The organism is Blastopirellula marina DSM 3645, assembly GCF_000153105.1.
Taxonomy (GTDB): domain Bacteria; phylum Planctomycetota; class Planctomycetia; order Pirellulales; family Pirellulaceae; genus Blastopirellula; species Blastopirellula marina.
Window position 1 is genome coordinate 7,743 of sequence record NZ_CH672377.1, and the last position, 82,803, is coordinate 90,545.

At 57.7% G+C, this 82,803-nt stretch carries 62 protein-coding genes, 1 tRNA gene and 1 pseudogene; 30 read left to right on the forward strand and 34 right to left on the reverse strand.

Annotation, left to right across the window (positions count from 1 at the left end):
- Positions 1-133: 133 nt before the first annotated feature.
- The 8 genes from DSM3645_RS19145 to DSM3645_RS19180 all read right to left on the reverse strand — a co-directional run bounded on the left by DSM3645_RS19145 (position 134) and on the right by DSM3645_RS19180 (position 10,637).
- Complete coding sequence (locus DSM3645_RS19145) at positions 134-379, reverse strand: MoaD/ThiS family protein (RefSeq protein ID WP_040352811.1); 246 nt, start codon at positions 377-379, stop codon at positions 134-136.
- A complete protein-coding gene (locus DSM3645_RS19150; RefSeq protein WP_002653949.1) occupies positions 376-3,336 on the reverse strand; it encodes an FAD-binding and (Fe-S)-binding domain-containing protein in 2,961 nt (986 codons plus the stop codon). Before DSM3645_RS19150 ends, DSM3645_RS19145 begins: the two co-directional genes overlap by 4 nt.
- 18 nt (positions 3,337-3,354) lie before the next feature.
- Complete coding sequence (locus DSM3645_RS19155; RefSeq protein WP_002653950.1) at positions 3,355-3,825, reverse strand: hypothetical protein; 471 nt, start codon at positions 3,823-3,825, stop codon at positions 3,355-3,357.
- Between the two features lie 50 nt (positions 3,826-3,875).
- A complete protein-coding gene (locus tag DSM3645_RS19160; protein WP_131282729.1) occupies positions 3,876-4,622 on the reverse strand; it encodes a hypothetical protein in 747 nt (248 codons plus the stop codon).
- A 57-nt stretch (positions 4,623-4,679) separates the two neighbouring features.
- A complete protein-coding gene (locus DSM3645_RS28645) occupies positions 4,680-5,339 on the reverse strand; it encodes an LON peptidase substrate-binding domain-containing protein (protein ID WP_002653952.1) in 660 nt (219 codons plus the stop codon).
- A gap of 48 nt (positions 5,340-5,387) precedes the next feature.
- The gene (locus DSM3645_RS19170; RefSeq protein ID WP_002653953.1) at positions 5,388-5,804 is read right to left on the reverse strand and encodes a DUF309 domain-containing protein; all 417 of its coding nucleotides are present in this window, start codon (positions 5,802-5,804) and stop codon (positions 5,388-5,390) included.
- Positions 5,805-5,823: 19 nt separating this feature from the next.
- Positions 5,824-9,342, reverse strand: coding sequence for a PVC-type heme-binding CxxCH protein (locus DSM3645_RS28650; protein ID WP_050769455.1), 3,519 nt, complete (start codon positions 9,340-9,342; stop codon positions 5,824-5,826).
- A gap of 71 nt (positions 9,343-9,413) precedes the next feature.
- Complete coding sequence (locus DSM3645_RS19180; protein ID WP_002653955.1) at positions 9,414-10,637, reverse strand: SHD1 domain-containing protein; 1,224 nt, start codon at positions 10,635-10,637, stop codon at positions 9,414-9,416.
- A 266-nt stretch (positions 10,638-10,903) separates the two neighbouring features.
- Here DSM3645_RS19180 and DSM3645_RS19185 point away from each other — a divergent pair, with 266 nt between their 5' ends.
- From DSM3645_RS19185 to dcd, 5 genes are all read left to right on the forward strand, one after another.
- Entirely contained in the window at positions 10,904-11,863 is a 960-nt protein-coding gene (locus tag DSM3645_RS19185) for an AAA family ATPase (RefSeq protein ID WP_002653956.1), read from the forward strand.
- Positions 11,863-13,179 (forward strand): DUF58 domain-containing protein, encoded by a 1,317-nt coding sequence (locus DSM3645_RS19190; RefSeq protein WP_002653957.1) that lies wholly within the window; start codon positions 11,863-11,865, stop codon positions 13,177-13,179. Before DSM3645_RS19185 ends, DSM3645_RS19190 begins: the two co-directional genes overlap by 1 nt.
- 16 nt (positions 13,180-13,195) lie before the next feature.
- Positions 13,196-15,115: a DUF4129 domain-containing protein gene (locus tag DSM3645_RS19195; protein ID WP_002653958.1), complete on the forward strand. Its 1,920-nt coding sequence runs from the start codon at positions 13,196-13,198 to the stop codon at positions 15,113-15,115.
- An 83-nt stretch (positions 15,116-15,198) separates the two neighbouring features.
- Entirely contained in the window at positions 15,199-15,858 is a 660-nt protein-coding gene (gene nth, locus DSM3645_RS19200; RefSeq protein ID WP_002653959.1) for an endonuclease III, read from the forward strand.
- 119 nt (positions 15,859-15,977) lie between these two features.
- Positions 15,978-16,553 (forward strand): dCTP deaminase, encoded by a 576-nt coding sequence (dcd, locus tag DSM3645_RS19205; protein ID WP_002653960.1) that lies wholly within the window; start codon positions 15,978-15,980, stop codon positions 16,551-16,553.
- Positions 16,554-16,558: 5 nt separating this feature from the next.
- Here dcd and DSM3645_RS19210 read toward each other — a convergent pair whose 3' ends face one another.
- Positions 16,559-18,079 carry a hypothetical protein gene (locus DSM3645_RS19210; RefSeq protein ID WP_002653961.1) on the reverse strand — a complete coding sequence of 507 codons (1,521 nt, stop codon included), beginning with the start codon at positions 18,077-18,079 and terminating at the stop codon, positions 16,559-16,561.
- Between the two features lie 170 nt (positions 18,080-18,249).
- Positions 18,250-20,094 (reverse strand): sulfatase-like hydrolase/transferase, encoded by a 1,845-nt coding sequence (locus tag DSM3645_RS19215; protein WP_002653962.1) that lies wholly within the window; start codon positions 20,092-20,094, stop codon positions 18,250-18,252.
- 265 nt (positions 20,095-20,359) lie between these two features.
- Here DSM3645_RS19215 and DSM3645_RS19220 point away from each other — a divergent pair, with 265 nt between their 5' ends.
- The 4 genes from DSM3645_RS19220 to DSM3645_RS19235 all read left to right on the forward strand — a co-directional run bounded on the left by DSM3645_RS19220 (position 20,360) and on the right by DSM3645_RS19235 (position 27,350).
- Complete coding sequence (locus DSM3645_RS19220; RefSeq protein ID WP_002653963.1) at positions 20,360-22,804, forward strand: cytochrome c3 family protein; 2,445 nt, start codon at positions 20,360-20,362, stop codon at positions 22,802-22,804.
- 42 nt (positions 22,805-22,846) lie between these two features.
- Positions 22,847-23,527 carry a deoxyribose-phosphate aldolase gene (gene deoC, locus DSM3645_RS19225; protein WP_040353068.1) on the forward strand — a complete coding sequence of 227 codons (681 nt, stop codon included), beginning with the start codon at positions 22,847-22,849 and terminating at the stop codon, positions 23,525-23,527.
- A gap of 265 nt (positions 23,528-23,792) precedes the next feature.
- Positions 23,793-24,695 (forward strand): SGNH/GDSL hydrolase family protein, encoded by a 903-nt coding sequence (locus DSM3645_RS19230; RefSeq protein WP_002653965.1) that lies wholly within the window; start codon positions 23,793-23,795, stop codon positions 24,693-24,695.
- A 102-nt stretch (positions 24,696-24,797) separates the two neighbouring features.
- Positions 24,798-27,350, forward strand: coding sequence for a c-type cytochrome (locus tag DSM3645_RS19235; protein ID WP_002653966.1), 2,553 nt, complete (start codon positions 24,798-24,800; stop codon positions 27,348-27,350).
- 155 nt (positions 27,351-27,505) lie between these two features.
- Here DSM3645_RS19235 and DSM3645_RS19240 read toward each other — a convergent pair whose 3' ends face one another.
- Entirely contained in the window at positions 27,506-28,519 is a 1,014-nt protein-coding gene (locus DSM3645_RS19240; protein ID WP_002653967.1) for an NADP-dependent oxidoreductase, read from the reverse strand.
- Positions 28,520-29,054: 535 nt separating this feature from the next.
- Between DSM3645_RS19240 and DSM3645_RS19245 the strand changes: the two genes are divergently transcribed.
- The 4 genes from DSM3645_RS19245 (at position 29,055) to DSM3645_RS19260 (ending at position 36,277) form a co-directional block, all read left to right on the forward strand.
- Positions 29,055-29,951: a carbohydrate kinase family protein gene (locus tag DSM3645_RS19245; RefSeq protein ID WP_040352812.1), complete on the forward strand. Its 897-nt coding sequence runs from the start codon at positions 29,055-29,057 to the stop codon at positions 29,949-29,951.
- Positions 29,952-30,061: 110 nt separating this feature from the next.
- Positions 30,062-31,165 carry a glucose 1-dehydrogenase gene (locus DSM3645_RS19250; RefSeq protein WP_040352813.1) on the forward strand — a complete coding sequence of 368 codons (1,104 nt, stop codon included), beginning with the start codon at positions 30,062-30,064 and terminating at the stop codon, positions 31,163-31,165.
- A 156-nt stretch (positions 31,166-31,321) separates the two neighbouring features.
- The gene (locus DSM3645_RS19255) at positions 31,322-33,532 is read left to right on the forward strand and encodes an FdhF/YdeP family oxidoreductase (protein WP_002653970.1); all 2,211 of its coding nucleotides are present in this window, start codon (positions 31,322-31,324) and stop codon (positions 33,530-33,532) included.
- A gap of 105 nt (positions 33,533-33,637) precedes the next feature.
- Positions 33,638-36,277 carry a M1 family aminopeptidase gene (locus DSM3645_RS19260; RefSeq protein ID WP_002653971.1) on the forward strand — a complete coding sequence of 880 codons (2,640 nt, stop codon included), beginning with the start codon at positions 33,638-33,640 and terminating at the stop codon, positions 36,275-36,277.
- 114 nt (positions 36,278-36,391) lie between these two features.
- On the opposite strand, the gene DSM3645_RS19265 is transcribed toward DSM3645_RS19260, so the two are convergent.
- From DSM3645_RS19265 to DSM3645_RS19275, 3 genes are all read right to left on the reverse strand, one after another.
- The gene (locus DSM3645_RS19265) at positions 36,392-36,778 is read right to left on the reverse strand and encodes a hypothetical protein (protein WP_131282731.1); all 387 of its coding nucleotides are present in this window, start codon (positions 36,776-36,778) and stop codon (positions 36,392-36,394) included.
- Between the two features lie 114 nt (positions 36,779-36,892).
- Positions 36,893-37,921, reverse strand: coding sequence for a DUF1559 domain-containing protein (locus tag DSM3645_RS28655; RefSeq protein ID WP_081444932.1), 1,029 nt, complete (start codon positions 37,919-37,921; stop codon positions 36,893-36,895).
- Between the two features lie 650 nt (positions 37,922-38,571).
- Positions 38,572-38,841, reverse strand: a complete 270-nt coding sequence (locus DSM3645_RS19275) for a hypothetical protein (protein WP_002653975.1) — start codon at positions 38,839-38,841, stop codon at positions 38,572-38,574.
- 684 nt (positions 38,842-39,525) lie between these two features.
- On the opposite strand from DSM3645_RS19275, the gene DSM3645_RS30985 reads away from it, so the two are divergent.
- Positions 39,526-40,854: a hypothetical protein gene (locus DSM3645_RS30985; protein ID WP_002653976.1), complete on the forward strand. Its 1,329-nt coding sequence runs from the start codon at positions 39,526-39,528 to the stop codon at positions 40,852-40,854.
- A gap of 587 nt (positions 40,855-41,441) precedes the next feature.
- On the opposite strand, the gene DSM3645_RS19290 is transcribed toward DSM3645_RS30985, so the two are convergent.
- Both DSM3645_RS19290 and DSM3645_RS19295 read right to left on the reverse strand, forming a co-directional pair.
- Positions 41,442-41,514 (reverse strand) — tRNA-Ala (locus DSM3645_RS19290).
- 128 nt (positions 41,515-41,642) lie between these two features.
- Positions 41,643-43,055 (reverse strand): extracellular solute-binding protein, encoded by a 1,413-nt coding sequence (locus DSM3645_RS19295; RefSeq protein WP_002653978.1) that lies wholly within the window; start codon positions 43,053-43,055, stop codon positions 41,643-41,645.
- Between the two features lie 234 nt (positions 43,056-43,289).
- Here DSM3645_RS19295 and xylB point away from each other — a divergent pair, with 234 nt between their 5' ends.
- Positions 43,290-44,816 (forward strand): xylulokinase, encoded by a 1,527-nt coding sequence (xylB, locus tag DSM3645_RS19300; protein ID WP_002653979.1) that lies wholly within the window; start codon positions 43,290-43,292, stop codon positions 44,814-44,816.
- 30 nt (positions 44,817-44,846) lie between these two features.
- Complete coding sequence (locus tag DSM3645_RS19305) at positions 44,847-45,806, forward strand: ornithine cyclodeaminase family protein (protein WP_002653980.1); 960 nt, start codon at positions 44,847-44,849, stop codon at positions 45,804-45,806.
- On the opposite strand, the gene DSM3645_RS19310 is transcribed toward DSM3645_RS19305, so the two are convergent.
- The gene (locus tag DSM3645_RS19310) at positions 45,795-47,276 is read right to left on the reverse strand and encodes a LysM peptidoglycan-binding domain-containing protein (protein WP_040352815.1); all 1,482 of its coding nucleotides are present in this window, start codon (positions 47,274-47,276) and stop codon (positions 45,795-45,797) included. The genes DSM3645_RS19305 and DSM3645_RS19310 overlap by 12 nt on opposite strands.
- Positions 47,277-47,488: 212 nt before the next feature.
- Here DSM3645_RS19310 and DSM3645_RS19315 point away from each other — a divergent pair, with 212 nt between their 5' ends.
- Positions 47,489-49,411, forward strand: a complete 1,923-nt coding sequence (locus DSM3645_RS19315; RefSeq protein WP_002653982.1) for a vWA domain-containing protein — start codon at positions 47,489-47,491, stop codon at positions 49,409-49,411.
- A gap of 38 nt (positions 49,412-49,449) precedes the next feature.
- Here DSM3645_RS19315 and DSM3645_RS19320 read toward each other — a convergent pair whose 3' ends face one another.
- The gene (locus DSM3645_RS19320; RefSeq protein WP_002653983.1) at positions 49,450-50,814 is read right to left on the reverse strand and encodes a sulfatase family protein; all 1,365 of its coding nucleotides are present in this window, start codon (positions 50,812-50,814) and stop codon (positions 49,450-49,452) included.
- A 122-nt stretch (positions 50,815-50,936) separates the two neighbouring features.
- On the opposite strand from DSM3645_RS19320, the gene DSM3645_RS19325 reads away from it, so the two are divergent.
- Positions 50,937-52,832, forward strand: coding sequence for an ATP-binding cassette domain-containing protein (locus tag DSM3645_RS19325; protein ID WP_002653984.1), 1,896 nt, complete (start codon positions 50,937-50,939; stop codon positions 52,830-52,832).
- Between the two features lie 148 nt (positions 52,833-52,980).
- Here the strand turns inward: DSM3645_RS19325 and DSM3645_RS19330 are convergent, their stop codons facing one another.
- The 14 genes from DSM3645_RS19330 to DSM3645_RS19395 all read right to left on the reverse strand — a co-directional run bounded on the left by DSM3645_RS19330 (position 52,981) and on the right by DSM3645_RS19395 (position 69,262).
- Entirely contained in the window at positions 52,981-53,571 is a 591-nt protein-coding gene (locus DSM3645_RS19330) for a cytochrome c oxidase subunit 3 (protein ID WP_002653985.1), read from the reverse strand.
- A gap of 155 nt (positions 53,572-53,726) precedes the next feature.
- Positions 53,727-54,098, reverse strand: coding sequence for a cytochrome C oxidase subunit IV family protein (locus DSM3645_RS19335; protein WP_002653986.1), 372 nt, complete (start codon positions 54,096-54,098; stop codon positions 53,727-53,729).
- Positions 54,099-54,114: 16 nt separating this feature from the next.
- On the reverse strand, positions 54,115-55,008 hold the full coding sequence (locus tag DSM3645_RS31850) for a cytochrome c oxidase subunit 3 family protein (protein ID WP_116344534.1): 894 nt from the start codon (positions 55,006-55,008) through the stop codon (positions 54,115-54,117).
- Between the two features lie 14 nt (positions 55,009-55,022).
- Positions 55,023-56,723, reverse strand: a complete 1,701-nt coding sequence (locus DSM3645_RS19345) for a cytochrome c oxidase subunit I (protein ID WP_002653988.1) — start codon at positions 56,721-56,723, stop codon at positions 55,023-55,025.
- Positions 56,724-56,735: 12 nt separating this feature from the next.
- A complete protein-coding gene (gene coxB, locus DSM3645_RS19350; protein WP_116344535.1) occupies positions 56,736-57,737 on the reverse strand; it encodes a cytochrome c oxidase subunit II in 1,002 nt (333 codons plus the stop codon).
- A 6-nt stretch (positions 57,738-57,743) separates the two neighbouring features.
- Complete coding sequence (locus DSM3645_RS19355; RefSeq protein WP_002653990.1) at positions 57,744-58,634, reverse strand: SCO family protein; 891 nt, start codon at positions 58,632-58,634, stop codon at positions 57,744-57,746.
- A 6-nt stretch (positions 58,635-58,640) separates the two neighbouring features.
- Positions 58,641-59,009 carry a hypothetical protein gene (locus DSM3645_RS19360; RefSeq protein WP_002653991.1) on the reverse strand — a complete coding sequence of 123 codons (369 nt, stop codon included), beginning with the start codon at positions 59,007-59,009 and terminating at the stop codon, positions 58,641-58,643.
- An 18-nt stretch (positions 59,010-59,027) separates the two neighbouring features.
- Positions 59,028-60,260: a hypothetical protein gene (locus DSM3645_RS19365; RefSeq protein ID WP_002653992.1), complete on the reverse strand. Its 1,233-nt coding sequence runs from the start codon at positions 60,258-60,260 to the stop codon at positions 59,028-59,030.
- Between the two features lie 2 nt (positions 60,261-60,262).
- Positions 60,263-61,708 (reverse strand): quinol:electron acceptor oxidoreductase subunit ActD, encoded by a 1,446-nt coding sequence (locus tag DSM3645_RS28660; protein WP_002653993.1) that lies wholly within the window; start codon positions 61,706-61,708, stop codon positions 60,263-60,265.
- A complete protein-coding gene (gene nrfD, locus DSM3645_RS19375; protein ID WP_002653994.1) occupies positions 61,701-63,113 on the reverse strand; it encodes an NrfD/PsrC family molybdoenzyme membrane anchor subunit in 1,413 nt (470 codons plus the stop codon). The genes DSM3645_RS28660 and nrfD overlap by 8 nt, the downstream gene beginning before the upstream one ends.
- A gap of 46 nt (positions 63,114-63,159) precedes the next feature.
- On the reverse strand, positions 63,160-66,318 hold the full coding sequence (locus DSM3645_RS19380; protein WP_002653995.1) for a TAT-variant-translocated molybdopterin oxidoreductase: 3,159 nt from the start codon (positions 66,316-66,318) through the stop codon (positions 63,160-63,162).
- Positions 66,315-67,016 (reverse strand): cytochrome c3 family protein, encoded by a 702-nt coding sequence (locus DSM3645_RS19385; RefSeq protein WP_040352816.1) that lies wholly within the window; start codon positions 67,014-67,016, stop codon positions 66,315-66,317. The genes DSM3645_RS19380 and DSM3645_RS19385 overlap by 4 nt, the downstream gene beginning before the upstream one ends.
- 264 nt (positions 67,017-67,280) lie before the next feature.
- Positions 67,281-67,814 (reverse strand): response regulator transcription factor, encoded by a 534-nt coding sequence (locus tag DSM3645_RS19390; protein WP_002653997.1) that lies wholly within the window; start codon positions 67,812-67,814, stop codon positions 67,281-67,283.
- 89 nt (positions 67,815-67,903) lie between these two features.
- Positions 67,904-69,262, reverse strand: coding sequence for an ATP-binding protein (locus DSM3645_RS19395; protein ID WP_002653998.1), 1,359 nt, complete (start codon positions 69,260-69,262; stop codon positions 67,904-67,906).
- Positions 69,263-69,289: 27 nt separating this feature from the next.
- Here DSM3645_RS19395 and DSM3645_RS19400 point away from each other — a divergent pair, with 27 nt between their 5' ends.
- From DSM3645_RS19400 to DSM3645_RS19445, 9 genes and pseudogenes are all read left to right on the forward strand, one after another.
- Positions 69,290-69,739, forward strand: coding sequence for a hypothetical protein (locus tag DSM3645_RS19400; RefSeq protein ID WP_131282733.1), 450 nt, complete (start codon positions 69,290-69,292; stop codon positions 69,737-69,739).
- A gap of 174 nt (positions 69,740-69,913) precedes the next feature.
- A complete protein-coding gene (locus tag DSM3645_RS19405) occupies positions 69,914-70,978 on the forward strand; it encodes a 3-deoxy-7-phosphoheptulonate synthase (RefSeq protein WP_002654000.1) in 1,065 nt (354 codons plus the stop codon).
- Between the two features lie 8 nt (positions 70,979-70,986).
- Positions 70,987-71,301: a Rieske (2Fe-2S) protein gene (locus DSM3645_RS19410; protein ID WP_002654001.1), complete on the forward strand. Its 315-nt coding sequence runs from the start codon at positions 70,987-70,989 to the stop codon at positions 71,299-71,301.
- A gap of 427 nt (positions 71,302-71,728) precedes the next feature.
- The gene (locus DSM3645_RS19420; protein WP_040352817.1) at positions 71,729-72,589 is read left to right on the forward strand and encodes an AraC family transcriptional regulator; all 861 of its coding nucleotides are present in this window, start codon (positions 71,729-71,731) and stop codon (positions 72,587-72,589) included.
- A gap of 184 nt (positions 72,590-72,773) precedes the next feature.
- Positions 72,774-74,147 (forward strand): alkyl/aryl-sulfatase, encoded by a 1,374-nt coding sequence (locus tag DSM3645_RS19425; RefSeq protein WP_002654004.1) that lies wholly within the window; start codon positions 72,774-72,776, stop codon positions 74,145-74,147.
- Positions 74,148-74,614: 467 nt separating this feature from the next.
- Positions 74,615-74,767 (forward strand): annotated as a pseudogene (locus tag DSM3645_RS19435) (transposase); the annotation flags it as partial.
- A gap of 2 nt (positions 74,768-74,769) precedes the next feature.
- Entirely contained in the window at positions 74,770-74,961 is a 192-nt protein-coding gene (locus DSM3645_RS30520) for a hypothetical protein (RefSeq protein WP_040351640.1), read from the forward strand.
- 315 nt (positions 74,962-75,276) lie between these two features.
- Complete coding sequence (locus DSM3645_RS19440) at positions 75,277-76,695, forward strand: AAA family ATPase (protein ID WP_002654008.1); 1,419 nt, start codon at positions 75,277-75,279, stop codon at positions 76,693-76,695.
- A 177-nt stretch (positions 76,696-76,872) separates the two neighbouring features.
- Positions 76,873-77,340, forward strand: a complete 468-nt coding sequence (locus DSM3645_RS19445; RefSeq protein WP_002654009.1) for a cupin domain-containing protein — start codon at positions 76,873-76,875, stop codon at positions 77,338-77,340.
- A gap of 89 nt (positions 77,341-77,429) precedes the next feature.
- On the opposite strand, the gene DSM3645_RS19450 is transcribed toward DSM3645_RS19445, so the two are convergent.
- Positions 77,430-78,377, reverse strand: coding sequence for a 3'(2'),5'-bisphosphate nucleotidase (locus DSM3645_RS19450; RefSeq protein ID WP_002654010.1), 948 nt, complete (start codon positions 78,375-78,377; stop codon positions 77,430-77,432).
- A 272-nt stretch (positions 78,378-78,649) separates the two neighbouring features.
- Here DSM3645_RS19450 and DSM3645_RS19455 point away from each other — a divergent pair, with 272 nt between their 5' ends.
- The gene (locus DSM3645_RS19455; RefSeq protein ID WP_002654011.1) at positions 78,650-79,528 is read left to right on the forward strand and encodes an SMP-30/gluconolactonase/LRE family protein; all 879 of its coding nucleotides are present in this window, start codon (positions 78,650-78,652) and stop codon (positions 79,526-79,528) included.
- A gap of 243 nt (positions 79,529-79,771) precedes the next feature.
- On the opposite strand, the gene DSM3645_RS28665 is transcribed toward DSM3645_RS19455, so the two are convergent.
- Positions 79,772-80,644 carry a S1 family peptidase gene (locus tag DSM3645_RS28665; RefSeq protein ID WP_002654012.1) on the reverse strand — a complete coding sequence of 291 codons (873 nt, stop codon included), beginning with the start codon at positions 80,642-80,644 and terminating at the stop codon, positions 79,772-79,774.
- Positions 80,645-80,824: 180 nt separating this feature from the next.
- On the opposite strand from DSM3645_RS28665, the gene DSM3645_RS19465 reads away from it, so the two are divergent.
- Together DSM3645_RS19465 and DSM3645_RS19470 are read left to right on the forward strand one after the other, a co-directional pair.
- On the forward strand, positions 80,825-81,889 hold the full coding sequence (locus DSM3645_RS19465) for a PA0069 family radical SAM protein (RefSeq protein WP_002654013.1): 1,065 nt from the start codon (positions 80,825-80,827) through the stop codon (positions 81,887-81,889).
- 94 nt (positions 81,890-81,983) lie between these two features.
- Positions 81,984-82,646, forward strand: coding sequence for a 3-keto-disaccharide hydrolase (locus tag DSM3645_RS19470; protein ID WP_002654014.1), 663 nt, complete (start codon positions 81,984-81,986; stop codon positions 82,644-82,646).
- Positions 82,647-82,803 lie beyond the last annotated feature (157 nt).

Below are 82,803 nucleotides of genomic sequence, written 5' to 3' on the forward strand. Positions count from 1 at the left end.
CCTCTGGCTAATGTGACGATTTCCGGCTGGTTCTGGCCGTGCTTTCCCGTTCTTCAACTGTTGCCCTGGCCGGAATTCGATTCATCCTCTTCCCCCCACCAAGCGCAGCTTCAATAGACGGAAGCTTCTTCTATTAGCCGCCGCTTACCGGCGGAATGCAAGCGATCTCGTCGTCGGCCGCGACGCGCGTCGCGGCCGTCGCGTACGTCTGATTCACCGCAAAATTCAAAAACTGGGCGTACGGCTCCAGTTGCGGCCACTTGCCGATCAACGCGGCGCGAACTGCGGAGATATCGGCGTCGCTGGAAACTTCCAATTCGACTTTTTCGTCCCCGGCAATGTCACGCACTGCGGCGAATAATTTGACGCAAACTCTCACGAAATCGTCAATTCATGCGGCGCCCGGGCCACCAACTGGTCGAGCCCTGGCCCTAGTCCATACGAGGCGGCCAAAAGTTTGAGGGGATGAACCGTCGACTTGGCGGTCCCCTGCTCCATTTGCATCTTACACGCGCTGCATTCGGACGATCCGATTTGGATCTGCGGATCACGCAGTGAAGAAATCATATCCCAACCGGCTCGCAAGCTGCTGCGAAAGTTCTTTTTCGACAGACCAAACGCTCCCGCCATGCCGGAACACCCTTTTTCAATTAAGCGTAACTGCAAGCCAGGCACCAGCTTTAGCAAGCGTGCACCGGCAGATTCTTCGTACAATGCGCGAATATGGCAAGGAGTATGATAGCCAACCGACACATGGAGCGGACGGAAATCGAGATTCAGCTCACCGCTTTGATGCAGCCCCCAAATATAGTGGCAAGCCTCGGTCGTCCCGGACGCGACCAGATCGGCCTCTTCGCTTCCTAACAGCTGGCGATACTCATGCTTGAGACACATCACCGCCGAAGGTTCGGTCGCGACGATTTCATATCCTTGCCGGACCGCCTCGGCGAGCAAACGCAGATTTTGTTGGGCTAATTTCTTGGCCGGCGGCGTCGCTCCCAGCGCGATCGCCGGCATGCCGGAGACGGTTTGTCCCAAGTGAACGTAGACGGCGACGCCGTTATGCTCAAGGATCGAGACCAACGCTTCGGCCAACTGCGGATCGAACAGGTTGGCGTACATGTCGACAAAGAACAAAACCTTGCGTCCGCTGCGGCGCGTAGGACGGCTTAATCGCCGCCGCTGCGCCAGACGCAAAAAGGATCGCCGTGCGAACAGCGGCAACTTGCGACCTTGAGCGATGCCAAAGATCTTTTCCATCAGCCAGCGTGCGCCCCGATTGCGAATCGCCCAATTGGCGAGCGGTCGGAAAAAGTGCCCCCACGCCGCCCAACGATCAATCCGCGCCAAGACCGAGTCGCTGAACGACAGACCGTTCGTTTCGTAGTATTGCGCTTTGACTTCGGTGACGATCTTCGGAATATCGACCGTCGCCGGGCATTCGATCCGGCATTGATGACAGTTGACGCACAAGTCGACGATCCGCCGAAACGGCTCGGTCGCCATCTCTTCGGGCGCGATATGGCCCGTCATCACGCCGCGCAGCAGATTCGCTTTGGCGCGCGGCGACGCTTCTTCCTTCGGCTCAAACCGAAAGATCGGGCACATCCGCGCATCGGCGCCGCTGGTCCGGCAGCGTGCGCAGCCGTTGCACGCACGTACGGCGGCGCCCATTTCTTCGGTCGTCCAAGCCAAGGTCAGCTCTTCATCTCGAATCCCGCGCCGCACCGGTTGCGCATCGCCGGCTTCGCTTTGAGCGACTGCCGAGAGTGGGCGAATCAAGCTTTCCAACGGCCGTGTCGTCGTGACAATCTTCTTGCCGGGATTCAAGATTCCGACCGGGTCAAACAGCCGCTTGATCTCTTGAAACACCGCGTAAAGCGGACCGAACTGGCGTTCGAGATAAGGAGTGCGGCTCAAACCATCGCCGTTTTGTCCACTGATTGTGCCGCGGATCGCCAGCGCTTCTTCGTACAAGTCCGACGCGACGCGCTCTAACCGGGCGACATCTTCCGGATCGGCCAGATTCAGCAGCGGGCGAATGTGCAGTTGCCCTTGGCCGGCATGCGCGAACAAAGACGCGGTCACATGATGTTTCTTCAACACGTTTTGCGTCGTCGTCAAAAACTCCGGCAGCCGATTCGGCGGAATCGCCAGATCTTCCAAATAGGGTAGCGGCCGCGTCGTTCCCTTCAGGCGATAAAGAATCGGCGCGATGCGACGCGCCAATTCCCAGTAAACGCCCACTTCTTCGGGCGAAGTGGTCACAATCGCATGAAACGCCCAGCGGCGGCGGCGGCGAATCCGATCGACCGCCTGGTTCAAGCGATCCTGCACTTCGGTCGTGGTCTCGCCCGGCATCTCGACCAACAGCATCGCTTCCGCTTCGGTCGGGATCAAATTGAAGTAGCGCCGATCGGTCTCGCGAGCAATCGCCAACACGCGTCGATCCAACAAATCGCAAGCCGATGCGCCGAGCGCCGGAATCTCGATCGCCGCTTTCGCCGCTAAATCGAGCTTCTCAAAAAAGAGCAGCACCAGACCGCGGTGCTTGATTTTGGGAGAGATGCGGAGCTTCGCCTCGGTGATCAGACCGAGCGTTCCTTCCGATCCGACCAGCAACTTAGAGACATCAAGGTTCCCATTTTCCAGCACTCCGCCCAGTTGGTAGCCGGCTCGATTGACGGCGGTCGCCGGAGCATGCTTTTCGATCAGCGCCTTATTGCGCTGCAAGATATCGACCAGGCCGGCGCATATGCGGGAACGTTCGGAATCGCCTTTTAGAGCGTTCTCGAGCGGTTCTTCGCCAAACTCCACCAAATCTCCGTTGGCGAGAATGACCTGTAGGCTTTCAACATGATCACGAGCCGAACCATGCAATAACCAATGGCTGCCGCTCGCGTCGACCGAGATCACGCCGCCCATTGTCGCAATCGCGCGATTCGCGGGATCCGGGCCAAAGATCTTTCCCGATTCGGCAAGCTGGCGATTGAGCTGCGCCAGGATCACGCCTGGCTGTACGCGCACGGTTTGGTCGCCATATTCGACCACGCGCCGCAGCGCATGAGCGAAATCAATGACGATGCCGCTACCGAGCGATTCGCCGGCCAGACCGCTGCCGGCGCCGCGAGCATGGACCGGAATTTGATTTTCGTTGGCGTACCGAACGCATGCGACAACTTCTTGCGCGCGGCGCGGTCGGACCACCGCCAGCGGCTTGATCTCGAAAATGCTGGCGTCGGTCGCGTACATCTGCAACGACAGGTGGTCGCAGAGGACTTCGCAGTCAATCACGCCGCGCAGATCAGCTCGGATTCGTTCCCGTTCCGGATCCATGAATCTCCAAAATACCGCTTAGGCGCTGGGAGGTTGTTTTCCCAGGCGAGCCGCTTGTTGACGGTGACGTTCGTGCGTTTCTAAATCGAACGGATGATGAGAGTCGATGCCCGGAACGTTCCGATATTCTGCGCCGCAGCGATAACATTTCAACTGATTGCCGACGACCAATAACAACAGCATGTCCAACAAGGCCGACCCAAACAAAATGACAAAGGTCAGGATCACTTGGTGGTAATACCAGGTCACGCAGCTCAGGCCGATTCCGACAGCGACGATCAAAACGCCGAGCCATTGCGGAAAGTCTTTCCGCACGTACAACTCGCGGCTCGGACAGACCATGCAGCGCGATAAGCGCTCGTCCTGGATCGCATCTTTCGGTACGCGCGTTTCCGCCTGGCAATGCGGACAGGTCAACTGTTCGCAGTTTTCGTCAACGGCGACGCGCCCAGGGGCTTCGCACTTTGGACAGATGTAATCAATCTTCATCGCAGCCGGATCACCTTCAGCTGGGGCGATTTCGACGTAACCTCTCTATATCATAAGGGATAGGGCAAGCCCCGTGATAGTAGTTGCGACGAGAGTTCCCCCAAGAAGACGCAGATCACGGCTACGTAAAGGATGCCGGTTGCGCTTTGCGTATTCGGGATTTTCAGCGTTTGCCACGTCATGGCCGCCAAAACCCAAACGGCGACAAACCCCCACAGCCAGCGCAAAGCGAGAAAAGTTCCCCCCAAAGCGTCCAGTTGCGGCCACTGACGCACGTCTCCCCATGCGCACAGTAAACACCGCAACAGCGCGGCGACCACCGCCAACAAGACCAGTCGATTGAGCGGCGCCAGTTTCATGCCGGGATTGTTCAGGTACCAATGCCCCAGCAGCATCGCCAACGTCACGCTTCCCAGCAACAATCCGCCGGTGACAAAATCAACCGCGCCGGCCACTTGGTCTGCGCCAGACACCGCCATGCTGCCGGCGACCACGCAAAGGATGGTGAAAATCGCGATCCCCATCTTGCCGGCCAACGCATATTCATACAGCCACAGCACCGCTGCGACATAGCTGGCCGCAGCCGCTGAGATCGCAGCAGCGTAGAAGTAGAAGTGAGAGGTCGCTGCAGTCGGACCGATCGTGGTTCCTGCCGCCGCAGCGCCGGCGGTCAATCCAAGTCCAATCCAAAGGTGGACTCGATAGAACCCGGCGTCGACTTGTCGACTGGAGGTCACCAACATGGCGACTCCCAAACCAAATGCGAGCCGCAAGAGAAATTGAATAAGTACGTCCACGTCCCAGCCCCTAGCGTCAATCGAGCGTTCGCATCGTAAGCGTCCGCTCCGGCAGCGTCAATTGGCGCTTGCCCGCAAGGGAAACGGCGGACGTCCTATCGACTGCGGATCGACGTCCGTTTGCGAAAGCCAACGGATCAGCTGTTCGCCGCGACGAATCGGGTTGGTTTCGGCCAACAATTGTTGTTTCAGTTGCAGCGGCCACGGCAAAGCATAGGCGACGGCGTCGGTCATGACGTCGAGAGACGGGGAGGTTCCGAGCGAGGGTTGCTCGAACATTTGCGAGAATTCGGTCTTGGCAAGCGCCTTCTTCAGCCGAGCGGCGACTTCGCTCGACTCATTGGTTCCACCGGCGCCGGCGCCGAGCAGATCTTGAATCTGCGCCATGCGAAAAGTCGCCGCGGACGGGATCTCATACAAGATCCGCGCACGCTTAACGCCGCGCATCAAAATGTTCGACGTTCCGTCATCATGCGTTTCACAAGCGACAATTTCGCCGACGCAAACGACCTCGTGCAACGCGGGACTCTGATCGTATTGCGGTTGCCAGCCTCGTCGCAACAAGGCCATCGCGATCTGACCGTCATCTTCTTTCGCTTGTTCCAGCAATTCGCGATATCGCGGCTCAAAGATAAATAAAGGCTGCAGCACGCCTGGAAAAAGGACCAGGTTAGGCAAAGGAAAGAGTCGAATTGGATACGAGGTCAACGAAGCCATAAATCCCAGCGTCCCCAAAAACCGAATGAATCGCGAACGAATCCTAGTTTAGTCGGGATTTTCGGAGTTTGGCTCGTCGATTGTGGTGGAATGACGCAAATCAGGAATCTTCTCGACATCGATCACCCCCACAGGGTAGGTTTCGGTGCTTGCGACGATCTCGCGGCAACAGTTCTCCAACTCAGCAAATAGCAGTTCCAAATCGAGCCCCAGGTATTCGGGACGGTATGGGGCCAGATAGTTGCGGCTGGAATGGAATAGCTTGACCGCGCCGCGCGTATTCTCGTTGACAAAATGGTGCAGGCAAACGGCAGTCTGAATCAGTCCTTGGTAGAACGCGCGAACTTCGCCGGTTGAATCGGCCCATAATTCTTCCCAGACGTCATGCGCTTCAAAGTATTCGCAATCGTTGAACAGACGAATCCCCTCGAGATAGCGTGGATCGTACTCGACCGAATCGTTCACGGGATTGGCTTTCTAGAGATTAGGGGGTCGACAGCGTCCCGTGCTCAAGCGAAGAGTCGGTTCGTTGCGAGCTCAAATAGGTCGCCAGGTCGTAAAACTCGCTCTCTTGCAGCGCATCGGCGACGTTGTCCGGCATCAACGACAACCGACTGGAGCGTCGCTCCTCGATCTCGTCAACGGCGATGATTCGCTCTTGGCCGCGCGAATCGACGAGCGTCAGCTTCTCGGTATTCTCATTGCGGACCAGCCCGGTCAGGACTTCGCCGCTGACGAGTCGCAAGATCGACGTGCGAAACGCCTGATCGACGTTGCGATTGGGCAACAGGACATCTTCTAGCACGCGTTCTACTCCGCGATTGCCGATTCCGTCAAGTTGCGGCCCCACCAGCGCCCCTTCTCCAGAAATTTGATGACAAGCGGCGCAATGCTTTTTAAACATCGCCGCTCCCTTCGCAAGATCGCCGGTCGACTGTTGCATGCCGGCGATTCGCTGAGCCAGCAGCGCTTGCCGCGCGGTATCGGCGGTCAGAGAACCAATATCCACTTTTTCGACCAGCGCCTGCAACGTATCGTCGGCATGCAGCCGCAATTTTTCTTGCAGTGACACGTCGGCCAACAGGGCCGCCGGCAGTTTTCCTTCGTCGACCAGTTGCAGCAGTAATTTGGCGCCGACCACGGTCGAGCCCAACTCGTCGGCAAGCTGCTGGCTGCTCGCGAAATCAAAATAAGTCGCCGCTTGACGATAGACCGCCAGCGCATCGGCTGTTTCTGGATTGCAGACGACGCCAACCAGCCGAACGTCGATCGACGCGGGCCAAATTCCAGCGCCAATCCGCTCGGCCAAAGGGCGATAGATCAACGTCGCGCCGCGGGTAGTCAATTGAATCGCCAAGGGCCGTTGCAACTGCGGTTCTTCAATCTTCTGGATCAAGCGCCGGATCACGTTCCCTCCCGCTTTATCGCCCAGCGCAGCGGCGAGTTCCGTAAATGCGGCCAGCGCAACAAAACGCGCCGCAGGCGAAGTCTCCGGCAGTTGCGTGTCCGGCGAATCAAGATCGCCCAGCGCGATCCAGGCATACGATCCGCCGCGATCTTGATCGACCACTTCCAAACGTCCCCGTTGACCGGCGTAGGGCTGCAAATCCCACGTGACGCGGGTCGCTACGTCGGATCGCGGCGCGTCTACTTTCGCGACGACTTCGCCGCTCGCGAGGCGAAGTTGGACATAATTATCTCCCTGGGCAGGTTCGCGGGGAAAACGATTATGACCGGCGACGCGAAACGACAACGTCTCTGGCAATTCAAACGGCGGTCCGCTCAGTCGCCCTGTTTGTTGCTCGCCGCCGGGTAGACTCGAAAGCATCCGCTGCGGCTCGCCTGCTTCGTCCATCCGCGTCTCGAAATCCCAAGGAGGCGCCGTCGCCGCTTGATCTGGCGGGGACGCAAAACTCCAAGCCGATGAGTTTTCGTCGATCTCTGCTTCCAGTCGCTCAAGCAATTGATTGGCGGTTTGGGTCAATCCAACAGGTATCTCGCCGCGAACGGCGGCGCCTTGCGTGATCGGCAACAAGACTTGCAATTGGGTCGATAGATCTTGCGGCAAATCAGCCGTCACGACTTTGATCAAAGTTGCCATCGTCGCCGGCGAAGCATATTGACTCGCGTTTACCAGCGCCTGTCTGGCAAATTCTTGCTCCAGTCGAATGGTCGGCCAGTGAGCCAATAAAAAGTCGGCGCCTTGCGGCGAGCGTGACGCGATCGCGATTTCAGCGAGGAGCAAGATTTCGATGTTTTCCAGTTCGACGCTGGTCAGCGCTGCCGCGACTGCCGGGTCGCGAAAATGTTCTCGCAGCGCGATCCGCGCCGTCATCGCCAGATGACTATCGGCATTTCGGATCCTCTTCCACAGACTTAGCAGGGGGCTGACGCTTTCGAGATGAGGATGTCTCCCCAGCGCATCGGCCGCCGCGCGAGCAACGAACGCATCTGGATCCCTCAAGCCGTCGATCGCCAATTGCCGCTGCGCGTCGGTCCAATCGATCAGCGCGACCTCGCTCAGGATGCGCAGCGCATGGACGCGCACGAGTTGATTGGGATCCTCGGCGAGTCTCTGTAGTTCGGCAAAGTTCAACAGCCCCAGTCTCGCCAAGCACCACGCGGCATGGGCGCGGGTGGTGGAAACGTCCGACTGGACCGCGTCGCGTAGTGCGTCTTGGGCCGCGGCGCCAATTCGATCCACCAATTGATGCGTCGCTAACAGGCGGGTCGTTAGATTGGGATCGGCCATGCTATCGATCAGCGCCGAGACATCGGCAGCGGCTAAATCGGGCGTCGGCTGGTGAGCGCGGTCGGCGCCCTCCCCGGTGTACGTGATTCGCCAAATGCGACCCCGATGTCGATCGCGACCAGGATGTTCGAGCGGGACTTCGTAGTGCCCAATGATTTTGTTGTAAAAGTCGGCGACATACAGTGCGCCATCCGGCCCTAACTGCAAATCGACGGGCCGAAACCAAGGATCGGTCGATTGCACCAAGTCATCGCAGGCGATCGCCTGAATGGTCGAGCCATGATATTCCAGCCGATTCCGATTGATCCGGCTGGTCATCACATTGCCAGAGAAAAAGTTGCCGCGATACTCGGCCGGAAATCGATTGTCGTCATAGCGAATGACGCCGGCGATCGCGGTCGAGCCGTGCAAGTGATCCATCATCGGCGGCACAAACCCCAGGCCATCGTCGGGTCGACCAAAACTGGGATAAAATCCGCCGCGCAGCAGTTGATAGATCGGCTTGCTGTGACAATCGGCCGTGAACAGATTCCCCAAGGGATCGAGCGCCATGCCAAACGGATTGACCTGACCATGGGTAAAATGCTCGACCCGCTGACCATCGAGCCGCATGCGATAGGTATTGCCGGAGGTCATTTCGACCCGATGTCCGTCGGCGCCGGCGACGCTTGTCACGTTGCTAAAACCGTGACAAGCATAGAGCCAACCATCAAATCCGCGGCGGAACGAGTTGTTCATGCCGTGGGTATCGCGATCGTAGCCCATGGGGCCAAACAGCACCGTGCGCTCATCAGCGACGTCATCTCCGTCGACGTCGCGCAAGAGGTAAATGTTGGGGATGCTGTAGACAACGCAGCCGCCGGCAAACGGATAAAGCCCGATCGGAATGTTCAGCCCATCCGCAAAAACGGTCGTCTTGTCGGCGCGGCCATCTCCGTCGGTATCTTCCAAAATCTTGATCGAGTCGCGCCCCGGCTGTCCGATCGGCGCGGGATAGGGGTACTCCAACGTTTCGGTCACCCAAAGTCGGCCGCTGGCGTCAAACGCCATATTCAGCGGCTTGGCGATTTGCGGCTCGGCGGCGAACAGATCGATGCGAAACCCGCTGGGAAGCGTAAACGAGGCTTGCTCGGCGGCAGCAGTCAGCGGGTCGGTCGGTCGCACGTTGCTTTGAAAAGGATCTTCCGCCAACGCATAGGCGGAAAGCACGAGCAACCACACTCCCAGGGCAAGAGCCGGAGGTTTGAGCATTTTGTGGGGGCCAAGAATGCCCGCGCGTCAGCATTGCTGGCGTGACGCGCGGTGGGCGGTGGGAACTTGATCTAGCTCATCGCTCCCCGGATCGCGGCTCCAACAACCGAAATCAAAACAAAGGCGCCGATGCGCAGCGACCAGCAAAAGTAACAAGCGCTTGGCTTTTTGACGGTATCAAACTGCGTGTGGCAAGTTTGGCACTCCCACACCATATCACCACCCAGCGGACTACCGCTCATCGGCGGTTTTCTGCCCGACGGACTGGTGGGCCAACGACTCGGCGGTGACGGCGGGCGCACTGTCGGCGGCGGGGGAGTCACTTTCGGCGGCGCTGGCGAGCTCCTGGTCGATCCGCGCGACGGCGATTGATTCGCCCACGGATCATAAGCCGGCGTATGGGAAGCGATCTTTTCTGGTTCGCGCGATACCGGCTGAGCGGCGGGAACGCTCGACTTCGCAAACTTCTCCTCAAATTCGCGAGCCAAACGGTCTCGTTCGGCCTCGAAATTGTTTTTCGGCGGAGTAGGCGCCGAGTTCATCCCGCTAGGTCCCATCCTACCAGGTCCCATCCCACTGGGCCCCGTACCGCCTGATTCAGATCCAGCGGGCCAATTGTTGCGGGGAAATGGGGAAGCAGCGATCGCGCTGCTGTCGTCGGGTCGGGAATGGATAATGATTGGGGGAAGCTGATCTTCATCGCCGAGGATTTCCATCTGAGCGTGGAGAAACTTCTGATCCATGGCGCTCAGTTTATAGAAGTCGACGCTTTGCGCTTTGTTTCCTTGCAGCAGAATCACATTCCCTTCAAAGATCCGCACAAACTTCGCTTTGATCTGATTGCCTTGATCATCGGTCCACTTGCGCGTGCCCATCAGTTCGCGACGCGCTTCGGCTTCGGAAGCCCCCTTTTCGCCTGGTAGCAGCTCTTGCTTGTTGTCTTGCATCCCGTCGGATTCTGGCGCCGAAGAATCCGCGCTAAAAGGGTTGGCTTCAAAAGAGTCAGGCTTGATCGGGTCTGCGGCGAAGGGGTTCCCCTCCGTTTTCCCAGACTCGTCGCGCAACTTCTCGATCCGGCGTTGGTCCGCTTCGCTAAATTTAGAGAAAGCGACCGTAATCGTTTTGCCGTTGTCCGTGCGGCGCAACGTGACGTCCCCGTCGGCGTCATACTTGACGAACTCGGCGTCAACCGAGCGTCCTTCAGAATCGATCCAGATACGTGCGTGAGCCTGGCTATATACACTCGATAAAATCAATGTCGCGAGACAAATTGCGAACTTGATACGGCCTGACATTGTAGGCTTGCCCCTGCAATTTTTAGATGAAAAGGAATGGATTGCCCCTCCTCCCTCTCCAGCGGTAGGAAAATTCTAATCCTTTCATCGACTGGGCGTCAAGAATAATCGATTTCGAGTTGTCAATTCTCGCCAAGAATTATTCAGACGCGTTTCAAAATTAAGGCCGAGATTTAACGCGTTATACAGGCGTCGATTTCTTTTTCCGGGCATAATAGAAACTTCTCCTCCGTCTTTAATTTGCCTGCGAACCTTCTTCTTTGAATATGCCGATGGACGTCGCGACGATCGCTAAGAAAATTATCGCCAATTCGGAACGGGTCATCATGGGAAAGCGACAGCAGATCGTCTTCTCGCTGGTCGCTTGGTTCGCCGAAGGGCATGTCCTGATGGAAGACGTGCCTGGCGTCGCCAAAACGATGCTCGCGCGGACTTTGGCCAAAAGCGTTGGTTGCAGTTTGAAGCGGGTTCAATGCACGCCAGACTTGCTGCCGACCGATGTGACCGGCGCTTCGATCTTCAACCAGAAGACGAACGAGTTTCAGTTTCGCCCTGGTCCGATCTTCGCCAACATCGTGTTGGCGGACGAAATCAATCGGACCACTCCGCGCACCCAGGCCGCGTTGCTAGAAGCGATGGCCGAGTCGCGCGTGACGGTCGATGGAACGACGCATACGCTCGCGCCTCCCTTTCTGGTGATCGCGACGCAAAACCCGATTGACCATGAAGGAACGTTTCCGCTGCCCGAGGCGCAGCTCGATCGTTTTCTGATGAAGTTCAGTCTTGGTTATCCCAACATGGAAGACGAACTGAAAATGTTAGCAGCGCTGGAGAGCGGCAATCCGTTAGACGCGATCGGCCCCGTCGTCTCGGCCGAAGAGTTGGTCGCTTGTCAAAAAGCGGTCCGCACGATTCATATCGACGAGAAAGTGCGCCGCTATATTTTAGAAATCGTCCATCAATCGCGCCAGCATGAGCACCTGGCGCTGGGCGGCAGTCCGCGTGCTTCGATCGCACTGTTCCGCGCCTCGCAAGCGCTAGCGGCGATCTTGGGGCGCAAATTTGTTTCGCCGGACGACGTGAAACGAATTCTAGCGCCGGTGATGACGCACCGGATGATCTTGCGTCCCGAAAGCCGCTTGCGAAAAGTCTCGGCCGCCGACGTGCTGGAGGAAATTGTCAGCGCCGTGCCGGCGCCGGTCCTGGATGTGGAGGCCCGAGTTTAGTGCGCTGGTTTGTCGGCGCCATCACGATTCTCGTCATCTCCTCCCTGTTTGGGTTGAGTTTGCTCGTCTACTCCATGTACGCGCTGCTGGCGATCATGGTCGCTAGCCGCATGCTGACGCGCTACTGGGCCCACCATTTGTCGGTCAGCCGCACAATTAACCGGCTGGAAGTCGACGAAGGCGAGTCGATCGCGGTCAACGTGACGGTCACCAATTCAGGCGCGTTGCCGGTTCCGTGGCTATTGATCGAAGACGTCTTGCCGCATCGCGCGACGATGCATCGCCCCCCTGCCCTGGAAACCAGCGGCGATCGGATCACGCTCGCGTCGCTTGCACCCCGCAAATCAAAGTCGTTTTACTATCAACTGCGCTGCCATCGCCGCGGTTATTTTCCGATTGGCCCGGCGATGCTGGAGACCGGCGACTTGTTCGGGCTCTATCGTCTGTTTCGCGTTTTGGCGCCGCCCGATTATCTGCTGGTCCTTCCCAAGGTCATTCCGCTGGACGGGTTTGATATCGCGTCGCGGCGACCGATGGGCGAAATCAAAATGTCCCATCGACTGTTTGAAGATCCGACGCGCATCGCCGGCGTTCGCGCCTATCAAGCCGGCGATCCGATCAATCGCGTCAACTGGGCCGCAACCGCACGAACCGGCGTCTTGCACAGCAAGGTCTACGAACCTTCAAGCATCGCCGGTGCGACGATCTTGCTTGATTTTCATCAGGAGAGCTTCGTCGCCAAGAATGAGCCGATTCGCTCGGAGATGGCGATCACGTTGGCCGTCGCGATCGCCGGCGCCGTCCAAGAGACGGGCCAGCAAATCGGCCTGGTCACCAACGCGCGAGACGCCGCCGAGCGGATGAAACGCGAAACCAACCAAGCGCAAGAAGTCAAAAGTCGAGCCGACGCGCGCAGCGCCGCCGTCGCCGAGCAAGACAATGACCACCTAAAACCGCAGGTCGTCTCTACGCGGCGCGGCGGCGAGCAGCTGTCGCTGATCCGCAAGTTGCTGGCCCGCGCCGAACGAACCGATGGTCTGACGCTGCCAGAACTGATTGCCGAGTCGGTCAGCCGCATACCGCGCGACGCCACCGTGATCGCTATTTTGACCGAGACGACCGACGAGACGGCGCTGGCGCTGGGCAACCTGCGCCGCGCTGGCTTTACCGTCACCGCGATTGTGAACATTTTTGACGAATACGAATTCGCCCAAGCCGCCGGCAAGCTGCTCTCTGAGGGAATTCGTTGTCGCCAGTTGTACAATCTGGAAAACATCAGCTCCATTTGCCAAGAACAGGCGTTCTCGTGGTTCTAACACGACGGCAGTTATCATGAGCAAACGGCAATCCGAAATCGACTATGCGGTGATCGCGATCAATCCGGCGTTGATCATGCTCTTGGTCGGCAGTTTGGTCTTTTTTCTGCTCGAGCTCTGCTATCGCGGCGACTATCTCGGCCGCATGCAGTTTGTGATGAGTTGTTTTGTTTTCTCTTCGGTTCTGCTCGCGCGAGTCTCGATTGAGGAAGGAATGGAACGAGCCGTGATGCTGGGGGGCGCGCTTGCGGTGGTCATGTTGCTGGCCATCATGCAGTTTGTGCCGGGCTCCATCGCACTCGGCGTGGCGATGTTGATCTTGATTTGGTGGTGCTCGAACCGGCTGACTTACGACTGTACGCTAGTCGATGAATCACGCGACACTTCGCAAAAAGGATTGATGCAGTGGATCGGCGCTGACTTTGATTCGGCGGATGCGCCTGCTGCGACCTCAACCGCCAAGCCGCCTAACGAAACGACGGCCGAGGATTCAGCGACGAAGAGCAACTGGTTGTGGGATCTAATCAATCCGACCTCCACGCAATTTGCGCCCGGCGTTTGGGTGATCTACTTTTCGATGGCGGCGCTGCCGTTGTTTGGCGTGGGGCAAGCCTTCGAACCGAGCGGCGACGCTGGCCTGCGTTGGCGTTTGTTTCTGTATCTATTCACCTACGTCGCAGCCGGATTGGGGCTGTTGATGACGACCAGCTTTTTAAGTTTGCGGCGTTACTTGCGTCAGCGCGAACTTCCCATGCCGCTCTCCATGGCCGGCGTTTGGCTCGGCGCCGGGGCCGTTTTGATCGCGGTGGTGCTGATCTTCACCGCCCTGCTTCCGCGACCACATGCCGAATATGAGGTCGCCCGCATCCCCGGAGTCGGCGACCTGCTGAACCGAGCGAGTTCCAGCTTCGCCGTCGGCAAAGAAGGAACGCAGGACGACGATCAAAAAGGACAAACCGAATCGAACGATCGCCAGCAAGCCGGCGCGAAACAGTCTCAATCAGGCGACGGAGAAAAGGGCGCCAAGAGCCAAGACCAGAAAAAGTCGGGCGACGGCGAGAAGTCTTCTTCGTCCGGCAAGAAGTCGGATCAAGGCAAAGGAAAAAGCAGCGACGACCAGCAACAGCAAAATCAGTCTGGCGAGCAGCAGAGCGACTCGTCTGACAAATCACCGGCCAACGATTCGCAGCAAAAGTCGGATCAAAACAAATCGCCCCCAGACTCGCAGTCCAAAAGCGACAAGTCCAACGGCGAAATGGGGAAGGATGTTTCCTCAGAAGCAAAGAGTAACGACGAGCAAAAATCGCCAGACGACGACTCTCCCTCCCCCAAGGAAAAATCGGATTCGCCTCAGCAACCATCTTCGCCGCCGCCGCAATCCTCCCCTCCCCCGTCACCGCCGATCAGTTTGAGCGGCCTGCTCAGTTCACTGGGGCAGATGTTCAAACTCTTTATCTATGGTTTGGTCGCGATCGCAGCAGTTTATTTCGCGTGGAAATATCGTGACTGGATCGCCGAGAGTTGGGCGAAATTTGTGAACGACTTGAAAGAGCTCTGGAAGCGGTTGTTCGGTCGACCAGAGCCGGTTCTTGCGGTGGTCGAAGCGGCGGTTGAGCCGCGACGTGCGCAGTTCACCTCGCTGGCCTATCCCTTTGCGAGCGGCGCTCCGAAACGAACGCCTGAACAGTTGGTCCGCTACACCTTTCAAGCGCTCGAAGCGTGGGGCGCCGATAAGAGCGTGCCGCGAAATTCCGATCAAACCGCCGAGGAATACGCCAGAACGTTGGCCAACGAATTCTCCGAGACCGAAATCGGGCCCTTGGCGCGCGAACTGGCCGGATATTACACCGAGATCGCCTACGGTTCGGGCCGCGCCGCTGCTGAGTCGACCGATTGTGCGCGACGACTGTGGCGAAACTTGCGTGTCAGCTACTAACCCGGCGGCGCCCCGATTGACGCTTTCGCGATGACGCTTGAAAATGCGTCAAAACGCCACGTATTCCAGCAGACGAACGAACGTTGCCCAAGAAACTCTCGCTTGAAGACCGTAAAAAGCAGGCGCGACGCGTCGTCAAACAGTTGGCGAGCGACTACCCGATCGCCGAATGCGCCCTGAACTACGAAACGCCGTATCAGCTGTTGATCGCGACCATCTTGTCTGCGCAGTGCACCGATATCCGCGTCAATATCGTGACCAAGGAGCTGTTCGCCAAATATCCGACTGCGGAAGAGATCGCCGCATTGCCGATTGCAAAAATTGAGAAGTTGGTGCAATCGACCGGATTTTTTCGGAACAAAGCGAAAAATATCAAAGCCGCTTCGCAAGAGTTAGTGGATGCATATGACGGCCAGGTTCCCGCCGATCTCGACGCGCTGGTCGCGCTGCCGGGCGTCGGACGAAAGACGGCGAATGTGGTTCTCGGCACGGCCTTCGGCATTCCGACCGGAGTGGTCGTCGACACGCATGTAGGGCGTTTGAGCCGCAGAATGGGGCTTACGGCGCAGGTCGACGCGGTGAAAGTCGAATCCGAATTGATCCAGTTGTTGCCGCAAAAAGAATGGATCCAATTCTCCCATCGCATGATCCATCATGGCCGCGCGATCTGTGACGCGAGAAAGCCGAAATGCGACCAGTGTCACTTTATGAAGTTCTGTCCTCAGGTGGGGGTCGCCGTTTAGCCGCGGTTCGATCATTTCAATTTTTCCCGACCTCTTTATAATCACCCTTGGTACGGCGGTCGCTTCAGCCGGCGCCCCGCTTTCGCTCTCTTCGTCCAAAACCGCCGGAACAGCTACCCATGATCCTTTCAGGGAATGAGATTCGAGCACGTCTAGGCACAGACATCTCGATTGATCCGTATGACGACAGCCGGGTCAATCCCAACAGCTACAACCTGACGCTGCATGACGAGCTGATGGTGTACGAAGAGATCGTGCTCGACATGAAAAAGCCGCATCGCGTCCGACGGCTGCGCATTCCAGAAGAAGGGGTCGTCCTCTCCCCCAATCAGCTTTACCTGGGGCGAACCAACGAACGGACCGAAACGCACAATCTGGTCCCAATGATCGAAGGCCGCTCGTCCGTCGGGCGTCTGGGCCTGTTCGTCCATGTCACCGCCGGTTTTGGCGACGTCGGCTTTAACGGCTTTTGGACGCTCGAGATGTTTGCGGTCCAGCCGATCCGCATTTATGCCGGCGTGCCGATCTGCCAGATCTTCTATCATGAGATCCGCGGCGACATCGTCGAATATGTCAGCAACAAGTACCAGAACAACACCGGCATTCAGCCCAGCTTGCTGTTCAAAGAACTCAACCCCGGCGCCGAGCGCGATGATCCGCAACTGCCGCTGAACTTTGGATTTCAGCAGCCGTAAAGCCGCTACATCACCGCAAAATAGTTCTCGACCGCCGCGTCAAAGCGACTGGTCGAAAGCTCGAGCGGCTCTTTCTCGAACAAGCAGAGATTGCGCACCTGTTGCAGCAAGTCGCGCGGCTGGCAACAGCGGAAAGGGCGATCCACCTTTTGATAGTGCTCTTGCACGACGTAGTCGATCACTTCCGCATGATACTCGAACCCCATCAGCGGACACATGATTTTGAAGAGCTGGCGGAATTCGGATTCGCTGGGATCGCCGACTTCAATCTTGTACGGAATACGACGCAAAAACGCGTCGTCGCAGAGATCCTTCGGCTCAAGGTTGGTCGAAAAGATCACCAACTGATCGAACGGCACCTGAATCTTTTTTCCGTTAGCCATGTTCAAATAGTCATACCGCTTTTCGAGCGGCACGATCCAGCGATTCAACAGCTCATCAGTGCGCATTCGCTGGCGGCCAAAGTCGTCGATCACCAGCGTGCCGCAGTTGCTTTTCAGTTGCACCGGAGCTTCGCTGATGCCGGTCGCGGTGTTGAACGTGATTTCTAGGTTGTCCATCGTCAACTCGCCGCCGACGACGATCGTAGGGCGTTTGATCCGCACCCAGCGACGATCTAACTTGGTGCTATGCATGATGCCGCTCTCTTGCGGCAGCGGCGCTTCTTCATGGTTACTGGGGTCAAACAACCGCAAGATTTCACCGTCCAGACCGATCGCGCGGGGAATCCAGATGTGTTGTCCAAACGCACGGGTCACCCGTTCGGCGATGCTCGTTTTGCCGTTACCCGGCGAACCGTACAAAAATAGACCGCGTCCGCTGTTGACGGCCGGGCCCAGTCGCCGAAACATTTCGGGATTGATCAGCAGATCCTCGAACGCGCGACGCAGATCGTCCAGGCTCGGGTGCTGCTTCTCGAGCGACTGCGCTTTCACACTTTCGATATAGTCTTTCAGCGTTACCGGCGCGGCGCCAAAGTAGGTGCAATGCTCCGAATATCGCTTGCCGCGTTCCCGCCCCAGATCGGTCGGATAATAAACGTAGTCGTTGGCGACGGTCGTATCTTTGTAGACGACCAGCTGGTCGTATTTCATCTTGCGCAGCTGTTCTTCGACGATCAAAAACGGCAGCTGCAGTTGATCCGAAATCTGTCGCCCGCTCGCTTCACCGCGAGAAACCAGATACTTGAGCGCCAGTGCTTCGATCTCGGTATCGGTCAATCCTGCTTCGCGAGCGCTCGCCGGTTCACGCGGGATGAATGCGTCGAGAGGTTGGTCATCCAAGTTTGGTTGCGAAGACATGCTGGCCGACGCCGTCGGCGCGCCGCCTCGTTCGCCGGCGGCCATCTTGTTTAAGCGGTCGAGCAGCGAATCGAGCTTCTCGTCGCCGCGTCCGCCCGAGTTTTCTTGCACCGGTTCATGCGCCGGCGTCGTCGCGGCGAGCGACGCCCAGGGATCGCCCCCTTCGTTCGAAGCATGCTTGCCTGCCAACCGCGCCAATAGATCGTCCGCTGGGGTGTTCGCCATGTCCACTGCGCCGAGATGAGATCGAGGGGTCGTAACCGAAGGAATCACCCGAAGTTTAGGTCCTCTCGCGGCTGGGTCAAAAAAGGACCGCTCAGTTCATACGGAACCGGCATAACCGTTACAAACCGAACCCGGGCGCAAACAGGGCGACATCCCGTTACTGCCGAGCGCTAATCTTCCAAGATGTACTCCACCAAGCGACCGACGTACGAACTTTCGCGCCCTGGGACGTTTTTCCCCTTGGTCGGCAGGGCGCGAATTTGGGGATAGAGCGGCTTCGCCATCTCTCCCAATTCGTCGATGACATTGAGCGCGAGCATCGCCGAATAGTGGCCGTTCTCGGCGATGTTGGCGCTATCGATCAATACTTCCAGCGACTTCTCTCGATCGGCCGGCGAACCATACAGGGCCAATGCCTGGGCCGCGACGATGCGCGGCGCGTAGGCGTTGTCTTGTAAAGTTTCGCGCAACAGATCGGTCGACTTACCAACCCCCTGCTTGCCGAGCATCATAATGCCGAGGGCGCCCCAGTAGCGGACGGCGCTGTCGTCATCCTTCAGCCGTTTTTGCAGCGCCGGCAAATCGTTGAGCTTGCTCAGCGACGCCATGTCGGCGGTCGCGGCGATCTTCTGCAGCGGATACTTCTGCGGATCGTGTCCCATTTCGTAAGGAGACGAGCCTTCGCTGCGAGTATGGATTTCTCCTTCCGGCAAAAAACCAAGATCACGGATTTCCATCTGCCAAGCGTGGACCGCGCCGCGCATCTTCTGCAACGTTTCGGCATGCTCTTCGCTGGTTGCGAGATTCACCACTTCGTCCTTGTCACTCTGCAGATCGTACAACTCTTCCGCCGGCCGCGACTGCCAAAACGCCGATTGGACCGGGTTCAACTCGCCGCGTAAAAACATTTCGCGCCAGAGGCGCGTGGTCGGCGTTTGCATCTGGTAGGCGAGGACCTGACCATGCGGTTTGTAAGTGACGAAATTGCGAACGTAGACGTACCGGCCATCGCTGCACGAGCGGACCAGGTCGTAGCGTTCGTCCATCCGTCCGCGGAAACCATACATGTAGGCGGGCGACCGCTTTTCATGCGGTCCCATAACGGCGACTCCTTGCATCCACGCGGGGATGTCGGCGCCGGCCAAGCTGAGCATCGTGGGGGCGAAGTCAATAAAACCGACCAGACGCTCCGAGTCGCCGCCAACCTGGTATTCTTGCGGCGCTAGCGACTTCCACTTCTCCGGCACATGCACGATCAACGGCACCTGCAAGCCCGAATTGACCGGGGTCCGTTTGCTGCGCGGCATGCCGCTGCCGTGATCGCCCCAGTAGAAAATGATCGTGTCTTCTTCGAGCCCGTCTTCTTTCAACTGCTGCAGAACGCGTCCTGCTTGCTGGTCCATCGTCGTCAAGTTGTCGTAATACTGCGCCCAGTCTTGACGCACTTCGGGAAGGTCGGGATGGTACGCCGGAACCGGCGCTTTGGCCGGATCATGCACCGCCGTGTGCGGACGCTTGCGAATCTGACTTTCGTGACTGATCGTAAAATTGAAGACCGAGAAAAACGGCTTCCCCTCAGGCCGACTGCGCCAGTGGGCTTTCCGACTAGATTGATCCCAGACCTTGCCGGTTTTGACCAGGTTGTAGTCTTCTTTACTGTTGTTGGTGCAGTAGTAACCCTGGTCCTGCAGCAAAACCGGGAACATCTGAAACTGCGGCGGCAAATGGGTTTCGCTCCGCATATTCTCGGCGCCGCTCGACGGCGGGTAAATTCCCGAGATGATCGTCGTACGCGCCGGCGCACAAACCGGAGCATTCGACCAACAGTGGAGATACTTCATCCCTTTGGCCGCCAACGCGTCTAGATTCGGCGTGTCGGCATATTCGTCACCATAGCATCCCAAGTGCGGACCGTTATCTTCGCTCGAGATCCACAAGATATTGGGATGCTTCTGTTCCGCCAATCCGAGCGCCGGCGAGACGAGAAGAACGAGAAGTGCAATGAGTTTGCGCATGGGGGGCCTAACGATGCGAGACAAAGTGAGAATGGATTCGGCAGGGGCGGCAGACGATCGAAAGCCAAGCCGCTAACTTGATAAGAGCGGCGGTTGGCGAAATAGTGGGTAGGTAAGAGCCAATTGGCGCGAATCGCGGCCGATTCGCCTCCCTTTGGCTCGATTTCTTCGGTATTTTCGTCATGATCTCGGTCTGAGCCGAGAGCTATGCTAATGATGATAGTGGAAACTCGATCAACTTTCCCATCTTTTTTTGCCAAATCGAATGCCCTCTCGCTTGTCGAAACTCCGTCAAATCCCGCTCGTTGCGATTCCCTTTTTGGTCGCGGCGCTGCTCGGCGGCTTGGTGCTGGCCGACTGGTACTGGGCGATCCCCACGACCCGTCAGGCCGCCTATGTGGGACGCAACTCCTGCATGGAGTGTCATCAAGATCAGCATGACGCGTTTGTCGACTCGTACCATGACAAAGCGATGGACTTGGCGACCGAACAAACGGTCCTCGGCGATTTTGAAGACGCCGAGTTTACGCATTTTGACATCCACTCGCGGATGTTCCGTAAAGAGGGCAAATACTTCGTCCACACCGAAGGCCCTGACGGCGAGATGCAGGACTTCGAGGTAAAGTACGTCTTCGGCGTCGATCCGTTGCAACAGTACATGGTCGAAATCGAACCTCCCACGCCGGGCTCTCCGGTCGGTTCGATTGGCCGCGTGCAAGTTTTGCGGATCTCGTGGGATACCCGCAAAAAAGAATGGTTCTATCTGCCGCCGCCTGACGTCGACGAAAAGCTCGCTCCGAACGATCCGCTGCACTGGACTGGATCGGCGCAAAACTGGAACCATATGTGCGCCGATTGTCACTCGACCAATCTGCACAAGAACTTTGATCTGGCCAGCAATTCGTATCACACCACCTTCTCCGAGATCGACGTCAGTTGCGAAGCTTGTCACGGCCCCGGCAGTTTGCATGTCGAGATCGCCGGCGGCACGTCGCTCTTTTGGGACCGCAATCATGGATACGGTCTGAAAGAGTTGAAGACCGAGAGCAACGTCGCGCAAGTTCAAACATGCGCCGATTGCCATTCGCGGCGCCGCGTCGTCTGTCCAACTTACGAGCGCGGCGATACGTACTACGATCAATTCTCGAATGAGCTGATCATGCCGCAGACCTATTACTGCGACGGCCAGGTTCGCGAAGAAGATTACGTCTTCGGCTCGTTCCTGCAAAGCAAGATGTACCACAAAAACATCCGCTGCACCGATTGCCATAACCCGCATTCGACCAAGATCAAGTTCGAAGGAAACAAGCTCTGCACGTCTTGCCATCAGCATCCCGCCGGCAAGTACGACACCGAAGCGCATCATCGCCACCAAGCCGGCAGTACCGGCGCTTCGTGCGTCGAATGTCACATGCCCGAGACGACCTACATGGAGGTCGATCCCCGCCGCGACCACAGCATTCGCATCCCGCGCCCGGACCTCTCTGTCGCGCTGCAGACGCCCAACGCCTGCACGCAGTGCCATCTCGACCGCGCCAAGCTTTCGCCCGAGAAGAAAGCGAGCCTGAAAAACTACGGCGCCTGGATGACCGCGGCTCGCAACGGCGATCAAGAAGTGAAACAAGCCCTGGCCGAGATCGACGCATGGGCCCAAAAGACCGTCGTCGAGTGGTACGGCAAAGACTACTCCCAGGACCAATCGCACTTCGCCTACGCCCTGTCCGAGGCCTGGCACGAAAATCCCCAGAGCTTCCCTGCCCTGGTCGATTTGGTGAAAGACCCCAAACAGCCCGGTATCGTGCGCGCTAGTGCGCTGACGCAACTGGGCGCCTTCAACGGCGAGCCAGAACTAGGCCGCATCGTGAAGCTGTCGCTCGCCGATTCCGATCCGCAGCTGCGCAGCGCCGCGATCATGGTCACCGAGTTCCTATCGGCCGCCGTTCTGCCGCGTCCCGAAGTGCTGAAGCTGCTGATGAACGGCTTGGACGATCCAACTCGCGTCGTCCGGACCGACGCCGCCAGCGCGTTGGCCGGAACTTCGCTTGAGTACCTTAAGCTCAGCGGCAAAGAGGAAGCGTTCAACAGCGCCCTGACCGAACTGAAAGAATCGCTGCTGCGAAACGCCGACCAAGCCGGCGCACTGCTGGCCCTAGGCGCGCTGGCCGAAACGATGGGCGATCCCGCAGAGGCCGAAAAATGGTATCGCGCCGCGATCCGCGTTCAGCCCAACGTAACCGGTCCCCGCTCGAATCTCGCCGAACTGCTCACGCGCCGCTTGTCGCCGGCGCGACAACGCTTTCAACAATTGGCCGCCCAAGGACAACGGGCCGAAGCCCGCAAGCTTGCCGAACAAGTCGCGATCGGCGACTTTGAAATCGCTCATCTCCGCGAAGAAGAGTTGTACAACCTAGGCCGCGACGCGTCGCAATTGCCCAACGTCGCCGAAGTCCAATATCGCTACGGTCTAGCCCTGTATCAGGCCAACCAACTGGAAGCGTCCGAAAAAGCGATCGCCCGCGCCGCCGAGCTGCAAGCAAACTCGGTGACTTTCCTCACCGCGTTAGTTCGCTTGCAACAGAAACGCGAAAAATGGGAAGCTGCGACGGCCACCATTCAAACGCTCCGCCTGCTTCGCCCGAATGATCCCGGCCTAGCCGAGGTCGAACAAGAAATTCGCCAGCAACGACAGCCGGATACCAGTCAACGCTAGAACAGTCCCTTTGCTCCGCCGAATTTTGGAATGGATTCTCCCGTGATAGACACGCGTGCTCAACTGCTGGCTCGGATCGACCACACGCTGCTCGCCCCCAATGCGACGCAGCATCAGCTGGAAGATGCGTGCATGCTGGGGCGCCATCTGAAGACGGCGTCGGTTTGCGTCCCCTCGTTCTTCGCAGGACGGTGCGCCCGGATGTTGGCCGGCAGTCACGTCAAAACCTGCACGGTGATCGGATTTCCGCACGGCGATCAACCGCTGAGAGTCAAACTGCACGAAGCCGAGCAATGCCTGGTCGAGGGCGCCGAGGAACTCGACATGGTCGTCAACATCAGCGACGTCAAAAGCGGTCACTGGCGATTCGTCCGCAAAGAGATCGCGCAGCTCGTCACCATGACGCACGACGCGGGACAAAAGATGAAAGTCATCTTCGAAAACTGCTATCTCTCGCAGCTCGAAAAAATCCGACTTTGCCAGATTTGCAACGAAGCCGGCGCCGATTGGGTGAAAACGTCCACCGGCTACGGAACCAGCGGCGCGACGCTCGACGATGTTCGCCTGATGAAGCAACATGCCCGCAGCCCAGTCAAAGCCGCCGGCGGCATCCGCGATCTGACTACCTTTCTTCAATATTGCGAGCTCGGCGCCGATCGCATCGGACTCAGCCGAACCGCGTCGATCCTGGCCGAATTTGACGCACGCTATCCCAGCGAGTAGCTTCGCTTGCTGTTCCGCAGTTGCGTAAGGTAGGTGGAGCAAGTTCCGTAGGGTGGGTGGAGCAAGCAAAACAGCTTCACCAATTTCGAACCGCACGCTCGGCTTGCGCAACCCACCGGCCTTGCTTGTCGATCGGAGCTGCTTGGTGGGTTACACAAGTCGGCAATGTCGTTTGAGATTGGTTAAAATGCTTTGACTTGTTTCACCCACCCTACGATTACTTTGCCTCTTCCATCTCTAGATCCAACCCAATCCAAGGCCCCGCATGAAATCCATCCTCTCCATCGCCTGCGTCTTGGCGCTTTTCCTCCTTGCTCCTGCGACGGCCGCCGAACCGAACCCGCTTGCCGGCAAACGGGTCGTCTTCTTAGGCGACAGCATCACCCAGGCCGGCGGGTACGTCACCTTTGTCGACTACTATCTTGAGAAGCTCTATCCGCAGCAGGACTTCGACATCATCGGACTCGGGCTGGCCAGCGAAACCTTATCAGGGCTCAGCGAAGAGAATCATGCCGGAGGAAAATTTCCGCGGCCCTGCTTGTTTGAACGGCTTCAGCGTTTGCTCGACAAAGCGAAGCCCGACGTGGTCTTCGCTTGTTACGGCATCAACGATGGCATCTATCAGCCGCTCGATTCGCAGCGGTTCGCCGCTTTTCAGAACGGCGTGAAGCAATTGATCGCGCAATGCCAAGCCGCAGGCGTCCAACAAATTTACCTGGTCACGCCGCCGATTTACGACGCGACCACCCAGCCCGGCGAGTTCAACTATGACGCCGTAATGACCGAGTACGCCGCGTGGGAAATGGCGCTAAAAGCGCCCCGCGTGCAGACAATCGATCTGCATTCCGCGATGCGCAAAGCCCGCGACGCCCAGACCGAAGTCTTTGCCAAAGACAAAGTTCACCCCGGGCCCGCGGGTCACTTGCTGATGGCGAAAACCATCTTGTCGGCGTTGAATGCGCCAATCCCCGAGGAATCGCTCGCCGAGATTCAAGCCGATCCGCTCTACAAGCTTGTCGACCAACTTCGCAAGCATCGCTCTTCGAACTGGATGAAATATGTGGGATATACGCGGGAAAAGACCGTGCCCCCCCAACCTTTGGGTGAGACGGAACAAGAGTCGGCCCAGATCCAAGCGAAGATCAATGACGTGCGGCGAGCCGAATAGTCGCGAGGTAGCACGCCGCCGTCCCGCTGTTTAATATAGAAGTCACTCCAAGCGGAGACGCGATTCCCGCCTGACATGAAAACCATTCGGAAACAGACTCTTATGCGCCGCTCTTTCTTCGCTTTGCTGCTGTTCCCTTTGTTGGCTTCGATCACCTTGGCCGCCGAAACCAAGAGCGGCAACACCGCCACGCCGATTGACCGCATCACGGCGCTGCCGGGGTTCAAAGTCGAGCTGCTTTATTCGGTCCCTGCCGATATCCAGGGCTCATGGGTCAATCTGTGCACCGACGATCAAGGGCGACTCCTCGTCAGCGATCAGTTCGGCGGGCTCTATCGGATCACGCCGCCGCCGGTCGGAAAAGCGCTGACCGCCGACGATGTGCAAAAAGTGCCGGCCGAGATTCGCGCCGTGAACGGCATGGTCTGGGCGTTCGACGCACTGTATGTCGGCGTCAACGATTACGAACGTAAGATCCCCTCCGGCTTGTACCGAATCACCGACAGCAACGGCGACGATCAGCTCGACAAGGTCGAGTTGCTCCACGAAGTCAAATCACAAAGCGATCACGGCGTACATGCGGTTCTGCCCACGCCCGACGGCAAAGCGCTCTACCTGGTCACCGGCAACAACACGACACCGCCGCCGTTGGCAGATTCCTCTCCAGTTCGTCAGGTTTGGGGCGAGGATCATCTGTTGCCCAGCATGCCGGACGGCCGCGGTCACAACGCCGGCGTCTTGGCGCCTGGCGGCATCATCTATCGCGTCTCGCCTGACGGCAAAAAGTTTGAAGCGTACGCCAACGGCTTTCGGAACGTCTTTGACGCGGCCGTCAATCGCGACGGCGAACTGTTCACCTACGACGCCGACATGGAGTATGACTTCAATACGCCCTGGTATCGTCCGACTCGCATTTGTCACGTCACCAGCGGCGCCGAGTTTGGTTGGCGCAACGGCGCCGGCAAACGGATGCCGTTCTACGCCGACAATTTGCCCGGCATACTCGACATCGGCCCCGGCTCGCCAACCGGCGTAACGTTTGGCTACGGCGCCAAGTTTCCGGCCAAGTATCAAGACGCACTGTACGCGCTCGATTGGAGTTGGGGCAAATTGTACGCGGTTCATCTTGAGCCCAGCGGTTCGTCCTACACGGCGACCAAAGAAGAGTTTGTCACCGGCGCGCCGCTGCCGATCACCGACGCGATCATTAACCAGCACGACGGCGCGATGTATTTCACCATCGGCGGTCGCCGCGTCCAGTCAGGTCTGTACCGGGTGACCTATGTCGGGGACGAATCGACCAAGCCCGTCGCCGGTAACGCGACCGAAAACGAAGCTCGCGACATACGTCATATGCTGGAAGCGTTTCACGGCAAACAAGATCCCGCTGCGATTGACGCGGCGTGGCCTTACCTGGCCGACGAAGATCGGTTCATTCGGTTCGCCGCGCGTACGGCCATTGAACATCAGCCGCTCGAATCGTGGGAAGCCAAAGCCCTCGGCGAGTCGGATCCCGCGAAACAAGTCACCGCACTCTTGGCGCTGGCCCGCGTCAGCGGCGACTGCCCGCAACATCGCACCAAAGCGGCCCCCGAGCTCGACGCCGCGATGCGTGATAAGCTGCTGGCGGCCGTCACGTCGATCGACGCGCAGCAGCTCGATTTGACGCAGCAATTGATTTTGGTCCGCACGACGCAGATCATCCTGAATCGTTTCGGCCGCCCTGATCAAGCGACCATCGACAAGCTGATCGCCCAACTGGATCCGCTCTTTCCGGCCGACTCGGCCGAGTTGAATTGGTTGCTATGCGAAACGCTCGCCTGGCTGCAATCGCCAACCGTCGCCGAGAAAGCGATGGCGCTGATTCAATCGGCGCCCACCCAAGAAGAGCAGATGCAGTACGCTCGGTCGATTCGGATGCTGACCGCTGGCTGGACGCCGGATCTGCGTACCCAGTACATCGAATGGTTCCTGAAAGCGGCCAACTACAAAGGGGGCGCCAGTTTCGACAAGTTCATTGAGTTCATTCGCAACGACGCCGTCGCGTCGCTCAGCGACGCCGAAAAGCAATCGATGAAAGAGCTGCTGGCGAAAAAGCCGGTGAAGAAATCGGCGCTCGAGAACCTGGGCGAAATCTTCGCCGGACGAGAAACGACCGAGTGGACGCTTGACGAGCTCTCCGCCGCCGCTCGCACCGGACTGACGAAGCGCAACTTCGCCAACGGCCGCAAGATGTTCGCCGCCGCCGGCTGTTACGCATGTCACCGTTTCGGCGACCAAGGAGGCATGACCGGCCCCGATCTGACCTCGGCCGGACGTCGCTATTCGCCGCATGACTTGCTCGATCAAGTCGTTAATCCCAGCAAAGTGATCAACGATCAATTCTCGGCGATCAACGTGTTGACCATCGACGGCAAGGTCCATAGCGGCGTCGTCGTCAATCTCAACGGCGACTCGATGACGCTCAACACCGACCTGACCGACCCCAACAAACGGGTCAACATCAATCGCAATGATATCGAAGAGATGGCCGTCTCCAAAGTCTCGGCAATGCCGGTCGGCTTGTTCAAATCGATGACCCAAGACGAGATCCTCGACCTGATCGCTTACCTCATCAGCGGCGGCGATTCGCAGCACGAGTACTTCCAGAAGTAAACCGAGTCAGGGTGCGCCAAGATGCGCCTAGAACCTGCCCAGTCGATAGCCAACGGAACAGCGTGGTGACGCAAGCAATTGCGTTACCACGCTTGGTTGTTTTTGGACGAAATCCGCAGGGCTCGGTGCGTCGCGACGTACGCTATAATTTCATCTCACACGATTCGAACCAGCTGCTTACCGAGATTATCCCCGTTAAACAGGCCGATAAATGCTTGGGGCGCCTTTTCTAGGCCTTCGGTGACGCTTTCTTCCCAGACGACTTCACCGCTTTTGATCAGCGGCGCCATTGCTTGGATGAACTCTTTTTGATCTTGCATGTGGTCGACCACAATAAAGCCCTGCATGCGGATTCGTTTTGCAACGACCTTAAATAGATTTCGCGGCGCCATGGTCGGCTCGGTCGCATTGTAAATCGAGATCATGCCGCATTCCACGCAGCAACCAAAGTCATTCATCACTTCGATGGCAGCTTCTAAATGATCGCCGCCTACATTGTCGAAGTAGACGTCGATCCCATCCGGAGCAAGCTGGGCAAGTTCGCCGGCGAGATCCTCGGTCTGTTTGTAATTGATCACGGCGTCGACTCCCCCCTTTTCTTTGAGCCACGCGATCTTCTCCGCTTTCCCTGCGCTGCCGATCACGCGGCAGTTTTTGGCTTTGGCAAGTTGGCAAACGACCGAACCAACGGCGCCTGACGCCGCCGAGACAAACAGGGTGCTCCCCGCTTGGAGCTCTGCGATTTTGTGCAAACCCACCCACGCAGTCATCCCCGTCATCCCCAGGACGCCGAGATAAGCCTGCACCGGAGCAAGTTGGGGATCGACCACGGTGACTCCCTCTCCTGTCGATTTCCAGTACTCGCGCCAACCGAGGTTGCCCAGCACGATATCGCCTGCTGGGAACTTGTCATGACGCGACTCGACGACCTCGCCGATACATCCCCCTTCGAGCGGCTCACCCATCTGGAACGGCGGTACGTAACTCTTGCCGGCCTTCATCCGCCCGCGCATATACGGGTCGACCGACATCCAGAGATTTTTAACCAAGAACTCCCCTTCCTTGATGGGGGACAGTTCAGCGGTCGTCAGTTTAAAGTTCGACAATGTGGGAAGACCGCTGGGGCGCGAAGCGAGTTCGATTTGCTTGGACGTGGTGGTTGCGGTCATGAGATTGCCTTCGAGAGCGTTGGTGAAAATTTAAGTCCGAGTTTCCCACAGGCCGGGCGAAGTTGCGTCACCGCAGGATCCCAACTCCCATCGAGTCGAAAGAAAATTGTATCCGACCTGCGAATCGGGAAGACGCAGCGCCGCTGACGACATTGTCTCTCGACAAAACGCACGGACCTGGGGTCGAGTCACGCATGCAGAAGAACGCGCCGACGCTTGTCCGTCGCCAAGGCTGCGTCAAAAAACCATGGCCCGATCGCCAAACTACGCAGATTAACACTCAGGCAAAATGGGAAGTTCGATATCCAATGGATTCAGCGGTCCGGTCCGCTGGTCCAACCCAGCCAAATTCGAAGTCGTGCCGTCCACGAGGCCGACTAAAAAAAATGCTGCGGTCCGGTCCGATCTTCTAGCCGTTGAATCGGCTGGGACGAACTCTACGCAGCAAAACTCGATTTCCGCTGGGCGCACGCGTGAAGATCCCTAGACTGGAACAATTGCGATCGAATGGACAACAGGAACTAGCAATAGCGCGATGACAGAATCTCGACCAGTAATCGGCCTTGGCGAAATTTTATGGGACTGCTTCCCAGATGAGCGACGTCCCGGGGGGGCTCCGGCCAACTTTGCATTTCATGCGCAGCAGTTGGGACTCAACGGCGTCGTCCTTTCGCGGGTCGGTACGGATGAATTGGGGGAAGAATTTGTCCAGTATCTTTCGCGGCATGGCCTGAGCGATCAGTATGTTCAACGCGATGCGGAGCATGCGACGGGGCAAGTGCGCGTTGAATTTGTCGATGGCGATCCGCAATACACGTTTGTCGACGATGTAGCGTGGGACTATTTGGAGTTTCTGCCGGAGACCGCCGTGCTGTGTGCGAAAGCGTCGGTCCTCTGTTTTGGGACGCTGGCGCAGCGCAGTCGCGCTAGTCAGTTGATGATTTATGACTGCTTGCGAGCGGCGCCCAGCGATGCTTGGAAGATCTACGATATCAACCTGCGCCCCCCGTGGTTTAACAAGTCGACGATCGAGTCTTCGCTGCAATTGGCCAACGCGCTGAAACTGAACGAAGACGAAGTGGTCTATTTGGCCGAAAACTTTGGTCTCCCTACCGAGCTCGAACCCTTCGCGGCCGAAGTTCAGCAATTCTTTGGACTAAAGGCGGTCTGTATCACATTAGGAGGGGACGGTTGCTTGGTCGCGCGCGGCGACGAGCAAAGCCGGCAGCCGGGGATCCCGATCAAAATTGCCGATACCGTCGGCGCTGGAGATTCGTTCACAGCCGCGATCGCGCACGGACTGGTCCAGCAAAAATCGGTCGCCGAGATGGCGCGCTTCGCCAATCACGTAGCGGCGCTGGTCGCATCGCACGCCGGCGCTATGCCCGACTTAAGGGTCGAAATCGCTAAAATCCCCCAGAATTCGGCGTAGATCGCCGCCTGGGCCCTACTTTTCGAGGCCGCATGGCCTTTGGTACGATAGGCGATCTTAGCCGCACCCTAGCGGCGTCGCTTGCACCATCTGATGAGAGTAACTCACCAATGAAGGCAGTCGCGGTAACGCCCGGCACGCCCCACAGCGTCCACCTAGAAGATATTCCCATGCCCTCGCTTGACCAGTTTCCCAAGGGGAACGGGGTCTTGGTGAAGATATTGAAAGTCGGCGTGGATGCGACCGACAAAGAGATCAATGAAGCCTGGTACGGCGGAGCGCCTCCCGGCGACAAATATCTCGTGCTCGGTCACGAATCGTTTGGCGTGGTCCAAGAGGTCGGCCCGAATGTCACGCGGGTAAAGCCCGGCGACTATGTCACGGCCACCGTGCGTCGCCCCGGCGGATCGATCTATGACCAGATCGGCACGTACGACATGACTAGCGAAGAAGTCTATTACGAGCGGGGAATCAACCTGCTGCATGGCTTTCTGACCGAGTACATGGCCGACGAAGAAGAATACATCGTCAAGGTGCCGACCGGCCTCAAGCACTTGCACGTGCTGATGGAGCCGATGAGCTGCGCCGCCAAAGCGATTCATCAAGCGTACGAAGTCCAGCGCCGCATGAAGGTCTGGCGCCCCGAAGTCGCGTGGGTGATGGGCGCCGGCCAGATCGGCCTGCTCTCGACCTTGGTTTTGAAACTGCGCGGCTTGCAGGTCTATACGATTGCTCGGGCGCCGGGTCCGCATCTGAAGTCCGAAATCGTCGAAGGAATGGAAGCGACCTACGTCAGCTCCAAAGAAACTTCGCTGGATGAACTGGTCAAAAAGACCGGTCGGCCGCAGATCATCCTTGACGCGACCGGCAGCAGCAAGATGGCCTTCGACGCGATGAAGTATCTGGGTCACAACGGCGTGCTCGCTTGGACGTCGATTACCGGCGCCAACCTGCAACACGAAGTTCCCAGCGACAAGCTGAACATCGAATGGGTCCTGGGCAACAAACTGCTGCTCGGGTCGGTCAACGCCAACCGCGAACACTTTGAACTCGGCATTCGCGATCTGGCCCTGGGTGACGTCACCTATCCCGGCGTGTTGGAAAAGATTTTGACCAACCCGGTCGATGGTCTCGACAACTACAAAGAGATGATGCGTCTGCTGGTCGAAGACAATTCGGCGTTGAAGGTCTACGTCAACGTCGCCGAGGGCTAGCACCGGCGCGGCTCGACGCTTCGCGTGCGGCAAATACAAACGAGAAAGGCTCGTCGAACTTACGGTTCGACGAGCCTCTTTTTTGTCCCCCTGGGCGAGGTCTGCTATGATTCTTCTAGCACCCCCTACCCTTCTCTTCTCCCCCCTTAGAAGATCATGCGCAAACTCACCAGCGGCGGCGGTTGGCAAGCGATCAAATACACGTTCACCAAAGGACGCCAGGCCGGCGGCATTTGGAAACTGTGGAAAGCGATGCGCAGCAAGAATGCCTGCAAAACCTGCGCACTGGGCATGGGGGGGCAAAGCGGCGGCATGGTCAACGAAGTCGGCAGCTTCCCCGAGGTCTGCAAAAAGTCGCTACAGGCCATGGTCGCCGACATGCAAGGCGCGATCCAGCCCGAGTTCTGGAAAACCTACAGCGTCGCGCAGCTCGCGAAGTTCACGCCGTATCAAATGGAGCATAGCGGCCGTTTGGTTCAACCGATGCTCTACGAGCGCGGCGCAGGCAACTATCGCCCCATCGAGTGGGAAGAAGCGTTCCGCCGCATCGCCGACAAACTCAAGAGCCTGCCGGCCGACGACACCTTCTGGTACTTCAGCGGACGCAGCTCGAACGAGGCCGGCTTTCTGCTGCAGCTGTTCGCGCGCATCTACGGCACTAACAATGTCAACAATTGCAGCTACTACTGTCATCAGGCGAGCGGCGTGGGACTCGCTTCGACCATCGGCAGCGGGACGGCGACGCTGGTGCTGGAAGATGTGGAACACGCCGATCTGGTCTTTTTGATCGGCGGCAATCCGGCCAGCAATCACCCCCGGCTGATGTCATCGCTCAAGCATATTCGGCGGCGCGGCGGCGAGGTGATCGTCATCAATCCAGTGATCGAAACCGGCCTGGTGAATTTCCGCGTCCCCAGCGATCCGATCAGTCTGCTGTTTGGCACCAAAATCGCCACGCAGTACGTTCAACCTCATATCGGCGGCGACTTGGCCCTGTTGAAAGGGATCGCCAAGCAGATCGACGAAATGGGCGCCGCCGACCTGCAATTTCTCGCTGAACATTGCGACGACAGCGAAACCTGGCTCGCTCATCTGCGCGAACTGACATGGGACGAAATCCTGACCAAGTCCGGCGTCAGTCGCGAACAGATCAACGACATCGCCGCGCGGTACGCCAAGGCCAAGAACGTCGTCTTCAGTTGGACGATGGGCATTACGCATCATGCGCACGGCGTCGACAACGTCCAAGCGATCGCCGCTCTGGCCGCGATGCGCGGGATGATCGGTCGCCCCCACGCAGGGCTGATGCCGATTCGCGGCCACTCCAACGTGCAAGGGATCGGCTCGGTCGGCGTGACGCCGCAATTGAAAAGAGCGATCTTTGAACGGCTAGAATCGAATTTCAAATTGCAACTGCCGACATCCGTCGGGCTCGATACGCTCGCGTGCATGGAAGCGGCGCACCGCGGCGAGTTGAAGCTGGGCTTCTGTCTCGGCGGCAATCTGTACGGCTCGAACCCCGAGCAAAAGTTCGCCGGCGAGGCGCTCGAGCAACTAGAGATGATGGTCTTCCTCAGTACGACGCTCAACACAGGACATGGTAACGGCCTGGCGAAAGAAACCCTCATCTTGCCGGTCCTTGCGCGCGACGAAGAACCGCAGCCGACCACGCAAGAATCGATGTTCAACTACGTCCGGCTCTCCGATGGCGGACCGCGACGTTTGCAAGGTCCGCTCAGCGAGGTCGAAGTGATTGCGCGCATCGCCAGCGATACGCTGGGGGACGCCGGCGCGATGGATTGGAAATCGATGCAAGATACCGGCAAGATTCGTGACGCGATTGCGCAGGTCGTGCCAGGCTTCGAGCAGATCGAAACGATCGACCAAACGAAACAAGAGTTTCAAATCGCCGGGCGAACCTTTCACACGCCGATCTTCCCCACGCCGACCGGCAAAGTGCAGTTGTTCACACACGAGATTCCGCCGCTCAAAGGGGGCGAAAACCAATTGCGGCTGATGACCGTACGAAGTGAAGGTCAGTTCAACACCGTCGTCTACGAAGAAGAAGACATCTACCGCGGCATCGATCGCCGCGACGTGATCTTGATTCACCCGGACGATTGTCGCCGGTTGGGATTGGCCCAAGATCAAAAGGTCGAGATCCATTCTGACGTCGGCTTGATCCGCGGCTTCCTGGTCCGCGAGTACGAGGATATTCGCCCCGGTAATGCGTTGATGTACTACCCCGAAGCGAACGTCCTGGTAGCACGTCGCGCCGATCCCAAGTCGAAGACTCCAGCGTTCAAAGGGGTCGTGATTGACGTCCGCCCGTTGGGATCAGACTCCTCGGCTGCCGCCGTCGTTTAGACAGGTATTGTGCGCAGAATCAGAGGCGCCCAGGGTGTACGAATTGGATGTCGCGACTAAAGTGGTAAAGAGCCCCCAACTCCTTTCACACGTCCGAGCAGACTTATGACGCACCGCCTATTCGTACTGGGCGTTTTCTCGATTTTTCTTGCCGTTTTTTCTACCCCGTCTGCTCATGCAGCCGAAGAGTATCGCGTTTGTCGCTATTGCGGCGACTCGCATGACGCTCGCGGGATGTTCGGCGTCGACCTGGAAGGAGATGGACGTCGCTACGCGCCGATTCGTCAGGTAGACGTGTTGCACATCAAGCTGGATGTGACGCCTGACTTTACTCAGCGGACGGTCGAGTGCGTCACCACGATCAAATTTGTGCCGTTACGGCAACCGCTGCGAGAATTGAAGCTTGACGCGATGGAGCTGACGATCGATCGCGTCCGCGGGTCGGCCGAGATCTCCGACTTCGCAACCACCAAAAAAGAGTTGACGATCGCCTTCGCCGAGCCGATTCCGGTGGGGGAAGAAGCGTTTGTCGAGATCGCTCATCACAGCCAACCGACCGGCGGTTTCTATTTCCGCACGCCGGAGATGGGCTACCCGGCCGACGACATCCATTGCTGGACGCAGGGAGAATCGCATTTCGCGCGGCAGTGGTTTCCTTGCTTTGACTATCCCAACGAACGTTCGACCACCGAAGTGATCTGCCGCGTTCCGCCCACGATGACCGTCGTCTCGAATGGTCGCCAGATAGGGGACGAAGTCGACGCCGAGTCAGGATTGCGAGTCGTACATTGGCTGCATGACAAGCCGCACGTCAACTATTTGATCTGCCTGGTCGCCGGTAATCTGGAGAAGCTCGAAAAGATGTCAGGCGACGTTCCGCTCGGCTTTTACACGCAGCCTTCGTGGAAGGAACATGCGGAGAACTCGTTTGCGGATACGGCCGACATCATGGATTTCTTTCAGAAAGAAATCGGCGTCCCCTATCCGTGGCCCAAGTACGATCAGGTCACCATCGCCGACTTTATGGCAGGCGGGATGGAAAATACGACCATCACCACGCTGACCGACGGCACCATCCACGCCGCCGAGACCGAAAACGTGAAAACGTCGCATGGTCTCGACGCGCATGAAATGGCGCATCAATGGTTCGGCGATTATGTCACCTGCGTCGATTGGAGCCATCTCTGGTTGAACGAAGGGTTCGCGACCTACTACACCCATTTGTACGAAGGAAAAAAATCGGGACGCGACGCGATGCTGTATGGGCTCTATCGCGACGCGACCGGGCGAATCCTGACGCAAACCAGCGACAAGAAACCGATCGTCTGGAACCAATACAAAAACTCGGGCCAGCAGTTTGACTATCGCGCCTACCCGAAAGGGAGTTGGGTTCTGCACATGCTCCGCAATCAGCTGGGCGAAGATCTTTTTCGCGAGTGCGTCAAAACCTATCTCGAGCGTAACGCGTTGTCGAGCGTCGCGACTCCGGCGCTGCAATCGACGATCGAAGAAGTGAGCGGTCGCAGCTTCGATCAGTTTTTTGATCAATGGGTTTATCACGCTCGCTTTCCGGATCTCAAAATCACCTATCGCTGGCTCCCCCACGAAAAGCTGGCCCACCTGACGCTGGAGCAGACCCACGAAACCAACGATGCGGTTCTGCTGTACGCTTTCCCGGCGACCTTTCGCTTTGACTCGAAAAGCGGCTCGGTGTCGCGCACGTTCCGTGCCGACGGCAAAAAGCAGGAGTGGTTCGTGCCGCTCGACGAAAAGCCGCAAGTGGTCCGCTTCGATCCCGACTACGCCTTATTGGCCCGCGTGACCTTCGAGAAGCCGAACGAAATGCTGTTCGCCCAACTGAAAAACCAGGACTACATGGTCGGCCGCCTGTGGGCGATCGAACAGTTGGAGAAGAAGAAGTCGGACGACGTGGTCGAAGCATTAACAACGGCGCTGCAAACGGATTCTTTTTACGGGGTTCGCAAAGAAGCGACCCAAGCACTGCAAAAAATACATAACGACAAAGCGTTTGACGCGCTGCTCGCTTCGACCGAACAAAGCGACGCGCGGGTTCGCCTGGAAGTGATCGAGGCGCTCGGCCGCTTCTATCGCCCAACGCGGGTCAATGACTTTGTCGAAATGGTCCGTAGCGAATCGAATCCGGCGATTCAAGCCGCGCTCGTCCGCTCGCTAGGAAAATACCATGACGAAGCGGTCGATGGCTTGCTGCTCGAATTGCTGAAGTCCAACACCTTCCGTAACGAATTGCTGGGCGCCGCGATCGAAGCGATCAACGCTCGACGCGATGCGAGTATGGCGAGCGTGTTGATGGAGACGATTGAGACGCGTCGCGGCGACTTCACCACGTCAGGTCTGGCCTCGGCGTTAACCACGCTGGCCCGCATTAGCGAAGACCAAGACGACACCGCGGCGCAGCGCAAACTGCTGTTAGCCCAACTGAGCGACCTCCGCAGCCCGGTCCGCCAAGGAGCGCTGCAAGCGCTCGGCCTGCTGGGAGATGTCGAAGCGCTTAGCGTCCTCGAAACCTTCGCCGCCAGCGCCGCCGAAAAAGAATCGGAAGCAGCGGCGAAAAAAGCGATCGAAGAACTACGCGCCGAAAAGCCGGCCGCACCGCGAGAACTGAGCGAACTCCGCAAACTGATCGATGCGTTGAAAAAGCAAAACGAAAAGTTAATCGAGGATGTGAATACGCTCAAAAAGAAGGTCGAAGCCAAAGCCAAGTAAGCCGCGATTGATTGATCGGCGACCGCAATTTTGGCTGCCTCCCCGCATTGGCGGGGAGGCATTCTTGCTTGCCGATAGGAGTTGCCGCGGTTAGAAGCTGATCGCCGCGCCCGTTTAGGGCTTCTCCACGACGATCTCGATTTCCTTGTCTCCGGAGACTTCGATCTGGATGCCGGAGGTTTCATAGGATTGGAACTTTTTCGCGACCAGCGACTTTCTTCCAACGCCGCCTGACGGATCGGCCGCATAGGCGTCGATAGACGCTTGATAAACCCCATCCGGAACGCCGCCATCGATCATTCCTAAATCGACGGTTCCATCCTCTTGGATGTAGCCAAAGGTTTCGAATTCATCACCGACGATTCTCACCTGGCCGGAGGTCAACGGCGTACCGTCCTCAAATTTAACCGTAGCGATCACCCGGTTCTCGGAATAGCCGGAGCAACCGACGAGCACGATGGTCGCCAACAGCAGAGTAATCATGCCAAACAATCTAGTCACGTTTGGTATCCTTTTCGAAATTGTATTGTCGTTTCCCACCCTTAGATGGGACGATGGGGTCAGATCGACGCGCCATCGTCCTGTTTGTCGCCGCAGCCGGCATCGGCACGCGCCTTACTGATTGGCGATGACGGTTCCATCGCTGCGATGCCCGTACTGGCGGCGAATGAGTTCCGGCGTGTTTTGCGACAGCGAGGTCACCGAACCGTCGCACAACAGAAACTCGACGACGCCGGGATGATAGCTGCCGAAACCAACCTGCGTGTTCGGCGCGGTCGCATACATATCGTCAGGCGTCGTGTCATTCGGTCCCCGGCCAAACCGTTGGCGAATATTGCGGGAGAGCAAAAATTCGCGCCAGTTGCCGGCGTCAAACATGTACGACCCGTCCGTTCCATCGCCGCCGCAGCACTTGCCAACTTCGTTGCCGCGCAGATGCTTTTCGCCGATGATCGCCGTGTTGCTCAAGCCGTCAGTGATCGAAGCGAACGAGAGTTGCGGTTTGGCTTGCGTAAACCGGACATCGCCTGGCAACGATTCGTTGACCCGGGCCAGCGTGAGCGCCCCTTTTTGGGCAGCGAGATGGTCCGCGTTGGATCCAAAGTAGTGGTTCCACCAACCGTCCTCACTCGCCGTATCGTACAAATCGCGATAGAGAAACACGGCCGCATAGTCCGACAGAGGACCACGAGCGGGGTTCGACGAGTCGTCGATCATTTGCGTGCCCGAGCGCTTCGAGGGGCAGTGCATGTAGGGAATGCTGGCAAGCGCCGCCTTTTCCGTATCGGTGAGCCGGTCCCAGTTGTCTAGGCTCGGGTAGTTCAAATTGTTGCCGCCGTTGGCGTTACTGCCTGAAAGCATTTCGTAGGCGTTGTTCTGCTCCATCTGCGGCATCATATAGATCCAGAAACTCTGGTGGTCCACATGACTCATCAACGGGGGAATCTTCCCATAGGTGTCGTGCCAGTTATGGATGCCAAGCCCCATCTGCTTCAGATTATTCGTGCATTGCATGCGGCGAGCCGCTTCGCGGGCTTGCTGGACGGCGGGAAGCAACAGCGCGATCAAGACGCCGATGATCGCGATGACCACCAACAACTCGACTAAGGTAAAACCACGACGGGATAAGGGGGTTCTAGACATAAAGTAAACCTCAAATACATGCACGAAAAAGGATGGTTGAATATGTCGGCGAACCGACATCGGGGGCACAACGTAGCAAGTATTTGAGGAAGGCCGTGTTAAGTCAACGGTCGAGCGGCGAGCGCAAATTGCCGACCAAGAATGGGAATGCCCGCAATAAAAAAGAGGGGTCAAATTATATCTACGCCCATTCCGCTCATCGGAGGGGCCAATTTACGATTGAACGTCGTGTCTGCTGAGAACGTTTGTAATTCTTGCAACCTTCGCCTCAGAGAAGCTGCGCCGACAAAAGAAAACAACTGCTCCGCGCTCCTTTAAAAGTTCCGCGGTATCCCACCGAATCTTCGAAAATCTCTCCTCAACTTCGGTAATCCGCAAGGCGGCGCGGGACAACTTCGCAGCAGCGCATATACATATGTATTTTCTTTGTCGCCGCCTTTGGCTTGGAAAAAGTCGGCTCAGTTCAACCCGTAGGCGCCGTTATTGAACGTCATATGACCAACGCCGAGCCAACGTTAACGGTCGGGCTGATCGCCGCCCAGCGACGCGCGATGATCGGTCGCTTGACGATGCAACGTTTCTAGGCGAGAGCTAGAGGAGAAACGAAGACCCGGTGCGAATCGCGGCGCCCGCTTCCTTGCTCTTGAGGACTACGGAGCAATCACCGGCGTCACCACGTAGGGAGTTTCATTCAGCCAATTTGGCCAGAGCGCGCCACCTTCCGCATGGCGAGCTTCAAAGTAGTACTGAAGATCGTAGTTGGGGTTCTTCTCAGGGCCGGCGCTGGCTGCCATCAGACGATTGTATTCGTCCCAAGCAGCGGCCTCATCCGATCCGAGGTTGATTTGCTTGGTCCCGAGCTGGACCTTCCAATTGCCGCTTTGTTTGTGGAACCACGGCTTGGGCTTTCGCTTGATCATTTCGTCAGAGTTCTTCCCGTTAAAGGTAGGTCACTCCGAGCGTTGCTCTGACGAAAAGTCTGATGTCGTCGTCAGAGTTGCTGAAAAGCGGTCTCTAGATCAGATTCGTAACTTGCTAGTTACCAACAACTTAGAAAAAGTGGAGCTGATGAGATTCGAACTCACGACCTCTGCATTGCGAAGGTACCGAACTACACGAAAAACAGCGATATTGTCAATCGTAACGCATTTACAACACTAGAGTTACGACAATTCCAACTTGGTACCATATCAGCCGCAAAATGGGTACCAGATACCTTTTGCGGTACCATTTGCAGGCGTATTCCTCTTCGTCAGGCTGGCGTTTTTTAAGCGAACGACGTCTTTTCCGGCCCAGAGAGCCTATCTACCTCTCCGCTAGAGTGGCTTTTATTGGCGAACAACGCTACCGGCCGATCGATACGAACGTAGCAGAAATCGCCACCCTCAATCTTCGTCCACAATATCTCCAGGGAAATTACGCGGGCAAGCCTCGACACGCAATATCGAACGTCCTGCAAGAGAGCATCTCGCCCCTCTCTAAAAACGGCTACGTCCACATCCGCCAATCCATGCCCTTTGTAGTCACGGCATCAGCAACGTAAACTAACAGGGCTACTAACTCATTGTTTATATAGCCTCATCCTGAACTACGTGAGCTACATCATGCCGACGGATACACACAGCAAATCGGACGCTATCCGCGATTTTCTCTCCCAGAACCCTAACGCTACAAGTGCAGAAGTCGTAACCGCACTAAGAGAAAAGGGCATAGAAGTTACCCCCGGACATGTGGCGACCGTGAAGAACAGAGCGGCAAAGTCTGAACCGAAAAAATCCAAATCCAAGACGACAGACAAACCACCAAAGACGAAGACAAAATCCAAAAGAAGCGAAAAGACCTCGACCGAGCCAGAGTCGACAGGCCCCCAAGAAAAGACACCAAGGCCATATCACGAACGGCCATATCCGCAGAAGACGCTAGAAGATGCTCTAAGAGTCCCACAATCCATCAAAGATTTAAACGGCGGCAACCCCTGGGCAACGAAAGACCTCGCCGACGCATTGGGATACACCAATCTCCGCACTCCAACATTTATACAGCTAATGCGTGCAGCGAAAGATTATGGACTAATCAATGGAACGAATCGATCGACAGAGATTGAACTCGCCCAACTCGGACGCGACATCGTTTATCCAGACAGCGAAGCACAAGAACGACAACTCAAGATCAATTCGTTTTTTAACATTGATGTGTTCAAAAAGGTCTACGACCATTACGGAAGCAGCAATTCTTTTCCTGAACAGCGGTACCTAAGCAGCACTCTTGAGAAAAGCTTCGGACTCTCACCCGAACTACACAATGAGTTCATCGAACTCATCAAGCAAAACTGCAAGTACCTTGGCATCGAGGACGGACTGAAAAACGCGGGCTACAAACAAGATCACAAGTCCACGAAAAGAAGTGAAGTCCGATCAATCGGAAAAGAGGAAGGAAACTTCGATCGAACCGCATTCGTGATAATGCCATTCTCAGAAAAGGGACAAGTCGACCGACCTCATGGATTTTTCAACGAATTACTTGTACGCCTGATTACCCCAGCGGCAAACAATGCAGGATTTGCCGTCAAAACCGCCGACCAGAAGGGCAGCGACATAATTCAGTCTACCATCATAAATCAACTCCTTCAGGCCGATTTGGTCATTGCAGACATTACCGACCACAACCCGAATGTCCTCTTCGAGTTAGGAATTCGGATCGCAAAGGAAAAGCCAGTAGCCTTGATTCGAGCCGAGGGAACAGGACGAGTTTTTGACGTTGACAACCTCATGCGAGTAACCGATTACAACGCAAATCTCTGGACATCGACCGTTGCCCACGACCTGCCCAAACTCACAGAGCACATTAAAGGAGCATGGGACCACAGAGACACCTATGCTACCTACATGGAAATCCTTACACAGCATGTATCTCTAATAGAAAAGCCTGCTTAGCTTGATTTCAAATCTAGAGTAACCAGGCGTCCCCTTCGCCTCTCGGCTTTTCTGGAGGAGCAGTAGCCCCCTCTTCGCCGTCTTGCCGGTATTCGCGACCATCGAAAAGGTAGCGGGCTTCTTCGAGTCAGCCGCGGCGGTGAAGTCGAAGCTCGCCTCCAGAGTCAACGAATCTCCGACGCTTCGGCGTATCGCCTCCTTCGGCAATCTTCTCCATACGGGAGCGAACTCGCTGTCTCGCAATATCCCAAGGAGAGAGGGAAGCGGCGTCTAGCTCCGCCTTCTTTTCCTTCCACGCCGCGAGACAGCGAGCGTAGCTAGATTCTTTCGTTTCGTCCGACTGGAGAGGGAAGTAATAGACCTTCCCCCGGTACTTCTTTCGCCAGCGGCGGCTCCCGTCCTTCATCCACGAGAGCATTTACCGACCGTGATAAATCATCCCCACTTCGGCGACTCCATAAAAAAAGATCGCTGGTACCGATTTTTGGTACCAACGATCTTAGATTATCGCCGAATCGGTATCAAACCGCTTTGCGGTCGTCACCGAAGGACTTGACCTAAATCCTTGAAAACAAGGAGTTTAGCGATGGAGCTGATGAGATTCGAACTCACGACCTCTGCATTGCGAACGCAGCGCTCTCCCAGCTGAGCTACAGCCCCAAACTTATTGCAGGATTTTAGTGGGTCGCCGTTTGGCTGTCTAGGTCCCACGGTGGTTAGACGGGGGAACTGCACAGACAGTTCGCGCTGGCGGTTGGGACAATCGGTATGGCCCGCAAAATCTGCGGTTAGCGGATGCCCAGGCTAGCCGCATTGGCTTTGATTTGGGCTTTTCTTCCTAGCTTGTCGGTGATCGCGTCCCAATCTTGGGCCGCTTTTTCCAGCGTCGGTTGGGGGTCGGCCTGGTCGTTCAAGATGGCTCCCATGCTGGTGTTCAAAACCTGTAGGTATTGGTCGACGCCGGGCAGGTTGAAGCTGATCGCTTCGTTCGAGCTGAGCTCGATCGCCATCGCTTCGCCGTAGGCGTTGGCCGTCTCCGACGATACGCGGCTGTCGACCCACTGCGATACGCCGGCTAGATTTCCGTTGCGATAGACCATCGTCGCTTCGCTCGCGGGCGAAACCTGCGTCGCCGACTCTAAGGCCGAGAGCAAGATCAGCCCCAGCGCGGCGTCACGCAAACTAGGGCTGCTCTTCGAGACCGAGCCGATCCGGCCGCCAACGGTTAAAAGCGGGACCGTCGCCGGGCGATCCCCGCGACGCTGCTCCCATGATTCGGTCAACTGATTCCAATAGGCGACGGCGCCGGGGATCGGAGCAAAGTCAGGCGTAAAATCGAGCTTCCCCTGCGACGCATCCGACTTGTGCGGCAACCAGCCGATCGCCAGCGCTGATTTGCCGGCCAGGAACTGCTCGCCCACTTCGGCAGGCGTCAACGATTGCAACTCGGCTGGAATCGTCGCCGCGATGCGACGCAAATCCTCCGCACCTTTGACAAACGACGGTTGCCCGATCATCGCTTCGCCAGACGCGAGGCCAAACAGCACGGCGTAGTTGCTTGGATTCTTCGCGTAGGCGGCCGAACGAGCCAGCAACAGCTTCCCGCGCCAGTCGCTGGCCAATGGCTCTAACGTCGGCGAATCAAATGTCTTTTCGTCGCCGGTGCAAAATCGGCTGCCGGCGATCCGCTCGACGCAGGCTTGATACTCGCCCCACGTCTCCGGCAGCGTCAGTTCCAATTCTTCCAGCACTTCAGGACGAAACATCAGCACCAGCGTCGGGGAGCCAAACGGAACGGCGACGGCGGCGCCTTTCCATTGCAGCTCTGACTGGCGAACCGCCGGAAAGATATCGTCGACCTCCAGCGCTTCGTTGTTTAGCAGCGAGTCTGGCAGCGTTTCGATCCACTCGCGGCGCATCATTTCGCCCAACAGCGCCGGCGGATAGATCACCGCGTCGGCGCCGATTTTGTCCTCTTTGAGCAGATCCGCCGTCGTCGCTTGCGACAGCTCGAGCGGGCGTTCTTCGCGTGCTTTCCATTCACGTTCGATCGCTTCGGCAAGCGGGGGATCATCCAACACCAGCAGTTTGAACGGTCCGGAGGGGCGTTTTTCTTCCACCACGGGAGGCTTCGCCTGCGGGCAACCCAGCGAGCAGACCAACGTGACCAATAGCAACGCGAAACTGCAGAAGCGACTCATGGGGCGACGCATGCATAAGAGAAGTGCTCGAATAGTCCAGACTTCATCGTAGTCGGCCTGTTCCCCATGGGTCAAAGGGTCAGACTCACCCAGCGCCGGGTATCGGCCTACTTTTTGGCGAACTTCACGAAAAAGAAAAGTTTCTGGCGCCGTTGGTGGCAAGCCAAAAATGAGCCACAATAGGCGATTCTCATTCATCGCAGCTTCGCAACGCCCCGCACCCAAGGAATCCCCGTGAGCATTTATTTGGGAATCGATATCGGCACCTCTGGCACCAAGACCATCGCCATTCGTGAAGGGGGCGAAATCCTGGCCGAGTCGAGCGCCACCTACCCGCTGCATCATCCCAAACCGATGTGGAGCGAGCAGGATCCAGACGATTGGTGGAGCGCCGTCGTCAAAACGGTGCGCCGCGTCGTCAAAGAATCGAAGGCGCGACCGGGCGAAGTCAAAGCGATTGGGCTCTCGGGCCAAATGCATGGCTCGGTCTTCTTAGACAAGCAAGACCAGGTGATTCGCCCTGCTCTGCTGTGGAATGATCAGCGCACCGCCCAGGAATGCGCCGAGATCGAACAACGCGCCGGCGGGCGAGCCAAGTTGATCAAGATGGTCGCCAATCCGGCGCTGACCGGCTTTACGGCGCCCAAGATCTTGTGGCTGCGCAATAATGAGCCGCGCAATTTCGCTCGCCTGGCGAAAGTGCTGCTGCCGAAAGATGACGTGCGACGGCGATTGACCGGCGAGTACGCGACCGAAGTGAGCGACGCCAGCGGCATGCTGTTGTTGGATGTGGCGAAACGCGCCTGGTCAAAACCGCTCCTCTCGAAATTGGAACTCGACGAATCGTTGCTCGGCACGGTTTATGAATCCGAAGAAGTCACCGGCACGCTCACGGCCGAAGCGGCCAAATTGCTCGGCCTAACGACCGATTGCGTGGTGGTCGGCGGCGCCGGCGACTGCGCCGCTAATGCGGTGGGCAACGGCGTGGTCAAGCAAGGGATTTTGGCCAGTTCGCTGGGAACCTCTGGCGTGATGTTCGTCCATAGCGATGAAGTTGCGATCGATCCGGAAGGGCGACTGCACACCTTCTGTCATGCCGTGCGCGGCAAATGGCACATGATGGGAGTCACCCTCTGCGCCGCCGGCACGCTCGAATGGTTCGTGCAACGACTCTGCGCCGATCTGCGTTCAGGCCGGGGCAAGCAAGATCCGTACTCGGTGCTGACCGCCGAGGCGCTGGATACTTCGCCCGGCAGCGAAGGGCTCTTTACGCTCCCCTATCTCGCCGGCGAGCGGACCCCGCATGCGGACCCCAATGCCCGCGGCTGTTTTATCGGCTTGACGTTGCGTCACACGCGAGGGCATCTGACCCGCTCGATCATGGAAGGGGTCGCCTACTCGCTGCGTGACAGCCTCGAGATTATCTCGGACCTGGGAGTTCCGGTTCGTCAAATTCGGGCCGGCGGCGGCGGGGCCAAAAGCGCCCTCTGGCGCCAGATTCAAGCCGACGTGTTTGGCAAGAAAGTGGTCACCATCAACGCCGAGCAAGGGCCTGCCTACGGCGTGGCGCTGTTGGCCGCGACCGGGGCCGGCGCCTACAAGAATATCCAGGAAGCCTGCGCGGCGACGATCCAGGTCGTTCATGAAACGGCCGTCGATCGCAAAGCGGCCAAGATTTACAACGAGGCGTTTCCGGTATATCAAGGACTGTATCAATCGCTGAAAAACGACTTCCAGCGAATTTCGGAACTGAGCCAATAGCCCCTGCCGTGCGCAGCGAAGGAGAGCCAGATGACGCCTCGGTTTTATCGCGAATCGGAAGTCTCCCAGGTCTTGGACATGTCGACCGCCGTGGAAGTGGTCGACGAATGTCTGAGGCAGCTCGCGATCGGCGGCGCCGAGAATGTCCCGCGTCATCGTTCGCGAACCTCCGGCTTCGTGCTTCATTCGATGAGTGCGACCGCCGGCTATTTGAACGTCGCCGGCTGGAAGCAATACGCGACGACGGCATCCGGCGCTCGGTTTCACGTGGGGCTGTACGACTGCGAACGCGGACGGATGAAAGCGCTGATCGAAGCGGATCGCCTGGGACAGATGCGGACCGGCGCGGTGACCGGCGTCGCCGCGCGCTATCTAGCGCACGGCCCGATCACGCAGCTCGGCTTGTTCGGCTCTGGCTGGCAAGCCGAGTCGCAGTTGGAAGCGATCAAAGCAGTCCATCCGCTCTCGCGCGTCTTCGTCTACTCGCGCGACGAGGCGCGTCGTCAATCGTTCGCGGCGCGGATGAGCGAAGAGCTGCAGATCGAGATCATCCCGGTTCATGACCCGCGCGAAGCGGTCGAAGACTTGCCGCTGATCATCACGGCGACCGCCAGCAAGACGCCGGTCTTTGACGGCACGCTGCTGTCCGAAGGAGCGCTGGTCTGCGCAATGGGGAGCAACTGGCTGCAAAAAGCGGAGCTCGACGTCAACGCGGTTCGTCTGGCGGACAATATCGTTTGCGACTCGCTGGAAGCCTGCAAACTGGAAGCAGGCGATTTTGTCGCCGCGCAAGAGAAAGGCTATTTCGACTGGGACAAACCGGTCGAATTGGGCGCCGTCGTGGCCAATCTTGCGGTCGGTCGCAACAACAAAGATAGCGTGGTGATCTTCAAATCGGTCGGCCTGGCGATCGAAGACGTCGCGCTGGCCGAAAAATTCTATCAACGCGCCATGACAAATCCGGGCCTCGGCGTTTCTTTACCGCTTTGACGGCGCTTCCGGCTTGTCGCTCAACTCCAGCTTCGGCGGCTGAGGCGCTTCGTTCAGCGCCGATACGGCGACTTCTGAAACCAAGTGCGCGTCCCAAGCGTCGCAGCGGACCTCGACGCGATAGATCTGTCGCCCATAGTCATTGACCGTCGCCAAGACTTCCAGGTCGACGTGTCCCCGCGGAGCGATCGTCAGCGGACGAAAAGCGGCTTGACCGACGGCGACTTTGCCTTCGGCGCCTTCAATCTTGACCGGCTCGAGACCTTCCGAGAAGAAGATAATCGCCGAAACATTGGGCGCCGGCTTGTCGCTTAAATTGATGACTCGCAGCCCAAAGTTGGCGCCAGAGCCCACGGCGATCGGTTTGGGCGGAGAAAAAACTTCGACTCGCAGCGCATCGAGCGGAGCAAGCGTTTCCGGCGAAATCTCCGCTTCCGGCAACATCGGCTCGACGGCAGGCGCTTCGGCCGAAACAACTTTCGCTTCGCTCGCGGTTGCGGCCACAATTTTCTCGGGCGCAACTTGCGCGACGCCGGAGATCATCATCGTCGTTTCGGCGTCCAGCAAGTTGGCCAACTGCTTCCAGGCGTCGGCCGAAGTTTCGGCGGCGCTGTCATACAGAGCGATATCGGCCAGCGTAATCGTCGTGCTCTCGCCGTTCACGTTGCGGATGATTTTGTTCGGACCATTTTGCAGAGTCGCAGGCAAATCGTTCCACTCGAAACGTCGCGCGAACCCATTGTTGGTCCACAGCGTAAGTTCTTCGCGGTCGGCATGCAGATGCAAAGCCAATGGACCGTCGATCACTTTCAACGCGTCCCCCAACTCCGGCTGTTGATCGGCGGACAAGTCGTTTACGGCACGCAGAAAGGACGCCGGAATTTGATGCTCTTTGGCAATTTGTTCGACGGTGACGCCCGACTTGATCGTCACGGCCGGCAGAGCCAAATGCTTGTGCGGCGCAAAGACGATCTTTTCGGCGAGCGGCTCTAGCAACGCGAAGGTCTTGGCTCGTTCTTCCACGCTCAGATCTTTCCGCTGCAGCAACAACGAAAGCGTGCGATAGGCGCGCAGCGATTTTCCGTCGGCGAGCGATTGTTCGGCTTCGATCAGCAATTGCGCCGCGGTCAGCGACTCGAGCCCTGCCGTCGCCGGCGCGACTACTGCTGTAGTTGAGGGCGCTATCGTCGGAGGCGTCGCCGATGGAGTCGGCTGCACATCGATCTGGGGGGGGTCGGCAGGATTTGGCAACGAAGCAGCGCTGGTCGACAGTACAATCGTCGGCGCCTGCGTCCTGGCGTTGCTCCCGAGGGTCGGAAACGAATCTGGCGAGAACAAGGGAGCCTCGTCGAGCGCCGTTGCATCCGGCGATCGTCCTGCTCCGCTGTAATGCTCCAGGTAGATCACATACCCCGAGTAGCCGACGCAAGCGATCAGCCCAAGAACAAATAAATTTCGAACGATAGACACTGCGGCCCACTCCGTATTGTGTCGAGTACTTCCAATGCTGCTGCTTCCACTACCATATCGGCGCAGCCTGATCTAGATCAATTCGCTAGAAACAAACCTTTGGCGAATTCCGTATTACCCCGTAAGATAAGGTACGGCGGAGCTTTACATTCCCGAATCACTCCCCCCACGCCTACTAGTCAACTATGCAATCGGTTTCTGCACCTATTCAAATGTCGGCGAGTTCCCTGACGCCGGAAATCGCATCCCCCGAGGATGATCGCGGATCGTTTCGCGATTGGTTTCGGGGGAGCAGTTCGTTCCTGGCGTCCCTCATCTTCCATATGGCGGCGGTGATCTTGCTGGCGCTGCTCACCTTTGATCCGCCGCCGGATCGATCCGCACATTCGGTCATCCTGGATGACGTGATCGATGAGCCGTTAGATCGACCGCTGGAAGACGAACTTGACGAGTTAGAGGATTTGGCGACGGAGATGTCGATCACGATGATGCCGAGTTCGGTATCAGGACTTTCCGGCACGGCGCCAGCATCGCTGTCAGCGCCTCAGTTTGAAACGCAGCTGATGGAAGACATAATCGGGCCCGAGGTTTCGCTGGTCGATCTAGAACTGCTTACCAAGCCGAATGATTCGCTGATGCGAGAATTGCCGGTCGGAACCCAAGGCGCCGTCAACGCCGTCGTCGGCGACTATAACGAAGCGATGGATCGCATCGCCCAAGAATTGGTCTGGATGCTCGACAAGGGAGAAGTGGTCGTCGTTTGGCTGTTTGACCAATCGGGCAGCATGAAAGATGACCAGGCGAAGATCCGCGATCGAATTGGACGCGTCTATGACGAACTAGGAATCGTCGGCGTTTCCCAAGACGAGGCCCTCACCACCGGCGTCGCTAGTTTCGGCTCCAACTTCCAACTCCATACAAAAACGCCGACCAGCAATCGCGACGAAATCGCCGAGGCGATCGCCGAGGTTCCGATTGATCCGTCGGGCGAAGAACTAACGACGCAGGCCGTGATGGAAGTCATCACGCGGCACAAGCGTTACGCCCAAATCTCGAAACGTCAGATGGCGATCATTTTGGTTTCTGACGAAAGCGGCAACCCCGACAGCAATCAACGCTATCTGGAAGAAACCATTCAAGCGGCCAACAAAGCCAACTGCCGCGTCTATGTCATGGGACGCGAAGCGATGTTCGGCTACCCCTACGGTCATGTTCGCTGGGAGAACCCGCGTAACGGCGACATCCACTTGCTGCCGGTCGACCGCGGCCCCGAAACGGCGCTCATCGAGCAACTGCAGACCGACGGATTTGGGAAGCGGCGCGACTCGATGCCCAGCGGGTATGGCCCCTACGAGCAAGTTCGCTTGGCGAAAGAGACCGGCGGCATTTTCTTCATGCTTCCCGGCGAAGAAAAAGACCTCTATCAATTGAAGGATCGTCGCTATAGCGTCGCCGCGATGGAGCCGTATCGCCCTGATCTGCGTCCGCGTCGCGATCTGATGCGCGAAGCGATGCAAGATCCGCTGCAAGCCGTTATTTCCAAAGTGATCTACGACCTGAATCCCTACAACGAAGAGGTCGCCAGCGTCATCGAGATCCGTCGTCGTTTTTCTACCGACTTCGCGACGCTAACGCAGCAAGTTCGCTACGAACAAGCGAAAATGTTGACCTACATCGAGTATCTCGACAAAGCGATCGCCGCGATCGAAAGAGCGCAACCGCTGCGCGACGCGTCTCCCTACGTGCGTCAACAAGCCAACTTCGACTTGCTGCACGCCCAATTGCTCGCCTATCGCGTCCGGGCCTACGAGTATGGCGCTTATCTGACCGAATTCGTTAAAAAGCCGCCGGCGCCCCCAAAATTGCCGACTCCCAAGCATGAATTCCGCAGCTGGGATTTGATCACCGTGAAAAAGTTGTCGGCGGAGGAAGTGACCGGCGCCGATATCCAAAAATCGCGCAAGCTGCTGAAGGAAATCGTCAACGAATACCCCGGCACTCCCTGGGCGGAACGGGCCAACTGGGAATTGAACCGCGGCTTCGGCGTCGCGCTGACTCCCTGGCTGTTCGACACCTCCCGCTTTCCAAACGCGAATGACAAATCAGCGCCGCCGATTCAGGTCCCCAAACTGTAGACTTGCAGAAAGCGAGTTCGGCGTCGACTCTCCTCCTGCTATTTCTTTTTGAGCGGCAAACCGGTCTGGCGGTCAAACTTGTCCGGCGTCCATTGCTGCGGGACGGCGTCTTCGGTCCGACTGGTCCATGCTTTGTATTCTCCTCGCATCAGCTCCAACGTCTTCGCGTACTGCGGCTCGTTGATCAGATTCCGTAGCTGAAAGGGATCGCTCTTTACATCGTAAAGCTCTTCTTGCGGACGCGGCGTCATTAGCGGCCCACGTTGATCGGCCGTTAGCTTCCCAGCTTCCTCCAGCTTCAGCATCGTCTCAAAAGTCGGGCTGCGCACCGCGTCGGCCGGGGGCGATCCGCTTAGCTGGGGCAATGCGTTGTAGATGTAGAGATAATCCTTCGACCGGATGCTGCGCTCGAATGCCTGGTAGTCGTGCCAGTTATGTTCGGAGAACACGTAGTCGCGCGTTTCACTCTGCGGATCCTTCAGGATCGACGCAAATGACTTCCCTTGAAACGTCGGGGACTTGGGCAGCCCGGCCAGTTCTAGAATGGTCGGCGCGATATCGACCGAGCTGACCAGACTCTCGGTCGTTTGTCCGGCCCGCACGCCAGCCGGCCACTGCACGAGGAACGGCGTCTTCACGCCGCTGTCGTAGATCGTCGTCTTGCTGCGCGGAAACGGACGCCCATTGTCGGACATGAACAAGACGAAAGTATTGTCGGCGATCCCCTGCTCTTTCAGCTCGGCCATCACTTTACCGACATATTCATCCAGCCGCGCGATTTCGTCGTAGTACATCCCCAGGTCATCGCGGACCGGCGGTTCGTCTGGCAAATAGGGGGGAACGACAATCTCTTCGCGCTGATGCGGCTTCTCGATCGTGTTCGCGCTATAAGGACGATGCGCGTCATTCGAGGCGAACCACATGAAAAAAGGTTGATCCCGCGGACGCTCGCGGAGCATTGTTTCCCAATTTTCGCAGCCGCTGGGGCGCCCCCCCATGATCCGATCAAAATTCTTTTCGGCCGGCTTGCCAAGATGCCATTTTCCCGCGGCGCCGGTATAGTAGCCCGCTTGTTTTAACAGGCCGGCGAAAACAACCTGATCGGCAGGCAGCGGCATATGAAGTTCCGCCGCTCCGGTGCTGTGGGGATATCTTCCCGTCACAATACTGCAGCGACTGGGGCTACAAGAGCTACAAGTCAGAAAAGCGGCGTCAAAGCGGATCCCCGCCGCCGCCATGCGATCGAGATTCGGGGTTTTGACATGAGGATGCCCGTACGGGCCTACGTCATTCCACCCGACGTCATCTCCGATAATAATAATGAAATTGGGTCGCTCGGCGGCCGACAGCATCGCGGCGGATAGGCTGAATGCCGCGATGAAAAAGAACAAAAACCTGAGCATGATATGTCCTGTTGCGGATAATGGCGGGATGTTCGGTTTAGGCGGGCGAAGGCTTTATTCTAGCCAGCTAGGATGCGCTCGATCAAATTGACCTGTTTTTTTGAAAATTCCGAAGGCCCGCAATGGCGTTAATTTCTGTTCGAGACGTTTCTATCTCCTTTCATACGGCGCCTCTGTTGAATCAGGCCAATTTGCAGATTGAGCCTGGCGAGAGAGTCTGTCTGGTAGGTCGAAACGGAACCGGAAAATCGACGCTTTTGCGAATGTTGGCCGGCGAACAGGCGACCGACGCCGGCGACGTTGTCGTCGGCCCCGAAGTCCGCGTCGCGACGTTATCGCAAACGGCGACCGCCGGCGAGGACCAAACGGTCTTTGACCTGGTCGCCGCCGGCCTCGGCGATATGGGCGAAACGCTGGCCGAATACCACCATTTGACCCACCAGATCGCGGTCGAAGCGACCGACGAAGTGGTCAACCGGCTTGATCAACTGCAGCACAAGCTGGATATGGAAGATGGCTGGAATCAGCACCAATGGGTGGAGCAGGCGATCTCGGCGACCAAGCTGGATGGAGACTCCAATTTCGCCGAGCTGTCAGTCGGTAAAAAACGTCGCGCCTTGTTCGCCCAGGCGCTCGCCAGTAAACCGCACGTGCTGCTGCTGGACGAACCGACCAACCATCTCGATATTGAATCGATCCTCTGGCTCGAAGAGTTCTTGCTCTCGTTCGACGGCACGATCGTTTTTGTGACGCACGACCGGATGTTCGCCCAAAAGTTGGCGACCCGCGTGGTCGATATCGACCGCGGCAAGCTGACCAGTTGGACCTGCGGTTTCGACGAATACGTGATCCGCAAAGAGGCGGCGCTCGAAGCGGAAGAAAAGCAAAACGCGCTGTTTGACAAACGGTTAGCGCAAGAGGAAGTCTGGGTCCGCCAAGGAATCAAGGCCCGCCGCACGCGCAATGAAGGCCGCGTCCGCGCCCTGAAGAAGATGCGGGACGAGTATCAAAGTCGCCGGACGCGGATCGGTACGGTCAAGTTTGACGTGCAACAAGCCGAACGATCGGGACAGGTCGTCATTCGAGCCGAGGATATCAGCCACTCGTTTGGCGATTTCGTCATCTGCAAAGACTTCTCGACCACGATCATGCGGGGAGACAAGATCGGCGTGCTCGGCCCCAACGGCGTTGGCAAGACGACGCTGCTTCGCATTCTGCTAGGAGAATTGAAGCCGACCGAAGGGGAAGTTTCTGTCGGCAGCAAAGTGGAGATCGCCTATTTCGATCAGTTGCACGCCGCACTCAACGAAGAGCAGACGCTGCGACAAAACATCGGCGAAGAAAACGAATTTGTGAACATCAACGGGCGTTCACGCCATGTCATCGGCTATCTGCAGGAGTTTTTGTTCACGCCGGAACAGTCGAACCGCCCGATCAAGAATCTCTCGGGTGGAGAGCGCAATCGTTTGCTATTGGCCCGCTTGTTCGCCAAACCGTCGAACTTGCTGATCCTCGACGAACCGACGAATGATCTCGACGCCGACACGCTCGATCTGCTGGAAGACCTGGTGGTGAACTACGCCGGAACGCTGATCGTGGTGAGCCACGATCGTAGTTTCCTCAACAACGTCGTCACGTCGACGATCGCGTTTGAAGGGGACGGCTTCGTCAAACAGTACGCTGGCGGCTACGACGATTGGCTCGCCCAGCGGAAACGCCTGGCGGACGAAGCCAAGGCCCAAGCGAAGCTGACCGGCAAAGAAAACGACAAACGCGACACCGCTCGTGCGCGGAAATTGACCAACAAAGAGCAGCAAGAGCTGAAATCGCTGCCGGCCAAGATCGAGGCGCTGGAAGCGGAACAAGCCCAACTGCAAGAACAGATGGCCGAGCCCACCTTCTATCAGAAGCCCGCCGGCGAGATCAAAGTGGTCACGTCTCGGTTGGATGCGATCGGCGAAGAAATGCTCGCCGCGATGGAGCGCTGGGAAGACCTCGAGTCGATCGCCGGCGGTTGAGGAAGTTGCGGACCATGAACTCTTGTCGGTTGGGCGCCGCGCAGCGAAACCCAACCTCTGGCGAATCGATTGGTGGGTTACGCAATCCGGCCACGCCGAAACGGACGCTTCAGCGACCTTTGGCTTGCTCCACTCGACCTTTTGGCGACTAACTGGTCAGCGCAAAGGCGACCAGCATCACCAGCCAGACGGCGTCGAGAAAGTGCCAATAGTCGGCGCAGATCGAGACTGCGACGTAGTTTTCGTGGTCGTAGCCGTCGCGACAGGCTCGATTGGTGACCATGGCCAGCGTCGCCAGGCCGCCGATGACATGCAATGCGTGAACAAACACCAACACGAACATCAGGCCGTACAGCTTGATGTCAGGGCCGCTGGCGAAGTGCTCGGCTAATAGGCGATTCAGCCCGCTGGCTTGAAAGACGAGAAATACCAGCGCCATTGCGCCAGCGAAAAAGAGCCAGCGGCGAAACAAAACCTGCTTCTCAAAGCGGACCGCTTGCACCGCGCGATGCAGCGCGTACCCGACGCAGACCATAAACAGGGTGCTGATCCACAGACTGGCCGGAACGCCGGAGAACGAGACCGTTCGGTCGATCGAACTGGTGGACCAAATGATGAAATAGGCGATCAAGCTGGCCGCAAAAAACACGGAAAGCGTCGCAATGAACAGAAAAAATCCAAGCCGTGCTTGGTGAATCTCGCGGCGCATCGGTAGTACCGAGAGCGAGTCCTTGATCATGTGCTGACTCCGTAAGCGGAAAACCAGAACCAGCAACAAAGGAAAAGCCACCCCAAAACTGGGGCATGTGGTAAGCCAGATGACGTTATACGTAACGCCGGAGGCCGATGCAATAGATTGCAGCGGCGGCTCAGTTGCCGACCGTGTGGCTTTTCCTACTCTGCCGCTTCTTGCATTTGAGCGTTATGCAGCGCTTCGACCTGCGGTTCATACTCGCGCGCGTCCATCAGCGAGACGCTGATAAACAACGCGACAAACGCCAACGAGAAGAGAAACGAAAGCGTGATGAACGGCTTCTCGTATCGCAAGTGCATGAAGTAAACCGCCACCAAGGTCGCTTTGACCGTCGCGATTCCCATGGCGACCCAAATATCGATCGCGCCAAAGTCAATTTCATAAATCGCAACGGTCAGCCCGGTCAGCACCAACAGCGCGGCGAACGTGCCGAACAAGGTGCTCATCGACATCACATGGGCATGAATGCCGTGATCGTGCGAATCGTCGTTAGGTTGTGCGTGATCGCTCATCGCGTCGATCTTCCGTTTAGTGGATCAGGTAAAGCAGTGGGAAGAGGTAAATCCAGATCAAGTCGACCAAGTGCCAATACAGGCCCACGTAGTCGACCGGACCAAAGTACTCGCTGCTGAATTCGCCTTTGTTGGCTCGATAGATCAGCCAACCAATCGCGCCCATGCCGCCGATAATGTGAATCGCGTGAATCCCGGTCATCATGTAATAGATGCCGAAGAAGATGTGGATATTTCGCACTCCTTGAGCGCCGCCGTGCCCATGTCCGCCGGCTTCGGCATGAGCATGTCCGCCGGCTTCGGCGTGAGCATGTTCTTCGTGCTCGCCCGTTGCGGGGGTCGAACCATGTTCTTCGCTATGCTCTTCACCGTGAGCCGGAGCTTCGGTCGCGTGCTCTGCGCCGCCGGAGGCCTGATTCTCTTTCGAGACATACTTATCGGCGACGGTGGGATACTGCTCTTGGGCGAAATGGTTGTAGATGCCGGGATAAAGTTCGTGTTGGAATTTGGTGGTGTACTCGACCGTTTTCACGCCGAGAAAGACGCCGGCGAGCGCCAACGTAATCCACAGCAACACAATCAACAGCTTTTTCTGGCTCAGCTGAGCCGCGCGGACCGCCCAGGCCATCGTCAAGCTGCTGACGATCAACACGACCGTATTGAGCGCGCCAAGCATCGCGTTCAGCTCTTTGGCGGCGTCAATAAAGATTTCGGGGTGCAGCGAACGGTAGATCGCATAGGCGCAAAACATGCCGCTAAAGAACAGGACTTCCGTGATCAGGAACATCCAAATCCCTAGCTTCCCCGAATCGAATTGCTGTTGCGGCGATTCGAAATGGTGGGCGACATGCGCCTCGGGGCTGTGGTGACCATGCGCGTCGTGTTCGTGCGTCGACTCAGCGACCGTCATCGTACTTGTTTCCATCAGTGGCTAGACGTTTTTTTAGCTGGTCCGGGCACGGTGACATAGCCGCCTTCCCGTTCATCGTATCGCAAATTGCTGTAATCGTAGGGATCGCCGACCGGCGGCGGGTTGTCAAAGTTGGCCAACGGCGGAGGCGAACTGCACATCCACTCCAGCGTGTTAGCGCCCCACGGATTCGCCGGAGCCTTCTTGCCGCGGTAGAGCGAGTACAACAGCACGCCGATCGCGCCCACCATACCGATGCCCAGCAAAAATGCTCCCAGCGTCGACAACTGGTGATAAATCTGAAACTCTTCGACGTACCGAGCATAGCGACGCGGCATGCCGCGAGCGCCCATGATGAACTGCGGGAAGAACGTCAGGTTGAATCCCAAAAAGACGATCAAGCAGAACAAACGGCCGGCGTTCTCGTTATACATGACGCCGAACATCTTCGGCCACCAGTAATAGAGCCCGCCCACAAAAGCGACCAGCGTTCCGCCCATCATCACGTAGTGAAAGTGAGCGACCACAAAGTACGTGTCGTGCAGTTGAATGTCGGTCGCCAAAGCGCCGAGAAACAGCCCGGTCAAACCGCCGATCGTAAACAGGAAGATGAACGCCAACGCGTAGCACATCGGCGTCGCCAGGCTGATCGATCCTTTGTACATCGTCGCGAGCCAGTTAAACACTTTGATCGCCGATGGAATCGAAACGCTAAAGGTGAGCCCGCTGAAAACGACCGCCGCAAGTTGCGACTGACCGCTGACGAACATGTGGTGCCCCCAAACCAGGAATCCCAACAACGCGATCGCGATCGAGCTATAGGCGATAAAGCGGTAACCGAAAATATGCTTGCGGCTGAAGACGGCGATCAGTTCGCTGATGATCCCCATCGCCGGCAAAATCATGATGTACACGGCCGGGTGCGAATAGAACCAGAAGAAGTGCTGGAACAACACGGGATCGCCCCCCATCTCGGGATCAAATATCCCGATATGCAGCGCTCGTTCGGCGATCAACAGCAAGCCGGTGATGCCGAGAACCGGCGTCGCCAACAACTGAATGATCGACGTGGCGTAGATCGACCACAGAAAGAGCGGCATCTTGAACCAGGTCATCCCGTGGGGACGCATGGTGTTGATCGTCACAATGAAGTTGAGCCCGGTAAAAATCGAGCTGAACCCCAGGACGAAGACGCCGAGCAAAGCCAAGATCACTCGCGTGCTGGTCGTCACGCTATACGGCGTATAGAACGTCCAGCCGGTATCGAGTCCGCCAAAGATGATCGCGCAGAGGAAGAAGATCGCACCGACGACCCACAGGTAGAAGCTACCGAGGTTCATTCGAGGAAAAGCGACGTCTTTCTGCCCGAGCATCACCGGCAACACAAAGTTGCCCAGCGCCGCCGGAATACTAGGGATGATGAACAAAAAGGTCATCACCGCTCCATGCAGCGTGAACATCTGGTTGTATTGGTCTTCGGTGAGGAAGAGTTTCGTCCCGGTGAACAGTTCCGCACGCAAGATCAGCGCGAAGATCCCTCCCAGGAAAAACGATACCAAGATGCCAACCAGGTACATCACCCCGATCCGCTTGTGATCGAGGGTGAACAACCATGACCCGACGCCGCTGGAAGCCAACAGGTAGTTGTCTTCCCGCGTCTGGGCGCCGTCTAAATTGGCGGCTTGAAATTTATCTGGCGTCGAACCAACGCTCATTTGGATTTCTCGTTACTTCAGGCTCTTGATGAATTCGGCGATCGCCGTGATATCCTTGTCGCTCAGGCGCGAACTGGGGAACACCGGCATGACCGGTTGATATCCAGCGACCACTTTGGCTCGCGGATCGCGAATCGACTCGCGAATGTAGTTTTCATCCATCACGGCTTCAGTGCCGTCGGTGAACTTGTGCGCTGTTCCGAAACTGTCTTTGAACGAAGGACCGGCTTTCTTCGTGCCGTCGATCGAATGACAACTGATGCAGCCTTTGCGTTTGTAGAGAATCTCGCCCACTTGGACCATGGTGTTGCCTTCGTACAAGTTCGAGGCTTTTTCTAACCACGCGTCAAAGTCGCCGGTCTCGTAGACGTAAACAAACGCATGCATGTTGGAGTGATCGCGACCGCAGTACTCGGCGCAAAACAGGTCATGCGGCTTGTGGTCGTCGGGGTTGACGCCCGTTCCGGTGGTGTTCACCGCTTGGACCCAAATCTCGTTGTAGCGTCCCGGCACGCAGTCCATTTTGGTCCGGAAGGCCGGCACGAACATGTTGTGCAGCACGTCTTCCGACTCCAGGATAAACCGGACCGGACGTCCCACCGGAATGTGCAGATCGCTCGACTCGGCGCCGTTGGGATAAACGAACAGCCAAGACCATTTCTTCGCTTGAACATGAATTTCGTAGGCGTCATCCGGCGGAGTCCGCATGCTCATGTAGTTGGTGAAGCCCATCACGAAGAAGACGACCAACAGGAACGACGGCAACACCGACCACGCGATTTCCAACGTGTTGTTGTGCGTTGGCGACGGCTGCGGACCATGTCCCGGCCGGCGATAGTACTTCAACACGAAGTAGACCATCACGCCGACAATCAAGACGAAAAAGAACGCCGAGATCCAATAGATCAAGTCGAACAGGTCGTCGACCATCGGCGCAAACGTCGAGTTGGCGGGACCGAAAAACAGACCGCCGTCGGCGTCCGCCAACATAGGCAAATTGCTGAGCAAATTCATTGTGCTTTAGCGCGTGGTGACAGAGACGTTCTCTTCGACAGGCCAGTTCGCCTTCCGTGCTTCTTTTGCTTGCCGTCGTCGGCGAAACCAACTAGAAGCAAGCCAATACGGAGCGAGATACATCAGCAAAGCGGCCAACATGCTTGCGCCGCCAACTTTCATGATATTCATCGCCACCGGGCCATAGGCGCCTGTGCTGGGATCGTAATGAAAGCAGAATAGCAGAAATCGATCGGTCGTTGTGCCGATCTTGCCTTCACTTGCTTCCACTAACGAAAGCCGCAACGTTTGCGGCGGAAATTCCACGCCATACATATAACGGGAGATTCTCCCGTCTGGAGTGCAAAGAGTCAGCAGCGCCGGATGAGCATACTCGTTACGCTCCGGCACATACCGAAATTGAAAACCGATTGCGTCGGCCAATTTCTGAATGCTCGCTTTATCGCCGGTCAAAAAATGCCAACCATCGGCGCTCTCAGGGCGACCATAAAGTTCAAGATACTTTTCTTTGGTCTTCAGCGCCTTCTCCGGCGTCTCGGCCGGATCAATGCTGACCGAGATGACCTGGTACTCTTGTCCCGCCGTCCAGATGACGCGGTCCAAGCCGGTCACTAAGCCGTTCAACTGCACCTGACAGAGCATCGGACAGTTGGAATAGTTCATCGACAAAATAACGGGGTTCTTCCCCTGGAAGTAATCTCCCAAGCGAACCGTCTCGCCGGCGTCATCGCGGAACGTCAGATCTAGCGGCAAGAGGTCATTCGAATGTTCGATGATCGTCAGATCGCGAAGCTCTTGCGGGTCTTCGCCCGGAACTTCGGCGCGCAACTGTTGCGATGACGCCGTCAGGGCGATCAGCAAAATTGCGGCATTGGCGAACTGCACGACCGGCGACATGGGACCCTATTTCGCTTTCGTCGAGTATTCATTGACGACCAACTGCATGGCGCGGTCGATCGGCAGGCTGACCTGACCAGCATCTTTGTTGACCCAGCCGTAGCCGTTCAACGACGCCTTCTGGGCGCTGAGGATGTTGCCTGTCGCATCGGACTTCACGTTGACAACTTCTTCGGCGTGCAGCGTGTTGGCGTACTGGTGATAAGTCGCCTGCAGCCCCATCACGATCGCGAAGGTCAAAATGGCGCTGACGAAACCGACCACGGCGATGACCGGGGTGTTCAGGTCGTCTTTTTGAGCCGGCAGCGCGGCTCCGTGACCCAAGTGAGCGTCGTTCGATAAAATCTTGCGTTCGAGTTCAGCAACTTCAGACATTGCTCTTTCCTCCTCTACTTACATGTTTTTCAGTGCGAGCGATTCGGGAAGTCGCGGATCGCGGATCGCCAACAAGCGGCGTTCTGCAGCAATCCAAGCAATGTTCCCGATGAAAAAGCCGCCCAAACCGATCAGGCAGGCTAGTTCCATCCATCCCAACGGCAGTTTTTCCGGCGAGTACTGCGGCATGACGAGCCAAAACATGTCGACCCAATGCATGACCAGAAGGAATATCGCCCATCCCACCATTAACGCCTTGTTGCGGCGAACTGCGCGGGACATTGTTCCAAGGAACGGGATGATGAACTGCCCAAATAGTAACACTAGTGAAACACTACGCCATGCGTCATTTTGTCGCACCAGATACCAAACCGTTTCTTCCGGGATATTGCCGTACCAGTACAGCAGATACTGGCTGAAAGCGATGTAACCCCAGAACAAAACGAACCCGAAAATAAATTTGCTTAAGTCGTGATATCGCTCGACGGTTATCACGTCTCGCAGCTTGCCCCACGATTGCAGGGTAGCGCAACAGATTAAGGTGAAAGAAAAGAACGACACCATGGCCCCAGCGAAGAAATAGACGCCAAACATGGTGCTGAACCACTTCCAATCGAGCGACATCGCCCAATCGATCGAAGCGAACGTGACAGTTAGTGCGAATGCGGCGACTACCAGCGGGCTCTTATTCTCCATTCGCAGCGTCAGCTTTGGATCGCCCGATTCGTCTTGGGCGGTCGACTGCGAAAGGAAGTACCACGCTGCGGCAATCCACACGCCAAAGTAAATCACGGCGCGGATCGCGAAGAAGGTGGAGTTGAGATACGGCTCTTTGCCGGCCAACAGATGGTCGCTGGCCGCGAGCTCCGCGTCGTTCCATTCAAACAACACCGAACTGCCGGAGAGGACCGAGAACAAGATCGGCAAAAACAGCAGCGCCATCGGGCCCAGCGTCATCGCGATCACTTCCGTAATCCGGCGGACCGACGCGCTCCAGCCGGCGCGCGTCAAATGCTGCAGCGCCAGAAAGCCCAACGCGCCTAGCGAGATGCTCAGGAAGAACAAATAGCTGGTCAGGTAAGCGAAGAAGAAGTGACGCAACTGATCCTGGGCGAACATGCCCAGCAGCAGCGCGACGACCATCGCCGCCAAGCCAACGCCGTATCCGCCGATCATCAGCTTGTTGCGAATATCGCCCAAGCGAATGGTCTCGTCGTTGGGAACCGAAATAGTGTCGTGGTGGTCGCCCATGGTTAGTTTCCTTGACCCTTCAGCGCGTCGGCTTCAATTTGCGGCACATCCTGGATCGACGCGTCACGCGACTTCTGCAACGCCTTCAAGTAAAGGACGATCGCCCAGCGGTCCTCGGGATTAATTTGCGCCGCATAGCCAGGCATCTTGCGGATGCCGTTGGTAATCGTGTTGAAAACCCGACCCACCGGTTGCTTGACCACATTCGGATCATGCAGATTGGTCGGCTGCACCCAAGTCGGTTGCTGCATTTCAAAGGCTCGGATCGAGACGAGCCCGTTGCCGTCTCCCGCCAAACCATGGCAAACCGCACAGTAAATGTTGAACCGCTGCTGACCACGTTCGACGAGGGTCGAATTGATCTGCAGCGTCTCGGGGAATTGCGTCACCCAATCCGGTTCCGGCGGCAGATCCTCGGCCGGGGCCGCTTCGTCCGCTGCGGCGCCGTCCGCCGGCTTTTCAGCCGCCGGCTTTTCAGCCGCCGGCTTCTCCTCGGCAGGCTTGTCTTCGGCCGGTTTCGCTTCATCCGCGGCAGGCTCGTCCGGATCCTCTTCCTGCAACAGCATCGCGACTTCGGACATATCTTCGGGCGCCGGAACGATGCCGGTCAAAAACTCGAGCGGCTGCCATTCTCCGCGAGCGACAGAACCCGGCACGCGAGGACGCATGGCGCGTCCGTCAGCGAAGATCGGCGAAGTCGTTTGCGTTTTCGCTTTCACCTGATCGTCCATATCGAGTATCGGGTGCAGGCGCGGAAGCGGCGAGGTCGTATTGCGAGCGTTCCAAACCAACATCGGCGGAACGGTCAGCAGCGAGAGGAAGACGATCGCCACATATTTGTAGATGGTCGGGATCTGGTGGCTCGACGGGTCGGCTTCGATCTCATCGATCGCCAGCGGCGAGAACGCTTCGAGCATCTCCCGATGCTTGTGCAGTTTGAATTTCGGATCCGCGGCGTTGAGCACCAAAAAGAAGCGATCATTCGTCGCGCGGGCGAAGTTGGGGTGACGGAACAGCGGATTGGAGAAGGTCGGCAATTGATTAAGGATCAACATGCCGAAAAACGCGCCAAACGCCGCCAACAAAATCGTCAGCTCAAACGTAACCGGGATATTCGCAGGCAAGCTGAAGGTCGGCTTGCCTGAGATCATGTAGGGATAGCCCGAGAAGAGTGCGCCCGGTTGCTCGGTCGCATTCAAGACGTACTGCATCGCCAAGCCGGAGATGCCGCCGGTGAGCCCCATCGCGAGCACGATCCACGGCAGGATCGTCTTGCGAATGCCGAGCGCTTCGTCGATTCCGTGCACCGGAAACGGGACGTGTGCGTCGGTTTTGGTCAGTCCGGCGTCGCGAACCGCTTCGCAGGCTTTGAGCAATACATCCTGGTCGTCAAACTCGACCAACAGGCCCAGCGTTTGAGGACGCGTTTTGTCTTTGTTCTTAGACATGATCGGCCTCAGCTATGGGATCGTGTTCGCCGTGCGGCATGACGCTTTTGACTTCGGCCATCGCGACCATCGGCATAAATCGAAGGAACAAGAGGAACAGCGTGAAAAACAAACCGAAACTGCCCACGAACATGCCGATGTCGACCCAAGTCGGCTCGAAATAGCCCCAACTCGACGGCAGGAAGTCGCGCGACAGCGACGTGACCGTAATCACGAAACGCTCGAACCACATGCCGATGTTCACAAAAATACTCGCGACAAACATGATCCAGGGAGTCGTGCGGCACTTTTTGAACCAGAAGATCTGCGGCACCACCACGTTGCAGGTAACCATCGTCCAGTAAGCCCAGTAATAGGGACCAAACGCACGATTGAGGAACGTGAACTGTTCGTTCGGCACGCCGCTGTACCAGGCCATGAAAAATTCCATCGCGTAGGCGTAGCCGACCATCGAGCCGGTCGCGAGTAAGATCTTGCAGATGTTTTCTAGATGCCGCGTGGTGACCAGATCTTTCAGGCCGAACCACTCGCGAGCCGGCACGATCAACGTCAGCACCATGCCGAAGCCGCTGAACACGGCGCCGGCGACAAAATACGGCGGAAAGATCGTCGTATGCCAACCCGGCAACTGCGAAACGGCGAAGTCGAAACTAACGATCGTATGGACCGACAACACCAGCGGAGCAGCCAACGCGGCCAGCAGGATGTACGCTTTTTCGTACCGCGACCACTGCCGAGCCGAACCGGTCCAGCCAAGTGCGGCGATGCTGTAACCAATCTGGTGGACGCGCGACTTGGTCCGATCTCGTAAGGTCGCCAAGTCGGGGATCATCCCCATGTACCAGAACAAGATCGAAACGGTCGCATACGTCGACACGGCGAACACGTCCCACAGCAGCGGGCTGCGGAAGTTCGGCCACATGTTGAGATACAAACTCGGATACGGAAAGAGCCAATAGAAGACCCACACGCGACCGATATGCACCGCCGGAAAAATACCGGCACAGCAAACGGCGAAGATCGTCATCGCTTCGGCGAAGCGGTTGATGCTGGTTCGCCAGTTCTGACGAAAGATGCACAAGATGGCCGAAATCAGCGTTCCGGCGTGACCGATACCAACCCAAAACACGAAGTTGACGATCGGCCAGCCCCAATAGACCGGGACATTATTGCCCCAGACGCCGACGCCGGTAAAAACCAGATAGCCGATCAGCGCGAACAGCATTCCCATCGCCGCAACCGAGACGCTGAAGCCGATGTACCACGCGAGCGGCGGTTTCTCTTGCTCCGGAACGCCGGCGACGATTTCGGTGATCGAGCTGAAAGTAAGCCCGCCCGTCACAAGCGGCGCGCGCTTGCCCGGAGTTTCCAGCGTAATGTCGGCGACTTCGTCTACTGTGGCCATGTTTCTTCGCGTGGACTACAGGGTTTTAGCTACGAAAGGGTTTTAGCTATTGGGCGGCTTTGGATTCGGTCTTCGCAGGAGCGTGTTCTTCATGGTCGGCATGCTCATGGTCGTGAGCATGTTCGCCATCGGTCTCGACATGTCCCTCATGCCCCGGAATGTGCTCCAGCTCGACAAACGGATCGGCCAACCAAGGATGAGGATTGCGAATCCGAGCCAGATACTTGGTCCGCGGCTTGATATTCAACTCGGCGAGCATCGCGTAAGCACGCGGGTTCTTATGATTTTTGGAGGCGTTGTTTTCGGGATTGTTCAAGTCGCCAAACTGAATGGCGCTGGTCGAACAAGCCTCTTGGCAAGCCGTTTTGATTTCGTTGGCGCCGATGGCGCGGCGATCGCGCCGTGCGTCGATCTTCGTGTTCTGGATTCGCTGCACGCAGTAGGTGCATTTTTCCATCACGCCGCGGTTACGGACGGTGACTTCCGGATTGAAGACCAGCTCGGCCAACTGACGATTTGACTCTTCAAAGCGATAGTCGCTGGCGCGGTAATCGAGAAAGTTGAATCGACGAACCTTGTACGGGCAGTTGTTACCGCAGTACCGCGTACCGATACAGCGGTTGTAGATCATATCGTTCAGGCCTTCGTCGCTGTGCACTGTGGCCGCTACCGGACAGACCTGCTCGCACGGAGCGTTCTCGCAGTGATGACAAGTCACCGGCTGCGTCACGGCGACGGGATCTTCTGGATCGCCGGCAAAGTAGCGATCGATCCGCAGCCAGTGCATCTCGCGTCCCTTCGAGACCTGCTCTTTGCCGACGATCGGCACGTTGTTCTCGGCCTGACAAGCGACAACGCAAGCGTTGCAGCCCAGGCACTTCGACAGATCGATCGACATCCCCCAAGCATGCCCATCGTACGACGCTTCGGTCCAGAGCGACTCGAGCGGCGGATGATGGACGACATGCTGAGCAAAATCAGGATGATGCTTGAACTCTTCGACCGTACCTTCGCGAACCAGCGTCGGAATCCGGCGAGCAATCTCGGCCAGGCCGATCTTGTCGATCGAATGATGGTCTTGCGTCGTCGCCAGCAAGTACGATTTGCCGGTCGATTTGACTTGGACGCCGGTGACGACGCTCATCGCATCCGAACGTCGCAACTTGCCGACATCTACCCCCACCGGATCGATGCCGATTGCGACTTCGCCGCCCACTTTGCCAGCGTGCGTGCGACCATAACCCAACGCCAACGAGATCGTTCCCAAAGCCAGGCCCGGCATCAGGTAAACCGGCGCGTCGATCGAAGCCCCACCCGAGGTGATCGTCGCCAAGATTCCTTGCTTCAAGCCCAAAGCTTCCGCCGTGGTCGGATTGACCAGCAGCGCGTTATCCCAGGTCAGCTTGGTCAGCGTGTCAGGCAGTTCCTGCAACCAACAGTTGTTGGCGAAGCGGCCATCGTAGGTCGACGTTCCCGGCGTCAACACCAGCTCGACTTCGTCTTTTGCCGGACGCTGCTTCCAGGCGCCCTTCTCGGCGGTCAGCGCGGCGATGTTATCGGCCAGCTGAACGCTTTGCGTCTTGCCGGCGACTCCGCCTGCAAAACCATCATGCACCATTTTCTTCCAGACCGATTCGGTCGCGTATCCGACGCGATCTTTGGCGACGCGGCGCACAATCGTGCGTCCGTCCTTTTCTTCTGCACCAGCCAACAGCGCGACGAACTCGGTCTTCGAGAGCCCGTGGAAGATCGTTTCGATCAACGGCTGCGCCAAACAGTAACTTCCGTCGGCGGCGACATAATCGCCCCACGACTCAAGCCCATGCGCCTCGGGCAAAACCCAATCGGCGTCGACCGAAGTCTCGTTGTTGTAATACCCAAAAAAGAGCCGGCGCTTGGCCTTCTTGAACGCGTCCGAAAACGGGACGTTCGCCGGAGCGTCGTAACCAGGATTGCCGCTGATGACGATGACCGTATCGATCGAACCGCCGTTCAATTGCGTGGTCAATTCTTCCAGCGTGCCGACTTCGCCCGAGGTCGGCAACGCGGCGTCAATCAACTCGACCGTCGCGCCGATCGCGCCGATCTGCTGATTCAATTTCCAGACGGCGGCCTGAACTTCGGCCGGCTGACGCGGGCCCACGGCGATGACCGCTTTGCCCTGATGCTTCTTCAGATCGTCGACCAGCGCGATGATGAACTTCTCGTGACGATCGGCGTCTTCGGCCGGCTCGGCGACTTCGCCGCCGGCCATACGAGCTTCAAGGTCGGCGACAAAGCTGGCGATCCGCGTGGCCGGAACGGCGATCCGATGATCGGCGGCCAAACCGGCGGTCGTGAATTGGCTCTCGACAACATACAGCCGATTCATCTCGCCTTCTTCCGGAGCGCGACGAACCGCGAACTCTTTCGAGTTACGCTGCCCGGTCGGGTGCATGCCGAAGAAGTCTTCGTCGATGACGACGATCACGTCCGCTTTGTCGAGATGATACTTGGGCGTGACGCTCTGGCCGAACGCCGCTTGCACGCCAGCCGCTTCGCTGTCTCGCGTGATCGAGTCGTATTGATAAACCTTCGCTTGCGGAAAACGCTGGCGAAGTTTCTGCAGCGAGTCTTGATAGCTGGGAGAAGCCGAGCCTTGCGTCAGCACGGCCAACTTGCCGCCGGCGCCCAACTCTTCGGCGACGTTCTTCCACGAGATTTCGAACTCGTCCCAGGAACGATCGAAATGCTCTTCCCCTTTGAATTCGGTCAAACCGCGGAGCCGATCGGGATCGTAAACTTCCAGGACGGTCGCCTGAATGTATTGATCCGAGCCCTGCCCTTCGGGATGCTCGGCGTTGCCATCGACTTTGATCGGGCGGCCGTCATAGCTGGTGACGACAACCGGGCGAACCGAGCCGGCGATTTCCAGCGTGCTGGCGAACTTCTCGGTCTTGCCGGGGACGCGATTCTCGGGACGAACGGCGAACGGCGCGATCGTCTCTTCCGGAAAACGCAACGCTTTCGGAAAATCGCAACCGACGACGCCGGCGCCCAGCGACAGGGAAGCGCCCATCAACTGCATCCAGCGACGGCGTGAGACCCCTTCCGGAAACTCCGAGGCGGCGACCGGAAATTCACGGTGCAGGAACTGCTCGAACTCGGGCGTATTTTCGAGCTCGTCGAGGCTGCGCCAATAGTTTTTTTGCGAGTCGGACTTCATCGATGGCACGTCGAACAGTTCGTGGAAGGTTGAATATCGTTTTCTTTGCGGATCTCGGCGCCCAACAAGGCTGCAGCGTGCGGGTCCGTATCGGAACCCGGCGCTTGCCAGGCCAGGTTCGTCACTTCGTCCAGCGGACGAATGTGAGCGTCAGGACTGCGGTGACAATCCAAACAGAAGGCCATCGAGAGCGGCTCGACTTGGGTGACGACATCCATCGTGTCGACCCGGCCGTGACAGCTAACGCAGGAAACGCCGCGAGTGACGTGGGCGCTGTGATCGAAGTAGACGAAGTCCGGCAGGTCATGCACGCGCTGCCAATCGACCGACTCGCCGGTCGCGATGCTGCTATGCACCGGCTCTAGATTCGGGCTGCTGACCAAGACCGCCGCGTACTTTGCGGTTCCATCGGCGCCAGCCGGAGTGTGACAGTTGCCGCAGGTCGCGGTCGGCGGCACCGCGGCTTGAGCCGCTTCGTCCACCGTGTTGTGACAATAGCGGCAATCCATCTTCAAACGACCGGCATGCAGCCGATGGCTGAACGGCACCGGCTGGATCGGAGCGTGCCCGACGCTGATCGTTTCGGGCGCCGTCGCAAAGACGAAAACTACGCCGCTATAGATTGCGAACGCAACGAAACCGGCGCCGGCTAGCGGCACAAAACGGTTTACCCAACGTGGAAATAGGAAGCGGTCCATGACTGCAATTCGTCCTAGGGGACGGCTGGTCTTTACCGAGCACGACAAGGGAAAGTCTCTCCGACGAGACTTCTCAGCGCCAAGGCCTAAAAAGCGTACTGGCTAAAAAAAAGCCACTGAACGCCGTTTGGCTTCGCTCTTCGGCGGTCTGTTGACCGCGTTAAAGATTTGAATGTTACCGAAAACAAACAGCCACCTGCGACGCGTCAAAGAGTCGCACTACTTTGGGGGGTGACTACAGGACTCGCTGTTCCTGACCAGAAATCAGGGCGCCAACTTCTTCAATTTGCGCTGCAAAGTGCGCCGCGGGATACCGAGCAAGCGAGCCGCTTCGGAAAGATTTCCACCACAATCATCGAGAACCCGATGGATATGCCCCCATTCGGCTTCGGCCAGGGATTGCGGTTGGTACTCAATCGGAGACGCCGTCAGATCCTCGGCGGCCTTCTCATCAAACGCGGCCAAGATCTCATCGGCGTCGGCAGGTTTAGTCACATAATTGACTGCGCCAAGCCGTATCGCCTCGACCGCGTTGGAAATACTCCCATAACCGGTTAGCAGCACCGCCTTGGTGGTGGGGGAAACTTCTCGCAGATCGCGCAGCAGATCTAATCCCGAGCGGCCAGGCATTTTCAGATCCAGCACGGCCCTTTCCGGCTTCGCTTCGATCGCTTGGCTGATCGCTTCTTCGTAGTTCGCCGCTGCGTAAACGTCATAACCACGGGCCGAAAACGCCCGCGTCAGACGGTTCCGCAGGGTATCGTCATCGTCGACGAGCAATAACGTGGGTCGTGACATGTCCGTCCTGCTGCGAAGGGAAAACCAGTTTGCAATATAAAACGATCACGCCGAATATGCTATTCAATCTCCGGTCAATTCGCCCCGCTTCAAGGGGCCGGCGTCGCTTCCCAAGGCTCTCGTTTGCGAAGAAGTTGCACGACGACGGTCGTCCCTTCGTTCGAGTTCGATTCGATCCGCAGGGCCCCGTCGATCCGCTCAATCACGTTTTTCGCCAGAAAAATGCCGAGCCCGGTCCCCGATCCAGGTTCTTTGGTCGTAAAAAATGGTTCGCCGATTCGAGACAAGATCTCCGGCGGCATCCCGGGCCCTTCGTCTTGAATCGTCATCACCAAGTGTTTCGCCGTCCGTTCGAGCAGAACGACGACCGAACTCCCCTCAGGCGACGCGTCAAACGCATTTTTGATCAGCCCCCGCAGCGATTGCGCCAACAGATGGCGCGGAGCACGAACCACGGCGTCGTCCGAGCGATCGGTGATTCGGAGTCGATCGACGAGCCGCGCATCCAGCAAACTCCGAATCTCCTCGGCCAACTGCGTCGACGTCACTTCGACCAGCGGTTCGCCGGTCGCCTGACCCGCGTCGGCCGACATTTGGTCGAGAATATGGCGACAACGATCGAGTTCGGTCCGGATCAGCGCGATATCGGCTTTCAAATCTTCGGAGACCGGCGTGCCGGCCAATTCGCGCTGCACCTCTTTCGCGACCACGGCGATGGTCGCTAGCGGCGTCGAAAGCTCGTGGGCTGCGCCGGCCGCTAAGGTCCCCAGCGATTCTAGTTTCTCGCTCCGCGCCCGCTGCAACTCGGCGCGACGCAGTTCCGAGTCGCGGCGGCGGACTTCGTCGGTCAAACGTGTCGTGAAGTACACAATCACGAAAATACAAGTCAAAAACGCCACGTACATGCCGGTTTGCGCCAGCGGGATTTGACCCAACTCGCGCAGCGTTTGCATTCGCTCTGGCCGCGTCAGCAGCGGGACGTCGACATGGTCGTAGAATAAGAACGCAATCGAAACGGCGGTAATCGCCGCGAGCCACCAGACGCTGCGACCTGGGAGAACGATCGCCGCCAGCGTAAGATTCACCATATAGAAAATGCAGAACGGGTTGGTCATGCCGCCGGTAAAGTACAGCAGCGCCGTCAGCGAAAACAAATCGAGCAGCATGACCCCCAGCAAAACATTTTCCCACCCGCGTCCGCTATCCATCGCTTTGCGCAGCCGCCGATAAAAGAGGGTGAGCAAGATGTTGCTGCCCGCCGTGACGGCGACCGCGGCGAACAAAACGACCCAGCGGATCGGAATGTGAAGCAACGAGCCGACCACCAGAATGGTGATCAACTGCCCAAACACGGCGACCCACCGCAACTTAATCAGCCACGCCGCGTTGATCGACATCCGATCGCCGGCGGAAGCGGAGGAAAGCGGGGGAGCAATGATCGGTGACATACGCGGACTACGGCGAAAAGTGAAATAATGACAAACGAAGTTGCTCAATCGAGACCTGATTCACCGCGTCTTAGCCGCCGCGGCTTGATCATTACGCTCGCCTCGTTGGCGTCGCTCCCCATTTTGGTTGTCGGCCTGTTATACGTGACGCTGCCGGCAACTTCGAGCGCACCCCTGGCGGTCGACGTGAAAATCATTCGCAACGTCGATCCTCCCCAGGTCGTCATCGTCAATCAAGATGACAGCGATTGGTCCAATCTGAACGTCACTTTAAACGGCGCATTCTACCACTACTACAAACATTCCCTTCCCCAGGGGAAAGAACTTTCGCTTCCCGTGACCGCGTTCGTGCGACGTAGCGGGCTGCCGTTTGACCCGGCGAATCTCGAAATTGATGAAGTCAACGTCGCGGCCCGGCGGGTGAGCGGCTATCGAGCGACGCGCGATTTTGAGATCCCGCGGGGACAAGATCCATAGAATCGCAAAAATCGGCGCGGCGCCCGCTTCCCGGCCCGGTCTGGCGCCCCTCTTTTTTGGTCGAAAATGGTCGCCGGGCTAGAGGTTTGACGCGATCCGTGCGAAAATAGGCGTTTGCCACTTCGATTCCCACCGTGACGAACCTAGCGCGCCGTGAAAAATAGTCCACTCGCCATGCACCAGACTGACAACGTCAACGTCCGTAGCATTGAAAAGCTCGTTTCGCCGCGAGAAATCAAGCAAGACATCGCCGTCGCCGAAGATTCGCAGGACTTCGTCTTTGAATCGCGCGAGCACATCAAGCGCATTCTCTCTGGCGAAGATGATCGCATGTTGGCGGTGGTCGGACCTTGTTCGATCCATGACCCGGCGATGGCCCTCGACTACGCGCGTCGCCTGAAAGAAGTGGCCGACGAAGTCAACGATCGCCTGTTTATCGTCATGCGGGTCTACTTTGAGAAACCGCGCACCACCGTCGGTTGGAAGGGTCTGATCAACGATCCTCACCTGAACGACACGTTCGACATCGGCTCTGGATTTCGCATCGCGCGCCAACTGCTGGTCGACATCGCCGAACTCGGTCTGCCGGCGGCGACCGAAGCGCTCGAGCCGATCACGCCGCAGTACATCGCCGACCTGATCTCGCTGGCCTCGATCGGCGCCCGCACGACCGAATCGCCGACCCATCGCCAAATGGCGAGCGGCCTTTCGATGCCGGTCGGCTACAAAAACGGAACCGATGGTTCGCTGCAAATCGCGCTCGACGCGATGACCTCGGCCGGCAGCCCGCACAGTTTTTTGGGGATCGACGCCGAAGGCGCAACTTGCGTCGTCCACTCCAACGGCAACCCCTGGGGTCACTTGATCCTCCGCGGCGGACGCTCGGGCCCCAACTACGCCCGCGAAGATATTCGTGACGCGATCGCCCAGTTGGAAAAATCGAATCTGCACTCCAACCTGCTGGTTGATTGCAGCCACGCCAACTCTAACAAAGATCATGCCCAACAAAAAAATGTATGGCGTGACGTGGTCAATCAACGGACTGAAGGCAATCGCTCGATCATCGGCATGATGCTTGAAAGCAACATCAGTTCCGGCAACCAAAAATTGGGCGCCGAGCCTTCGTCCCTCACTTACGGCGTTTCGATCACCGACGCATGCATAGAATGGGACGAAACGGCCCTCCTCCTGCGTGAAGCCCACGCCCAACTTTCGCAAGCGGCGGCTAGCACCACCTAGCGAATCCCATGTTCCGGCCACTCGCTCGACTTGACGAACTTCTCACTGAAGGAGTCCTGTTTCGAGTCGTCGGCGAACTCTGGGTCGGCATCTTTGAAGTCGACGGCCAAGTCTACGCGATCGACGCGCGTTGCTCGCATGCCGGCGCTCTACTGACCCGCGGCCAAGTCTGCGACGGCGCCGTCATCTGCCCGATCCACCACTGGCGCTTCCGCATTTGCGACGGCCGCTACCTCGACCAAAACCTGCCGCGCCACGACCTGCGCACCTTCGTCGTCCAAATCATCGACGATCAAATCGAAGTCGACCTGCCGGAGTTTTGAACAAAACACCAGACGCGTGCCGAGAGAATGCGGTCCCACGATTCTAAAAAGGTTCGAGCTATCCAAGAACCAATCGAAGGAGAGGCGATCCGTCATCAATCCCTCTATCAAAGAATTGCGACTGCGGCCGAACTGCAACGCGAATGCGTCGCTTGGGATGCGGAGCGAAACGCGCTCGCCAGCAAGGTCTGCTGGCATTTCTCCACCGATGACGCCCGTCGCCCCCTTTTACCCAATGTTTGGTTGGTTTGAGAACGGCTGTGATCGACGTAGGGCTCGACGAACGCTTGGTGAGTCTTATGCTCGTGCCGAAGCGCTGCGGGCGAGCACACTGGCATTCACGCTTCGCACATACTAGAACAGATCTTCAAGATTGGTCACTTGATCAGCTGAATCGCTCACATGACTGTCGTAGAGGAAGTGCGTCTTGGCTCGAATTCGCAGCGTGTTTTGGAGCCGTGACGTTAAGAGCGGTTTTCAGCTTGTGACCTTGAAGCAGTTGCGTGAGAGAGATTTGCGGCCTGGCTTGACCGAGCAGCAACGGCTCGACTTTCATATGTTGATCCTCTGCGAAAGTGGCGCCGGGGCTCATATGGTCGATTTCGAGATGCACGACTGTCGACGAGGTACGCTGATCCATATCAGTCCCAACCAAGTGCATGCGTTTGCCAGCGACATCGATACGGAAGGGACGCTGCTCATCTTTCGGCCTGAGTTTTTGACCCCGGATTTCTATGGTCCTGACTCAGGAATCCAACCCCCTGCAGAGTATCTTTGGCCACCGGCAACAAAGCTCGACAAGGCCTCGCTTGAGTTTGTGACGGCCACGGTAAGCTTTCTAACCAAGCAACATCGCACACAAGGCGTGTGGGCTCAGCCAGAAGCGGCCAGGCACATTGCAATCGGGCTCGCGTCGCTTGCCTATCGCACGGCCGTTTCAAATAGTCCGCTTTACCAAAGCCCGCCTCAGCCGTTGTTTCTCTCGTTTCTTACGCTCGTTGAAGAGTTCTATCCGACGCGGCGTGACGCCCAGTGGTACGCCGCGCAGCTGGACTGTTCGTATCGGAACCTGTGCCGCATCTGCAAGAAGGCGAGCGGCGAGACGCCCAAAACGATGATCGACCGTCGCGTTGCGATCGAAGCGCGACGCTTGTTGGCGTTCACCCAAGATAGCGCCTGGGAGATTGGCAAGCGTCTGGGATTTACCGAAGCGACCAACTTCGTCAAATTCTTTCAGCGGTTAGCAGGCAGCACGCCAGACGTGTTTCGTCGTCAGTGGCAGAAGTAAGTCTCGCCGCGGCCATTGGCCGCTAATCGAGCAATCTGTCCACTTTTGACCATTCGAATGCCGGCTTCCACCATGGTCTGCTGGGGTGCTCTTCTTAAGATGAGAAGGTAGAGCCGCTCGACCACAAAACGCGCCGGTTCGTCTTACCATTGGTCAAAAGCACACTTTTAAAAGACATTCGATCATGAATACGCCGACGAAAGCATTTGCATTCCTTTTTGCACTTACCTGGTTGACCGGCGTTGTCAGCGGGCAAACGCAAGTCGATCCGAAGACGGCGATCCGGATGCTGAACTCTCAGCAGCATCAATTCGAACAAGCGATCGTGCAGGTCGCCGATAACATCTATACGGCCGTGGGATACCATGGGGCCAACACGTCCTTCATTGTGGGAACGGATGGAGTCATCATCATTGACACCCTCCGCGGGCCGACCAGCGCCGCGAAAGCGGCGGAAGCATTTCGTAAATATAGCGACAAGCCAGTCAAAGCGATCGTCTACACGCACAGCCATGGCGATCATACCGGCGGGGCGAGTGCGTTTGTCGGTAGTGAGAAACCAGACATCTACGCCGCCAACGGATTTGGGGCGGCCACAGGCTTGGATCCAGCCGTCGATCCGATCGCGATGCAACGAGGAGCACGACAGTTTGGACGAAAACTATCGCCAGCGGAGAGCACCAATCGCGGCGTCGCTCCAGCATCCACCACTGACCACGATGGTGGTGAAGGATATTTGCCTCCGACCGTTACAGTTCCGAGCAGTGGCCTCAAGACCACTATTGCAGACGTCGACATCGAGTTCCACCTCGCTCCTGGCGAGACGAACGATGCGATGTTCATCTGGCTGCCCAACGAAAAGGTGCTGTTCTCAGGCGACAATTTTTATCATTCGTTCCCAAATTTGTACGCGATCCGAGGGACGCCTTATCGGGATGTGCTCGCCTGGTCGAACAGCGTCGCGGAAATGGCGAAGTTTCGGCCGCATGTGCTTGTGCCGGGACATACGATGCCGATCCGAGGCGAGGAAGCGTCCACGACCGCGCTTAAGGACTATAGCGAAGCGATTCGAAGTGTTTACGACCAGACGATCCGTGGAATCAACGCCGGCAAGAGCCCAGATCAGATCGCGCATGAAGTGAAGTTGCCAGAGCACTTGAAAGACAAGACGTACCTGATTCAGTTCTATGGCAGCGCACCCCACGCGGTGCGAGCTATCTACGCTGGGCTGCTGGGGTGGTACGACGGCAACCCCACGACGCTAAATCCGCTGGCCCCCAAGCAGCAAGCCGAGAAAATGGCCGCGCTGGCCGGGGGACCCCAGAAGCTTACCGAGCAGATGGAGGCCGCACTACAGCAGCAAGACTATCAGTGGGCCTTGGAACTTTCTGACCATGTGAAGTGGCTGGACGAGGCCGACCGCAAGCTTGCCCGACAGGTCAAGATAGCGGCGCTCCGTGGTCTAGCGGCGCGAGAATATAACGCTCCGAATCGGAATTACTATTTGAGTTACGCCAACGAACTGGAGTCAGGGCGCTTGAGCGACATCTGGTTCTAAGGGACTGGAGCGAAAAAAGGGAGGTGGTAAATGACTTTGCCTAGATACGAAGAAGCCAAAAAATGTATGTTCGAGAGTAACGAGAATTTGCTGGACCCTCACTCGGAGAAACACTTGAAAATGGTCGGTGATATCATCGAATTGTGGGAAGATATCGAGAAGGTTCACCCAGTCCTCTCGTCCCTAGTGTCAGGCAGATCTGTCAAAAACGGATTTCGGTCCGACTTGGTCCAGCTTCAAGGCCGAATGTGGCACATGAGAGAACACCTCAAAACACTTGACAAAAGAATTGACGAATTCATCTTAGAGACGGGCATCGATGAAGATGAATAAACAAATCGATCGCCTAACCAGTCTCACCTATGTCGATGGCGGCAGCAGCAGTTAGAGCCTATCCGGAAACTGCTATTTCTTGAAACCTCGGTTTTCGTAAGACTTAGCTGCTTCAACAACTAGTGGAGCACGCGATGTCCGAAGAAGGCCGAAAACGATATCCGAGTGATTTGACCGACCAGCAGTGGGAGTTGATTGAAGGTTTGATCCCGCGTTCGCGACGAAGCAAAAAAGGAGGCCGCCCTCGCTCGGTCGGCATGCGTGAAGTCATGAATACGATCTTCTATCAATGTCGCTCAGCGATCATCAGCGCGGCGTCGCGATGGGCGTGAACGCGTTCTCCATCTTCGCGGGACTTGGTTGCGGAAGTCTCATCTTCGGTCTGTTGGCGCCCCATGGAACCGGCCCCGCGATGCTGATCTTCGCCGCCGCCCAACTCGGGGTGACGGTGGTCGCCTCCTTTCTCTTTCGCGGCGAATGAGAGATCCAACGTCGCTCGATTTGCGCTACGCATCGAATCTGCTGACCAATCCGGCGATATCGGTGGGTTGCGCAAGCGGCGACGTCGTTCGAAATTGTTGGGCAAAATTCGCTTGCTTCACCCACCCTACATGAGTATATTTTTGTACAGTACTCACGGGTGCGACTATCTTGGTTTGCCGACGCGCGTAGGAGGCGTCGGGTTCTTTTTGTGGGGGCGATTTCGGCGGGTGGAGCGGGCCGAGCGCTGACGTTGGGACGCCGCGTGCGGTGGTGGTATCGCGCTGCGCGCAGCGAACCAAAGGGGAAAACTCTCATGCAAGTTGCCGACGCTTCTCAATCTATGGAGCAACCGCTCGCCAACCCTTTCACTGAACTGACCTGTGCCCAGTTGCTGGCCGAGCAACCGCCGCAGGCCTGGTTGTTGCCGGGGATGCTGCAGCAGCATGAGCCGGCGGTGATTGTGGGGCCCAGCAAAAGTCTGAAAAGCTCGCTCGCCGTTGACTTGGGGGGCGCGTTGGCGAGCGGGGGGAAGTTTCTGGGGCAGTTCGCGGCCGATCGGGCGTTTCGCGTTGGGTTTGTCGGGGGCGACGCCGCTCGGGGCGCGTTGACCGATCTTGCCCAGCGGTGGAGCGCGGCGGCCGACGTTGACCTGGCGGCTCTTGAGACGCTGGTCTGGTCGCTCAGCGTGGCCAACCTGTCGGATCCCGCTAGTTTGCAGCGGCTGAAAGATTGGATTGGGCGTCATCAGTTGGAGGTAGTGCTGATTGACGTCGCCGATCTGGCGACCACATCGCGGCGCGCTCAGGCGGCGCAGCTGCGCGAATTGGTTCGCTGTTGTCTGGAGCTTGGCGCGACGCCGATCGTTTGTTGCCCAACGCGAAAAGAGTTGCCGCCGCGGGCGCTGGGCGCCGCCGATCTGGCAAGCGCCGCAGACAATGCCATCGCTCGGCAATGGCTCTTGGTCAATCGTCGACAAGCGTTTGAGCCAGGGAGCGGGCGACATCAGTTATGGCTGACGCTCGGCGGCAGCGCGGGGCAAAGCAGTCTGTGGGGCGTCGACGTTGATGAAGGTCAAGCCTGCGATAAGTGGAAGGTGCTGCTGCGCGACGTGCCGTCGATCGCCGAAGAAACGGCCCAGTTGGCCGCCAAGTCGCAGATCGAGCATTTGCGGTGGAAAATGCGGGGCGTAATGTCGCAAATCGACCCGGCTCAGGCGACCAAGCTGAAGATCCGCGAGCAGAGCGGGATGAGCGGAACGAAGTTCGGCTTAACTTGGCAGTATCTGATCAATGCCGGCGAAATCCGACTCGCTCCTTCGAATCGCGATCCCCACATGCGACATGCCGAGCCCCGCTATCGCCTGGTTGAGCTCGCGGAATTGAACGATCCCGATGCGCCCGCGTTCGACCCGGTCAACGAATCCTTCCCCACCTTCACGACCGCCGAATTATTGAGCTACGCTGAAAAAACAGCGCCGCCGAGTCCACTCCAGCAGACCGACCAGCCGAGTTGCTCGCGCGGCGCAGCAGCGGAAATCGGATCGCGCCACGATCGCCAGCGGGCGCTTGAAAAAATGTTACGCGAGAGTCCACTCGAAAAAACATCACCGTCGAGTCCACTCGAAAAAACATCACTGTCGAGTCCAGTCGAAAATAAATCGCCGCCATGTCCAGTCCACTCGGGCAAACCGCCGCGCAAACGGCGCGTAAAGGCCCGCAAACGACGCCGTTGAGACCGCTTTGGCGCCTAGCGCTGCGCGTCGCGGCGGTGGGAAAATCGTTTGTTTTCAGCGCGTCCGCGCCTCTAGGGAGATGCTAGACTTGCCTACTGTGCGGTCGCTGCATGCCCCACCAACACTCCCCAACGGCCGTGCCTCCGGCGCTGGCATCCGCCCCTGGAAAGGTTCCCCATGAATCGGATCACGCGATACGTCTTGTTTTCTCTCGGACTGGTGATCGTCGGCGGCCTGGGCATTGTGTGGGCTCATGAAGACGGCGTGCTCAAAGTGACCGTGCTCGCCAAGTCGATCGACGCGTGGGATGGCAAGCCGCTGCCGGCTTACCCGGCCGGTCAACCAGAAATCACGATCCTGCGGATCATCATTCCAGCCGGCGAAAAGACCCCGCTGCACTTGCACACCGTCATCAACGCAGGCGTCCTACTGCGCGGCGAGTTGGTCGTCCATACCGAGAACGGCTTGTCCAAGCGTCTGAAAGCCGGCGACTCGCTGATCGAACTGGTCAACAAGCCGCATTGGGGAGCAAACGACGGCGAGGTCGACGCCGAGATCATCGTCTTCTACGCCGGCGTCCAAGGCGCGAAGGTGACGCGCGAGTTAGAGGAGCATCATGATTCGGCGGACCATGATGCTCGATAGGGGTGCAACTGTATGACGAATGTCTATTAACGACGAAGACCAAATGACGAAGCGGCATCTTCATTCATTAGACATTCGTCATTACCAATCTACGCCTTCGCGATCGCCGCGATCACCGCGTCGTGCAGTCGCCCGTTGGTCGCAACCACGCCGCGGTTGTTCTTGAGCATCGAACCAAGGGAGAAATCGAGCGGCTGGCCATCGATGTCGGTGACTTTGCCGCCGGCTTCGGCGATCACTAGCGCGCCGGCGGCATGATCCCAGATCTTTTCTTGGTAACCGGCGATGGTCGGCAGTCGCAAGTAGATATCGGCGTCGCCGCGAGCGACGGCGGCGTATTTGGCCTGGCTATCCATCCGGACGCTGGGGCGCGCGATCTGCAGCGCGGCGGCGATTTTGGCCGATTGATCGTGGTCGCTATGGCCTGACTCGACCGACTCGCACAAGGCCGCTTTGGCCGAATTGGAGGTCGACGTCACTTCGATCGGTTTGTCGCCGGCGGCGGTGCGCTGAAAAGCGCCGACGCCGCGAACCGCCCAAAAGATGCTTCCCTCGTCGTCCAGCGCCGGGCAAGCCAACGCGGCGACTTCGATCTGACCATCAATAATCAGCGCTAGGGCCACGGCGTATTGCCCGCCGCGCAAAAAGCCTTTCGTGCCGTCGATCGGATCGAGCGTCCAGACGCGCGGCGCGGCGTCTCGCGAGATGCCGGCGTCAATCCAGGCCAACGCTTGGGCTTCGTCCGCCGAGGGCACGACTTTTTTGACTTCGGCCACGACGCGGGCCAGCAGCGGCGCTTGATCTTCGGTGCGAAGCGCGTCGGCGTTTTCTTCGGCAATAATCAAATCGCGGGGAAACGCGGCGCGAATCGCGCGACAGACGATCGCCTGACTTCCAAAGTCGGCGACGGTGACGGGGCTTTTATCGGATTTGGCCAGCGCGACAAAATCGTCCCCTTGACGCACGTTCTGACAAAGGACGGCGGCCGACGTAACCGCTTCGAGAGCGATTTGAACTTCACGCTGGTAAGCAGACATGCGTTTTGCTTTGAATCTCAGTAGTAGGAAACAGTTCACCCGGTCGCGGGAAGCAACGTCTAGCACGAGTGCCGCGTCACCCCTAGAATCTCGGGTGCGTGTGAGTTCGAGTGACGTCTCAACCTTGCTTCGGCACGGCTCGCCGAGTCGAAGCGACCATCCATCGTCGTCCGACGATGCGCCGCGTTGAGTCGCGTCCCAGGAAGAAACAGCCAGAATAAGCGAATATCGACGACTCCCCAAGGGGCGAGCCGCCGGAAGGAGAAGACCCAATGCAAACGATAAAAGCGAATTGTGCGTTTGACGGCAAAGCCATTTTGGCCGAAGGCCCCGTCTGGGACGCCGATCTAGGCAAATTGTGGTGGGTTGATATCGAGCGATATCTGGTCAACCGCTGGGATCCGGTCACCGGAAAAAATGAATCGTGGTCGCTGGGGCGCCAAGTCGGTTTCGCGATTCCCACCACCTCTGGCGACGTCATCGCAGGCACGCGCAACGGCATCGTCCGCTTGAATGTCGAAAGCGGCGCGATCATTCCGCTGGTCGATCCCGAAAGCGATCTATCGACCACGCGTTTCAACGACGGCAAATGCGATCCGCAGGGGCGCCTGTTTGGCGGGACGATCTCGGACCAGCGAATCGCCGAGGCGAGTCTCTATCTGCTAGACGAAACGCTGCAGATCCGTCGCGTTGTCGAAAAAGTGACCAACTCGAACGGGCTCGCCTGGTCGTTGGACGAGAAGACGTTTTACTACATCGATACGGCGACGCGCCAAATCGACGCGTTTGACTATGACGTCGCGTCGGGCGCGATCGGCAATCGCCGTAAAGCGTTCGACATTCCGCACGACCTGGGCAAACCGGACGGGATGACGATCGACAGCGAAGGGATGTTGTGGGTCGCGCTCTGGAGCGGCTGGGGCGTCAGTCGCTGGAACCCCAACACCGGCGAAATGCTGGCGAAGGTCGACCTGCCGTGCCAGAACGTCACGTCCTGCTGCTTTGGCGGACCGAATCTGGATCGGCTCTACATCACTTGCGCACGACAAGGACTATCGGCCGAGCAACTCGCCGGTCAAGCGCTCGCCGGCGGCATCTTTGTCGCCGATGTCGGCGTCACCGGAATGGCCGGAGTTAAGTTCGCGTATTAGACGTTGCGTGGGCTCGCGTTTTTGAAGTGGCGTCAAAAACCAGGGTTGGCCGCGATAGCTCCGCTATCGGCGCGGCGCAGCCGTAAGAGGCATCAAATCCAGGCTCATCGCGCATGGTGAGCAGGCCACTTCAAACGGCATGGCAAACGGCCGATTTTTGGCGTGTTGCGGAGTGATGCCTCTAACCGACTTCGTCGGCCCCGATAGCGGAGCTATCGGGGCCAAACCGGGGAACCACGCGGCTCACTTTTCGAGAGCGGCGGCTTTGATCGTTTCTTCGACTTTGGCGTCTTGTTGGGTCGGCGCTTCGTTGACGGTCGGCGTGTCGATCAGTTTGCGGATTTCTTCGGTCGGTACGACAATCGATAATCCCAGCCGCTGTCGGACCATCCCTTCGCCGTAGACTAATTTGTAACGTTCATCCAAAAAGTGCTGTGCTCGCGTGAGCCCGATCACTTTGATCGCGCCGTCGGCGGTTTCCAGATAGACCAGGCCGCCGCTGTCCCCTTCAAACGTGTTGAAGTCGACCAAGAACATCGGCTCCTTCTCGCGCGTCACCGACGCGATGCAGCCCAGTCGCACCATCGGGTAACCCGCTTTGCTGGGGTTGAACTGCGACGCGTGCGGAAAGCCGACGCAGCGCACCAACTGACCCGCTTCGATCGGCAGCTTCTCCCAGTCGCTCGCTGGCGCTAGCCAGTCGAACGGAATCGCATCGATCGCCGGATCGATATCGCTGGGCAATCGCATCACGGCGACATCAAGATCATCCGCTTCGGTCCAGAGCTTTTTCTCGCCGTCGCGAATTTTTAACTCCAACGGCGCCCGCATCCACAGATCTTTTTCTTTGTCAAACTTTCGCAGCGTCAACGTCGCTTTCTCGCCGTGCATCGCGGTCAGAACATGCGTCGCCGTGACGAGCCAATATTCCGCTTTCGTCGCATCCTGGGGATCGGCCCGTTTCACCACCCAGCCGGTGGCGTTCGATCCCTTACCGCCAAAGCGATAAACCGACGACGCGACCAACGTCTTGTCTCTCGGCTTCGCAAGCGCGCTGGAAGCGAATGGAACGAAGCAACAACAGGTGATCAGTAGGAGCAGCGGCAAACGATGCACGGGCGAAACCTCGAGTTCTGGGCGACAGAAGACGCACCTTCAACTTAGTCCAAAACTACCGCCTGCGAACCTGCCAGGAAAAGATGGTGCGATACGGGACGAAATCTTCGGCAATTCCGGCTTGTTTCATATACGCTTGTTCACTATCCTGGTAAATATTCCGCCAACGAGAAAGCCGCCATGGATGTGATCGGACGAGGGAGCGACTTCAACCCCACCAATCGTTTTGAACGGTTGGCGGTCGTCGATGACTGGGAGCATCTAGAAACGACCGACAATGACGAAGCGCCGCGCAAGTTGGTGACCGAGTTGTTTGACGATCAATCGCAGTCGGTCGTCAGCGAAAACAAGAGCCCTGATCTCTCATTCCGCTACAGCTTGAATCCATATCGTGGCTGCGTGCATGGTTGCTCGTATTGTTACGCGCGCCCCTATCACGAGTTCCTGGGGTTTAGCGCCGGTCTCGACTTTGAGACCAAGATCATGGTCAAGCGTGACGCGGCGCTGCTGTTTCGCAAGTTTCTCGCGCGGCCCAGTTGGCGCTGCGAGCTGATCGTCATGTCTGGCGTCACCGATTGTTATCAACCGATCGAGCGGCAGTTCGCCGTGACGCGGGCTTGTCTGGAAGTCGCCAATGCGGCGAATCAACCGATCGCCGTGATCACCAAAAATGCGCTCGTCACGCGCGACATCGATCTCCTGGCCGACATGGCTGCGCGCAATCTGGCGCAGGTCAACATCAGCGTCACTTCGCTCGATCAAACGCTGACACGCAAGATGGAGCCGCGCACGAGCAGCCCCGCGGCCCGCCTGCGCGCGATCCGCGAGCTTGCGGCCGCCGGCGTGCCGGTGCATGTGATGACGGCGCCGATCATCCCCGGTCTGAACGACAGCGAAATCCCCAAGATTTTGGAAGCGGTCGCTGCCGCCGGCGCTGTCGGCGCCGGTTACACAATTTTGCGTCTGCCGCATGCGGTGAAAGAGATCTTTCTGCATTGGCTCGCCCAGCATCTCCCCGAAGCGAAAGACCGCGTCGAGTCGCGACTGCGCGCGGTTCGCAGCGGAGAACTGACCAACAACCAGTTCGGCAAGCGGATGCGGGGCGAAGGCCCGATTGCGCAGCAGATTGATCAAACGTTTCGCGTTTTCAAGAAGCGTCATGGGCTGGATAGCGCTAGTTTGCAGCTCGATACGACCCAGTTTCGCCGCCCTGACAAGCACGGACGTCAGAAAAGCTTGTTCTAACGGCAAGTTGCGAGCCGGCTGGCTTCGGGTCATAATGCGACCTTCCGCCCTCCCCCATCCATGACCCCCGCCCCGTGAATCAGGAGAATACTGAATGCGTAAAATCATCTTCCCGGCGCTGCTGACCGCGCTGATGCTCAGCCTTACCGGCGTCGCTTCGGCCGCAGATGGCTGGATCAAGCCTTTTAACGGCAAAGACCTTTCCGGCTGGACGCAAAAGAACGGCACGGCGACTTACGTGGTCGAAGACGGCGGCGTGATCCGCGGCAAGACCGAAGTCGGCAGCCCGAACTCGTTTCTGTGCACCGACAAAGACTATGGCGACTTCGAGTTGGAATTTGAAGTAAAGTGCGACGACGGTTTGAACAGCGGCGTGCAGATCCGTTCGCAAACCGCCGAAGCCAAAGGTGACCAAAAATTTGGTCGCGTCAACGGCCCGCAGGTTGAGATCGAAAAGAGCGTCGGCGAAGCCGGCTATGTCTACGGCGAAGCGACCGGCCGCGGTTGGTTGACTCCCGCAGATCGCCTGAAGCCGCACGACCATTTCAAGAATGGCGAGTGGAACAGCTATCGCGTGGTCGCCAAAGGCCCGCGGATTCAGACCTTCATCAACGGCGAGCCGATTGAAGACCTGACCGACGAAGAAATCTACAAGACGCACCCGACCGGGTTCATCGGTCTGCAAGTCCACGGCATCGGCAAAGACCAAGGCCCATACGAAGTTCGCTGGAAGAACATTCGCATCAAGCCGCTGTAGTCAGCCGGTTTGTCAAACCAGGAAAGAGGGACGCCTATCGCGTCCCTCTTTTTTTATCTTCGTAGCCCGCTGCGCAAGTTTTGAGGTTGCGCTATTTGGCCGAACGGATCCCGGTTGGCCCGGATAGCTCCACTATCGGGGCCGACGAAGTCGGTAG

Coding starts and splice junctions, on each gene's coding strand:
- DSM3645_RS19150 (WP_002653949.1), bottom strand. CDS start 3,336: ATGGATCCGGAACGGGAACGAATCCGAGCTGATCTGCGCGGCGTGATT.
- DSM3645_RS19155 (WP_002653950.1), bottom strand. CDS start 3,825: ATGAAGATTGATTACATCTGTCCAAAGTGCGAAGCCCCTGGGCGCGTC.
- DSM3645_RS28645 (WP_002653952.1), bottom strand. CDS start 5,339: ATGGCTTCGTTGACCTCGTATCCAATTCGACTCTTTCCTTTGCCTAAC.
- DSM3645_RS28650 (WP_050769455.1), bottom strand. CDS start 9,342: ATGCTCAAACCTCCGGCTCTTGCCCTGGGAGTGTGGTTGCTCGTGCTT.
- DSM3645_RS19180 (WP_002653955.1), bottom strand. CDS start 10,637: ATGTCAGGCCGTATCAAGTTCGCAATTTGTCTCGCGACATTGATTTTA.
- DSM3645_RS19185 (WP_002653956.1), top strand. CDS start 10,904: ATGCCGATGGACGTCGCGACGATCGCTAAGAAAATTATCGCCAATTCG.
- DSM3645_RS19195 (WP_002653958.1), top strand. CDS start 13,196: ATGAGCAAACGGCAATCCGAAATCGACTATGCGGTGATCGCGATCAAT.
- dcd (WP_002653960.1), top strand. CDS start 15,978: ATGATCCTTTCAGGGAATGAGATTCGAGCACGTCTAGGCACAGACATC.
- DSM3645_RS19210 (WP_002653961.1), bottom strand. CDS start 18,079: ATGGCGAACACCCCAGCGGACGATCTATTGGCGCGGTTGGCAGGCAAG.
- DSM3645_RS19215 (WP_002653962.1), bottom strand. CDS start 20,094: ATGCGCAAACTCATTGCACTTCTCGTTCTTCTCGTCTCGCCGGCGCTC.
- DSM3645_RS19220 (WP_002653963.1), top strand. CDS start 20,360: ATGCCCTCTCGCTTGTCGAAACTCCGTCAAATCCCGCTCGTTGCGATT.
- DSM3645_RS19230 (WP_002653965.1), top strand. CDS start 23,793: ATGAAATCCATCCTCTCCATCGCCTGCGTCTTGGCGCTTTTCCTCCTT.
- DSM3645_RS19235 (WP_002653966.1), top strand. CDS start 24,798: ATGCGCCGCTCTTTCTTCGCTTTGCTGCTGTTCCCTTTGTTGGCTTCG.
- DSM3645_RS19240 (WP_002653967.1), bottom strand. CDS start 28,519: ATGACCGCAACCACCACGTCCAAGCAAATCGAACTCGCTTCGCGCCCC.
- DSM3645_RS19245 (WP_040352812.1), top strand. CDS start 29,055: ATGACAGAATCTCGACCAGTAATCGGCCTTGGCGAAATTTTATGGGAC.
- DSM3645_RS19250 (WP_040352813.1), top strand. CDS start 30,062: ATGAAGGCAGTCGCGGTAACGCCCGGCACGCCCCACAGCGTCCACCTA.
- DSM3645_RS19255 (WP_002653970.1), top strand. CDS start 31,322: ATGCGCAAACTCACCAGCGGCGGCGGTTGGCAAGCGATCAAATACACG.
- DSM3645_RS19260 (WP_002653971.1), top strand. CDS start 33,638: ATGACGCACCGCCTATTCGTACTGGGCGTTTTCTCGATTTTTCTTGCC.
- DSM3645_RS28655 (WP_081444932.1), bottom strand. CDS start 37,921: ATGTCTAGAACCCCCTTATCCCGTCGTGGTTTTACCTTAGTCGAGTTG.
- DSM3645_RS19275 (WP_002653975.1), bottom strand. CDS start 38,841: ATGATCAAGCGAAAGCCCAAGCCGTGGTTCCACAAACAAAGCGGCAAT.
- DSM3645_RS30985 (WP_002653976.1), top strand. CDS start 39,526: ATGCCGACGGATACACACAGCAAATCGGACGCTATCCGCGATTTTCTC.
- DSM3645_RS19295 (WP_002653978.1), bottom strand. CDS start 43,055: ATGAGTCGCTTCTGCAGTTTCGCGTTGCTATTGGTCACGTTGGTCTGC.
- DSM3645_RS19305 (WP_002653980.1), top strand. CDS start 44,847: ATGACGCCTCGGTTTTATCGCGAATCGGAAGTCTCCCAGGTCTTGGAC.
- DSM3645_RS19315 (WP_002653982.1), top strand. CDS start 47,489: ATGTCGGCGAGTTCCCTGACGCCGGAAATCGCATCCCCCGAGGATGAT.
- DSM3645_RS19320 (WP_002653983.1), bottom strand. CDS start 50,814: ATGCTCAGGTTTTTGTTCTTTTTCATCGCGGCATTCAGCCTATCCGCC.
- DSM3645_RS19325 (WP_002653984.1), top strand. CDS start 50,937: ATGGCGTTAATTTCTGTTCGAGACGTTTCTATCTCCTTTCATACGGCG.
- DSM3645_RS19330 (WP_002653985.1), bottom strand. CDS start 53,571: ATGATCAAGGACTCGCTCTCGGTACTACCGATGCGCCGCGAGATTCAC.
- DSM3645_RS19335 (WP_002653986.1), bottom strand. CDS start 54,098: ATGAGCGATCACGCACAACCTAACGACGATTCGCACGATCACGGCATT.
- DSM3645_RS31850 (WP_116344534.1), bottom strand. CDS start 55,008: ATGACGGTCGCTGAGTCGACGCACGAACACGACGCGCATGGTCACCAC.
- DSM3645_RS19345 (WP_002653988.1), bottom strand. CDS start 56,723: ATGAGCGTTGGTTCGACGCCAGATAAATTTCAAGCCGCCAATTTAGAC.
- coxB (WP_116344535.1), bottom strand. CDS start 57,737: ATGAATTTGCTCAGCAATTTGCCTATGTTGGCGGACGCCGACGGCGGT.
- DSM3645_RS19355 (WP_002653990.1), bottom strand. CDS start 58,634: ATGTCGCCGGTCGTGCAGTTCGCCAATGCCGCAATTTTGCTGATCGCC.
- DSM3645_RS19360 (WP_002653991.1), bottom strand. CDS start 59,009: ATGTCTGAAGTTGCTGAACTCGAACGCAAGATTTTATCGAACGACGCT.
- DSM3645_RS19365 (WP_002653992.1), bottom strand. CDS start 60,260: ATGGGCGACCACCACGACACTATTTCGGTTCCCAACGACGAGACCATT.
- DSM3645_RS28660 (WP_002653993.1), bottom strand. CDS start 61,708: ATGTCTAAGAACAAAGACAAAACGCGTCCTCAAACGCTGGGCCTGTTG.
- nrfD (WP_002653994.1), bottom strand. CDS start 63,113: ATGGCCACAGTAGACGAAGTCGCCGACATTACGCTGGAAACTCCGGGC.
- DSM3645_RS19380 (WP_002653995.1), bottom strand. CDS start 66,318: ATGAAGTCCGACTCGCAAAAAAACTATTGGCGCAGCCTCGACGAGCTC.
- DSM3645_RS19385 (WP_040352816.1), bottom strand. CDS start 67,016: ATGGACCGCTTCCTATTTCCACGTTGGGTAAACCGTTTTGTGCCGCTA.
- DSM3645_RS19390 (WP_002653997.1), bottom strand. CDS start 67,814: ATGTCACGACCCACGTTATTGCTCGTCGACGATGACGATACCCTGCGG.
- DSM3645_RS19395 (WP_002653998.1), bottom strand. CDS start 69,262: ATGTCACCGATCATTGCTCCCCCGCTTTCCTCCGCTTCCGCCGGCGAT.
- DSM3645_RS19400 (WP_131282733.1), top strand. CDS start 69,290: ATGACAAACGAAGTTGCTCAATCGAGACCTGATTCACCGCGTCTTAGC.
- DSM3645_RS19405 (WP_002654000.1), top strand. CDS start 69,914: ATGCACCAGACTGACAACGTCAACGTCCGTAGCATTGAAAAGCTCGTT.
- DSM3645_RS19410 (WP_002654001.1), top strand. CDS start 70,987: ATGTTCCGGCCACTCGCTCGACTTGACGAACTTCTCACTGAAGGAGTC.
- DSM3645_RS19425 (WP_002654004.1), top strand. CDS start 72,774: ATGAATACGCCGACGAAAGCATTTGCATTCCTTTTTGCACTTACCTGG.
- DSM3645_RS30520 (WP_040351640.1), top strand. CDS start 74,770: ATGTCGCTCAGCGATCATCAGCGCGGCGTCGCGATGGGCGTGAACGCG.
- DSM3645_RS19440 (WP_002654008.1), top strand. CDS start 75,277: ATGCAAGTTGCCGACGCTTCTCAATCTATGGAGCAACCGCTCGCCAAC.
- DSM3645_RS19445 (WP_002654009.1), top strand. CDS start 76,873: ATGAATCGGATCACGCGATACGTCTTGTTTTCTCTCGGACTGGTGATC.
- DSM3645_RS19450 (WP_002654010.1), bottom strand. CDS start 78,377: ATGTCTGCTTACCAGCGTGAAGTTCAAATCGCTCTCGAAGCGGTTACG.
- DSM3645_RS19455 (WP_002654011.1), top strand. CDS start 78,650: ATGCAAACGATAAAAGCGAATTGTGCGTTTGACGGCAAAGCCATTTTG.
- DSM3645_RS19465 (WP_002654013.1), top strand. CDS start 80,825: ATGGATGTGATCGGACGAGGGAGCGACTTCAACCCCACCAATCGTTTT.
- DSM3645_RS19470 (WP_002654014.1), top strand. CDS start 81,984: ATGCGTAAAATCATCTTCCCGGCGCTGCTGACCGCGCTGATGCTCAGC.